Below are 111,699 nucleotides of genomic sequence, written 5' to 3' on the forward strand. Positions count from 1 at the left end.
ATGCAAATGATTACGAGAACGACGGGTGCGTTGGAGAATGGGGACAATGCACAGCAGGCGTTCAGTGCGGTTTGCCTTGAAGCGGCGGGGGAAAAAGGAGACATGAAGCATAACGTATTGTTCGAGCGTGTCAGTGCACGCTTGAAGGCTCAGGTCGGTCCGGATGTTTATGCTAGCTGGTTTGCACGGCTGAAGCTGCACTCGGTATCGAAGAGCGTCGTACGGCTGACTGTTCCGACGACGTTTCTGAAGTCCTGGATCAACAATCGTTATCTCGATCTGATCACCAACCTGTTCCAGGCAGAAGATGCTGAAATCCTGAAGGTTGAGATTCTTGTGCGCACGGCGACCCGTCATGGTGCGAAGCCCTGTGCGGACGAACATGTCGCGGCTCCAGAGGCGGCTTCGGTGGCGCCGATCCGCCGCCCGGTTGCCCAGCCTGCCGGTCAGGTCGTTGCCCAGACGGTTAGTGCTGCAGCCGCCGCCCGCCCGGCGACCGTGGGCGCGCCGCTGTTCGGCTCGCCGCTCGATTCCCGCTTTACCTTCGATACCTTTGTCGAGGGCAGCTCGAACCGCGTCGGCCTTGCCGCCGCCAAGACGATTGCCGAAGCCGGCTCCGGCGCCGTGCGGTTCAATCCGCTCTTCGTCCACGCGACGGTCGGCCTCGGCAAGACCCACCTTTTGCAGGCGATCGCCAATGCCGCCGTGCAGAACCCGCGCGGGCTGCGTGTCGTCTATTTGACGGCGGAATATTTCATGTGGCGCTTCGCCACCGCCATCCGCGATAATGATGCGCTGACCCTGAAGGACTCGCTGCGCAACATCGATCTCCTGATCATCGACGACATGCAGTTCCTGCAGGGCAAGATGATCCAGCACGAGTTCTGCCATCTGCTCAATATGCTGCTCGACAGCGCCAAGCAGGTCGTCGTTGCCGCCGACCGCGCGCCTTGGGAGCTGGAATCGCTTGATCCGCGCGTGCGTTCGCGTCTGCAGGGCGGTGTCGCCATCGAGGTCGAGGCGCCGGACTACGAGATGCGTCTCGAAATCCTCAAGCGCCGCCTGGATGCCGCCCGTCAGGACGATCCGTCGCTGGAAATTCCGGCCGAACTTCTCTCGCATGTCGCCCGCAATGTGACGGCAAGCGGCCGTGAGCTGGAAGGCGCTTTCAACCAACTGATCTTCCGCCGTTCTTTCGAGCCGAATTTGACGGTCGAGCGCGTCGACGAGCTGTTGGCCCATCTGGTCGGCTCCGGCGAGCCGCGCCGGGTGCGCATCGAGGACATCCAGCGTATCGTGGCGCGTCACTACAATGTCTCTCGCCAGGAGCTGGTGTCCAATCGCCGCACCCGCGTCATCGTCAAGCCGCGCCAGATCGCCATGTATCTGTCGAAGACGCTGACGCCGCGCTCCTTCCCGGAGATCGGCCGCCGCTTTGGTGGTCGTGACCATACGACCGTGCTGCATGCGGTGCGCAAGATCGAGGAGCTGATTTCCGGTGACAGCAAGCTGTCGCATGAAATCGAGCTGTTGAAGCGTCTGATCAACGAATAATCGGCGATATTATTCGCATTTATCCACGGCCGGCTTCATTGCCGGCCGTTTTCATTTATGCGGCTTTTATTCTATAGATGTCTGAAATACGGAATCGGACACCGGCCGGAGGAGGCCGGAGCCGACTGGGAGGATGCCTATGAGTTTTAACAGGATTGCCGTTCTCGGCCTCGGTAAGGTCGGGCGGCTCGCCGCTACATTGCTGCATGAAAGCGGTTTTGCCGTCACCGGTATCGACGCGCGTTTGCCTGCCGAGGCACTGCCTTTCGCCTGCGAGGCGGGCAATGTCTCCGATCCGGCCTTGATCGGCAATCTCTTTTCCCGCGTCGATGCCGTGCTCTCCTGCCTGCCGTTTCACCTGAACGCCGAACTGGCGCGCCTAGCCCATGGCGCCGGCATTCATTACTTCGACCTGACCGAGGATGTGCCGACCACGAACGGCATCATTGCGCTTGCGGAGAGCGCGCGTGGCCTGATGGCGCCGCAATGCGGCTTGGCGCCCGGTTTCGTCGGCATCGTCGGCGCAAGCCTTGCCGACGTCTTTGATCGCTGCCGCTCGATCCGCATGCGTGTCGGTGCCTTGCCGCAGAATCCGACCGGACTGTTGGGTTATGCCTTCAACTGGTCGCCGGAAGGTGTGGTCAACGAATATCTGAATGATTGCGAAGTCATCGAGGGCGGGGTGCGCAAGCTGGTCTCGCCGATGGAATGGCACGAGACGCTCTATGTCAACGGCGTCAAGCTCGAAGCCTTCACCACCTCGGGCGGCCTCGGGACCATGTGCAGCACCATGCTCGGTCGGGTGGAAAATCTCGATTATAAAACAATGCGATATCCCGGCCATATGGAGCTGATGAACTTCTTCTTCCATGAGTTGCTGATGCGCGACCGCCGCCAGCTTGCCGACGAGATCCTGACCGAGGCCAAGCCGCCGGTCGATGACGACGTCGTCTATGTCCATGTCTCGGCCGAAGGAACGATCAACGGCAATCTGCGCCGGCGGGAATTCGTGCGCGCCTATTATCCGATCGAAGTCGCCGGGGAGAGCCGCACCGCCATTTCCTGGACCACGTCGGCCTCCGTCGTCGCCGTTATCGAGCTGGTGCGTGCCGGCCGCCTGCCTTCGACAGGCTTCCTGCATCAGGAGCATATTCCGCTCGACACTTTCCTGGAAACGCGGACCGGCCGCCTGTTCAAGGGTGGCATCACCCATCACGGATGATGCGCGCGCCTATGCCGGCGCCGTCGTGTGCGGGACCTCGGTAAGCAGCCAAGCACGAAAGGCGGCGACGGCCGGCCGCTCCAGCGCGGTTGGCGGATAGACCAGATGGTAGGCTAGCGTGCTGGCAAGCCCCATCGGGAAGGGCGCGACAACAGAGCCCTCAGCCAATTCCCTTTCGATGAAAGAGCGCCGCATCAGCGCGACGCCGAGCCCCGCCTTCATGGCATGGTAGGCGCCGGTGCCGTCGGTGAAGATCGGCCCCCGCATAGCGTCAACCTTGGTTGCGCCCGCCGCCTGCAGCCAGAGCTGCCAATCGCGCCGATAGACATCATGGATCAGGGTCAGGGCGGCCAGCGCGTCGGCCGTGGGTGAGGGGCCGAGGGAGGCAGCGATCTCGGGCGTGCAGACCGGCACATATTCGTCATCGAGCAGCCGCTCGCTCGCCAGCCCTTCATAGCCGCCGAGCCCATGGCGGATGGCGATGTCGATGCCGTCGCGCTGGAAATCCATCATCCTATGTGAGGCGCTGATCCGTAGATCGATCTCGGGATGCGCCTGCTCGAAGCGCATCAGCCGCGGCACCAGCCAGTGTGTGGCAAAGCCGGCAGTGCAGGTGACGGTGAGCACCGTGTCCCGCGCCCGCATTGTCAGCGCCGCCGTCGCTTCTCGCACCAGGCGGAAGGCGGTGCGCAGCGTCGCGAAATAATCCGCACCGTCAGCCGTCAAGGTGAGGCCCCGCGCACGGCGGTCGAAAAGCCGCACACCGAGCGCGGTTTCGAGATCGCGTACCTGCAGGCTGACCGCACCGGGGGTCACATGCAGCTCCCTGGCTGCAATCGTCATGCTCAGATGCCGCGCCGAGGCTTCGAAGGCGCGCAGCGCCGAAAGGGAAGGCAATTGATCCATGACGATTGAGTTCAGCTAAACAATTTTGCGAAAAAGACTCGTTTGCAAGAGCCCTATAATCGCGAGATTATTCCATCAATATCGATGGTTGACAAGAAAGTGCATCCCCGCCGCCATCGAGCCAAACTAATAGACTGGAAAACAGGAGATATCGCCATGGCGCAGAAATCAATGGGCGCGGCGGAATGGGCCATGCTGTTCGGATTGTCGATCCTCTGGGGTGGCTCGTTTCTGTTCAACGGCATCCTGGTACACGAACTGCCGCTCTTCACCATCGTCGCTGCGCGCGTCGCCCTGGCGGCGATCGCCTTGCATGTCATCGTCCGGATGACCGGGCAGGTGATGCCGCACGACCGTCGGGCCTGGGCCGCCTTCTTCGGCATGGGCGTCCTCAACAATGCCATTCCCTTTCTGCTGATCGTCTGGGGCCAGACGCATATTGCCAGTGGCCTGGCCTCCATCCTCAATGCGACGACCCCGCTTTTCGCCGTCGTGGTGGCGCATTTTCTGACGACGGATGAGAAGATGACCGGCAATCGCCTGATCGGCGTTATCGTCGGTTTTGCCGGCGTGGCGCTGATGATCGGCCCGTCGGTGCTGAGCAGCCTCGGTTCGAACGTGCTGGCACAGCTCTCCGTGCTGGGCGCCGCCTTCTCCTATTCTCTCGCCGGCATTTTCGGCCGCCGCTTCCGCCGCATGGGGCTTGCTCCCATTATCCCCGCCGCCGGGCAGGTGACGGCCTCCACGATCCTCCTGCTGCCGCTTGCCCTTCTCGTCGACCACCCCTGGACGCTCGGCATGCCTTCGGCGGAAACCTGGATGGCGCTGGCCGGCCTCGCGATCCTCTCGACCGCGATCGCCTATGTCCTGTTCTTCCGCATCCTGGCGACGGCAGGCGCCACCAACCTGATGCTGGTCACCTTCCTCATTCCCGTCAGCGCCATCCTGCTCGGTGCGCTGATCCTCGGCGAGCAATTGCAGCCGAAGCACTTTATCGGCATGGCGATGATCGCCGCCGGCCTTACGGCGATCGATGGACGGTTATTCGCTTTCACGAGGAAAAACGTGGCGGCGGAGTAGGAAAGACGATTACCGTCTCAGCACGCCAGATCCGCAACCACGGAATCGAGAATCAGCATGCCCGCCGGCGTGCAGCGCAGGCGGGAATTGCCGAGGCGTTCGATGAAGCCGTGCTCCAGCAAGAGCTGCTCGCGTTTCGCATCGGGCTCCCTGCCGGAGAGCTGCTGCCAGCGCACGAGGTCGATGCCTTCTTTCAGACGCAGGCCCATCAGCAGCAGCTCGTCGGCCTGTTCGTCGAAGCCGAGCATTTCCTGTTCGACCATGCCGTGGCCGTCGCGCTCGACCAGCTCCAGCCAGCTTTCCGGCTTCCGCTCGGTGGACGTTGCCAATTTCTTGGGGCCGTGGGACAGCCGGCCGTGGGCGCCGGGGCCGATGCCAGCATAGTCGCCATAACGCCAGTAGGTGAGATTGTGGCGGCTCTCCGCGCCGGGACGTGCGTGGTTGGAGACCTCATAGGCCGGCATGCCCTCGCGCTCGGTGATCTCCTGCGTCGCCTCGTAGAGCAGCGCCGATTGGTCGCCATCCGGCACGATCAATTTGCCCGCCTTGTGCAGCCCAAAAAAGGGCGTGCCTTCCTCGATGGTCAATTGATAGAGCGAGAGGTGATCGACGGCATAGGAGATCGCCTCCTTCAGCTCGCGCTCCCATTCCTCGACGGTCTGGTTCGGGCGGGCATAGATGAGGTCGAAGGACATGCGCGGGAAGATCTCGCGTGCCAGCTTGATCGCCTTCAACGCATCGGCGACGTCATGCAGTCGCCCTAAGAATTTCAGATCGCGATCGTTCAGCGCTTGCACGCCCATCGACACGCGGTTGACGCCGGCGGCGCGATAGCCGCGGAAACGCTCGGCTTCGACACTGGACGGATTGGCCTCCATGGTGATCTCGATCCCTGCAGGCATGTGCCAATATCTGGAAATGCCATCGAGAATCGTGGCAACCGTCTCCGGCTTCATCAGCGAAGGCGTGCCGCCGCCGAGGAAGACGCTGGTCACCGTCTTCGGGCCGCTGATCGCCCGCATCGACGCCATCTCCTTCAAGAAGGCGGCGGCGAAACGCTCCTGGTCGACCGGCTGGTGGCGGACATGGCTGTTGAAATCGCAATAGGGGCATTTAGCGGCGCAGAAGGGCCAATGCACATAAACGCCGAAACCGGGTTCGCCGGTATCGGGCAGCAACGGCGCCTCACGCGTCATATTTTGCGCTTCCAGGGTGTCCACGGGCTTGAGCTTACGCCTCCAGGCAGGTTTCAACAAAGATTTTGAAGGCACGGGCCCGATGCGAAAGGGCCTGGGGTTCACCTGGCTTCCAGCCATGCTTCTGTTCGGCGCTCATCTCGCCGAAGGTCACGTCGTAACCCTCGGGCTGGAACACCGGATCGTAGCCGAAGCCCTGCGTGCCGCGCGGCGGCCAGACGACACGGCCTTCGACTTCGCCGCGGAAGAGTTCGGTGTGCCCGTCCGGCCAGGCAAGGCACAGCACGCTAACGAAGCGCGCCGTACGGCTCTCCGGCGAAGCGGCACCGGCCTCTTCGAGCGCGCTCTCGACCTTCCGCATCGCCATGGCGAAATCGCGGGTACCATCCGGTGTTTCCGCCCAGTTGGCGGTATAGACGCCGGGATTGCCGTCAAGCGCATCGATGACCAGGCCGGAATCGTCCGATAGCGCCGGCAGACCGGAAGCTTGCGCCGAGGCCAGCGCCTTGATCGTCGCGTTTTCCTCGAAGGTCGTGCCCGTCTCGTCCGGCTCGATGAAATTGAGATCGGCGGCCGACTTGGCTGTAAAGCCGAACGGGCCGATCAAATCCTGGATTTCACGGATCTTGCCGGCATTGTGGCTGGCGACGACGATAGTCTTGGTATCGAGCTTGCGCATATCCTGTCCTGTCATAGCCCCCAGATGCGGGGTTCGGCGCATTCCAGGCTGTTGCCGGCCGGATCGCGGAAATAGATCGAGCGGCCGCCATTCGGCCAGTTAAAATCGGCTTCGATGGCGACGCCGGCAGCCTTCAGTTTCTGCGCCATCGCTTCGATATCGTTGCCGCTGACCCGGAAGCAGGCGTGGCCGTGGCCCTTCGTGCCATGCGGCGGCACCGGCAAGGAACTCGATTCCGGCGGCTTCACTGTCTCATGACTGTTGAAGATGAGCAGCACGCCCGGCCCGCAGCGATAAAAGACATGACGGTTGCCGCCGCGCGAAATCTTCTGCAGTCCGAGAACGCCGCCATAGAAGGCCTCGGCTGCATCGAGATCGTCCGCATAAAGAGCGGTTTCCAGAACGCCTTCCATCAACGGGTTCATCGGTTGACCGCCTCTTCGGTCAGGCTATCGCCTGCTTCTGCAGCTCCACCAGTTCGGCGATGCCGTTCTTGGCGAGATGCATCAGGGATGTGAATTCTTCTTCGCTGAAGGGCGTGCCTTCGGCCGTACCCTGGATCTCGACGATGCCGCCGGCGCCAGTCATGACGAAATTGGCATCGGTCTCGGCGGATGAATCCTCGAGGTAGTCGAGGTCGATCACCGGCTGGCCGGCAAAGATGCCGCAGGAAACCGCAGCGATATGATCCTTCAGGACACGGTCGGTCTTGATCATATTGCGGCTTTCCATCCACTTCAGGCAATCGTAGAGCGCGATCCAGGCACCGGTGATCGAGGCCGTGCGGGTGCCGCCATCGGCCTGGATGACGTCGCAGTCGATCGTGATCTGGCGCTCGCCAAGCGCCTGCAGGTCGACGATGGCGCGCAGCGACCGGCCGATCAGACGCTGGATCTCCTGCGTGCGGCCGCCCTGCTTGCCGGCAGCGGCTTCGCGCTTCATGCGTTCGCCCGTGGCGCGCGGCAGCATGCCGTATTCGGCCGTGATCCAGCCCTTGCCGCTGTTGCGCAGCCATGGCGGCGTCTTTTCTTCCAGGCTCGCCGTGCAGAGCACATGCGTGTCGCCGAATTTGACCAGGCACGAGCCTTCCGCATGCTTGGAAAAATTGCGCTCGAACGACACCTTGCGCATCTGGTCGGTTTTTCTGCCTGAAGGCCGCATTCTACTCTCCTGAACGTTATTGACCGCTTCTACGATCCACAGGCGGCTTTTGCAAAGGAAAAGCAGGCGCAAGGGCCTTGTTGTGATGGCCTTGACATTTTTCCCTTTTGCCATTGCTAACTGAATGATTATATTTTGACTAAGGCTCAACAGAACGGGTTTGACAGCGAAATGGGGTTCACGACATCGTCGGTTTCGGATGCCATTGCAGCGCTGGACGAACGCTCGAAGGAAATCTTCCGCCGTATCGTCGAAGGTTATCTTGAGAATGGCGAACCGCTCGGCTCGCGCAATCTTTCGCGCTTGCTGCCCATGTCCCTGTCGCCGGCCTCCGTGCGCAATGTCATGAGCGATCTGGAAGAGCTGGGGCTGATCTATTCGCCGCATATCAGCGCCGGTCGCCTGCCGACGCAGCTCGGCCTGCGCTTCTTCGTCGATGCCTTCATGCAGGTCGGCGATCTCTCCGCGGAAGACCGCGCTACCATCGAACGCCAAGTGCGCGGCAGCAATCGCGATCAGCCGATGGAATCGGTCATGACCGAGGCGAGCCGCATGCTTTCTGGTATTTCGCGCGGCGCCGGACTGGTGATCACCTCGAAGAGCGATCCGGTGCTGAAGCATGTCGAATTCATCCGCCTGGAGCCGACCAAGGCGCTCGCCGTGCTCGTCGGCGACCACGATCAGGTGGAGAACCGCATCATCGAATTGCCGGCCGGCGTTACGTCCTCGCAGCTCACGGAAGCGGCGAATTTCCTCAACGCCCACATGACCGGCCAGACTTTGCCGGAGCTGCGCCGTCAATTGCAGACGTTGAAGGAGAGTGTGCGCCAGGAACTCGATATTCTGTCGCACGAGCTCGTCGAACGCGGGATCGCCGTCTGGTCCGGCGACGGGGATGACGGCAAGCCGACGCAGCTCATCGTGCGCGGCCGCGCCAATCTCTTGGCCGAAGTGGGCGGGGCTGAAGATCTGGACCGGCTACGCCTGCTGTTCGACGATCTCGAAAAGAAGGACAGCCTGATCGAGATTCTGAATCTTGCCGAAAGCGGGCCGGGCGTGCGCATCTTCATCGGCTCGGAAAACAAGCTCTTCTCGCTCTCCGGCTCCTCGCTGATCGTCGCGCCCTATCGCGATGACGACGACCGCATCGTCGGCGCCGTCGGCGTCATCGGCCCGACACGGCTGAACTATGCCCGCATCGTGCCGATGGTGGACTATACCGCCCAATTGATTTCCAGGCTGTCGCGGCCAGGAATTTGACGAAAGCCTCTGGAGAGCGGGCGCCCATTCGAACGCGCAAAGAGCGTTTAATCGGGTAGCAGGGTTCCCGATCCGCCCATCTCCGCCGGCATGTCCTTCTGCTTCGGCAGGCCGTCCCTCAGGTGCAGCACGGTGTTTTCATAATTGACATGAAGCATCGGCTGAAAATCGAGGGTTGGAATGATGGCGGCGTAGACATCGGTCACGCCCCATAAAGGATGTTCGGTCAACAGATGCCCGCCGCAAATCTTGCACCATTTGCGCACGCTCTTTTCGCTTCGCTGGTAGCTGCCGATGTGGTCGGCGCCCTTGGTGACATGCACGGCTTCCGGCGGCCAGAGCGAAAAGGCGTTGACCGGCCCCGCCGACCACTCCCGGCAGGAGTCGCAATGGCAATAACCCATTGCCGCCGGCTCACCACTGACCGTGATTTCCACTGCGCCGCAGAAACATTTACCCGAATGGGACTTGCTGCTGGACATGGACGATACCTCATGTCGTGTTGAAACGGCCCAGACTATACCGGGAAAGGGTCTTCGATAGTAGAAGCCCCAACGGGGGAGGCTCTCTCACCCGATTGGTATCCGGGCAAATATGACCGGATTGCCGGGAAATGCCTGTTCTTCACGACAAAGCCTTGATTTTTTCCGGCCAAACCTCGATATCGGGCACATCAAAAAGACAAAGCAATTCGGAGACCGTCATGACCGACGAAACAACGAAAACCGGACCTGACGCCACGGCGACTGATAATCCCGCGGGCTTTGCGCAGGAGGCTGCGGAAGCCGCGGATGCGGCCCAGCCTTCGCAGCCGGATCCGGTCGAGCTGCTTAGGGCCGAAAATAGCGATCTGCGCGACCGCTATCTGCGCCTTGCCGCCGAGATGGACAATTTGCGCCGTCGCACCGAGCGTGACGTCAAGGACGCCAAGTCCTATTCCGTCGCCAGCTTCGCCCGCGACATGCTTGCCGTGTCGGATAATCTGCGCCGCACGCTGGAAGCCATTCCGGCGGAAGCCCTCGCCGAAGCCGATGCTGGCCTGAAGACGCTGATCGAAGGCGTGGAGATGACCGAGCGCTCTATGCTGTCGGCCTTGGAGCGCCACGGTGTCCGCCAGATCGAGCCGGTCGGCCAGAAGTTCGATCCCAACTTCCATCAGGCGATGTTCGAGGTGCCGAACACCGAAGTGCCGAACAATACGGTCGTTCAGGTGGTGCAGGCCGGCTTCGTCATCGGCGAGCGCGTTCTGCGCCCAGCTATGGTCGGCGTCGCCAAGGGCGGCCCGAAGGTTGCCGAGATTTCCGAGCCGGGCGCCAACAGCCCGTTCGATGAAAAAGACGCTTGATCTTTAAGTCGTCTGTAAAGAAGAAGAGCCGGATGACGAGGTCATCCGGCTCTTCTTTTTTCCGCGTTAAAATTCGAGTCGCTCCTCAGGCAGCGTTGGACGCCTGCTCCTCGTTGAGGAAGGCGTAGATCGCCGAGGCGGATTCGGTGGCGCGCAGCTTGGCGACGAGATCCTGGTCGCGCAGCACGCGGGCAATGCGCGACAGCGCTTTCAGATGGTCGGCGCCGGCACCCTCGGGGGCAAGCAGTAGGAAGACGAGGTCGACGGGCTGGTCGTCCAGCGCCTCAAAATCGACGGGCGCTTCCAGGCGCGCAAAAATACCGATGATGGATTTGATGCTGATGAGCTTGCCGTGCGGAATGGCGATGCCGTTGCCGACGCCGGTGGAGCCCAGACGCTCCCGCTGCAGCACGACGTCGAAAATCTCGCGCTCGGGCAGTCCGGTTATTTTGGAGGCTTTGGCTGCCAGCTCCTGAAGCAGTTGTTTTTTGGAATTTGCCCTCAAGGCGGGGATGATCGCATCTTGGTGCAGCAAATCTGCCAATGCCATTCTCTTTATCCTTCGTGTGGCAGAGATCCGATGACGGAGGAGCGGCGGCCGGCAGACACTGCGCGGGGCCGTCGCTCATCTTCTTTTCTCAGCCCTTGATATTGGCTGCGTCGATCCAGCCAATGTTGCCGTCCTGACGACGGTAAACGATATTCAGATGTTCCTTGCCGGGGCTGCGGAAAAGCAGCAACGGCTCGTCGGTCATGTCGAGCGCCATCACGGCGGTCGCGACGGACATGGTCTTCAGTTGTTTCGTGCTTTCGGCGACGATCGCCGGCGCGAAATCTGCAGGGATTTCATCCTCGTCGTCCGGAACACCGTCCATGACGGTATAGGCGACTTCGGCGAGGCCATTCGTGTGGTTGCCGGCCTGGTGATCCTTGAGCTTGCGTTTGTAGCGGCGCAGGCGCTTTTCGATGCGCTCGGATGCCGCGTCGAAGGCCAATTGCGGGTCCATCGCCTCTCCGGCGGCGTGCAGGACGACGCCACTGTCGAGATGAAGCTTGCAATCGGCTGCGAAGCGGGAACTGGATTTCTGTACCGTCACTTGGCCCGAATACCCCCCGTCGAAGTATTTCGTAACGGCCATACCGATCTGGTCTTCAATCCGTTGGCGGAAGGAGTCACCAATTTCCATATGTTTCCCGGAGACACGCACACTCATGGAGTTTCCCTTCTTGTAGCGGTTATTGGGCGCGCCAGTTTACGCCAAGCCTCAAGCTCATCCAAGCACTTCACGCAGTCAAAGACAAATTGCGTTTGTCAGGCGCCCTGGGGATGGTGGGGATAAGTTCATGGCAGTGATGTCCTGCAACGATTGCGGCGGGCTTCTAGCTCCGCCACATCGGAAAGTCAACTGAATCTTAAGGATCCGTTAGCGGATTCGCAGTCTGCGGTTGAACCTGGGCAATTGCTAGAAGCTGGCGACTTTTGCCAGTGCACGCTTCTCCCGGCGGCGCTGTACCGAGGAGGGGATGTTCATCGCCTCGCGGTATTTTGCAACCGTACGGAGAGCAAGCTCGATGCCGCCCTTCTTTAGCGTATCGACGATATCGTCATCGGAGAGCACCGCGTCCGGGCTCTCATGCGAGATCAGCAGACGGATCTTGTGACGCACGGCTTCGGCCGAATGGCTGTCGCCGCCCTCGACGGCACTGATCGAGACGGTGAAGAAATATTTTAGCTCGAACAGGCCGCGCGGCGTCAGCATGTATTTGTTCGAGGTCACGCGGCTGACGGTCGACTCATGCATCTTGATGGCATCCGCCACGGTCTTCAGATTGAGCGGCCGCAAATGGTCGACGCCGTGCACGAGGAAAGCATCCTGCTGCCGGACGATCTCGCTCGCGACCTTCATGATCGTCTTGGCACGCTGATCGAGGCTGCGCGTCAGCCAATTGGCATTCTGCAGGCATTCCGAAAGGAAGGCGTGATCCTGGCTCGTCTTGGAGACGGAGGCGAAATAGGACTGGCTGACCAGGACGCGCGGCAGCGTATCGGGATTGAGCTCCACCAGCCAGCTTCCGTCGGAGGCCGGGCGCACCACGATATCGGGCATGATGGCCTCGGATATGCCGGTCTCGAAGCCGCTGCCAGGTTTCGGGTTCAACTGGCGGATCTCTGCCATCATGTCGAGCAGATCTTCCTCATCGACGCCGCAGAGCCGTTTCAACGTCGCGAAATCGCGCCGGGCGAGAAGCTCGAGGTTCTGGATCAGCCGTTCCATGGCCGGATCGAAACGATCCTTCTGGCGAAGCTGGATCGCCAGGCATTCGCTGAGAGAACGGGCAAAGACGCCGGGAGGGTCGAGCAACTGCAATGTGCCGAGCACGCGCTCGACGTCCGCAACGGTGGCGCCGAGGCGCTCCGCTGCTTCGCTCAAATCGGCCTGCAGATAGCCGGCATCGTCGAGCTGATCGACGAGGTACTGCGCGATCAGCCGGTCGGCCATGCTGGGCAGGGAAAAGGGGATCTGTTCGTTCAGGTGGTCGCGCAGGGAAACTTGGCCGGCGACGAAATCGTCGAGATCGTAGCTTTCACCGGCTTCGCCGCCGGGCATCGACTTCCACTGGCTGAGCAGTTCCGGCGCATCCGCACGCTGCGGGCTGCCGTCGTCGGGAAAGACATTGCTGAAATTGGTATCGAGCTCGTCGCTCAGCCGGTCGGCATGGCCGGTATTTTCGCTCTCGTACCAGTCGCTGGCGAGATCGCCGCTGTTGCGCTCGAAACCGTCATCGCCCTGGCTTTCCTCCGCCGCGTCGAACCTGTCGTCCTTCGCCTCGCGATCACCGCTGCTGCCTATATCCTCGTCATTTGACGTAAATTCGAGCAGCGGATTCTTCTCGACTTCCTGGGCGATGAATTGGGTGAGTTCAAAATGCGTCATCTGCAGCAACTGGATGGATTGCATCAGTTGCGGTGTCATCACCAGGCTTTGGCTTTGGCGCAGGAAAAGATTGGCCGATAATGCCATGGCGGACGCGAGACTCCCCTTGATCTCTTCGGGAATCTGCGTTCTTCGCTCAAAAAAATCCGCAAAATTCCAACTGGCCCAAAAATTGCTTTTTTATTGGGTTTGGTCAAGCGGAACCGTGATGGGATGGTGAATTTCCGGAGCGCTACGCCCTGTGGTAAGGCATAGAAGCGCCCCGGTTCAACCTAAGCTGTTTAAAGGCTGAAATTGTCGCCGAGATAGAGTTTGCGCACTTCCGGATTGCTGACGATGTCATTGGCCCTGCCATGGGTCAGCACTTCGCCGGCATGGATGATATAGGCGCGATCGATCAGGCCGAGCGTCTCACGGACGTTGTGGTCGGTGATCAGCACGCCGATGCCGCGCGCCGTCAGGTGGTGCACGAGATTCTGAATGTCGGCGACCGAGATCGGGTCGACGCCGGCAAAGGGCTCGTCGAGCAGCATGAAGGTCGGGTCGGTTGCCAGTGCGCGGGCAATTTCCAGGCGCCGCCGCTCACCGCCGGAGAGGGCGATCGCCGGCACCGTGCGCAGATTGCGGATGTGGAATTCCTCCAGCAACTCGTCGATCTTGCGCTCCCGCTTCTTCTTGTCCTTTTCATGGACTTCGAGAACGGCGCGGATGTTTTCTTCCACCGTCAGGCCACGAAAGATCGAGGCTTCCTGCGGCAGATAGCCGACGCCCAGGCGAGCGCGACGATACATCGGCATCGAGGTGACATTGTTGCCATCGATCTCGATCGTGCCTTCATCGACCGGCACCAGGCCGGTGATCATGTAGAAGCATGTCGTCTTGCCGGCACCGTTCGGTCCAAGCAGGCCGACGGCCTCGCCGCGCCGCACGACCAGCGAGACGCCGTTGACGACGCGCCGCGTGCGGTAGGTTTTGGTGAGGCCGCGCGCGATCAGGGTGCCCTGATAACGCGCTTTGTCTCCGGCCGCCGTGCTGGATGCCGCAGTGCTCGATCCGGACGCGCCGGGCAAGGTGGGTGTGGTCGATATCGTCACGAGAAGACCGGGATCAGTTCTTTTTTTGCTGTTGCTGCTGCACTTGCTGCGATTTCGGATCGAGCTGAATCTGGACGCGACCCCCGCAGGCATCCAGTTGCGCTTCACCCGTGGCCATATGCACGGTGAGCTGACAGCCGGTGAACACGTTCGGCCCGTCGGTCAGCACGACCTTCTGGCCCTTGAGAATGGCAAGCTGGTTGGCCATGTCGAAAGAGCCGTCATCCGCCGTCGCCGTCTGCGTGCCGGACACGAGATAGACCTTGTCGGTGACCAGAATGTGGTCGATGTCGGCGTCGCCCGAGACCAGCGACTGGTTTTGCTGCTTGGCGGCGTTTGCGACCGGATTTTCCGTTGCCGGCTTGGCATTGGCGTCGGCAGGCTGCTTCTTCTTGTAGAAGACCGTCATCTTGCCGGCCTGCATCGTCGTGGTGCCCTGGACGACCTTGACGTTGCCGGTGAACACTGCCTGGCTTTCCGCGTCGTGGATTTCCAGCTTGTCGCTTTCGATCTGGATCGGCTGATCCTTGGAAAGCTTCAGGCCGGGCATGTTGCTTGTCGTTGCCTGGGCGCCGACTTCCGTCGCCGCAAAAATCGCAAGTGCGCTGAAGGCGCAGAAGAGGCCGGCCTTGCGCAGGCCAGAGTTGAAAAGAGAATGACGCCAATCGTTTGTCATGAACCGCCCGGCTGTTGGTCGCTAGCTGAATTATGGAGTGTGGCTGGTTCGATATGCATCTGAACCTGCCCGTCGAATACGATTACGCTCCCCTTATCCGTCATCTTGAGCGACTGTGCAACAACCGACATGCCTCCTCTGTAGATTGCAACCTGGTCCTGGCTGGAGAGGTCACCCTTCTTCACGTCGAGGAAAGCTGTTTTGAATTCGGCGCGCAAACCGTTGTCCATCAGAATGGTAAAGGGTGCGGTGAGCTGCAGCGTGTCGGCCTGGCGGTCGAAATCCGCGCTTTGAGCCGTCACATGCGCGATCACCTGGTTGTTGACCGGCATGGAGGCCTTGATGGTCTTGAGGGTGATCATATTGGGATTCTTAATGTCCTGCAGCGCCTTCTCGGCGAGCATGGAGTAGTTGATACCGTCCTTGTTGCGGCCGGCAATGGCAGGGCGCTCCATCACGACCTTGCCATCTTCGATCCTCGCGCCTTCGATCTGAATACTCTCCGGCAGATATGCGCGCACGACCGAAACCGCGATGAAGATCAGCGAGACGATGAACGCAGCCAAGGGAAGCAGGATTTTCAGTCTTCTCACGCGCGCGGAATGAAAGATCGCGTCCTTATACGCGTTTCTTTCTAGCTCGGAGCCGATCGCCTGGCCGGAGGTCTCGATAGTATTGAGCATGCAACAGGTCCGTCTTCTCTGATCCGGAAAAACACGTTCGAGTCATGCACAGACTGTGCCAACAAGCCTGGCAGATCGTTTCGCATTATTGCATTGGCTTGCCAATATGGATTTTTTTCTGCAACAAGCAATTTTAGCAAAAAAATATAATACGCAGCGGTTTCGTCCGATCGGTCATCGCCCTATCTGACGAAACGCCGCATGGAAAGCCTGGAGCACAATCTCGAAAATCGAGATGGATTTTCGCGAAGGATTATGCCCGTTTCATGGTGTTGGTCTATCCGGTTCGTTGTGTATCCAATTTATGACAAGGGGAGAGATAAGGCGTCATGGACAGTTCTGCAATCGCAGATCGGCGGCAATTGCGCCGCAAGCTCGGCTTCTGGCGCGTCGTCGCCGTCCTTCTCCTGGTGGCGCTCGGCTTTGCGCTTTATAGTTTCGCTGCGGGCGATTTGCCCGCCATACGCGGGCCGCAGATCGCCCGGGTCAAGATTTCCGGGCTTATCCAGGATGACACCGAGCTTTTGGAGCGGCTGAAGAAGATCCAGGACAGTGATCAGGTCAAGGCGCTGATCGTCTCGATTTCTTCGACCGGCGGCACGACCTATGGCGGCGAACGCATCTTCAAGGCCATTCGTGCCGTTGCCGCGAAGAAGCCTGTGGTTTCCGATATCCGCACCGTTGCGGCGTCTGCAGGCTATATGATCGCCACGGCGGGTGATGATATTGTCGCCGGCGACACCTCGATCACCGGTTCGATCGGCGTCATCTTTCAGTATCCGCAGGCGAAAGACCTGCTCGACAAGCTCGGCCTTTCGCTGGACGAGATCAAGTCGGCGCCGCTGAAGGCCGAGCCGTCGCCATTCCATCCGGCGAGCGAAGAGGCCAAGGCTATGATCCGCAGCATGGTCATGGACAGCTATGGCTGGTTCGTCGATCTCGTCGCCGACCGCCGCAAATTGCCGCGCGAGGACGTGTTGAAGCTTGCGGACGGCAGCATCTTCACCGGCCGGCAGGCATTGCAGAACAAGCTGGTCGACACCCTCGGCGGCGAGGACGAAATCCGCGCCTATCTCGACACGCGCAAGGTCAAAAAGGACTTGCCGATCATCGATTGGAAGGCACAGGACAAAACCTCATCCTTCTTTTGGCCGAGCGCCGCTTCCTGGTTGCTAAATCGTCTCGGTTATGATGATTTTGTGAAGGGAGAGGATCTCCAGAAAATTATGACAGAGAAGTTGTTTCTTGACGGCCTGCTTTCTGTTTGGCAGGGTGCAGCCAATTGATAAATCAATGATTTAAGGGGGCCAACCGTGATCAAGTCGGAATTGGTGCAGATTGTTGCGGCACGTAACCCACATCTTTACCACCGGGACGTCGAAAATATCGTCAATGCTGTCCTCGACGAGATCACCGATGCGCTCGCTGCGGGAAACCGCGTTGAGCTTCGCGGCTTCGGCGCTTTCTCCGTCAAGAACCGGCCCTCGCGCTCCGGTCGTAACCCGCGCACGGGCGATACGGTGTTCGTCGAGGAAAAATGGGTTCCCTTTTTCAAGACGGGTAAGGAGCTACGCGAGCGCCTGAATCCTGGCGCCGGTGACGAAGAAGACGACAATTAATCGTCGTTTTGACCAGTACTCTTCGCGAATGTTCCTGGTGGACATGATTGTGCCGTGACCGGGTGGCACTTGAACTCGGCCCGGTCTTTCTTATTCTGCGGCTATAGGCGATAGGAGTGCATGGCACGGATGCGCCTGGACAAAGGAGCGTTCGCAATGGCCAAGAAGATCATCAACCTGCTGATATTGCTGCCGCTCGGCATCATCCTCATCATCTTCTGCGTCGCCAACCGGCAGTCCGTCACGCTTGCGCTCAATCCGTTCAGGCCTGAGGATCAGGTGCTGTCGCTGAGCGCGCCGCTGTTCGTGCTGCTGTTTGTGGCCCTGATTATCGGCATGTTGGTCGGCGCGGCTGTCACCTGGTTCAATCAGGGCAAACACCGCAAGCTTGCCCGGAGTCAGTCGCGCGAAGCCGTGCGCTGGCAGGCGGAAGCCGACAAGCACCGCAACCGCGCCGAACAGATCGCCGGCCAACTTCCGTCAAAGTGACTGGTCGCCACCGAACTGCATATCCTTGTAATCACCCTCCGGCGATGAGCCGTCGCCAATGATCGCAAAACCAAGGCCGCGATAAAAGGCGATGGCGCGCGTGTTTTTCACCAGGCATTTCAGCCGGTAGTGCCGCTTCGGCCATTCCGGCAGGGCGGCAAGCAGCGCCTTGCCGGCGCCCCGGCCCTGGAATGCGGGCAGGATGTAGAGCATATGGATAAAATCATCCGGTTCCCATAGCGCCATGAAGCCGGCGATGGTGCCGTTCCGATCCTCGCAGACGAAGACGCGCTCACCTTTCGTGTGAATGGCGAAGTCCTCGCTATGGAATTTGCCGGGGTCGACCCAGAGAAACGTCATGCGACGGACGCGCAGATAGATATCGGCGAGAATGTCCGTATCCCGCTCGCGTGCCGGCCGGATGGTCCAAAGATCTGATTTTGACGTCATGAGCAGTCTATGGCGGGTCGGATGACGATCGCAATCAGGCGCTGGCCTGGCCGTTGAGGGCCGCCGTGAAATCGGCGAAGAATTGCTGCGCCAGTTTCTTCGCACTGGAATCGACCAGCCGCGAGCCGAGCTGGGCGATCTTGCCGCCGACCTGGGCCTTGGCCTCATAATGCAGGATCGTCTCGCCGCTTTCCTCCTTCAGAGTGACATCGGCCCCACCCTTGGCAAAGCCGGCAATGCCGCCCTTTCCTTCGCCGAAGATCGTATAGCTCTCCGGCGCATTGATGTTGGAGAGCGTCACTTCACCGTTGAACGTGGCGGAGACCGGGCCGATCTTCAATTTCACCGTTGCCGTCAGTTCTGTCGGCGAAATCTTCTCCAGGCTTTGGCAGCCGGGAATGCACTGCTTGAGAATATCGGGGTCGTTCAGCGCGGCCCACACGACGTCCCGCGGCGCGGCAATCCGTTCTTCACCGGTCATATCCATGCGCAACCCTCCCGATCTGGCATTTCATCCGGGGATAATCGCAGATCGGAAAGCGCTTTGCCAAGTGGCGGCCAGATGCTATTTGCACGCACATATCAATTTTGAGACAAGCATGGTGAAACAGAAGGAACGCCGGCCCGGTTCGAAAGCCGCGGGCGGCCCCGGCGCAAAGCCCCAAAGGGATGCCAGGCGCGACGCGCCCCTCAAGACCGGCAAGCCACCGGCAAAGCCCGCACGCGATAACGGCCCGCGGTCTGCTCCGGCCGCGCGCGACAGCGGTGAGCGAGTGTCGGAATCCCGCGGCGCGGCGCCTGTCGCGGTCGCGTCCGAACGCCCGTTGATCGTGCGAAACGGTGAGCGTCCCGTGGAGCGCGTGCCCGTTATCCTTGAATCGCTGGGCGCCGGGGATTTCCACCTGATCGACAGCGGCAACGGGCTGAAGCTCGAGCAATACGGTCCCTATCGCATCGTCCGGCCGGAGGCGCAGGCACTGTGGCAGCCGTCGCTTGCCGCCCATCTCTGGGACAATGCCGATGCGATCTTCACTGGCGACACTGATGAGGACGGCATGGGTCGCTGGCGGTTTCCGCGCGAAGCGCTCGGCGAGACCTGGCCGCTGCAATTGCTCGGCATCGATTTTCTCGGCCGCTTCACCGCCTTTCGCCATGTCGGCGTCTTCCCGGAGCAGATCGTGCACTGGGCCTGGATGAAGGAGCAGGTCGAAGCCGCAAAGCGGCCGCTGAAGGTGCTGAACCTCTTCGGCTATACCGGTGTCGCCTCCCTGGTCGCCGCCGCTGCCGGCGCGGAAGTCACCCATGTCGACGCCTCGAAGAAGGCGATCGGCTGGGCGCGGGAAAACCAGGCGCTCGGCCGCATGGAAAAGCTGCCGATCCGCTGGATCTGCGAAGACGCCATGAAATTCATCCTGCGCGAGGAACGGCGCGGCAATAAATACGACATCATCCTGACGGACCCGCCGAAATTCGGCCGCGGCCCGAATGGCGAGGTCTGGCATCTCTTCGAACACCTGCCGTCGATGCTCGATATTTGCCGCGAGATTCTGTCGCCCAAGGCGCTTGGCCTAGTGCTGACTGCCTATTCCATCCGCGCCAGCTTCTATTCGATCCATGAGCTGATGCGCGAAACCATGCGGGGCGCCGGTGGCGTCGTCGAATCCGGCGAACTGGTGATCCGCGAGGCAGGCCTCGACGGCAAGACGCCGGGCCGGGCACTCTCCACATCTCTCTTCAGCCGCTGGGTGCCCAAATGAACCATGATTTCCGCAATGACGGCCCTCGCAAGGTCGGACATGTCAAGGAGGTCACCTCCCTTGCCAATCCGATCATCAAGGATATCAAGGCGCTGACCAATAAGAAGTCCCGCGAGGAGAGCGGCGCTTTCCTGGCGGAAGGCTTGAAGCTGGTCATTGATGCCCTGGAGCTCGGCTGGACCATTCGCACGCTGGTCTATGCCAAGGCAGCCAAGGGCAAGCCGCTGGTCGAGCAGGTGGCCGCCAAGACCGTCGCGGCCGGCGGGCTGGTGCTCGAAGTCAGCGAAAAGGTTATCGCCTCCATCACCCGCCGCGACAATCCGCAGATGGTGGTCGGCATATTCGATCAGCGCTGGCGGCAGCTTCGTGACGTCAAGCCGAAAGCCGGCGATACCTGGGTGGCGCTCGATCGCGTGCGTGACCCCGGCAATCTCGGCACCATCATCCGCACCTCGGATGCAGCCGGCGCCTCTGGCGTCATCCTCGTTGGCGAGACGACGGACCCGTTTTCGCTGGAAACGGTCAGGGCAACCATGGGCTCGGTCTTCGCCGTTCCCGTCGTCAAGGCGACGCCGGAGGAGTTTCTGGCCTGGAAGAAGACGGCGGGTGTTTCCGTCGTCGCCACCCATCTGGCCGGCGCCGTCGACTACCGCACGATCGACTACAAGAAGAAGCCCGTCGTGCTGCTGATGGGCAACGAACAGTCCGGCTTGCCGGATGCCTTGGCGAAGGAGGCCGATGCGCTTGCCCGCATCCCCCAGGCCGGCCGCGCCGATAGCCTCAACCTGGCAGTGGCGACGGCGGTGATGCTGTTCGAAGCCCGCCGCCATCTTCTGACCCTCAGCGAGACGCGATGACTGACAGCGAGATAAACGAACAGGCGCCCGTAAAACCCGCACTGTTTTCCCGGCCCATGCCGATCCTGATTTTCATTGTGGCCGCTGTCATCCTCGACCAGGCCGTCAAGCTCATGGTCGACAACTGGCTGCCTTTGCAGGAGATGGTGCCGGTCATTCCGATGCTGGCGCTCTATCGCACCTATAATCTTGGGGTCGCCTTCTCGATGCTATCGGGCATGGACGGCTGGTTCATCGTCGGCATGCGCCTCGTCATCGTCGTTTTCGTGCTCTGGCTCTGGCGACGGACGCCCAATCATCGCTGGCTTGCCCATCTCGGCTTCGCGTTGATCATAGCCGGTGCGCTCGGCAACCTGATCGACCGGTTCCTCTATGGTCATGTGATCGACTATATTCTCTTCCATACGGAAACATGGTCGTTTGCCGTCTTCAATCTCGCCGACAGTTTCATCACTGTCGGGGCCGGTTGCGTCATTCTGGACGAGCTGCTTCTGCCGAAAAAGGCAAAAGCTTAAAATTCTAGCGAATCCCTGAAGGCATCGGGAACAGTGCTCATGTTAGTAAGGCCACATGAGCACTCTGGCAAATCTGCAGGAAAAGCTTGTCGCCGCCACCACCGACGACCACGACGCGCCGCGCGAACGGCCGGTGGGCGGCACGCCGCTCATGGCCACCGGTCCCATCGAGATTTCGCCGGCTAACAGACCGGATACGTCGCCGTCCGATTTTTCCCTATGGCTGCACCGCCATTGGTTGAACGGTGGCGGTTTGATCGCCGGCGTGGCGCTCATGTCGGTCGGCTATGCAGGTGGACCGCTGGCGCTTGCCGGTTTGCTGGGACTGATAGCGCTGGCGATCGTCGGCGCTGGTGTCTTGCACAGGCGACATGCTGCCCGTAAGGTCATAGCGGATATGCTGGCGCTCAGCGAACACGAGCATGACCGTCTCTGGGAGAGCAACGAAAGCACCAGTCTGCTCGCCACCATCCACGATGCGCTTGGCGATATCACTGTGACACGCGACATCGAACGCCGCATCGTCCATGCCAACGCCACCTTCCGTAACCTGACCGGCAAGTCGAACCCGGAGGGTTTGACGCTGGAGGAGGCGGGTCTTGTCTTCCGGGTTGCGACGGATTCCCAGCGCCAGGATGCGGAGATTTCCACGCCGGAAGGCCCGCGCATCTTCGCATGGCACGATGTCATGTTCCGCGACCCCGCCACCGGACAGTTGAGAATCCAGAGCGTCGCCCGCGACGTCACCGAGGAACGGCAGGCAGCGCGCCTTCGCGAGGAGGCAAGGCTGAAGGCGGAATACAACAGCGCCGCCAAATCACGGCTGCTCGCCACCGTCAGCCACGAGATCCGCACGCCCCTGTCGGGAATTCTCGGCATGAACCATCTGCTTGCCCAGACGCCGCTCACCCTGGAGCAAGCCAATTACCTGACCGGCATCCGCCAATCCGGCAATGCCCTGGTGCAGCTCGTCGAAGACCTGCTGGATTTCTCGACGATCGAAGTCGGCCGCTTCCAGCTCCGGCCACGCGCCGAACATCTGCGGCCGCTGCTGGAAGGCGTTGTCGAGATGCTCGCCCATCGGGCCCATGAAAAAGGCATCGAGATCGCCGCGACCGTCGCGGCGGATGTTCCCGAAACCATGGAGTTCGATCCTGCCCGGCTGCGCCAGGTGTTGTTCAATGTCATCGGCAACGCCGTGAAGTTCACGCAGACCGGTGGCGTGCTGATCCGCGCCGGCCTCGATGGTGACGACCTGGTGATATCGGTCAGGGATAGCGGCCCGGGAATGACCGAGGAGGAGCAGGCACGCATCTTCGGCGAGTTCGAACAGGCGGGCAATGTGTTGGACAGAAGCGCCGGCACAGGCCTGGGGCTGGCGATCTCCGCCCGCATCCTGCGCGAGTTCGGCGGCACGTTGAACGTTTCCAGCGCGCGGGGCGAGGGCAGCGAATTCACGGTCCGTTTTCCGATTTCAGTCGTCGCTGCGGAGAACGAGCCGGCTAGGCGCAGCGAACTGCTCAAAGGTTCCCGTGTCTTGTTGCTGGCCCCGGAAGGCGCGGCAAGCACCGCGATTGCCGGCACCATCCGCACGCTCGGCGGCCACTGCCGCGTGATCGGTCCCGATGATGTGAAAAACCTGGCGCAGTCTGCGCCTCACGACGCCGGCATGTCGCTGACGGATATCATTGTCGATCATCGCATGGCGCCCTGGTATTTCCGCGAAGGGACTGAGCTTGCTGCGCTCGGTCTCAGAAAGATCTTTCTGGTCAATCCGGAAGAGCGCAACACGCATCCGCTCGATCTCTTCGATGCCTGGCTCATTCGGCCGCTGCGCGAACAATCGCTGATCGATGTGCTGAGCGGCCGCATGCGCGGCATGGAAAAGCGCGATGTGCTGAGTAGCCCGCCCCAGATCAGTCTCGTGACGCCGGAGGCGGCAGATGCCGCCCTCAACGTTCTCTTGGGCGAGGACGATCCCGTCAATGCCATGCTGGTGCGCGCCATGCTCGCCAAAGCCGGCCATAGGGTTCGTCTCGTCGAGGATTTCGATAATTTGCTCGCCCGCGCCGAAAACAGCGAGAACCGCCCTGATGTCGTCGTCACCGACCTCACCATGCCAGGCGGCGAGGGCGCGGCTATGCTCGCGCAACTGAGGGCGCTGGAGCGCCGATACGGCCTTTCGCCGCTGCCTGTGATCGTGCTGACCGCCGACAGCCGCGACGCCATCCGTCGCCAGGCCCTGCTTTCCGGGGCCGATGCCGTCATCGTCAAGCCGGTCGATCCCGATCGCTTGATCGCCGAGGTGCAAGGCCTGTCGAAACAGGCTTTCGGACGCGCCTAGATTGAAAACATGTCCCCGAATCGCGATTCGGCCTTATCCGCCCACGCGATGACGAACTGAGCCAAAAGCCGCTTCGCATCTTTTAAGAGCATCCCCTGGGATACAAGGGCTTTGTCCAAATTCGATGGTGGAAACAGGCACGGTTCTTGCTTTTCGCAACGCACCATGTCACTTTCCTGTCGCACGAATTTGCTTTATGGCGCCTATATTAACCCGTAGAGGGGGAGTCGCCATGTCCATCGAAATTTTGAATCGCGAAGCTCAGGGCGAAATGGTTCAGTCTTCAAAGGCAACGGTTGCGCCGGTTGCCAGCGATGTGCTCGGACGCATCGGAAATCTAGAAACGCGCCTTGCTCGCACGGCGCGGGAAATCGATGCCGCGCAAGCGGTGCGCTATCGCGTCTTCGTTGAGGAGATGAATGCGCAACTCCCGGCCGATGCCATGCGTCGGCAGCGCGATATCGATAGCTGGGATTCGATCTGCGACCATCTGCTGGTTCTCGACCGCTCGCTGGAAGGTGATTCGGAAGACCAGATCGTCGGCACCTATCGCCTGCTGCGTCAGGACGTGGCGATGGCGAATGGCGGTTTCTATTCCTCTTCGGAATTCGATATCGACGCTCTGCTTGCTCGCCATCCAGAAAAGCGCTTCATGGAACTCGGCCGTTCCTGTGTACTGCCGGAATATCGCACCAAGCGCACGGTCGAACTGCTGTGGCAGGGCAATTGGGCCTATTCTCTGAAACACGGCATGAACGCCATGTTCGGCTGCGCCTCCTTCCCCGGCATCCGTCCGGAGCAGCATGCGCTGGCTCTCTCTTTCCTCTACCACAATGTCATTGCCAAGGATGAATGGGCCGTCAGCGCGCTGCCGTCGCTTGCCCGCACCATGGACCTGATGCCGGTCGAAGCGGTCAATTCCAAGAAGGCGCTGATGGCGCTGCCGCCGCTGATCAAGGGTTACTTGCGTCTCGGTGCCATGGTCGGTTCCACCGCCGTCGTCGATCATGCCTTCAACACGACGGACGTGTTGATCGTCTTGCCGATCGCCAGCATTTCGGACCGCTACGTCAACTATTACGGCGCCGACGCCGGTCGCTTCGCGAGCTGATCGGCGCAAGCCGGGCTGGGCGGGCAACGGCCATCCTCAGGGAATCGCAAAAATATCAATCTCATCCGTAATGCCGCGGAGCGAGACGTGGTGGGTCTGCGGCTTCAAACCATGGGTCGTCAGCAATTCGCTGGCGCGGGGGTTGTCGAGTACGGAGCCGGTGGCGAATATTTCGTGCGAATTGGCGAGATGCTGGACGCGGGAAGCGATGTTGACCGTCTGCCCGAAATAGTCCTGACGCTCGTTCAAGCTGACCGCGATGCACGGCCCTTCGTGGATGCCGATCTTTAAAAGAAGATCGTCGTTGCCGCGCTCCTTGTTGAGGCTGACCATTGCTTCGCGCATCCGCATTGCCGCCGCGAGTGCCCGGTCGGGAGTTGGAAACGTCGCCATGACGGCATCGCCGATGGTTTTGACCACCGCACCGGCCTCTGCACCAACGATCTCATGCAGAATGCTGAAATGGGTCCTCACCAGATCGAAAGCGGCAAGGTCGCCGACCCTCTCATACAGGGCCGTCGAGCCGCGCAAATCGGTGAACAGAAAAGTGAGGCTGGTGATCTTCAGCCGCTGGTCCACGTCGATCGTGTCCGTGCGGTGGATGTCGCGGAAGGTTTGGTTCGAGAGCAGTCGCTTCGCGGTCAGAAATGGACGCCGCTGACCCAGCAGGCCGTGAAGCACGTCATTGGCCACGCAGATTGATGGCAGCGTGCGGACCTCTGTGTGGTTTTCCATCAAAATGCGCAGAGGGCCGGGTCGTAAGGTAATGGGTTCGCTGTGCCGGTGCATGCGATCGAACACGAGCGTGAGGGTCTGCCGCTCCTTCGATGGTTCGCCTTTCACATCGACGAATTGAGCCGCATGCGTAACCGGCTCGAAGATGATGACGTACTCCGCCGGCAACTGAAGCGACACGACGGCTTTTTCTCCGGCAGGCAGTTCCAGCGCCTCCAGAACGAATTGGTCGACCTTCGCTTCGTAACCCTTGTCGGGAAGATCTACGCCGGAACCCCAATAAATCTGCCGAAAATATTCGAAGGGCGGCAATTCGTGCGGATTGTGAGCCTCGATGTGGCGGACGCGCGGGCTGACGGTGAAGGTGACTTCGACCATCTCGTCGAGGGTCGGCTCATAGCCGGCAGCGCAAAGCGCGCAGCTATAGGTGTCGCTCTGAACGGTTTTCAGCGAGGTATTGGCATCCAGCACTCCGCCGCAGCCGGGGCAAAGAACATTCCAGGAGATCTCGAAGAGGCCGAGGCGAGACGCATGCAGGAAGGCGTTGATGGTCTGCTCTTCATCGAAGCCGTGCTCGGCTGCGAAGGCAAGCGCGTTCACCCGGTTGAGCTTGCGATCGGGCGCGTCACGGACGAGCTGCTCAATAGCGTCGACAATATCTGGCCGCGCTGAATGGCGCAGCACTTCGAAAAGGGACTGGGCTTCACTCATTTCCCTATTTTACACCGAATTGACCCGGCGGCCATTGCCTTTCTCCGACCGCCGGCTCCACTATTCAGCGTAGTTGATTACGATCCTGCCCCATAAGCGGCAATCGCCGCCATGTTGACGATGTCGGAATCCTTTGCCCCCATCGAGGTGATCTGCACCGGCTTGTCGAGGCCGACGAGCAGCGGGCCGATGACGGTGGAACCGCCGAGTTCCTGCAGCATCTTCGTCGAGATCGAGGCCGAGTGGAAGGCGGGCATGACAAGCACGTTGGCGGGACCGGAGAGACGCGAGAAAGGATACTGGGTCTCGATGATCTTGCGGTTCAGCGCCACATCGGCGGCCATTTCGCCGTCGAATTCAAAATTGACATAGCGCTTGTCAAGAATGTTCACCGCCTCGCGCACCCGTTCGGAGCGTTCGCCCGAGGGATGGCCGAAGGTGGAGTAGGCGAGCATGGCGACACGCGGTTCATAACCCATGCGCCGGGCGAAGCCGGCGGCTTCCTCGGCGATATCAGCCAGTTCTTCCGCAGTCGGCATATCATGCACGGCGGTGTCGGCAACGATGACGGTGCGGCCGCGGGCAAGCACCAGCGATGCGCCGATGACCCTGTGCCCCGGTTTGGCGTCGATGCAGCGGCGCACATCGTCGAGCGCGGTCGAATAATTGCGCGTCACCCCCGTCACCATGCCGTCGGCATCGCCGAGCGCCACCATGCAGGCGGCGAAATGGTTACGGTCGTTGTGGATCAGGCGCGTCACATCGCGGTGCAGGTAGCCTTTGCGCTGCAGCCGGGCATAGAGATAGTCGATATAGGCCTCAACACGCTTGGAAATGCGGGCGTTGACGATCTCCAGGCCTGGCCGGTTGAGGTCGATCCCGGCGCGGTCGGCGGTTGCGTGGAGAAGGTCCTCGCGGCCGAGCAGGATGGCGGTGCCGAGCCCCTGGTTGGCATAGGACAAGGCGGCGCGCATGACCTGCTCTTCCTCAGCTTCGGCGAAGACGATCCGCTTTGGATGCCGGCGTACGCGCTCGTAGAGCTGTGCAAGCGTCGAGGCGATCGGGTCGCGCCGCGCCGAAAGTTCGCGGGCATAAGCGGCCATGTCCGGCATCGCGCGGCGGGCGACGCCGCTTTCGATCGCGGCTTGCGCGACGGCAACCGGGATCGCCGAGATCAGGCGCGGATCGAAGGGCACAGGGATGATGTATTGCGCCCCGAAACGCGGCCGCGCGCCCTGATAGGCGGCGACGACATCGTCCGGCACGTCTTCGCGCGCCAGGCTGGCGAGCGCCCTGACGGCGGCGATCTTCATTTCATCGTTGATCGTCGAAGCCCGCACATCGAGCGCGCCGCGGAAGATATAGGGGAAGCCGAGAACGTTGTTGACCTGGTTGGGATAGTCGGAGCGTCCGGTCGCCATGATGGCGTCGTCGCGGATGCGGGCGACTTCCTCCGGCGTGATTTCCGGATCGGGATTGGCCATGGCGAAGATGATCGGCTTGTCGGCCATGGAGCGGATCATCTCGGCGGAAAAGGCACCCTTCTGCGACAGGCCGAAAACCACATCGGCGCCCTTCATCGCATCTTCCAGCGTGCGGCTGTCGGTTTTCACCGCATGTGCCGATTTCCACTGGTTCATGCCCTCGCTGCGGCCCTGGTAGATCACGCCCTTCGTGTCACAGAGCACGATGTTGTCCGGATTGAAGCCCATCGCCTTGATCAGCTCGACGCAGGCGATCGCCGCCGCACCGGCGCCGTTGCAGACGAGCTTGGTGGTCTTGAGGTCGCGGCCGGTCAATTCCAGCGCATTAATCAGGCCGGCGGCGGCGATGATGGCGGTGCCGTGCTGGTCGTCGTGGAAGACGGGAATGTCCATCAGCTCGCGCAAGCGCTGCTCGATGATGAAACAGTCGGGCGCCTTGATATCCTCGAGGTTGATGCCGCCGAAGGAGGGGCCGAGGTAGCGGACGCAGTTGATGAACTCGTCGACATTTTCGGTGTCGATTTCGAGATCGATCGAATCGACATCGGCAAAGCGTTTGAAGAGAACGGACTTGCCTTCCATCACCGGCTTGGAGGCCAGCGCTCCGAGATTGCCGAGGCCGAGAATGGCCGTGCCGTTGGAGATGACTGCCACCATATTGCCGCGAGACGTGTAGTCGTAAGCCGTGCCGGGATCGGCGGCGATTGCCTTTACCGGAACGGCGACGCCGGGCGAATAGGCGAGCGAAAGATCGCGCTGCGTTGCCATAGGCTTGGTCGGGTTGATTTCGAGCTTGCCGGGGCGGCCCTGCTTGTGGAAGTCGAGCGCTTCCTGATCGGTAATCCCCGTTCCCGAACGCGACGTGCTGTTGGTGTCAGGCATGTATCCTCCAAACCTCCTGTGGGCGACCGGTCCCTCTTGCCCGATAGCTGTTGTCTTCTATAGCGGCGCGCGGATAGGGTGGCACCTCATTTTTTGGGAAAAACTGCACCTCCGTGAACGAACGAATAATTGCCAGCATCGACGCTTTCTCGACCGCCGAGCTTGCCTCGGAGGAAAGCCGCGCTTCGGCGACGCCGATGATGGAGCAATATATCGAGATCAAGGCGAACAATCCCGGTTCGCTGCTGTTCTATCGCATGGGCGATTTCTACGAGCTGTTTTTCGAAGACGCTGTCGATGCATCGCGCGCGCTCGGCATCACGCTCACCAAGCGCGGCCAGCATATGGGTCAGGATATTCCGATGTGCGGCGTGCCGGTGCATGCCGCCGACGACTATCTGCAGAAGCTGATTTCGCTGGGTTTCCGCGTCGCCGTCTGCGAACAGGTGGAAGACCCGGCGGAGGCGAAGAAGCGCGGCGGCAAGTCGGTTGTCCGGCGCGATGTCGTTCGCCTTGTGACGCCAGGCACCATCACAGAAGAAAAGCTGCTGTCGCCCTCGGAATCCAACTATCTGATGGCGCTCGCCCGCATTCGCGGCGGCTCGGAGCCGCAACTGGCGCTCGCCTGGATCGATATTTCCACCGGTGTTTTCCGTCTGGCGGAAACCGAAGCCTCGCGGCTGCTCGCCGATATCCTGCGCATCGATCCGCGCGAGCTGATCCTGCCGGATACGATATTCCACGATCCCGAGCTGAAGCCGGTCTTCGACGTGCTCGGCCGCACGGCGGTGCCGCAGCCGGCGGTCCTCTTCGACAGTGCCAGTGCCGAAGGGCGTATCACGCGGTATTTCGAAGTCTCGACACTCGATGGCTTCGGTTCGTTCACCCGCGCCGAGCTTGCCGCCGCTGCTGCCGCCATTGCCTATGTCGAGAAGACGCAGATCTCCGAGCGGCCGCCACTTGGGCTGCCGGAGCGCGAAAGCGGCGCGTCGACATTGTTCATCGATCCCGCCACCCGCGCCAATCTCGAACTGGTGCGTACGCTTTCCGGCGACCGCAACGGCTCGCTTTTGCGGGCGATCGACCGGACCGTGACTGGCGGCGGTGCGCGTCTACTTGCCGAGCGGCTGATGTCGCCGCTGACCGATCCGGCGCGCATCAATGAACGACTGGATTCGATCGGCTTCCTTTCTGAAGAGCCTTCGCTCTGCAGCGATCTCAGGATAGCGCTGAAACACGTGCCGGACATGCCGCGCGCATTGTCGCGCCTGGCGCTCGACCGCGGCGGCCCGCGCGATCTCTGGGCGATCCGCCAGGGCCTCGCTGCGGCGGCCGGCGTTGCCGATCTGCTAGTGGCTGCGTTGCTTCCCGAGGAGCTGGGAACAGCACTTGCCGGGCTCCGCGCCTTGCCCGCCGATCTCGAAGTGCTACTTGCCGGCATGCTCGCCGATGAATTGCCGCTCTTGAAACGCGACGGCGGGTTCCTGCGGGAAGGGGCGAATGCCGAGCTGGATGAGGTCCGGGCGCTGCGCGACCAGTCGCGCCGGGTCATTGCCGGATTGCAACTGCAATATGCCGAGGAAACCGGCATCAAATCGCTGAAGATCAAGCACAACAACGTGCTCGGATACTTCATCGAGGTCACGGCCGGCAATGCCGGGCCGATGACCGACAGCGGCGAAGCTAAGGCGCGCTTCATCCATCGCCAGACCATGGCCAACGCCATGCGCTTCACTACGACCGAGCTTGCCGATCTCGAAAGCCGCATCGCCAATGCCGCCGACAAGGCGCTTGCGATCGAGCTGGCGGCCTTCGACCGTATGGTCGCAGCCGTCGTCGCCGAGGCGGAGGCGATCAAAGCCGGTGCCCGCGCGCTATCGGTAATCGATGTCGCGACCGGGCTGGCATTGCTTGCCGAGGAACAGGGCTATTGCCGGCCGCTGGTCGACGACAGCCGGATGTTTGCGATCGGCGGCGGCCGCCATCCCGTGGTCGAACAGGCATTGCGCCGCCAGGCGAGTGGCCCCTTCGTCGCCAATAATTGCGATCTGTCGCCGACGGCGGATGGCAAGGATGGCGCGATCTGGCTGCTGACCGGCCCGAACATGGGCGGTAAATCGACCTTCCTGCGCCAGAACGCGCTGATTGCCGTCCTTGCGCAGATGGGGTCGTTTGTGCCTGCCGCCTCCGCCCATATCGGCATTGTCGACCGGCTGTTCTCGCGCGTCGGCGCTTCGGACGATCTGGCGCGTGGCCGCTCCACCTTCATGGTCGAGATGGTCGAAACGGCCGCGATCCTCAACCAGGCGACCGCCCGGTCGCTCGTCATCCTCGATGAAATCGGCCGCGGCACCGCGACGTTCGACGGTCTCTCCATCGCCTGGGCGGCGGTCGAGCACCTGCACGAAGCGAACAGATGCCGCGGTCTCTTCGCCACCCATTTTCACGAGCTGACGGTGTTGTCGGAAAAGCTCGGCCGATTGTCGAATGCCACGATGCGCGTCAAGGAGTGGGATGGCGACGTGATTTTCCTGCACGAGGTCGGGCCGGGCGCTGCCGATCGCTCCTATGGCATTCAAGTGGCGCGGCTCGCCGGCCTGCCGGCTTCGGTGGTGGCGCGCGCCCGCGACGTTTTGACGCGCCTGGAAGATGCCGACCGTAAGAACCCTGCGAGCCAGTTGATCGACGACCTGCCACTCTTCCAGGTCGCCGTCCGCCGCGAGGAAGTGGCTGGCCGGCGAGGACCGTCCAAGGTAGAAGAAGCGCTGAAGGCGCTCGATCTTGACGATCTGACGCCGCGCGCCGCGCTCGACGCGCTTTACGAACTGAAAAAGACCCTGAACAAGGCCGGCTGAGGCGATTTCAAAGGATAACCCGATGCATATCGAACATCTTCTCGCCGAGGTCCGCATTCTGGCCGAGCGTTTTTCTCCGATCGCCGCCCGCGGCAAGATCTGCGGCGAGGGCGACGCGCCGGACTGCGAATCCGACCGGGGGCTTCTCAACATAGCCCTGTCCTGCAGCCGGATTTCCGACATCAGCTCAAGGATCGCCAAGGCGGGCTATTGGGAGTGCGAACGGGAAATGTTGACGCAGATCGGCGCCCAATCGCGAAATATATTATATAGCATCAACGAACTCAGACGATCGCTTGAGATGCCGCAGCCCTAAAACTGCCGATTTCTGCATCGACAGCCGTCACTCTTCGTCAACTTTGGCCCGATAGAACTCCCGAAGCCGCTCATTCGGGAAATTTGGTCTAGGCTGAATATGAGGATTCGGGCGTAGAATGCCTGTGTCAATCGCCGGGCAAAGAGGCTATAGCGCATGCAGACGAAAAGACAGGCGCGCCGCCAATGGGCCGCGGTCAACGAACAGGATCCCGGTCGGCCGAGCATGGTAATGCATGACATCGATTTTCCCGTCATTCTCGACGTCTCCGCGCTGAGGGCGGAATGCGAGACCCTCGCCAAGCGCCATGAGGACAAGAAGGACGAGCGCGCCGCCCTTCTCGCCCTGTTGAAAAAGGCCAGCCTGGAAGGCCGCGAAAAGGTGCGCCTCCTGCTTTCGGAGGATGGCAGCGGGCTCAATTGCGCGCACCGCATTTCCTGGCTGCAGGATCAGATCATCACCGTTCTCTACGACTTCACGGTCAGCCACGTCCATCCGAAGCAGAAAGGCAGCTTCGCGATCACGGCTGTCGGCGGCTATGGCCGCGACACGCTGGCGCCCGGCTCGGACATAGACCTTCTCTTCCTCTTCCAGCCGAAGCCCGAGGACGAGACGCACAAGGCGGTCGAGTTCATTCTCTATATGCTGTGGGACATGGGCTTTAAGGTCGGCCACGCCACCCGCACCGTCGAAGAATGCATGCGCCAGGCAAAATCCGACATGACGGTGCGCACCGCCATTCTCGAAACGCGCTATATCTGCGGCAGCGAACCCCTGGCGCGCGAACTGGAAACGCGTTTCGATAAGGAAATCGTCACCAACACCGGGCCTGAATTCATTGCTGCCAAGCTTGCCGAGCGCGACGAGCGTCATCGCAAGGCCGGTGATACCCGCTATCTGGTCGAGCCCAACGTCAAGGAAGGCAAGGGCGGTCTCCGCGACCTGCATACGCTGTTCTGGATTTCGAAATATTACTATCACGTCCGCGATCCGGCCGATCTTGTGAAGCTCGCCGTGCTCTCGAAGCAGGAGTACCGCCTTTTCCAGAAGGCCGAGGATTTCCTCTGGGCCGTGCGCTGCCATATGCACTTCCTGACCGGCAAGGCGGAGGAACGGCTTTCCTTCGACATCCAGCGCGAGATTGCCGAAGCGCTTGGCTATCATGCCCGTCCCGGTCTTTCCGCAGTCGAACGCTTCATGAAGCACTACTTCCTGGTCGCCAAGGATGTTGGCGATCTCACTCGCATCCTCTGCGCAGCGCTGGAGGAGCAGCAGGCTAAGGCGACGCCGGGCCTGACCGGCGTCATCAGCCGCTTTGCCCATCGCTCGCGCAAGATCCCCGGTTCGCTCGAGTTCGTCGAGGATCGCGGCCGCATCGCGCTTGCCAATCCCGATGTTTTCAAGCGCGATCCGGTGAGCCTGATCCGGCTGTTCTTCGTTGCCGATATCCATGGACTGGAGTTTCATCCCGATGCGCTGAAGCGCGTCACGCGTTCGCTGGGCCTGATCGACAACGACCTGCGCGAAAACGAAGAGGCCAATCGCCTGTTCCTGGCGATCCTGACCTCCAAGCGCGATCCGGCGCTGATTCTGCGCCGCATGAACGAGGCCGGCGTGCTCGGCCGCTTCATCCCGGAATTCGGCAAGATCGTCTCGATGATGCAGTTCAACATGTATCACCACTATACGGTGGACGAGCATCTGATCCGCGCCGTCGAGGTGCTGTCTGAGATCGACAAGGGCAATGCGGAAGATATCCACCCGCTGACCAACAAGCTGATACGCACCATCGAGGACCGCGATGCGCTTTATGTCGCCGTTCTCCTGCACGACATCGCCAAGGGTCGCGAGGAAGACCACTCCGAGGCCGGCGCCAAGGTGGCGCGCAAGCTTTGCCCGCGTTTCGGCCTGACGCCGAAGCAGACGGAGCTGGTGGTCTGGCTGATCGCCGAGCACCTGACCATGTCGATGGTCGCCCAGACTCGCGACCTGACCGACCGCAAGACCATCATCGATTTTGCCGACCGGGTGCAGTCGCTCGACCGGCTGAAGATGCTGCTGATCTTGACCGTGTGCGACATCCGCGCCGTTGGTCCCGGCGTATGGAACGGCTGGAAGGGCCAGCTTCTGCGTACGCTCTACTACGAGACCGAACTGCTGCTCGCCGGCGGTTTCTCAGAAGTATCGCGCAAGGAGCGGGCGGAAGACGCCGCCAAAGCGCTCGAAAAGGCGCTGGAGGACTGGAGCCAGAAGGACCGCAAGGCCTACGTCAAACTGCACTACCAGCCCTACCTTCTCTCCGTGCCGCTGGAAGATCAGATCCGCCATACGCAGTTCATTCGCCAGACCGACAAATCCGGCCAGGTCCTGGCGACCATGGTGCGCACCGACAGTTTCCATGCCATCACCGAAATCACCGTGCTCTCGCCGGACCATCCGCGCCTTCTGACGGTGATCGCCGGCGCCTGCGCTGCCGCGGGCGCCAATATCGCCGATGCGCAGATTTTCACGACGTCTGATGGTCGTGCGCTCGACACCATCCATGTCAGCCGCGAATTCCCCGACGACGCGGACGAGCTACGGCGCGCCGGTACCATCGGCAAGATGATCGAGGACGTGCTCGCCGGCCGGAAGCGCCTGCCGGAAGTCATCGCCACCCGCACCAAGAACCGCCGAAAGAACAAGGCTTTCGTCATCCCGCCATCGGTGACGATCTCCAACAGCCTGTCGAACAAGTTCACCGTCATCGAAGTGGAATGCCTCGACCGCACCGGTCTCCTGTCGGAAATCACTGCGGTTCTCTCAGACCTGTCGCTCGACATCCAGTCGGCGCGCATCACCACCTTCGGCGAAAAGGTCATCGATACCTTCTACGTGACCGACCTCGTCGGACAGAAAATCTCTAACGAAAACAAGCGAGCCAACATCACCGCGCGTCTGAAGGCGGTGATGGCTGGCGAAGAGGACGAGGTCCGCGAGCGCATGCCGTCCGGTATTATCGCGCCCGCTGCCACGCGTTCGTCCGCTGTTGAAAAGCTCGATCCTGAAAAGAAAGCCGGTTCAGCCGCATGAGCCTCGTCAAGAAATTCATCACCGTCGGCGGCGCGACGCTTGGCAGCCGCATCTTCGGCTTCGCCCGCGAAACGCTGATGGCCGCCGCTCTCGGCACGGGGCCGATGGCTGACGTGTTTTACGCCGCCTTCCGCTTTCCGAACCTGTTTCGTCGCCTTTTCGCCGAGGGTGCCTTCAACGCCGCCTTCGTGCCGCTCTTCGCCAAGGAGATCGAGGCGAACGGCATCGAGGGCGCCAAGCGTTTTTCCGAGGAAGTCTTCGGCGTCCTGTTTTCAGTGCTGCTGCTGATCACCATCGTCATGGAACTGTCCATGCCGCTCCTGGTGCGTTGGGTCATCGCGCCTGGTTTCGCCGACGATGCCGAGAAATTCGACCTGACGGTCCGGTTGGCCGCCGTGATGTTTCCCTATCTCATGTCGATGTCGCTGACGGCGATGATGAGCGGCATGCTGAATTCGCTGCATCGTTTCTTCGCCGCCGCCGTGGCTCCAATCTTCCTAAACCTGGTGATGATCAGCGCGCTGTTCTATTCGATCTATTTCGGCGCCGATCCGCTGGCTACCGCCTGGTACCTGTCCTGGTCGGTGCTGGTGGCAGGCGTGCTGCAGCTGGGTGTCGTCTATATCGGCGTGCGCCATGCCGGCATCAATATCGGCCTGCGCTTTCCGCGCTTCACGCCCAATGTCAAGCGGCTCCTGCTTCTTGCCATCCCGGCGGCCATCACCGGCGGCGTCACCCAGATCAACCTGGTGATCGGGCAGGCGATCGCCTCGGGCAAGGAAGGCGCGATCGCCGCCCTGCAATATGCAGACCGCATCTACCAGCTGCCGCTCGGCGTCGTCGGCGTTGCCGTCGGAATCGTGCTTCTGCCGGAACTGGCCCGTTCACTGAAGTCAGGCCACCTTAAGGAAGCCGCCAATATCCAGAACCGCTCGATCGAATTCGTGCTGTTCCTGACCCTGCCGGCCGCTGTCGCACTCTGGCTTCTCTCCGACGATATCATCCGCGTGCTTTACGAGCGCGGTGCCTTTAACCCGAACAATACGACGCTGGTCGGCTCCATTCTCGCCATCTTTGGCCTGGGCCTGCCGGCTTTCGTGCTGATCAAGGCGCTGCAGCCCGGCTTTTATGCCCGCGAAGATACGAAATCGCCGATGCGCTACACGGCGGTCGCCGTCTTCGTCAATTCGGCGCTGTCCATCCTGCTTTTCCCGGTGCTGGCCGAACGCGGCATTGCGCTCGCCGAGGCGGTTGCCGGATGGCTGAACGCTGTACAGCTCTTCGTCACGCTCTATCGCCGCGGACATCTCGCCTGGGAATGGTCGCTGGCGCGCCGCACCGTCATGCTGCTCGTCTCCTCCGCCGTCATGGGCGGCGTCATCGTATATTTGTCTCATCGCTGGGAGCCGCTTCTGGGGTCCAGCTCGACGCTGCTTACCAAGATCGGCGTCCTGGGCTTGCTCATATTGATTGCGATGGTGGTGTATTTCGTTGTCGCCTTCCTGATCGGCGGCGTGGATTTAGGCATGGTGCGCCGCAATTTGAAGCGCAAGCCGGCGGAGCCGTTTCGGACGCGGAGGTCGTGAACGGGGAGTATCAAACTCCTTTACCCCGACCCCTTCCCGCAAGCAGGGCAAGGGGACGATTTTGCCAGATGCGGAGCTTTCCCATGCCCCAATCCCTCTTTCTCGTCACCCTCGTCGTCGACGACTACGATCGCGCCAAGGCCTTCTATTGCGATGCGCTCGGTTTCGATTGCCTACAGGACGAGGCGCAGCCGGAGGGCAAACGCTGGGTCGTCATCAAGCCGAAAGGCGGCGAGGGCGCCGCGCTGCTGCTGGCCCAGGCCGCCGACGAAACGCAGCGTGCCGCAGTCGGCAACCAGACCGGCGGCCGCGTCGGCTTCTTCCTCAAGACAGATGATTTCGTTCGCGATCATGCCGCGATGAAGGAAAAGGGCGTGCGCTTTCTGGAGGAGCCGCGCCGCGAGGTCTATGGCACGGTGGCGGTCTTTGCCGATCCCTATGGCAACACCTGGGATCTGATCCAGCATTCTTCCTGAGACTCTGCCAGATATCCTCTTGATCCCCGGCTGCCCGCCGTGCATAAGCCGCTCGAAACCAAGGGTCGAGCGTCGCTCGCCCGGGCCCTCCACAAGCCTTTTGAGGACGACATGACCGAATTCAAGCCGCTCGTATTCTCCGGCGTCCAGCCGACCGGCAATCTCCATCTCGGCAACTATCTCGGCGCAATCCGCAAGTTCGTGGCCCTACAGGCCAACAACGACTGCATCTACTGCGTCGTCGACATGCATGCGCTGACTGCCCAACTCGTGCATGAGGACATGCCGGGCCAGATCCGTTCGATCACCGCCGCCTTCCTTGCCGCCGGCATCGACCCGGAAAAGCATATCGTCTTCAACCAGTCCGCCGTGCCGCAGCATGCCGAGCTTGCCTGGATCTTCAACTGCGTCGCCCGCATCGGCTGGATGAACCGCATGACGCAGTTCAAGGACAAGGCCGGCAAGGACCGCGAGCAGGCCTCCCTCGGCCTCTATGCCTATCCGAGCCTGATGGCGGCGGACATTCTCGTCTACCGCGCGACGCACGTGCCGGTCGGCGACGACCAGAAGCAGCATCTGGAACTGACCCGCGACATCGCCATGAAGTTCAATCTGGACTACATGGAGCATATCCGCCGCTCAGGCTACGGCATTGACATCACTGTCGGTGACGAGCCGGTACATGCCTATTTTCCGATGGTCGAGCCGCTGATCGATGGCCCGGCGCCGCGCGTCATGTCGCTGCGCGACGGCACCAAGAAGATGTCGAAATCCGACGCGTCCGACCTGTCGCGCATCAATCTTCTCGACGACGAAGAAAATATCTCGAAGAAGATCCGCAAGGCCAAGACTGATCCGGATGGCTTGCCGAGCGAGATCGCAGGCCTTGCCGGCCGGCCGGAAGCCGACAATCTTGTCGGTATCTATGCAGCGCTTGCCGATCGGTCGAAGGCGGACATTCTTTCGGAATTCGGCGGCCAGCAGTTCTCGGTCTTCAAGCCGGCGCTGGTCGATCTTGCCGTGCACGTGCTCTCGCCGATCACCGGCGAAATGCGCCGCCTGATGGCCGATCCCGGCCATATCGATGCCATCCTGCGCGACGGCGGCAACCGTGCGAGAGCCCGCGCCGAAGTGACGATGAAGCAGGTCCGCGACATCATCGGCTTTATCTACTGAGCCTTTTGGTCTCTTATCGGTTGGCGCGCGGCCGCTGCGGCGCGCCAAGACTAGCGAACGGATGGGCCGGCCTTGACTATCTTGCGGATTGCCTCCTTTTCGGAAGACGGAGCCGGCGGCAATCCCGCCGGCGTCTTGATTGCCGATGTCCTGCCCGATGCCGCTGAGATGCAGCGCATCGCGGCCGACGTCGGTTTCTCCGAGACCGCTTTCGCCTGCCCGGAAGGGCAGGGCTGGAGGGTGCGTTATTTCTCTCCAGAATCGGAAGTTCCATTCTGCGGTCACGCGACGATCGCCCTTGGAGCGGCCCTTGCGTTGCGGGAGGGCGACGGGATTTTTGCGCTCGCGCTCAATCAGGCCAATATCACTGTCGAGGGGCACCGAAATGGCGACGTCCTCACGGCGGCCCTGCAATCGCCGCCCACGCAAAGCAAGGCGCCGACGCCTGAATTGCTGTCGGAGGTGCTGGCGCTGTTCGGATATTCGACTGACGATCTGAACCCGGCCATTCCACCCGCGCTTATTCATGGCGGTGCCGATCACTTCATGCTGGCCCTGAAATCCCGCAGGACGCTTGCCGCAATGACCTACGATCTCGATGCGGGGCGCGCTTTGATGATCCGCGAAGGTTGGATCACGATCCTGCTCGCCTACGCCGAAACGCCGCAACTCTTCCATACCCGCAATGCCTTCGCGTCGGGTGGGGTCTATGAAGACCCTGCGACCGGCGCTGCAACCGCAGCCCTCGCTGGATATCTGCGCGACATTGCCTGGCCGCATGGCGGGGCCGTCGACATCATCCAGGGTGAGGATATGGGAATGCGTTCTCGCCTGCGTGCCGATATCCCGGCCGCAGTTGGAAGCTCCATCCGAGTATCAGGTGAGGCGAGGCTTATGGACCCAAAAGCCGGCTGAGCGGCATCTGTCACCGGGTTCAAAACGGGGCTTGCCATGGCACGGATTTCGATGTCAGACTTGATCCCATGGTATCAAAACGTCTCTCACGGCTCGAAGGTCACCGCCGCAAGTTCATGGCGGTCATCGACGGCACTCCCGAATGCCAGCGTGCCGTCCATTATGCCGGCCGGCGCGCCAAGAATTCCAACGGCGGCCTTGTGCTCCTCTTTGTGATCCCCGAAGGCGATTTCCAGCAGTGGCTGGGCGTCGAGGAGATCATGCGGGCCGAAGCGCGCGAGGAGGCCGAGGCGGCAACGGCCAAGGCGGCGCAGATCGTGCGTGAAAATATCGGCATCGATCCGGAGATCGTCATTCGCGAAGGGGCGGCCGCCGAGCAGATCAATGCGGTGATCGAGGAAGACCGGGACATCGCGTTGCTCGTTCTCGCCGCTGGTTCGGCCAAGGAAGGGCCGGGACCGCTGGTGTCTTCGATCGCCGGGCGTGCCGCGGCCTTTCCGATCCCCGTGACGGTGCTGCCCGATACGCTGACGAACGAGGAAATCGACGCGCTGAGCTAAGTTTTTGGGCCTAATTCTTGAGAATCAGTCTCTTGAATAGCGCGGCCAAAAAGCCTATTTTCTTTTGAAATATTCTAAAGTCGGACACGACAGACGTGGTACGGGGCTTCGGTCTCGCCGCATGGAGATCAAGATGTTCATTCAGACCGAAGCGACGCCGAACCCCGCAACTCTGAAGTTCCTGCCGGGCAAGGTGGTGATGGAAAACGGCACGGCCGAATTCCGCAACGCCGAAGAAGCGGAAGCCTCGCCGCTCGCTGCCCGCATCTTCGATGTACCCGGCGTTAGCGGCGTCTATTTCGGCTACGACTTCATCTCCGTCTCCAAGGAGAACCAGGAATGGCAGCATCTGAAGCCCGCCATCCTCGGTTCGATCATGGAGCATTTCATGTCCGGCAAGCCGGTCATGGGCGAAAGCTCGGTTCTTTCCGAAGCACAGGACGCCGGCGGTGAGTTCTTCGACGAAGGCGACGAATCGATCGTGCTGACCATCAAGGAATTGCTCGAGACCCGCGTTCGTCCGGCTGTTGCCCAGGATGGCGGCGATATCACCTTCCGCGGCTTTCGTGACGGCAAGGTCTACCTCAACATGAAGGGATCCTGCTCCGGTTGCCCGTCGTCTACCGCGACGTTGAAGCATGGCATACAGAATCTGCTGCGCCATTTCGTCCCGGAAGTGCAGGAAGTCGAAGCCGTCTAAGCATGGTCCCCAAACATGCGCAGCGGTTTTTGGATAAGATTGTGCAAAAACAGATTTTGGAGTGCAGTGACGGTTTGAAGCTAATTCACTGCGCTTCAAGTTTGGCCTTTTCGGAAAAATTGTGATGATCGTACTGGCGCTCGACACGGCAGGTGTGGATTGCGCTGCCGCTGTGTATGATAGTGGCAGTGATTCTGTGATCGGGGAGGTCACGGAAACGATCGGGCGAGGGCATGCCGAACATTTGATGGATGTTGTCGACCGGGCGCTGGCTGAAGCCGATATAGCGCTCGCGGCAGTGGAGCGTATGGTCGTGACCGTCGGTCCCGGCTCGTTCACCGGCATCCGCATTGGCGTTGCAGCCGCCCGCGGTTTCGCGCTTTCCCTGAACATTCCCGCCGTTGGCGTCACGACCCTCGAGGTCATGGCCGCCGCCGCTCGGGAAACGAATCCGGGTAAATCGGTTCTGGCCGCAATCGACGCCAAGCGCGAGGAGATCTATCTCCAGTCCTTCGATGCCGATGGCCATCCGCTGGATGAGGCGCGCGCCGTGACGATCGATGAAGCGCGTGCGATATCAGATGCTTTCGACGGTGTCGTCACCGGCTCGGCTGTTGCCCGGCTCAGCGACTCTCCGCCGGCGGCGCGGCCGGATGCTTTTCCGATTGCCACCGTCGCCCGGCTGGGCGCTGCCAAACCTGTCAGCGAAAAGCCGAAGCCGCTTTATCTTCGCGGACCCGACGCCAGACCGCAGGCAGGGTACGCAGTCGCCAGGGTATAATCATGCTGGAATCCTATCTCACCCTGAAAGCCGAATACGAGATCGTTCCGATGCAGTTGCAGGATTGTGCCGAGGTGGCTGCGCTGCATGGCGAACGGTTTTCACGGGTTTGGGACGATAGCGAGTTTCAAAATCTCCTGTCGCAGGACACGACCTTCGGCTTTGTCGCGCGCCAGACCAACGCCATCCTGAAAAAGCCGCTTCCCGGCTTCGTTCTGGCGCGGCAGGCGGCGGGTGAAGCGGAAATCCTGACAGTTGCCGTCAACGCCAAACTTGGCCGCTCCGGCCTCGGCTGGCGGCTGATGCAGGCGGCGTTGCGCGAGGCGCGCAACCGCGGCGGCGAAACCATGTTCCTGGAGGTCGATGGCGGCAATCAGCCGGCGCTCGGTCTCTACCGCAAGCTCGGTTTCGAAACGGTCGGCGAACGCAGGGCCTATTATGTCGACGAAAACGGCGCGAAATCGACGGCGCTTGTCATGCGCCGTGTTCTTCGCTAGTCCGTTGTCCTAGACGAATAGACCGAAGACCGTATTCAATGACCGATCCCGTAAAATCCCTTGAGGAGCTTTGCGCCGAGCGCGGCATGCGCATGACGGAGCAACGGCGGGTCATTGCGCGCATCATCGAGAGTTCGGAAGATCATCCCGACGTCGAAGAGCTGCACCGCCGCTCCGTGAAGGTGGATGCGAAGATCTCGATTTCGACGGTTTACCGCACCGTAAAGCTTTTCGAGGATGCCGGCATCATCGAGCGCCATGACTTCCGTGACGGGCGTTCGCGGTACGAAACCGTGCCGGAAGAGCATCACGATCACCTGATCGACCTGAAGAGCGGCGAAGTGATCGAATTCCACTCGCCGGAGATCGAGGCGCTGCAGGAGCGCATTGCCCGCGAACACGGTTTCAAGCTCGTCGACCATCGGCTGGAGCTCTACGGTATTCCGCTGAACAAGGACGAACGCTGAAGTGGCGGCGGTCGTGCGGGAGCGGATGATTTGATAACCTGGCTGCGCGTCGGCTGTGCCGTCTTTGTCATCTGCGTTGTCAGCCTCGTCCTGCTGCCGCTGCAGATTCTTTGCCTGCGCTTCGATTGGAAGCCCAGGCGCTATCTGCCGCGCTACTGGCATCGCATCATTTGCCATTGCCTTGGCGTCCGCATCCACATTGTCGGAGAGCTTGAGCGTCGCCGGCCGCTGATGCTGGCTGCGAACCACGCTTCCTGGCTCGATATTCTGGTGCTTTCCGCAGTTGCCGACGTCGCCTTCATCGCAAAATCGGAAGTGCGGGACTGGCCGATCTTCGGACTCTTCGCCCAATGGCAGAAGAGCGTGTTCATCGAACGCGAGCAGAAGCGCAAGACCGGCGACCAAGTGAGCGAGATCGCCGAGCGCATGGCCGATGGCGAGATCATGGTGCTGTTTCCGGAAGGCACGACCTCGGACGGCAACCGTCTGCTCGAGGTCAAATCCTCGTTGTTCGGCGCAGCCGCCGCCGCTTTGCCGAAGACGCCGGATGCCGTCGTTCACGTCCAGCCGGTCGCGGTTGCCTATACCCGGGTTCATGGCGTCGCCATGGGCCGTTATTATCGCCCTATCGCGGCTTGGCCTGGTGACATCGAGCTGGTGCCGCATCTGAAGGGCATCTTTGCCTGCGGGGCCATCGATGTCGATGTCTGCTTCGGCGAGGCGGTGGATTATCGCGCCGACACCAACCGCAAGGAGGTCAGCGCCACCGTGGCGCGGCGCATCCGCGCCATGCTGGCGAGCCGGCTGCTCGGCCGCGAGATTGCCTGATATTCCGGCGATTTTAACTTTTTCATTTTCTCAGGAAGCAAAAGCCACTACATAGCGGCCATGACCAAGGACAGTGCACTTCTCGACGCCCCGCAGCCCAATGTTTTAGAGATTGGGATGCGCGATGGCTCCAACAGCCGTAAGGTTTTCATCAAGACCTACGGCTGCCAGATGAATGTCTACGACTCGACACGGATGAGCGATGCGCTCGCCCGTGATGGCTATGAGCCGACCGAGGACATGGAAGAAGCCGATCTCGTCCTGCTGAACACTTGCCACATCCGCGAGAAGGCAGCTGAAAAGGTTTATTCGGCACTCGGGCGCCTGCGCGAGATGAAGAAGCGCAAGGCCGCCGATGGCCGCGACATGATGATCGGCGTCACCGGCTGCGTCGCCCAGGCCGAGGGCGAGGAAATCCTCCGCCGCGCGCCCGCTGTCGACGTCGTCATCGGCCCGCAGACCTATCATCGCCTGCCGGACGCGCTGCGCCGCGCCAAGGAAGGCGAGCGCGTGGTCGATACGGAATATGCGATCGAAGACAAGTTCGAACATCTGCCGATCGCCGAGAGCACCAAAATTCGCGCCCGAGGTGTCACCGCCTTTCTGACCGTGCAGGAGGGCTGCGATAAGTTCTGCACCTTCTGCGTCGTTCCCTATACGCGCGGCTCCGAAGTCTCCCGTCCGGTCGCCCAGATCGTCGAGGAAGCGCAAAAACTTGTGGATGGCGGTGTGCGCGAAATCACGCTGCTTGGCCAGAATGTCAATGCCTGGCACGGAACCGGGCCGAAGGGCGAAGCCTGGAGTCTCGGCGACTTGCTCTACCTGCTGGCTGAAATCCCGGGCCTTGCCCGGCTGCGCTATACCACCAGCCATCCGCGCGACATGGACGACCGGTTGATTGCGGCCCATCGCGATTTGCGCACCTTGATGCCCTATCTCCATCTGCCGGTTCAATCCGGTTCCGACCGCATCCTCAAAGCGATGAATCGGCGGCACACGGCGGCGGAATATCTCGCTTTGATCGAAAAAATCCGTGCGGCACGGCCGGATATCGCCCTTTCGGGTGATTTCATTGTCGGTTTCCCGGGGGAGACAGAGCAGGATTTTGCGGATACACTTCGTCTTGTGGAGGAGGTGAACTATGCGCAAGCCTTCTCGTTTAAATATTCGACGCGCCCTGGAACGCCGGGTGCGGAATTGAAGGGCCAAGTGCCGGAAGAGATCAAGGCGGAACGACTGGAACGATTGCAGGCGCTGCTTTTGAAGCAGCAGCACGCTTTCGCTGACGCCTGTGTCGGCAAGGTGGTCGATATACTGCTGGAGAAGCCGGGCCGCATGCCGGGTCAGTTGATCGGCCGATCTCCTTGGCTGCAATCTGTGAATGTTGATGCAAAAGCATCGCAAATCGGTGACATTATCAATGTACGAATCATCGGAACCAGCACGAACAGCCTTTTTGCTGAGTTGCTTTAGGTTCCGGACCAGGCAAAGGAGCCGGACCGCTTGAACGGACAGGAATTGGTTTCTTCTTCATCGCGCCAGCCACGCACCGCGAGCGACGCCAATCACTTCATCCTGACGTTCGAGAACAATCGGTTCGCCAGCGAACTTTTCGGACAGTTCGATCAGAATTTGAAGCTGCTCGAAGAGCGTCTGGGCATCGACGCACGCGCACGCGGCAATTCCGTCATTATCACGGGTGATGTGCTGGCCACCAACCAGGCGCGCCGCACGCTCGATTATCTCTATGACAAGCTGCAGAAAGGTGGGAATGTGGAGCGCTCCGACGTGGAAGGAGCAATCCGCATGGCGGTTGCCGCCGATGACCAACTGACGCTGCCGACGATGGAGAAAAAAGCCAAGCTGACGATGGCGCAGATTTCGACGCGCAAGAAGACGATCATCGCGCGCACGCCGACGCAGGACGCCTATATCAGGGCGATGGACCGTTCCGAGATGGTTTTCGGCGTCGGTCCGGCCGGTACGGGCAAGACCTATCTCGCCGTTGCCCACGCCGCTCAGCTTTTGGAGCGCGGCGCGGTCGAGAAGATCATCCTGTCGCGCCCGGCCGTCGAAGCCGGCGAGCGTCTTGGCTTCCTGCCCGGCGATATGAAGGAGAAGGTCGACCCCTATCTCCGCCCGCTCTATGATGCGCTCTACGACATGATGCCGGGCGACAAGGTCGAACGCGCCATCACCGCTGGCGTCATCGAAATCGCTCCGCTCGCCTTCATGCGTGGTCGCACGCTTGCCAACGCCGCCGTCATCCTCGACGAGGCGCAGAATACCACCTCGATGCAGATGAAGATGTTCCTGACGCGTCTCGGTGAGAATTCGCGCATGATCATCACCGGCGACCCCAGCCAGATCGACCTGCCGCGCGGTGTCAAATCCGGCCTGGTGGAGGCCTTGCAGCTCCTGAACGACGTCGAAGGTATAACCATCGTGCGCTTCAAGGACACAGACGTCGTCCGTCATCCCTTGGTGGCGCGCATCGTCAGGGCTTACGACTCGAACTACCTCGCCCCCGTCGCTGGTGGTGAGGCCGATCCGCAGATCTGATGGCCGATCTCGATATACAGATCAGCGTCGAAGAGGGCGGCTGGCCCTCGGAAGAGGCATTGCAGGCCCTGGCCGAGCGCGTGTTGGGCGCGGCTGTGGCCTATCTCGAAAAATACGAGAAGCAGCCTTTTCCGAAAATGGCGCCGGAATTGTCGCTGGTCTTCACCGACGATGCCTCGATCCGGGAGATCAATGCGGAATGGCGCGAGCAGGACAAGGCGACCAATGTCCTGTCGTTCCCCGCTTTTCCGCTGGCGCCGGGCGGCAGACCCGGCCCGATGCTCGGCGATATCATCATCGCCAAAGAGACGGTGGAGCGCGAGGCGGTCGAGCTGGAAAAGAGTTTTGATGACCATCTGACCCATTTGATGGTGCATGGTTTCTTGCATCTCTTCGGCTACGACCATATGAATAATAGCGAAGCCGAAATAATGGAGGGGCTGGAGACTCGCATTTTGGCGGAGCTTGGCCTATCTGATCCCTATGCGGGGCAGGACCCCATTTGACTGAACCCTGTCTGATCAGGAACAATGAGCGACTTTACGACAAGACCGGCCCCCGAGGCCAAAGACGGAGCCGAAACAGCCTCCTCCGATGAGGCGGGCAGTAGTAGCGGCAAACGATCACACTCATCCTTCTGGGCCCGCGCTGCGCGCATTTTGCGCCCAGCTCAAGGCTCTGCACGTCTGCGCGAGGATCTCGCCGACGCGCTGATGACCAACGCCACCGATGACGACGCTTTCTCGCCGGACGAGCGGGCAATGCTGCACAACATCCTCCGTTTCCGCGAGGTGCGTGTCGAGGACGTCATGGTGCCGCGCGCCGATATCGAGGCGGTTGACCAGAATATCACCATCGGCGAGCTGATGATCCTGTTCGAGGAGAGTGGTCGCTCGCGCATGCCGGTCTATGCCGAAACGCTCGATGATCCGCGCGGCATGGTGCATATCCGCGACCTACTGTCTTATGTCGCCAAGCAGGCGCGCAACAAGCGCCGCGGCAGCAATGGCAAGGCGGCGGCAGCGGCATCTGCGTCGACTGCGAGCCCGACTGAGAAGCCTCCGCGCTCGGCCAAGCCGAATTTCGACCTTTCGCGCGTCGACCTGCAGAAGACGCTCGCCGAAGCCGGCATCATCCGAAAAATCCTGTTCGTGCCGCCCTCCATGCTGGCGTCGGATCTTCTCCGCCGCATGCAGGTCAACCGCACGCAGATGGCCCTCGTCATCGATGAATATGGCGGCACCGACGGCCTCGCCTCACATGAGGACATCGTCGAAATGGTCGTCGGCGATATCGATGACGAACATGACGACGAGGAAGTCATGTTCAAGCGTGTCTCCGAAGACGTTTTCGTCGCCGATGCCCGCGTCGAGCTGGAAGAGATTGCCGCCGCCATCGGCACCGATTTCGACATCAGCGAGCAGGTGGACGAGGTGGATACGCTCGGCGGCCTGATCTTCTCGGCGCTCGGCAGGATCCCGGTGCGCGGCGAGCTCGTCCAGGCGCTGCCAGGCTTCGAATTCCATATCCTCGATGCCGATCCGCGCCGCATCAAACGGGTTCGCATCACGCGTAAGCGTCATGCCGTGCGCCGCCGTCCGGCCAAGGCCGAGGGGGAAGGTGGCGTACTCGAGCGCGATTTGCCGTCGCCGGATACGCTTCCGGACGAACCTTCGGCAGAACGGAACACGGCCAGCCAATAAATGGCGCTTCAGCAGGACAAACCGCTGCTTTTTTGAAAGACTGCGGCCAATGATTCGCAGTTTGGACGGAGCGCGCGCATGGAACGGCTTTCGGGCAAGGTTATCCTCGTCTGGGGTTTCAAGCGCGCATTTCTCGCCATCGTTGCCGGAGCAATCGGCGTCCTCGCCTTGCCGCCCTTCGGCTTCTTCGCGGCGATGTTCGTCTCTTTCACGCTGCTTGTCTGGCTGCTGGATGGCGCTGCCGCCGGTCCCGATAGCGGCTTCCTTGGGCGCCTCTGGCCGGCTTTTGCCATCGGCTGGCTGTTCGGTTTCGGTTATTTCGTCGCCGGTCTCTGGTGGCTCGGCCATGCGCTTCTGATCGATGCCGATGCGTTCGCCTGGGCGCTGCCGCTGGCGATCCTCGGTCTGCCGGCGTTTCTCGCGATTTTCTATGGCGTGGCGGCGGCGCTGGCCCGGCTGCTCTGGTCCGACGGCATGGGGCGCATTGCCGCACTCGCCTTCGCCTTTGGCCTGCTGGAATGGCTGCGCAGCTTCCTTTTCACCGGCTTTCCCTGGAATGCCATCGGCTACGGCGCCATGCCCATTCCGCTGATGATGCAATCGGCGCATGTGATCGGCGTGCTCGGCGTCACCGTGCTTGCGGTCTTCGTTTTCGCGTCCCCGGCACTACTTGGAACGCGCCAGGGGCGGGTGCCGGGGATCGGGCTCGCCGCACTCATCGCCGCCGCGCATTTCGGTTACGGCTATTATGCGCTCAGTCTGCCGGAACCCCTGGCGAGCGGCGGCAAGACGGCGCCGGTGGTGCGCATCGTCCAGCCCGCGATCGACCAGGAAGCCAAGATGGACACCGATGCCGACCGCGCCGCGATCTTCGACAAACATCTGTCGCTCTCGGTGCAGCCGCCCATCAATGGTGGCAAACGGCCCGACATCATCGTCTGGCCGGAGACCGCTATCCCCTTTATTTTGACGGATAATCAGGACGCGCTGACCCGCATTGCCGATCAGCTCGACGATGACCAGATCCTGATCACCGGCGCCGTTCGCGTCGAGGACATGGGTCCCGGTCTCGAGCCGCGCTATTACAACTCCATCTATGTGATCGACGGCCGCGGCCAGATTATCGGCGCCTCCGACAAGACCCATCTTGTGCCGTTCGGCGAGTACGTGCCCTTCGAAAACATCCTCGGTTATCTCGGAATTCAGAATGTCATCGAGTTGCCGGGCGGGTTTTCAGCGGCCGCCAGCCGGCAGTTGCTGACGCTGCCAAGCGGCGTCAAACTTTATCCGCTGATCTGTTACGAGATCATTTTCCCGAACGAAATGACACCGGAAATCCAGCAAGCCAACGCCATTCTGAACGTTACGAATGATGCCTGGTTCGGCGACACGCCAGGCCCCTATCAGCATTTCCTGCAGGCGCGGGTAAGGGCTGTCGAACAGGGTTTGCCGCTGATTCGCAGCGCCAATACGGGTGTTTCGGCCTATGTCGACGCTCACGGACGTTTGATTTCCGGAATCGACTTTAATGAGCAAGGATTTGTCGACGCCACTTTGAGTAGCGCAACCGTGTCGCCTATCGACGATAGGATACGAAATGCATACTTCTGGTTGGCAATCGGGGTAGTCGGTATAATCGCTGTGATTTCACGCATGGGTTTTATTTCAAGGGCGAATTGACCAAAAAACCCTAAAATTGCATAGTGGTTGTTGTCTGCCTTTTGAACGTAAACTAGAAGCCGGGTGGGGCGTCGGCTGCAACGTAGCGTTATAGGGGTGGTTAAGGGCACCGGATGGCAGGACCTGAATTCAACCTATGTTAGGGCAATTATGATGATTGAGAACAAAAAGAAGCCGAACCCCATCGACATCCATGTCGGTAGCCGCATCCGCCTCCGCCGTACCATGCTGGGCATGAGCCAGGAGAAGCTCGGCGAGAGCCTCGGAATCACTTTCCAGCAAATTCAGAAGTATGAGAAAGGCACCAACCGCGTTGGCGCCAGCCGTCTTCAGAATATTTCCAGCATTCTTAACGTTCCGGTTTCCTTCTTCTTCGAGGACGCGCCGGGTGAGCATGCGGCAACCGCCGGCGGCATGGCCGAGGCTTCCAGTTCCAATTATGTGGTCGATTTTCTCTCTTCCTCGGAAGGGCTGCAGCTCAACCGCGCCTTCGTGAAAATTTCCGATGGCAAGGTCCGCCGCAAGGTGGTCGAGCTCGTCAAGGCCCTCGCAGCCGAGGCCGACGCCGAATAAGCGTTTTTAAGCAGCGCTGCAGTGGCAAAGTCGCAAGGCGGTCATTTTGGCCGCCTTTTCCATGTTTATGGCAAAATTTTATCACTTTCGCCGGGATATAAAGATATATTTATGTCCTTCTGTGGCTTGTTTTTCGCGCTCGAGACGAATATCAAAAGCGGAGATTTGTTCTTTGAGGGGAATCCCATATGCGCGCGAATTATCTGTTTACCAGCGAGTCTGTTGCCGAAGGTCACCCGGATAAAGTCTGTGACCGCATCTCCGACGAAATCGTCGATCTGGTCTACCGCGAAGCGGCAAAGACCGGCGTCAACCCCTGGGGCGTGCGCATTGCCTGCGAGACCCTTGCCACCACCAACCGCGTCGTCATCGCCGGCGAAGTTCGTCTGCCGCCGAGCCTGATGAAGAAGGACAAGGATGGCAACGACGTCATCAATCCCTCGAAGTTCAAGGCCGCTGCCCGCCGCGCCATCAAGGATATCGGTTACGAACAGGACGGCTTCCATTGGAAGAAGGCGCGCATCGACGTTCTCCTGCACTCGCAGTCCGCCGACATCGCCCAGGGCGTCGACAACGCCGCCGACCAGCAGGGCGATGAAGGTGCCGGCGACCAGGGCATCATGTTCGGCTATGCCTGCCGCGAAACGCCGGACCTCATGCCGGCGCCGATCTACTATTCGCACAAGATCCTGCAGCTCCTCGCTGCCGCCCGCAAGAAGGGCGACGGCGAAGTCGCCAAGCTCGGCCCGGACGCCAAGAGCCAGGTGACCGTCCGCTACGTCGACGGCAAGCCGACCGAAGTGACCTCGATCGTTCTTTCCACCCAGCATCTCGATGATAGCTGGGATTCGGCGAAGGTTCGCGCCGTCGTCGAACCCTATATCCGCGAAGCTCTCGGCGAGCTGAAGATCGCGGCCGACTGCAACTGGTACATCAATCCCACCGGCAAGTTCGTCATCGGCGGTCCGGATGGTGATGCCGGCCTGACAGGCCGCAAGATCATCGTCGATACCTACGGCGGTGCTGCACCGCACGGCGGCGGCGCCTTCTCCGGCAAGGACACGACCAAGGTCGACCGTTCCGCTGCCTACGCTGCGCGCTACCTCGCAAAGAACGTCGTAGCCGCCGCTCTTGCCGACCGCTGCACGATCCAGCTCTCCTACGCCATCGGCGTTGCTCAGCCGCTGTCGATCTATGTCGACCTGCACGGCACCGGCAAGGGCGTCAGCGAAGACCAGATCGAAGCGGCGATCCGCAAGAACATGGACCTTTCGCCGACCGGCATCCGCCGCCATCTCGACCTTAACAAGCCGATTTACGCGAAGACCTCGGCTTACGGCCATTTCGGCCGCAAAGCAGGCCGCGACGGCTCGTTCTCCTGGGAGCGCACGGACCTCGTCAAGGCCCTGAAGGAAGCTGTGAAGACCCGGGAAGCTGCATGATCGATACCGAGCGCCGGTCGCGGGCGACGGAAGCATTCTTCGGCCGGCGCAAGGGAAAGCCTTTGCGCGGCCAGCAGGCCGAAAGGCTGGAAGCGCTGCTGCCGCAATATATCGTCGATCTCTCTGCACCGGCGCCGCAGCCGCTGAATGATCTGTTCCCGGTGCAGACCGAGCGTCTGCGCCTGGAAATCGGCTTCGGCGGCGGCGAACACCTGATCCACCGGGCGCTGGAATCTCCGGCGACCGGCTTTATCGGCGTCGAGCCCTTCGTCAATTCCATGCAGAAGCTGCTTGCCCGCGTCGACGAAACCGGCGCGCGCAACATCCGCGTCTATAATGACGACGCCACGCAACTGCTGGATTGGCTGCCGGAGGGCTGCCTCGACCAGATCGATCTGCTCTATCCCGATCCCTGGCCGAAGAAAAAACACTGGAAGCGCCGCTTCGTCTCGCAGGTCAATCTCGATCGCTTTCACCGCGTCCTGAAGCCCGGCGCCATCTTCTGCTTCGCCTCCGACATCGACACCTATGTCAACTGGACGCTGCAGCACTGCGCCGCCCATGGCGGCTTTGAATGGATGGCAAACAATGCCAGCGACTGGCTGACGCCCTATGAAGGCTGGCCCAGCACGCGCTATGAGGCAAAAGCCCGGCGCGAGGGACGGTCTTCGGCCTATCTGACGTTCAAGAGAGTTTAAGCGGCAATCCCGCCTCTCGCAATTTCGCGGCGCGAAATCGCTCAAATCCTCCTTTCTACCCGTTAGGGTGAAGAAGCTATTGCCATGTGCATGTCAGCCAGTTTGGAAGGTGGAGTTACAGCTTCTCCTCCGCGGGAGAAGGACGAGCGTCAGCGCCGGTTGAGAGGGGCATTACACCGGGATAGGAATGCTCTGACGCAATCGCGGTCGCAGCGCCTCGATCAACTAATGGCACGGAGCCCTCAATGAAGGCTGACCGTCTTCAGCTCGTCCTCAGCCGCCTTATAGAAGGTGCTGGACCGGTTGTCGGTCAGAAGAATCGGAGTGCCATCGGCGCCGAAAAGCGCCCAGAGGTCGACATTCGGATCGATGTCCGGCGCCTCGGGAAAGCAACGGGACACTTCGTCCGAATGGATCTTTCTGACATAGGCAACCTCACCCGCACCAATATTGGCGAGTTCGGATTGAGTCAGGCGCGCAGTGGCTTCTCTCAAAAGCATGTTCGTACCTCCAGCATGAGGGACCAGCGGCAATCTGCCGTTGTCTTACTGTGATACCGAAATGTTAATTTTCTTTACCATCCGGTCCGGTTCCGGCCGAATGAGATCGACGGAAAGCAGGCCGTTCTTCAAGACGGCGCCGAGCACCTGCATGCCGTCTGCCAAAACGAAGACGCGCTGGAACTGACGGGCCGCAATGCCGCGATAGAGATAATCGCGCTCCTCATGCTCCACCTGCCGCCCACGGATCAAAAGCTGGTTTTCTTCCGTGGTGATATCGAGCTCGTCTTCCGAGAAGCCGGCAACCGCAAGCGTAATGCGCAGGCGCTCAGGCTCGCCCGAGAGGCGGTCGGCCCGCATGCGTTCGATATTGTAAGGGGGATAACCATCGCTGACCTTGGAAATCCGCTCCAGCGTCTTTTCCATGGTGTCGAAGCCCAGAAGCAGAGGGCTGGCAAAGGGAGTGGTCCGGCTCATGTCTCAAGTCCTTGGTGTCAAGCGACCTTTCCGGACCTGATCTTTCAGCACCCGGTTACGTGTAATATGGGAGCAGGGGCGGGGGAGTGCAAGGAGGCGCGGCCTTCGCATTTGCGAGATTACTTCCGGTATCGCAATGCCAATGGCCACGCCGGCATCCGGCTGCTTGACAAAGCTTAAACGGGCTCGCATCAAGACTGCCAAGCCGCACCGGAGGAAAGCCCAGAGATGACCGAGCCCAGAAAAATTATCATCGATACCGATCCCGGCCAGGACGACGCCGCCGCGATTTTGCTCGCCTTCGGAAGTCGTGAGGAAATCGACGTACTCGGCATCACCACGGTCGCCGGCAATGTGCCCCTGAGTTTGACGAGCCGCAATGCCCGTATCGTCTGCGAGCTCTGCAACCGCCGCGACGTGAAGGTTTTTGCCGGCGCCGATGCGCCGCTCAAGCGCAAGCTGGTCACCGCCGAACATGTCCACGGCAAGACCGGCCTTGACGGCCCTGACCTGCCGGAGCCGACCATGGAGCTTCAGCCCGGTCATGCCGTCGACTTCATCATCGACACCCTGCGCAACGAGCCGGCCGGCGCGGTCACGCTCTGCACGCTTGGCCCGCTCACCAATATCGCGCTCGCCTTCCAGAAGGCGCCCGACATCATCGCGCGCGTCCGCGAGCTGGTGATGATGGGCGGCGGCTTCTTCGAAGGCGGCAACATCACGCCGGCGGCTGAATTCAACATCTATGTCGACCCGGAAGCGGCCGATGTCGTCTTCCGCTCCGGCGTACCTGTCGTCATGATGCCGCTCGACGTGACCCACCAGCTTCTGACCCGCAAGGATCGTGTGGCTGCTATCGCCGCCGTTGGCACTGCTCCGGCCAAGGCAATGGTCGAGATGCTGGAATTCTTCGAGCGTTTCGATATCGAAAAATATGGCTCTGACGGCGGTCCGTTGCACGACCCCACCGTCATCGCTTATCTGCTGAAGCCGGAGCTTTTCAAAGGCCGCGATTGCAATGTCGAGATCGAAGTGACATCGGAGCTGACCGTCGGTATGACCGTTGTCGACTGGTGGCATGTCACTGACCGTAAGCGCAACGCCAAGGTCATGCGCCATGTCGATGCAGACGGCTTCTTTGCGCTGCTGACCGAGCGCTTTGCACGCATCTGACTTTGCTGCCGCAGGAATAGGAAAAGGCCGCCGGATCGCTCCGGCGGCCTTTTATGGTTTCATTAGTCGGCTCAGAATTCTTCCCATTCACCCTGCGCCAGCGCATTTGCGCCTTGGGTCTGCGGACGCGCCTTGCGCGCTGGAGCGGCGGCCGGGGTAACACTGCGGGCAGGGGCTGGGGCCGGCGTGCGCATCTGCTGAGCGGCAGCGCGCAGTGCGGAGGCATTATCCTGGCCGCCATGCGATACGCGGAAGCGGGCGACGAGCGTTTTCAACGTCTGGGCCTCGTCGTTCAGCGTCACGCTGGCGGCGGTGGTTTCTTCCACCATCGCGGCATTCTGCTGCGTCACCTGGTCCATCTGGTTCATGGCCGAGTTGATTTCCTTCAGCCCGATCGCCTGTTCGCTGGCAGAAGCCGAGATCTGGCGGATGAGGCCGTTGATCTCCATCACTTGCTCGGCGATCTTGTGTAGCGCATTGCCCGTGCGGCCGACGAGATCGACGCCTTCCTTGACCTGGCCGGCCGAGGTGTTGATCAGGGTCTTGATCTCTTTTGCGGCATTGGCCGAACGCTGCGCCAGCTCGCGCACTTCCTGCGCCACGACTGCAAAGCCCTTGCCGGCTTCGCCGGCACGCGCTGCTTCGACACCGGCATTCAGAGCGAGAAGGTTGGTCTGGAACGCGATCTCGTCGATCACGCCGATGATGCGCGAAACTTCCTGCGAGGACTGCTCGATGCCATGCATGGAGGAGATCGCCTTCTGCACGATCTCGCCGGAGCGTCCGGCATCCTCGGATGCCGCGTTGACGCTGCTGGCAGCCGTGCGGGCATTTTCGGCGCTGGAATTGACCTGAGCCGTAAGCTGGTTGAGCGCTGCAGCGGTTTCTTCCAGGCTTGCCGCCTGCTGCTCGGTGCGGCGGGCAAGGTCCGAGGCGCTGTTGCTGATCTCGCCCGTGCCGCTGCCGATATTACCGACGCTGAGGTTCATCGTGTGCACCGTCTCTTCCAGGCTGGCGAGTGCGGCATTGAAGTCCTGCTTCAACTGGGCGTATTCGCCGGGGAATTCCTCGGCGATGCGGTGGCCGAGATTGCCCTTGGAAAGCTCGGCCAGGCTCTGGCCGAGAATGGTGACGATGCGCCGCTGCAGCGCCACGGTTTCGCTTCGCTCCGCTTCCGAGCGATAACGTTCGCCTTCGGCGGCACGGCGCTGGTCGTTGGCCTCGGCCTCCAGCCGCTTGGTATCGGCAAGGGCGAAGCGGAAGCCTTCGAGCGCCTTGGCGACCGAGCCGATCTCGTCGGCACGGTTCTGGCCCTCGACGGGTTCGGCATAGTTGCCGGCGCTGAGATCGTTGACGCTGGCGACCAGTCCGCCGAGCGGCTTCTGTACGAAGGCGCGCACGGCGGCGTAGAGCGCCAGCATGACAGCAACCAGCACGAGGACGCCGCCGATGATCATCATATAGGTCTGGTCGCGCACGGGCGCGGCAATCGCACTGTGCGGCACATCGACGAGGACGACCCAGGTGGCATTGAGGCCGGGCACGGCGAACGGATAGACCACACGGTCGAATTCTTCTCCGCCGTTATCGCTAAGGTTTTTCACCAAGCCCGTCGCCGACGAGGTCAATGCCGCCTTGATGGCATCGGCGCCCTCGCCGCTATAGTCCTTCATCAGGAGGTCCTTGTTCGGCGCCACCAGCCACTTGTTGTCCTGGGAGAGCAGGAGGACGCGGCCGGAACCGAAGGGATGGAGGTTCTGCAGTTTGACGGAAAGTGAAGCGAGCGAGATATCGACGCCCGAGACGCCGATCATCTTGCCGCCGGACATCACCGGATAGGCGATCGAGCTCATGGTCGTCGGAACTTCGGTGCCTTCAGCCAAGTATGGCGGAGTGATGGCGCCCTTGCCGCTGTCGGCGGCGAGAGCCTCGTACTTTTAATCGAACCCATAGCCAGCGGCTGTAAAATAGTTACGACATTCTTGGCTGTTGAAGAGGTCGCAAATCGATCCGAGAGCATTGGAGAGTGCGTCAAACGTGCGAGCGGCCGCGGCTCTAAGGTGGGCCTTAATTTTGGCGAAGGCCATTTCGATCGGGTTCAAATCTGGCGAATAAGACGGCAGAAACAGGAGCCACGCCCCAACTTCCTTGAGGCAGGCTTTGGCTTTATCGCTCTTGTGAACGCGAAGATTATCCAGGATGACGACATTGCCTGGTTCGAGTGTCGGCGCAAGCTGGGTCTTGATGTAGGTGTCGAAGATTTCCCGGTTCATCGGCCTGTCAATAATCCAGGGAGCGGTAAGACCGAAACAGCGCAAGCCTGCAATAAAGGTCTGTGTCCCCCAGTGGCCAAAGGGCGCATCCGCTATGAGACGCTCGCCACGCGGGGAGCGCCCACGCAGTCTCACCATCTTTGTGTTCACCGCGGTTTCGTCCAAGAAAACAAGTCGATGCGGTTCAAATCGCATCCGGGGTTGGCGTTTCGAAATCCAGACATCACGATCTTTTCGGATATCAGCGCGAGCGCGTTCCGACGCCATCAACTGTTTTTTTATATGTGTATCCCTGCGTTATCAAAAACCGCGACAGAGACGATGGTGGAATAACCAATCCATGTTCATCCGTAAGGCGACGGGCAAGCTCTGGCATGGTGATATCCGGTTTGCCTTCGACCTGTGCAACCAGGAAATCGCGAAACGCTGACAGCTTCCCTGCACCTGGTGGCCTTCCTTGACGCGCGGGGGTTATCAGCCCAGTCCGCTCCCGGCGTTGCAGCAGCTTGATCGCACTGCTGTCGCTGATTGCGTAATGACGGGCAGCGGCTCGCCGTGATTGGCCGCTAGCGACCATGGAAACAACACGCTGACGAAGATCAACAGAATGAGATTTACCCATGTGATTCACCTCCAACCGCAGTGAATCACACCAATACCCTCGTGAAAACCCCACTCGATTCTCAATTCAAGTGCGATGCTCGAGCTTCCACCATGCGGCGGTGTAGTCGTTGTCGAAGGTGGAGAACTGGATGCCGCCGTCCTTCGTCTTCGACCAATAGGGTGTGAACACGCCCTTGTCGTTGACGCCTTCGTCCTTGTTGTTGGCGAGTTCAGTTGTCTTGCCGTCGAATGTGCCGAGCTTTTCGCAGAACCAACTGCCGAAGGCGAAGGCGTTCTGCTCGACATTGGCCTTGAGGATATTGATAATGCCCTTGCGATCGAAGGTGTGGCCCTCGTGGCCGCGGCCGATGATGGCGGCCATGGAGCGGGCGGCGCTGGCGAGTTCGCCGACATTGGCGGCAATTTCATTGGAGATGGATTTGGCCTCGCTATTGGCCTGATCCATGGTGAGCATTTCCACGCGATCGCGCGTCTGGGAAATCAGCAGGAAGTTGGAGACGAACAGGACAAGCGCAATCGCTACCCCAGTGACCAGGATGAGCTTGGCCGCGAGCGACTTCATATGAAAGATGGACATCATTTCCTCGAGAGAACGATGCGCCGGATGCACATTATCCGGAGCAAGGTCGGCGCAGGGTGGCCCTATCATGGGGCCGCCGTGAGCGCCCGCCGCGGGGGAGCAAACCCAAGGCAGGCAGGAGGAGAATGATTGTGAAGCGCAAAAATTTAATTAATTTGTGCGGCTAGGAATGGTGGGTCTCAAAGACGCGCGGCGACGTCGCCTGCAACCGGAATCGATGGCTGCGCGCCCGGCTTCAGGCAGGCGAGCGAACCGGCGACCGCGGCCCGGCGCAGAGCCGCATGAAAATCCAGGCCCTGGTCGAGGCTGGCGGCAAAATAGCCGCAGAAGGTGTCGCCGGCGCCGACGGTATCGACCGGCTCGATGACGAGACCCTTGGCACGCGAGAGTTCGCCATCGCGGATGGCAATGACGCCGTCGCCGCCGAGCGTGACGATCAGCGTCTGACCCGTTTCGCCATGCAGACGGATTAGTGCCGCCTCGCGATCGCTGGCCGACATATTGTCCTGGCCTGCCAGCCTTTCGAATTCCGTCTCGTTGGCGATGACGATGTCGGCAAGACGTCCGAGCCGTGCCGCATCGGGAATGAGGGGGGCGAGATTGAGAACGGTGCGGATGCCCTTGGCCTTTGCCGCCGCGAGCGCGGTCTCAACGGCGGCGACCGGGATTTCGAATTGCAGCATCAGCGTATCGCTCGGGCTCAGCGTATCGACCACTGCGGTCGCCTGTTCGGCTGTTATCGTGCCGTTGGCGCCGGGCACGACGGCGATCATGTTCTCGCCATCGCCGCCAACGAGGATCAGGGCAGTGCCGGTCGGCTCGGAAACGTGGTTGACGGTGGAAAGATCGGTGCCGGCGGCGTTAAGCAGGGCAAGCGCAGGCTCGGCGAAACCATCATTGCCGACAGCGCCGGTCAAACGCACCGTCGAGCCGGCACGCCGCGCTGCCAAGGCCTGATTGGCGCCCTTGCCGCCGGCAGCGGTGGAAAAGCCGTTGCCCGCCACGGTCTCGCCCGGCTTCGGCAGACGGTCGGTGGTGGCGATGAGGTCCATATTGATGGAGCCGAAAATGGTGATCATGGGATGTTCCGCCCTGCTTGTTGATGTCGCATGATCCATTCAGAACCGATTTATAGGTTTGAGGATCATGCATTGATTTGGCGCGACACTGCCCGAAGCGATCAGTCCTCGTCAACCACCCTGAGCTTGAGTTGGCCGGTGCGGTTGTCGATCGGTTTCGGCCGGTCGTCGGTGGTCGCCTTCGTCGGCTCGCCGGCGGCCTCGAATTCCAGCGCTTCTATCCTCTCGCCGCGGCGTGCCAGCTTGTCGGCGGAGGTGACGATCATGTCGACATCCTTCTGCGCCATGGCGAAATGCCCCTGCAGCTTGCGTACCCGCTCGTCGAGGCGGGAAAGATCGTTCATCAGATGCGCCACTTCGCCCTGGATCATATGTGCCTGCTCGCGCATGCGCTGGTCCTTCAACACCGCCTGGATGACCTGGATCGACAGCATCAGCAGCGACGGCGAGACGATGACAATGCGCGAACGCTGCGCCTTCTGCACGATCGCTTCGAAATTCTCGTGGATTTCCGCAAAGATCGATTCGGAGGGAACGAAGAGGAAGGCCGTATCCTGCGTCTCTCCCTGAATGAGGTATTTTTCGGCGATATCGCGAATATGCACTTCGAGGTCCCGGCGGAATTGCTGCGCGGCGATCTTGCCCTGCTCGGGGCCTGTCGCCGCCGCGTTGCGGATGGCGTTCCAGGCCTCCAGCGGAAATTTGGCATCGATGACCAGCGGCGGCGAGCCGTTCGGCATGCGCACGGTGCAGTCCGGCCGCGATCCGTTGGAGAGCGTCGGCTGGAAGGCATAGGCGCCCATCGGCAATCCGTCGGCGATGATCGTCTCCATGCGGGCCTGGCCGAAGGCGCCGCGCGTCTGCTTGTTGGAAAGGATTGCCTGGAGGCCGACGACATCCTTTGCCAGCGACTGAATATTGTTCTGCGCAGCGTCGATGACGGCGAGCCGCTCCTGCAGGCGGCGCAGGTTCTCGTGCGTAGAGCGCGTCTGCTCGCCGATCGTCGCCGTCACCCGCTGCGACATGCCGTCGAGCCGTTGATTGATGGCATGGTTGAACTCCGCCTGCCGCGAACCGAACACTTCGGCCATGGTGGCGAGCCGTCCCTGCATTTCCGCCTGCGCCCGGAGAAGCGCCGCCATATTGTGCTCGGCATCCTCGGCCCGCAGCATATCCTCCTCACCCCGCCGCCCATTATTGTTGAGGACAAGGACGACAACGGCGATCAGCAGCAGGATGACAAGGCCGGTCAGAACAGGAACTGCCGGAATCTCTTGGCCGAAGAGCATAAAGGACATGATATCGGATACTCGTGGAACTCGTGCCTGCACCATAACAAAACTTTGGAGAATATCCAGATCAAAACGTGAACAAAATTTAGGGAGTTATGATCGACCTGAAGTCGCAAGCGTTGAAAAAACACCCTCCAACCGCCATCTAAATAATTCCATCGCACTGCAAGATGCGTTATGGGAAACTTCATGACGATCAAGCCACTCATCATTTTGCCCGATCCGTTGCTCCGCCAGGCCTCCGCGCCCATCGAGCGCGTCGATACCGAAGTCCAACGCCTTGCCGACGATATGCTGGCGACCATGTACGATGCGCCAGGCATCGGCCTTGCGGCCATCCAGATCGGCGTTGCCCGCCGCATGCTGGTGATCGACGTGTCGCGCGAAGGCGAGGACAAGCAACCGCTGGTCTTCATCAATCCCGAAATCGTCGCCTCTTCGGATGAGCGCTCGGTTTATGAGGAAGGCTGCCTCTCCATTCCGGATTATTATGCCGAAGTCGAGCGTCCGGCCCGCGTTACCGTCAAGCATCTCGACCGCGACGGCAAGGAACAGATCGTCGAGGCCGACGGCCTCCTCGCCACCTGTCTTCAGCACGAGATCGACCACCTGAACGGCGTGCTATTCATCGACTACATCTCGCGCCTGAAGCGCGACATGGTCATCAAAAAGTTCACCAAGGCGGCGAAGGCAAAGGCGCTCTGAAGGGAAGGTTGAAAAACCATCCGGGCAGGCCTATGATATCAGTGATATCAAATGGAGGTGCTGAATGAGCAACCTTTTGATTCGCGATATTCCGGATGCCATGAAGCATGATCTCGCAGAGCGGGCAAAACAGACTGGCCGCAGTCTCTCCGACGAGGCAAAGGAGCTTTTGCGGGCGGCGTTAGTGGCGGAGGATGCTAACGCCGGTCGCAGCGGATTGTCTGCGTGGGATGTTTTGCGTCCCATTTTCTATACCGAAGATGCTGCTGCTGCCGAAGAATATGGGCGCATCATGAAAGAGATCGAAGCGGAACGGAAAAAGGATTTCGGCCGACCAGTTGAGGATTTCGAGTGATCCTGCTCGATACGAATATCCTCTCCGAATTGACGAAGCCTGTGACCGACCGCAATGTCGAAGCATGGTTTCAGATGCAACCCATCATGAATCTCTATCTCTGTGATATTGTGGTGATGGAGCTGTCTTATGGGGCGGAACGCTTCTTACTTCGAACGGGATCGTACCGCTACATTCAAATGTTCAACGAGCAACTCGTTTCTTTTCGCGGCAGGATCCTGCGTTTCGATCATCAATCGGCCATCGAAACCGGTCGCATTCGAGCGGGGCGTGAAAGGACCGGCCATCAGATCTCCGTCCAGGACGCCATGATCGCTGCCATCTGCCTAGCACAAGGCGCGACGCTGGCGACGCGGAACACAAAAGACTTCGAGGGGCTTGATCTTAAGCTCGTAAACCCGTTTGAAGGCGGTTAGGGCCTGATCGCCAAAAAATCGCAAAGCGGTTTTTGGCCAAGATCATGCCAAACGAGAGAATTCAGCCGGACGGATCGCATGTCGCTCAGCATCATCTTTATGGGAACGCCCGAATTTTCCGTGCCGACTTTGCGGTTGCTGGTCGATGCGGGACACCGGATTTGCGCTGTTTATACGCAGCCGCCAAGGCCCGGCGGGCGGCGTGGGCTCGATCTCCAGAAGTCGCCGGTGCACCAGGCGGCGGAGCTGCTCGGCCTGCCGGTTTTCACGCCCGTCAATTTCAAGGAGCCCGAAGAGCGCCAGCGTTTTCGCGAGCTCGATGCCCATGTCGCCGTGGTGGTCGCCTATGGCCTGCTGCTGCCGGAGGCAATCCTCTCGGGTACGCAGTTCGGCTGCTATAACGGCCATGCTTCGCTGCTGCCGCGCTGGCGAGGTGCTGCGCCCATCCAGCGGGCGATCATGGCCGGCGACAAGAAGACCGGCATGATGGTGATGAAGATGGACAAGGGCCTCGATACCGGTCCGGTCGCACTCACGCGGGAAGTGGAGATCGGCGACACGATGACGGCGGGCGAGTTGCACGACAAGCTGATGATGGTTGGCGCCAAGGCGATGGTCGAGGCGATGAACAAGCTGGAGCATGATGAACTGCCGCTGACCGCGCAGGCTGCCGAGGGCGTCCTCTACGCCGCCAAGATCGATAAAAGCGAGACACGCATCGATTTCAGCAAGCCGGCTGCGGATGTTCACAACCATATTCGCGGCCTCTCGCCCTTTCCCGGCGCCTGGTTCGAGGCCGAGATCGCCAGCCGGCCAGAACGGATCAAGGTTCTCGGCTCCGAACTTGCCGAAGGCGAGGGCGCGGCCGGCGAAGTGCTGACCGACGGTCTGGTCATCGCCTGCGGTTCCGGCGCCGTCCGGCTGACGAAATTGCAGAAGGCGGGCGGCAAGCCGCTGGCTGCGGCCGATTTCCTGCGCGGCACGCCGATTGTGCCGGGCACGATGTTGGCGGCGGGACCAGCCTGATGCCTCGTTACCGCATGACCGTCGAATATGACGGCATCCCTTATGTCGGCTGGCAGCGCCAGGACAACGGTCCTTCCGTGCAGGGCGCGATCGAGGGCGCCATCTTGTCTCTGACTGGCGAAAAGGTCTCCATTCGCGGCGCGGGACGCACCGATTCCGGCGTGCACGCGATGGGCCAGGTCATGCATGCCGACCTCTCTAAGGAATGGAAGACCTACACGCTCCGCAATGCGCTCAATGCGCATCTGAGGCTTGCCAAGGAGCGGGTCGCCATTCTCGATATCGCCGAGGTTGATGCGCACTTCGACGCACGCTTTTCGGCCATCCGCCGCCACTATCTCTATCGCATCATCACCCGCCGTGCGCCCTTGGCATTGGAAGCCGGGCGTGCCTGGTGGGTGCCGAAGGATATGGATCATGAGGTCATGCATGCGGCGGCCCAGACGCTGGTCGGCCGGCATGATTTCACCACCTTCCGTTCGGCCCATTGCCAGGCCAATAGTCCGGTGCGCACGCTCGACCGGCTGGATGTGACCCGCAATGGCGAGCTCATCGAAATCCGCGCCACGGCGCAGAGTTTCCTGCACAATCAGATCCGCTCGTTCGCCGGCACGCTGAAGCTTGCAGGCGAGGGAAAGTGGACTGTGGACGACGTGCGCGCTGCGCTGGATGCGCGAGACCGCAAGGCATGCGGCCCCGTCGCTCCGCCGGATGGGCTCTATTTCATGCAGGTGGATTATCGCGACGGCGTTGGACCCGTGGACGCCGATGACGAACAGGACGATTCCTAGCCTCCGTTGGATGGCTCGGGATGCCTGTCAGCGACGACACTATCCTTCGACAACATTTCTGCGTCGATTCCACCCTCTCCTCAGCCCCGAGAGCGGCATCCAGCCCATCGGGCGGCGGCCGCCTCCGTCAATTGACACACTCAGCGTCTGAGCTGCGCCACCGAAATTGAACATGAGCGCGCCATTGCCACGAATTGCGTCCACATCAAGTGTGGCCGCACACATCGCGGTCTGGCCAAGCGCCATGCCAATATTTGGGAGGGACTCGACTTGAGTAGCAGACTGTGGGGGGAGCAGGTTATCGCGGCACTGAGATCCTCAGGTGCAACAGAGCGTCACCTGTTCATGTCCTCAACCACCCAGCGGAAAAATAAAATAATCAAAGCTGCAAATAATAGTAATTGCATCATCTTTGGCAGATCAAGCATATCATAGCTCTCTAATTTATCGCTGCATCATGCAGACGAGCTATAATAAACCGGAATGCGTCAATGACCATCTACTATGGGGATACATTAAGATTGCGGTTAATATATGGTTTATATTGAATGTATTCAGCGCAACTGAAAATATCGAGACATGACCCGTGAATATATTGCCGCGACTACATCGCCCGGCAGTGATGGCACGTGACGACGTATGACGGCTTTCGTCCGCCACTTTGTCAGAGGTGTCTAACCACTCAACCCGGCGGATAGATGCCGAGGAAGCGCTGGAGAAAATCCGTCAGCAGCATGGTCGGGATCAGCAGTATCAGCGTCAGTGCGCCGACGAAAAGCGGATGCGCACCGCAGATCATTCGGAGGATACGCGCCAGCGAGAAGACGATCGCCATCATCAAGGCCAGCCACAGGATGGCCGCCAGCCCATTGGAACCGGGTACGAAGGCGAGCAGCGCGATCAGCAGGGAATTGAGATAGGAAGTCGGCAAGCCGAGCCAGTTGACCACCACGACGATAGGCGCGAATTTGTCGCCGAAACGAAAGATCATCAGTAGCACGCCGGCCAGTATCAGCGGCGCCAGCCAGCTTGCTGCCTCGACCAGCGCCAGGCGAAAGAAGAAGGCCATGCCGGTCGAGGTTTCCGGCGGCATGGCGGTGAGATAGGCCTGCTGCCACCAGAGCCATGAAATGCCGATCGGCGGCAGGCTCCAGAGGATCGCCCAGAAGGATCGCAGCATGCCGCGGTCTGATATGTCGAGATATTGGAAGCCGCGGGCGTCCATCCGAATCAAAAGCCACAGGCCCGCCAGATAGTATTGGACTTCCCTAAAGGTCGGCATTCGCAAACCAGCGCTGGATGAAGGTCTCGTAGATCTCGGTCAGGGTTTCGAGATCCGATAGCGCCACCCGCTCATCGACCATGTGCATGGTCTGGCCGACAAGACCGAATTCCACGACAGGGCAATAATCCTTGATGTAGCGTGCATCCGAGGTGCCGCCGGTGGTGGAAAGCTTCGGTGTGCGTCCGGTGACATTTTCAATTGCCGACGATAGCGAAGCGATCAGGGCATTGTTGCGCGTCAGGAAAACCTGGCTTGGACGTTCGGACCAGACAATGTCATATTTAGTCGGCTCACGACCTGGCCGCAGCGTTTGGTCTGCTGCGGCGGCATCGAGGCGGGCAAGGATTTCCGCCTTCAGCGTCTCGACGCTCCATGTGTCGTTGAAACGGATATTGAAAACAGCCGTCGCCTTGGCGGGGATGACGTTGGTTGCGGCGTTGCCGACGTCGATCGTCGTCACTTCGAGGTTCGACGGCTGGAAATTGTCGGTGCCGGCGTCGAAGGGCGGATGGAGCAGCGCTTCGGTCAGTTTGACGATGCTGCGCACCGGATTGTCGGCCAGGTGCGGATAAGCGGCATGGCCCTGCACGCCATGAACCGTGATGAAACCGGATATCGAACCGCGGCGGCCGATCTTGATCATGTCGCCGAGCTGGTCGGGATTGGTCGGCTCGCCGACCAGCGAGGCGTCCCATTGCTCGCCCCGCTCGGCGGCCCATTGCAACAGCTTGACCGTACCGTTGATGGCCGGGCCTTCTTCGTCACCGGTGATCAGGAAGGAAATGGAGCCGGTAGGGGCACCATGTTTCTCGATATGGCGGGCGACTGCGGCGGCGAAACAGGCAATGCCACCCTTCATATCGACGGCGCCGCGGCCGAAAAGCTCATCACCAGCGATTTCGGCAGCAAAGGGCGGATGGCTCCAGGATGCGGCATCGCCGACTGGCACGACATCCGTATGGCCGGCAAACATTAGATGCGGACCCTCTGTGCCGAGGCGGGCATAAAGGTTTTCGATATCGGGCGTTCCCGGCTCGCTCGCCGTCATGCGCTCGACTTTGAAGCCCAGCGGCAGCAGCATATCGGCAAGCGCGGTCAGTGCGCCGCCTTCGGCGGGTGTGACAGACGCACAGCGAATGAGGGTCTGCAGATTGGTGACGGGATTGGTAACGGTCATCGGAGGCAACTTATCCGGCGAGAAATGGCAAAGCGATGGCAAAGGATCGGCGATGAGTCGAAAATCTTTGCCACGATTGCAGCAATCGCACAGGCATGCGCACCCGGCAAGCATAAGGGAAGCGCGATGTGACAACCGCGCTTCCAAAAAATTGTAAATCAGTCGCGCAGCAGCTCGTTGATGCCAGTCTTCGAGCGGGTCTTTTCGTCGACGCGCTTGACGATGACGGCGCAGTAGAGGCTGGGAGCGGGCTGGCCGTTCGCCATCGTGTTGCCGCTCGGCAGCGCGCCGGCGACGACGACGGAGTAGGGCGGCACTTCGCCATAGGTGATTTCGCCGGTGGCGCGATCGACGATCTTCGTGGACTTGCCGATGAAGACGCCCATGCCGAGCACGGAACCTTCGCGGACGATGCAGCCTTCGACGACTTCCGAGCGGGCGCCGATGAAGCAGTTGTCCTCAATGATCGTCGGGCCGGCCTGCATCGGCTCCAGCACGCCGCCGATGCCGACACCGCCCGAGAGATGTACATGCTTACCGATCTGGGCGCAGGAACCGACGGTCGCCCAGGTGTCGACCATGGTACCTTCGCCGACATAGGCGCCGAGATTGACGAAGGAAGGCATCAGGATGGCGTTCGGGGCGATATAGGCCGAGCGGCGGACGACGGCGTTCGGCACGGCGCGGAAGCCGGCCTCGCGGAAGCGGTTCTCACCCCAGCCTTCGAACTTCGACGGCACCTTGTCCCACCAGGTCGAGCCGCCGGGGCCGCCGTCGACGATCTGCATGTCGTTCAGGCGGAAGGAGAGCAGCACCGCTTTCTTGAGCCACTGATTGACCGTCCAATTGCCGTCGGAACCACGTTCGGCGACGCGGACCTTGCCGCTATCGAGCAGGTTGAGTGCCGTCTCGACGGCGTCGCGAACTTCGCCGCGCGTCGACGCGTTCACGTTATCGCGATTTTCGAAGGCAGCCTCGAGGGTCTTTTCGAGAGAAACGAGATCGGTAGCGCTCATGGGAATTCCTTAAAACGTCGGTGCCTATCGTAATTTCCGGAAATGGTCCGGAAGCAGTTGACTGGTCCTATAGCATGGGTCTCGAAAATGGAATGTCTTTTCCGCGCCGATTGAGCTTGGATTCAAGGCATTGTAGGGCATATGCAAGAGCTTGGTCTTCCTGTCAGTTGTTGGAACGCCAGTCATGATCGATTTGAAAGGCATCAGTAGATGAGCAAGGGGAAGAACGGCAGGCTGAGACGCAAGGATGGGGTATGGGACCCTCTGAAGTCGAGCTCGGCCGACAAGAAGCGCGCCGAATCCGTGCCGAAGACGCCGCAATCCATGTCGCCGTCCTATCGGCTCGCCTATGCCGACGAGGATTTCCTCTGCCGCGAGGAATTGCGGCCGATCCGGCTGCAGCTCGAACTGTTGAAGACCGAGATGTATCTTACCGAACGCGGCATCAACTCAACAGTGGTTATGTTCGGTGGCGCGCGTATTCCAGCCCCCGGCACCAGCGCCTGGGCGGCGCGCAATGATGTGCAGCGCGCCAATCTCGAGGCGGCATCCGTTTACTACGAGGAAGCCCGCAAATTCGCCCGGCTTTGCGCGCGCTACTCCGCCGGCTTTGACTTCCATGAATATGTCGTGGTCACCGGCGGCGGCCCCGGCGTCATGGAGGCCGGCAATCGCGGCGCTTCAGAAGAGGGGGCGCCCTCCATCGGCCTCAACATCGTGCTGCCGCACGAGCAGGCGCCGAATGTCTACGTGACGCCGGAACTCAGCTTCAATTTCCACTATTTCGCGATCCGCAAGATGCATTTCATGGTGCGCGCCAAGGCGATCGCGGTATTCCCGGGCGGTTTCGGCACGCTGGACGAGCTGTTCGAATGCCTGACACTCATCCAGACAGGCCGCATGGAACGCCTGCCGCTGATCCTGTTCGGTGAAAAGTTCTGGCGCGAAATCATCAATTTCGATGCGCTCGCCGAATTCGGCACCATCGCGCCTGACGATGTCAAGCTGATCAGCTTCGTCGATACCGCCGACGAAGCCTGGAAGATCGTCGCGGACTTCTACGAGCACGATAACGGACACTGAAACGAAAGGCCCGCCGTCGCGTCTGCGGGGCGGGCCTTTTCAGCATGGGACGATGGCCTGGAATGATCCCGAAAACTATGAAGCGGTTTTCGGATAGGATCGTGCCCAACCGAACATTCAGAGCAGGGGACGGTTCGGCATGTCGTCCAGCGAGATCACGCCGTCATGGTTGCGGTCCATGCGGTCGAAGAGCTTGTTGGCGGCGTCTTCGGCCTCCTGCTTGCTGATCTGGCCGTTTTCATCCGTATCGACGCGTTGGAACAACAGGCTCGTGCGCATTAGAGCAGCTTCGTGCATGAAGCGGCCGCGCGGGTGGTGACCGTGATGCTTGCCCGCATACTGGTTGTCGCCGCTCGGAGCCTGATCCGCTTGAGCCTGGTCGCCCTTGCCCTGGTCGCCCTTGCCTTGATCCCCCTTGGCCTGATCGGCTTGAGCTTGATCCTCGGCGCCCTTGGCGCGTTCGGCCTTCCACTCCTTGATGCGCTCCTTGCGATAGGCGCGCAGTTCGCCGGGGGTGATCTCGCCGTCCTTATTCGTGTCGATCTGGTCAAAGATCTTGTCGACGCCGGCCTTGACCTCGTCCTTGGAAATCTTCATGTCGCCGTTGGTATCGAACTGCTTGAGCATGCGCACATAGACGACTTCCGGCGAAAAGCCCGGGCGATGCCAGCGACCGCCGGGGCCGCCCATGCCGTCATGGGCCTGCGGAGCGGCAAAACTTGCCTGGACGGCGGCGCCGACCAGAAGAGTTGCGGAAAGTCCTGCCAGAAGAAGTTTTTTCCCGTTCATCGTTTTTCCTTTCGTACTGAAGAATGGTCAAACGATACGGCTGAAGGCAAAAAACGACCAATTAAACATCGGTAAGGCGGATGAAACTTTCGTAACCCGATCCTAAAAAACCATTAAACGAGGGTCTTGAGAAAAGCGGTCAGATCGTCGGTCACATAGTCGATATGATCGTCCTCGCCGCTCGTCTTCTCCCACCATTCGACCACTGTGCCTTCGAGATTCTGCGGCACGAGCAGCACGGTCTTCATGCCGAGCGCTTTCGGCACGGTAAGATTGCGCGGCAGGTCCTCGAACATGGCAGCGCGCTTCGTGTCCACCCGATTGAGGCTCATGAACTTGTCGTAGGTGCTGCCTGCCGGCTTCGGCACGTAGTCGGCCGCGACGATGTCGAAAATATCGTCGAAGTTATCGAGGATGCCGAGCGCGCCGGCGGTCGCCTGCGCATGCTTGACGCTGCCGTTGGTGAAAATGAATTTGCGGCCCGGCAGCGCCTTGATGGCGGCGGCGAGCTCCGGCTGGGGCATCAGTGCCGAATAATCGATCGCATGCGCCTTCTCCAGGAAATCATTGGGGTCAATGCGATGATGGATCATCAGCCCCTGCAATGTCGTGCCATGCTCGAGGTAATATTGCTTCTGCAGCTTTCGCGCCTCGTCCCGCTCCATCTGGAGGAGTGCGGAAACATAGGCCGTCATGTTCTTGTCGATCTGCGAGAAGAGATCGACATGATGCGGATAGAGCGTGTTGTCGAGATCGAATACCCAGTCGCGGATATCCGAGAAATCGGCGGGTTGAGGCAGCGTTCTTGTTTGGGTCATGGCGGCCTTATGGCATGTGCTATTGCCTGAGGAAAAGGAAAATATGCCGCGTATATGAGAAACATCGCAGACATTGTCGGCTATCCTAATGCAGGCTATGGTTTTGCCGATTGATTTTTAGGGTTCTGCGCTATTTGCCGGCTAGAGAGGAGTCTGTGCCTCTTCGGTTACCAAGGACAAATGCGCCCGGTGAGGTTTTTCAGGAGGGGGATAGTATGAGTCAGGTGGAAAAGGCGGCAGAGTTCGCCAGGCTGCATCGGAAGGGCGATCCGCTGATCCTCTTCAATATCTGGGATGCCGGCTCGGCCAAGGTAGTCACCGAAGCAGGCGCCAAAGCGCTGGCAACGGGGAGTTGGTCGGTCGCCGCGGCCAATGGTTTCGGCGATGGCGAGGCAATACCGCTGTCGCTGCTGGCGGTCATTACCCGCCTGATTTCGGTCACGAGCCCCCTGCCGGTCTCCGTCGATTTCGAAGGCGGCTATGCCATAGAGCCGGATGCCGTCGCCGCGAATGTCGAAAAGATCATGGATCATGGCGCAATCGGCATCAATTTCGAGGATCAAGTGGTCGGCGGCCGCGGCGTTCATCCGATTGAGATGCAGGTGGCCCGCATCCGCGCCATCCGGGAGATGGCCGACCGGCGGGAAATGCCGCTGTTCATCAACGCCCGCACCGATCTTTTCCTGCAGGAAAGCGATACGGCCCATCATCAGATTCTGCTGGAGGAAGCTTACCGCCGCGCCGACGCTTTTGCCGAGGCCGGCGCCAGCGGCTTTTTCGCGCCGGGGCTCGTCGACGCGGAATTCATCGAAGCCGTCTGCGATCGCTCACCTCTGCCGGTCAACATCATGGTGCGTCCGACAACGCCCGATAACATCACCATGGGCAGGCTCGGCGTCAGCCGCATCAGCTACGGCCCCGCGCCCTATAGGACCGTGATGGGAATGCTGAAGAGCGAGGCCGAGGCGCTCTATCAGCAGACCTGATCATCCTGGCTTTTTCTGCGCAAACACGCGCTCTACTGATTTCGGTTGAACGCGCAGTTGCCGACAATGAGAGAACCACGCCTTCCCAACTTGGGGAGGGCGTGTTTTTCCTTAAGGGACAATCAGCGTACCGGCGCCGCGTTCGGTGAAGATCTCGAGCAGCACGGAATGGGCAGTCTTGCCGTTGAGGATGACGACGCCCTGGACACCTGCCTTGATCGCGTCGATGCAGGTCTCGACCTTCGGGATCATACCGCCGGAAATCGTGCCGTCGGCAATCAGCGCATGCGCCTGGGCGACGGAGAGTTCCTTGATCAATTGGCCTTGCTTGTCGAGCACGCCCGGAACGTCGGTCAAGAAGAGCAGGCGGGTGGCGCTGAGCGCGCCGGCGATGGCGCCGGCGAAGGTGTCGGCATTGATGTTGTAGGTGGCGCCGTCGCGGCCGGGAGCGACCGGCGCGATGACCGGGATCATTTCCGACTTTGCCAAGAGGTCGAGCAGCGTGCGGTCGACTTCGACCACTTCGCCGACAAAGCCGAGATCGAGCACGCGCTCGATATTGGAATCCGGATCCTTGATGGTCTTATGCGCTTTCTCGGCGAAGACCATGTTGCCGTCCTTGCCGCAAAGGCCGATCGCCCATTCGCCAGTCTGGTTGATCAGCGCAACGATTTCCTTGTTGATCGAGCCGGCCAGCACCATTTCGACGATCTCGACGGTCTTGGCGTCGGTCACGCGCAGGCCGCCTTCGAATTTCGATTCGATGCCCATCTTCGTCAGCATGGAGCCGATCTGCGGACCGCCGCCATGGACGACGATCGGGTTGACGCCTGACTGTTTCAGAAGCGCGATATCGGCCGCAAACGCCTTGCCGAGCTCCGCATTGCCCATGGCATGACCACCGTATTTCACCACGATGGTCTTGTTTTCATAACGCTGCATATAGGGTAGGGCCTGAGCGAGCAGGCTGGCTTGAAGTTCGCTTTGGGATTCGGACATGGGGCACCCCGTAAAATTGATCGCGGCCTTTTATCTCAAGTTTTTGACAGAGGGAATAATGGTGACAGGATTAGTTTTTCCTGCGTCATATCGCGCCCCGCCCATTATCATCCTTTGAGTGAGCTTGCCGCCCGATGCTTTTCCCCTAAGATATCTTGAATAAGCCGCGATCGGGGGATCGGATGGCGAGTGAGGAGATAGAGGCGCTCATCGGCCGGGTCGCGATGCGCGACCAGAAAGCCTTTGTCGCGCTCTATAAGAAGACGAGTCCGAAACTCTATGCCGTGTGTCTGCGTATCCTCGGCAATAGAACGGACGCCGAGGAGATTTTGCAGGAAGTTTATGTGAAAATCTGGCAGCGGGCGGAGCGCTTTATCGCCTCGGAAGGGCCGGCGATCCCGTGGCTGACCACGATTGCGCGCAATCAATCGATCGATGCTATCCGTGCCCGAAAACCTGTCGCAGACGAAATTGATACGGCCTATGATCTTGCTGATACCGAACCTGGACCCGAAGAGCAGGCAATAGTGAAGGGAGAGGGAAGGCGGATTGACAGGTGCATGGAAGAGTTGGAAGCTGATCGGGCGCGGGCTGTTCGCAGCGCCTATGTGGATGGCCTAAGCTACCAGGAACTTGCCGAGCAATATGCGGTGCCTTTGAATACCATGCGCACCTGGCTGCGCCGAAGCCTGATTAGACTGAGAGAGTGCATGGACAGATGAGTACGCCCGATCAAAGCAAGGGAGGTCGCTCCCGAGATGAAGTCCTGGCCGGAGAATATGTGCTCGGCGTGTTGTCATTGGAGGATCGGCAGAAGGTAGAGCGGCGCATGCGCAGCGATCGGCAGTTCGCCGCCATCGTCAGCCGCTGGGAGCAGAATCTTTCGGGATTCAACGACGATTACGACATGGTCCCGCCGGCCGCCTCCGTCTTTCCCAAGATCGAAAGGCGCATTTTTGGAGAAGCCGCTTTCGGCGCCAATCTCTGGAATTCTTTGTTGCTCTGGCGGTCCGTCGCCTTCGGTTCCTTGTTTCTCGCAGCCGGCGTTCTGGTTTTCACCGTCACGAACAACGTCTCGAAGCCGCAGCCGGGCAGGCAGCTCACCGCATCTCTTACCGGACAGAACAGCCCCATCAATTTGCTGGCGGATTATGACGTCACAAGCGGACGACTGAAGGTGACGCCGGTCGCTGCCGGCCAGCCTCAGGAAAAATCATTGGAACTCTGGCTGATCCGCGGCAGCGAGCCGGCCGAGGCGCTCGGCGTCCTGCCGCAGACCGGCGAGGGCGAGATCGTCCTGCCGCAGGAGATCCACGGTAAGCTGACGGAAGGCGCGATCATCGCCGTCAGCGTCGAGCCCTTCGGCGGTTCGCCGACGGGCAAGCCCACGGGCGATGTCATTGCCTCCGGCACGATCCATTTGCCCTGAAAGCATCTTTCTTCCGAAAAAAGAATCGCGGCTGAAACTCTTCCTTCGGCGCCTCCGTACCTTGCTCTGACCCCATGTGATCGGGGCAAAAGAGGAAGAGGACAAGCCATGATGAAGACCGCAATCCGCATCGCCGCAGTGGCCGTAACGCTTTCGGCCGCGACCGGCCTCGCCTATGCGAAGAACCCGACCGTCGGTGGCGCGCCGATGTTCGCCAGCAAGAACATCATCGAAAATGCCGTCAACTCGAAGGACCACACGACGCTGGTCGCCGCCGTCAAGGCCGCCGGCCTTGTCGATACGCTGGAGGGCAAAGGCCCCTTCACCGTCTTTGCGCCCACCAATGAAGCCTTCAAGAAGCTGCCGCCCGGCACGGTCGAGACGCTGCTGAAGCCGGAGAACAAGGCGATGCTGACGAAGATCCTGACCTGCCATGTCGTCGCCGGCGATGACATGGCCGCCGCCATCAGGAAAATGTCGATGGGCAATGGCGGCGAATATGATCTGAAAACGGTCGGCGGCTGCACGATCAAGGCCACGGAAATGGGCGGCAAGCTGACGTTGACCGACGAGGCCGGCGGCACCGCTCACATCACCATTGCCGACGTTAAGCAGTCGAACGGCGTGATCCACGTGGTCGACAAGGTGTTATTGCCGAAAATGTAACGACCATCGGCAGCATGGCCGCCACTTTTCTAACGTCGAGGGTGGCGGCCTCTTTTGTCAGACGGCGATGCCGACCGTCAGGCCGATCGCCTGACGCAACTCCTGTAGGCCCTCGGCCTTCTCCGAGGAGGTGGCGAGGATGCCGGGATAGGCGGCGGGGCGCTTGCGGATCTTTTCGGCCGTATCGGCCACCAGCTTCGGCAGGCCCGCAGCCTTGATCTTGTCGGTTTTGGTCAAGACGATCTGATAGGAAACCGCGGCCTTGTCGAGCAGCGACAGAACCTCTTCGTCATTTTTCTTGATGCCGTGGCGGCTGTCGATCAGCACATAGACACGCTTCAGCGTCGACCTTCCGCGCAGATAGTCGAAAACCAGTTTCGTCCAGGCATCCACCTGCTCCTTCGGCGCTTCGGCATAGCCGTAGCCGGGCATGTCCACCAAGGCCATCGGCGGCAGGTCGGTTCCTTCGCCGGAAAAACCGTCGGGAACGAAATAGTTGAGTTCCTGCGTGCGGCCCGGCGTATTCGAGGTGCGTGCCAGACCCTTCTGGCCGACCAGCGCATTGATCAGCGACGACTTGCCGACATTCGAGCGCCCGGCGAAAGCCACTTCCAGCGGCCCCTCGGGCGGCAGGAATTTCATCGCCGGCACGCCGCGGATGAAGATCCATGGGCGCCCGAAAAGCGGCTTGTCGTCTTTTATCGTCTGATCTGCCATGCGCTCGCGGTCTTCCGGTTCAACTGGCTGACTGGCTTCGGGGTTTTGGCTGGGAAAGTCAAGTTTTGATCGTCAGCTCTTCGTTGGCGGCTGGCGTTCCAAAGCAGTCGTCAGGACGGAATAAGCGATCTTTTTGCAACATCGATAACGGTTTGGGTAAGCAGGGCAAGCCGGTCTGCGGCGAGACGGCTAATCTGCCAGTAGAGGGTCACATCCAGAGGCGTGTCCGGCACCAGTTCGACCAGCCGCCCAGCCCGAACATGGTCTTCAATGAGATGAACCGGGTTCATTCCCCATCCCATCCCCAGCAGGCTGGCTTCGACGAAGCCTTGTGTAGAGGGCAACCAGTGTGTTGGCACGTTACTGTGGACTCCGAACACACGTTGGAGCCAATCGATTTGGAGGCGATCCTTCTGACTGAAGATCAATGAAGGCGCGACGGCTATGGCCTCCGGTGTCACGCCATGGGGAAAATACCGTCGAACAAAGTCGGGGCTTGCTGTGGCATGGTAGCGCATAGCACCCAAGGAATAGCGGCGGCACCCGGAAATCGGTTGTTCCATGCTGGTGACGGCAGCAATGACCCTTCCGCGCTGAAGCCAGTCCGCGGTGTAATCCTGATCATCAACCGAGATATTGAGAAGATAATCCGACGTGTTGGCGAAGCGCGCCGTCGCTTCCAGAAACCAGGTTCCAAGACTATCGGCGTTCGTCGCGACCTGAAGCGTGACCCGCTGCTGAGGTTTTCCACGCTCGCTGAGAGAGGGGAGATGTTCGAGCAATTCGCTTTCCAGAATGCCGACGTTTTCCATGTGCCGGCAAAGCCAGTCGCCCTGTTCCGTGGCGATACAAGGCGTCCCCCTGATGACGAGCGCAGTGCCGACCCGTTCTTCGAGTTGCTTGATCCGCTGAGAAATGGCCGACGGCGAAACGTTCAGTACCGCAGCCGCTTTTTCGAAGCTGCCGGTTTGAACAACGGCGGAGAGAACGCGAAGAGCCGGGTAGTCTATCATGGATAAGCTACGCTTAATCAGTGTAAGGAGGTTTAAGTATCCTAAATCGGCGATCGGGTCTATGGAGCCGCGAGGCTTTTGAGGCGGGCAATATCGGCATGGATTTCTCGACATATTTTACCGGAATGACGATGGGGCTAAGTCTCATCGTCGCCATTGGCGCGCAGAATGCGTTCATCCTTCGCCAAGGTTTGCGCCACGAGTACGTCTTCGCGGTCTGCCTTGCCTGCGCACTGTCGGACGCTGTCCTCATCGTGATCGGGGTCACGAGTTTAAAGCAGGTCGTCGACGTGCTGCCATGGCTCGATCCCCTCATGCGCTACGGCGGGACCGCGTTCTTGGTCTGGTATGGGGCGAAAAGCCTGTTATCCGCGCTGCGATCCACCGGCGCTCTGTCGGTGGCGAAGAGCAATTCGGCGAGCTTCGGTAAGACCATGGCCATGTGCCTTGCACTGACTTGGCTCAATCCTCACGTTTACCTCGACACCGTTGTGCTTCTCGGAACGATCGCGACGCGCTTTCCAGGTCATCAGGCGGAGTTTGCCGCAGGGGCCACGACAGGGTCGTTCCTGTTCTTCTTTTCACTGGGATACGGCGCGACCCGACTGAAGCCCATCTTTTCGCGGCCGGCATCATGGCGCATTCTCGAGGCAATCATTGCCTGCGTCATGTGGCTGATCGCTTTCAAACTTCTCGGCGGGATGTGAAGTTCGCCGGGATGGCGGACGAGAAGAGCGCCATCTTGTATGACGTGCATCGGCTTTTTACTGCATAAACTGCCCCAGCGCGGCGCTTTCTCGTACGCTTTCGCCCTCTCGGCGATCGCAGTTGACGGCACTTGCCACCCAATAACGAAAAAGCCCCGCCGGAGCGGGGCTTGTATCGTCATTTCGAGGGCGCCGGTTTTCGTTTGAACAGGCCCTTCAGATTGTCGAAGAGTTCCACTTTCACGCCATGGCGCTTCATGATGATCGACTGCTGGATGACCGAGAGCGTGTTGTTCCAGGCCCAGTAGATCACGAGGCCGGCCGGGAAGCTCGACAGCATGAACATGAATACCAGCGGCATCCAGTTGAAGATCATCGCCTGCGTCGGGTCGGGCGGCGTCGGGTTCATGCGCATCTGCAGGAACATGGTAACGCCCATGATCAGCGGCCAGACGCCGAGATGCAGGATAGTCGGAGCGGCGAACGGCAGCAGGCCGAACAGGTTGACGATCGAGGTCGGATCGGGAGCGGAAAGATCCTGGATCCAGCCAAAGAACGGCGCGTGGCGCATCTCGATGGTGATGTAGATCACCTTGTACAGCGAGAAGAAGATCGGGATCTGCAAGAGCACGGGCCAGCAGCCCGCGATCGGGTTGATCTTCTCTTCCTTGTAGAGCTGCATCGTTGCCTGCTGCAGCCCCATGCGATCGTCGCCGAACTTGGCCTTCAGCTCTTCCATCTTCGGCTGCATGCGCTTCATGTTCGCCATCGAGGCATATTGCTTGCTGGCGAGCGGGAAGAACAGCGCCTTGACGACGATGGTCGTGCAGAGGATCGCGACACCGAAATTGCCGAAGAAGTGGAAGAAGAAATCCATCAACTTGAACATCGGCTTGGTGATGAAATAGAACCAGCCCCAGTCGATCAGGCGGTCGAAACGCGGGATCGAATAGCTCGTCTCGTAGCGGTCGATGACGGGCACTTCCTTGGCGCCGGCGAAGACCAGGCTCTTCAGTTCCTGCGACTGGCCAGGAGCGATGGTGATGGCATCCTGCTTATAGTCGGCCTGGTAGCGCGGCTGACCGTCGGTGAAATGCGAGAAGTGAGCATCGTAGGCGGTCGACTGCGGCGGCACGATCGTTGCGGCCCAGTACTTGTCCGTGATGCCGAGCCAGCCGCCGGTCGCCTTCGCAGGATTGACGGCTTCCTTTTCAGCGGCGGTATATTTGGTCTCGATCAGCCCGTCATCGCCGATGACGCCGATGAAGCCTTCATGCAGGACATAGGCCGTCGGCGTGGTCGGCTTGTTGTAGCGGGTCACGCGGCCATAGCTCGACAGCGACACCGGCGCCTGACCGGCATTGGCGACCTTGTCGGTGATCGTGAACATGTAATGATCGTCGACCGAAATGGTGCGGGTAAAGGTGATGCCCTTGTCGTTGGTGTAGGAGAGCGTCACCGGCGTCTTCTCAGTCAGCTTGTCGCCGCCGGAAAGGGTCCAGATCGTCGAGGGGCCTGGAACGGCGCCGGTCGCGTCGCTGCCGATATAGCCGAGCTCGGTGAAATAGCCGTCCTTGGTGTCGGCCGGGCTGAACAGCGTGATGATCGGGCTGCTCTTGTCGACCGTCTCGTGATAGGTCTTGAGCTGCAGATCGTCGAGGCGTGCACCTTCCAGATTGATGGAACCGGCAAGCGCGGCGGTGTCGATGGCGACGCGCGAGGACGACGTTTTGGCAACCGATTGATCGCGGTTGAGGGTCGTCGGTGCGGTCTGGTCGTTCGCGGGCAACGAGCCGTTCACGGGGGTGCCTGCGGCCGGGGCCTGCGTCTGCGTCTGCGTCGACTGAGCCTGCTGCGTCTGCTGCTGCAGCTTGGCGGCCTGCTCGGCCTGGCGCTGCGCGTCGAGACGCGGGTTCATGTAGAAAAACTGCCAGGCGAGAACAATCAGCACAGACAGGGCAATTGCTATGAAGTAATTGCGGTTGTTTTCCATCATACTTTCCTGGAGCGGTCCGTTTCCGGCCGCCGGTGTTTCGGCCTGGTTTCGATGCGGCTGACGAGTTCGCTCGCCAGTTTCTCGAAAGGTGCGGTCAGCACATCGCGCCGCGCGACAACCACATAGTCGTGTCCGGGCTGCATTGCAAACCCCGCATGAAGCCGCACGGCTTCTTTCAGCCTGCGCCGCATGCGGTTGCGTTCGACCGCGTTGCCATGTTTTTTGGTGACGGTAAAACCAACGCGAGGTTCGGCGTCGGTGAGCTTGCGGTCCAGCACTTCAATGAGGAAGAGGCTTCCCCTGCGTTTTTCGCCTTCACGGACTACAAGAAACTGCGGCCGGCTTTTCAGCCGCCCGACAGTCTTTTTGGGTCGTTCATTCGTCAATTCGCCCGCCATCTTATCGGGCATTCCGGCCCTTAGGCCGAAAGACGCTTGCGACCGCGGTTACGGCGAGCGGAGAGAACCGCGCGGCCGCCCTTGGTAGCCATGCGCGCACGGAAACCGTGACGACGCTTGCGGACAAGCTTGGATGGTTGATAGGTACGCTTCATTTATTTAAACACCGCGGAGTGCGGCCCTTCTTGAGCTTTGCTTTAAAAGCAAGGAGCGTTGTTGATTATGGCGAACGGGCTTGGCCTGCAAAGGCAGGCTCCATGACCGGACGTGCGCGGGCTTATAAGGATCAAGGCCCCGGAAGTCAATTATACCGGCGCAGATTCTCAGAATCCGGCTTCTCTCGTCAAAAGATACTTTGCTCAACCAGTGCGTGAGCGCGATGAAAGTCGCAGGCAACCGGATTAACTAATAAGTTTCCAATATTAAACGTGGTTGTTGCTAGGAGTTTGCTAGCTCATTGAAAGTGTTTCGAAATTTATATTAAAGATATCGCAAGACAACATTAATGATTTTAGTCGATATCTAGAGATATGTCGGGAAAAGCCCTGGCTTTTTGGGGGTCTTCCGCTTCTAGGGAGCATATCGTTGAAGATTCGTGGTAAAATCAATCTGCTCGTATCCGTGATGGCTGGTGCCGCGCTTTTGATCGGCGCAACCGCTCTTTATGCGGTCGATCAATATGACGGGCAGCTCGATGCCTATGAGCTTGCGTCAAGCCGCGCCTATATGGGCGAGCGCCTGAACCGCTACGTCACCGCGGTCGTGATGGAATCGCGCGGCATCTATGCTTCCAGTACCACCAAGGATGCCAAGAACTTCGCCGACGGATTGATGAAAGATCTTGACGAGATCGACAAGGTGATTGCCGCCTGGTCGCCGTTGGTCCCCGAAGAGCAGAAAGCCGAATTCACCAAATTGCAGGATCGCGCGAAGGAATTCCGCACATTTAGAACCGAGACCGCTCGGCTCGGTGTAGCGGAAAGTCCGGAGGCCGCCAACAAACAGGGCAACAACGACGCCAACCGCGCCAATCGCAAGGCATTCCAGGCTGAGATCGATGCGGTCGTTCAGACCGACAAGGCAGCGCTTGATGTTGTCGATGACGAGGTCACGGCTTTCCGCCAGACGGTCATGTGGGCCGTGCTCGGCATGATGGTGGCGGGGATCGGCGCCGGCGCCGGCCTCGGCATGTACATTGGCACCGCGCATCTCAGCCGGCCGATCCGCAAGGTGACCGAGACCATCAAGCAAGTGGCTGACGGCAATTTCGATATCGAGGTTCCTTTTGCCGGACGCGCCGACGAAATCGGCGAGATGGCCGCCGCCGTCGACGTATTCAAGCAGAACGGCAATGCCGTGCGCCGCATGAATGCCGAGGAGACCGCGATGCGCGCCAAGAGCGACGACCTGCAGTCCAGCATGTCGCTCGTCGTTTCCGCTGCCGCGGCCGGCGATTTCAGCCGCCGCATCGAAAAGGATTATGGCGACGTCAACCTCAATCGTTTTGCCGGCAACATCAACGAACTTCTGACGAGTGTCGACACCGGTGTCGGCGAGGTCCGCCGCGTCCTTGCGAGCCTTGCCGAAGGCGATCTGACCCAGACGATGCGAGGCGAGTTCCACGGTGCCTTCGCCGAGCTGCAGCAGAACGTCAACAGTACCTTTGCGACCCTTAAGAGCACCATGCGCGAAGTGCGCGAGACGACCGGCTCCATCAACACCAATACCAACGAACTGCGCAGCGCCAGCGACGATCTCTCCAAGCGCACCGAACAGCAGGCCGCTGCCCTGGAAGAGACCTCGGCGGCGCTCGACCAGATCACCGCCGTTGTGCAAAGCTCGACCGAGCGGGCACAGGAGGCGAGCGTCATGGTGACGGAAGCCAAGGAGAACGCCGCTCATTCCGGCATGGTGGTTCGCAACGCCGTCGAGGCCATGGGCCGCATCGAACAAGCATCCGGCGAGATCAGCCAGATCATCGGCGTCATCGACGAGATCGCCTTCCAGACCAATCTGCTGGCGTTGAATGCCGGCGTTGAGGCTGCCCGTGCCGGTGAAGCCGGTAAGGGCTTCGCCGTCGTCGCCCAGGAAGTGCGGGAATTGGCGCAGCGCTCCGCCACCGCCGCCAAGGATATCAAGGCGCTGATCAGCAAGTCGGGCGATCAGGTGCAAGTGGGCGTCAAGCTGGTGCAGGCAACGGGCGAGGCGCTGGCGGCGATTGAGGCGCGGGTCTTGAAGATCAACGATCATATCCATTCGATCGCAACGGCCGCCCGCGAACAATCGACTGGCCTGACGGAAGTGAATAAAGCCGTCAATCAGATGGACGAAGTGACGCAGCGCAACGCTGCCATGGTCGAGGAAACCTCCGCAGCTACCCATCGCCTCTCGGCCGAGGCCGATGGTCTCGTCAGCCTCGTTGCCCGCTTCAAGGTCGACACGGGCGCTACCTCCGCTCCGGTGGCTGCGCGCACCGAAACGCATCGTCCCGTCGCATCGCCGGCACGCCGAATGCTCGGCAAGGTCGCTGGCGCCTTTGCGGGCGGTGCCGCTACGGCAGCAGCACCGGCAGCGCAGGGCTGGGAGGAATTCTGATCCGGCCCGGGTTCTGACGGAAGGGCGCGGCGACGCGCCTTTCCTGTCTTTTGACATAACCAATCCGCCGTGCTGCCATAGAGGCGATTGGAAAAACTGTCACAATCTCCTATTATCTGCTTCGATATGTCGTCATCAGATCGCTTTGAAACAAAGCGGGACAGCCGAAATGGATAGTGAGCAAGACAGCAACGTCGGCGAAGGCAGCAAGGCCGAGGCTCGGGGTCACTCGCGTTTCTACCGCCCCACTGGCATTTTCGGCGGCCTTTCCGGCAAGCTCCTGATGCTCACGGTCGTTTTCATCCTGCTTGCCGAAGTGCTGATCTTTGTTCCCTCCGTCGCCAACATGCGCTTGCGCTGGCTGGAGGACCGGCTGAACACGGCCGCCGCCGCCGCCATTGTCATCGATGGCTTGCAACCGGTCGAACTGCCCCGCGCGCTTCAGAAGGAAACGCTGATGGCGACGGGTACGCGTGCCATCGTGTTGCGCAAGGACGGCACCTCGCGGCTGTTGGCGACCGCCGAGATGCCGGCTTCCGTCGACGAGCAATATGATTTGAGCGACGTCTCGCTGCCGACAGCGATGCGCGATGCGCTGGACACGCTGCTGTTCGGCGGCAACCGCATCATCCGCGTCTTCGGTCCGGTTGGCGGCGACACCGGCACCGGCATCGAAGTGGTGCTGAAGGACACAAGGCTGCGCAGCGCCATGCTTGCCTATTCCGGCAGTGTCCTTTTCGTCTCGATCCTGATTTCGCTGTTCACCGCGACCCTGATCTTCTTTGCCATCAATCGCATGATGATCCGCCCAATCCGGCGCCTGACCGACAGCATGCAAACCTATTCGGATGATCCAGAAGACCCCGCCCGCGTGTTGGTGCCGGACGGTGGACGCGACGAATTGGCCGTGGCCGGCCGCCATCTCGCCTCCATGCAGTCGCAGTTGCAGAAGACGCTGAAGCAGCAGAAGAACCTCGCCGCTCTCGGTCTCGCCGTGTCGAAGATCAATCACGACATGCGCAACATCCTGTCGGCCGCGCAACTGATGTCCGACCGCCTGGTCGATGTCGACGACCCGATGGTCAAGCGCTTTGCGCCAAAGCTGCTGCGCACTATCGACCGCGCCGTCGGCTATACGACCGAGGTGCTGTCCTTCGGCCAGACCTCCGAATCCGCCCCGCGCCGCCGCCGCGTGCATCTGCTCGAACTCATCGACGAGGTGCGCGATATCTTGGCAATCGACCCTGATAGCGGCATCGAATTCGTCGTGCAGATGAGCCCGGATCTGGAGGTCGATGCCGACAGCGAGCAACTGTTCCGCATCATCCACAATCTCTGCCGCAACGCCCATCAGGCCCTGGTCGCCTTTGCCGAGACCGCGCCCGACAGCATCCGACGAATCACGGTGTCTGCGCGTCGCATTGGCAGCGTCGTCAGCATCACCGTCGACGATACCGGCCCGGGCATGCCGCAGAAGGCGCGGGAAAACCTCTTCACTGCCTTCCGCGGCTCCGCCCGCTCCGGCGGCACCGGTTTGGGGCTGGCGATCGCCCGCGAACTGGTGCTTGCCCATGGCGGTACCATCGCGCTGGTGGAAAAACCCGCCGCCGGCACCCAATTCCGCATCGAAATTCCCGACCGCCCGGTTTCGCTCGACGACTACCGCAGCCGCAGCTTTCACGAAAACTGAGCGTTTTCAGCCTCTTCGCGATACTCGTAGCGAAAATCGCAATCTTTTTCACAAATCCACTTGCATTCCCCGGAAGGACGCTTTAGAGAACCGCCCACGCCAACGGTTCCTTCCGTTTCGGCCACGCACCCGTAGCTCAGCTGGATAGAGCACCAGACTACGAATCTGGGGGTCAGGAGTTCGAATCTCTTCGGGTGCGCCATTTTCTCCATCATTCCGGAACAGCCGGGCATCAATCTCGATCGAGATGATTTTAAGCCCGATCGGCCCAAAATCAGCCTGATCTCGATCACGTAGTTGGAGCGGGACTCCGCCGAAAACCGCCCACACTTTCCGGCATCCCTTGCTGCTTTGCCTCAACGCATCCTCGGCTGCATGTCATCCTTTGCCGCGATGGTCCGCAGGGCGGTGCGCAATATCTGATAGGCTTGCTCTCCCAAAAGCTCACGATATCGTCGTTCGTTCCCGTCGTTAAATTCGTGAACGATCTGCATCACCTGTCGCGCCTTCGGACCGGCGGTGACGAGCTTAGCGCGCCTGTCCGTAGGGTCGGGCGCCCGCTCGACATAGCCAAGGCGTTCCAGATCATCAATCAGTTCGCCCATCGCGGCCTTGCCCATACCTGCCCTCTCGGCAAGCAGACTGGCTCGGGTTCCTTCTTCATCAATATTGGCAAAGATTGCGCCATGCTTCGGCCGAATGGCTGGATGGCCGCGCTTGTGCAGCGTCTCGGTGAGCGCGTGTGCGGAGGCCTGATAGGCATAGAGCAGAAGTGACTGCGTGTAAGGCGTTACCATATTTCCAATTAATTCCGGTTGCCATATAGTATGGAAGCCATATTAAGATAGGGGACTTGAGATGTCACTGTATCCTGACGTTGGACAAGCCGCGCAACAGATCGTTGATGCGTTCGTCGCCGCATGGAATAGCCACGATGCCAGGGCCTTTTCCGCGATATTTGCGCAAGATGCTGATTTCACGAACGTATTTGGAATGAAGGCAAGAGGCCGGTCATCGATCGAGCAGTTTCACAGGCCCATATTCGAGACGATGTTCAAGGATAGTCAGCTCGAAGCAACCGAAACGCAAATTCGTCCTATCCGGCCCGATGTTGTCGCGCTCGACATTCACTGGAGCATGACGGGCGCGCGTGATCCGAGAGGGAATGAATGGCCAGAGCGCCACGGGCTGATCAACATGGTGATCGTGCGCGAACAAGACGTCTGGTCAATTGCTGTCATGCACAACATGGACTTGCCCGCGGACGGCAAAGCGTAAGCTCAGCGTAAGCTGCAGAGTTGACGCGCTCTTCACAGCCAAGATGTGGGCTACGTGCGGCGAGCCACGATGATGGTGGCGAGCTGCCCGCCAGCAATCGAATCCGTTGCGCTGCCGGCAGATGTCGGATCACATAAAGCCAGGATTTCGCGGCAGATACTGCGTCCAGTCTCCATAGCCGGGCGAAGCCATCAACAGCATCGGAAAGGTGATCCGCATGCCTTGCTTGACCGCAAGGCTCAAGGCGCTGTCGCATGTGCCTGGAAGGAACGCCGATATATTCTCAGCGGAACCATCTGCCGCCAGCTTCAACGCAGTCGCAAAGGCATCATGAAGAAAGTCGGGCCGCGTGACCGCGAGCGGCCCGATGTGCCCATTGGAGGCAATATAGCTGTAGCCGACAGGATCGCTGCCGGCGCAGAGCAAAACCCCCGTAGTCGCCGGGTCGTCGAGCAAGTAGCGGTGGTGTTTCTCCCGCGAGACGCCTATGGCACGCGAATCGATCTCGACAAGGTCTTCCATGGTCGCGGTGCTGTTGTCGATCGCGATGGCACGCAATGGCGGTTCCGGCAGCGTCTGCCTCACCCGTTCGCGTGCCACACTGAAAAAGTAAATCGGCATCTTGGGAAAGAGGCCGTGCCGCATGTAGAGGCCCTGCGAGACACGATTGAAGGTGAAAGTAATCAGCGCCTTGTCAGTCGCCCCCGATTTCCGGGCATGCTCCATGGTTCGTTCCAATAGTTCATTTCCGATGCCTTGGCCTTGTCGGGCGGGATCGACGAACAGTTGGGCGAGGAACCAGACATTGCCGCAAACCCAACTCCAGGCAAAGCCGAGAATTTCCCCGCCATCTTCTGCGACCCACAGGCCATCAGGGTCATCCTTGAGCGAAAATATCTGAAAGCTGGGAGGACTTGCTGCCGCCATCGGGCCGAAGCCGTGCCGAACGGTAAGATCATTGATGCTGGCAACCACCAGAGCATCGGTCGCTGGCAAATCCTCCGCCCGAGCAGGTCTGTAAACAAGCGACATCGGATAACTCCGGCAAAGGTTTACGGGAGAATGCGAGCCGCAACGCAGCCCAAATCACAATTTCCTCGCCGAAAACATAATGGACTGCATAGGCATGCGCCGCTGGCTATTGCCGAAGCTGCGGCGAAGTTCCTGCAGGATCGCCTCGAAGACCTGTTCGGGTTCGGCGCCCTGGCGCGAGCGGATCTGTTCGGCAGCGGGATTGCCATAGACGAGGCCGCGGGCGAAGGCAGCGGTATCGGCGATTTCCTTTTCCACTCTTATGACGGAAATCGTGATGTCGGAGAAACCGGCGTTGATGAGCGATTCCTTGATCGGGTCGATTTGCGCACAGGAAAACGGCACGGTGTAAAACTGTGGCGGATCGGCGGGGAAAAAGCGCCCGAGGACCCCGTGGGCGATGACGGAGTAGGGATTATAGTCCATCCGGTCCCAGACGTTGAGCAGATAGGTGCCGCCGGAGGAAAGAACACGATGCGCTTCGCGGTGGGCCTTGTCCTTGTCGGGAAAAAACATCAGGCCGAATTGGCATACGACCGCGTCAAAGCTGTCGTCTGCAAAGGGGAGCTGCGTGGCGTCGGCGGTCTGGAAGTCTACCTGGTCGGCAGCGCCGAATTTGGTGCGGGCGATGTCCAGCATCGGCGCATTGAAATCAGTCGCGGTCAGGGACACGCCGGCGGGCAAGGCATCGCGCAGGCAGCGTGTGACGATCCCGGTGCCTGCGGCGATCTCAAGAACCCGCTGTGGATTGCAGGCGGCGGTGCGTCGCGCGGTATCGGCCGCATAATCGGTAAAGATAACCGGCCCAAGGCCGGTATCGTAGTGCTGCGGAATATCGCCGACGAAACGGGCCGTATCTTCGCTCATGGGGCACCTCACAAAGCCGTTGAGGAATAAAGATGCGCTTCAGCATACTGCGATTGTGCCCGCTTAACCATGAACGGATGAAGTCGGCGGCGGCGACCTCATCCCGCATTCAATTCCCCTTCGTCATACCCCATCGGAAATGAATGGCTGGGAAGCGCCGAAAACTGTTCGGCGCTCCCCAGCCCCTCCACCTTTACTTCAGAACGATGCGCAGCGGCGCGGTCAGCTTCTTGAAGCCGGAGCGCAGCATGTCGTGCTTGGTCTTAGGGTTCTTGTCGGAAAACATTCCGATGATCGAGGTCTTCAATTTGTCGCGCCATTGGGACTTGCCGGGCGATGTCGGCTTCAGGCCGCAGCGCCGTAGGAGATAGTTCATCTGGTAGACGGCCGCTTGCCTGTCGCAATCGCGCACGCAGAAATGAATGCCGAGAGCGATCGAATAGATATCACCGTTCTTGAAAGCATGCGGCGCTTTCGAGGGGTGGTGGACGCCGGTGCCCTGGTTCAAGGCATAGACCGTCGCCTTGCTTTGTTTCTCGATGGTATATTTGGCGGCGTTGAGATCGCCGATGTAGTATTTTTCGATTTCGTTGTCGGGCAAGACGGAACGGTCGTTTGCGTCCCATATGTTGGCGGTTCGGTTGCCGTGAATCTGGAACAGAAACGTTGCTTCATGGTCGATGTGATAGGGTGTTACAGCCTCAGGCGAGGCCAGGAAGATGTAGGCGTCTTCCCAGGTGACTTCCTCCCGCGAGCAACCCGTGTCGGCGAGGATTTCCGTCATGAGCTGATCAAGCAACGCCCGATATTCGGGATCGCGCTGAACGCTGTAGAGCAGCACCCACGAACCTGATTCCGCCAGATTCGAGATCGCTTCGTTGACGCTCTCCACTTTGTCGTGCAGCGGCACGGCCCAGCCGGCATCCACCGGTGCTCCGCCCGCCTGCCAGCGCACACTTCTCGTGCTCGTATCGGCAAGCAACGATTTCGCAAGTTCAGCAAGGCGCGGAAGCGAGAACAACCGATGACCGACCAAGTTGTGGCTGAATTGAAATGACCTTTTATTGAAATCATCTCTGAAAGCGTTCGGTTTCACCTCGATATTGCGGGTATCGAGGGAAGCGGGCTTCGTCACGACGGCTGTAGGCATGATCGGAATCCTTCGGGATGACAGAGGTCTCGGAAATCTCACAAAACTGTGATTGTCCTTCACATTTTTGTCATCTAGTCCAATAGGCGACGGATATCCTTCGATTGGATCACCTCATTCCCAATCGGGTGTAGGCCATGCGCTGACACAATCATTTCGATTTTTCTAAAGAATATCAGGCGGATGATCGGGGAGGGGAATAGTTCTGTGGCGTGGCTAAGGTAGGCTTGTCCTTACCCGGTCCTCGGTGCCCCCGCCGCTGATGGCCGGCGGCATGGTCACCCCATGCGCCTTGGATCACGCCGCCCCTGCCTCAAGGACGCTTAGGCGCTCGTCTCTTCGGACGCGGATACTTCCGAGTTCGACGCACTCGTGTCCGAAGCGGCTGATGCCGACGGCCAGGTGATGTAGTAGTACTGCGATCCGACCTGGCCGAAATAGGCCTCGTTGCCGGTGGTCTTGTCGACGAAACTGCCGTCGGCGTTCTTCACGAAGGTTGCGTCGGAGCCGCGCTCAAGATGAGCCTTCAGGAAGTCGTTCCAATCGGTGGTGGGGATCGTGTCGGCAGTCTTGCTGGTCGTGCCCTGCTCGCTATCGGCATCGACATCCCACGCCTGGATCGAAACGCCTTTCGTCGGATCGGAAACCGTCAGCGTGCCGTTGTCGAGGGCGTCGAGCATGGCCTGAGCCTGGCCTCCCTTGCCTTCGTTTTTGACGGCGTCCTGCAGGTTTTGTTTCAGAATATCCATGAACGAGCTGCTGGTCATGTCCGGATCGGATTGCGTTGCCGCGGAACTGTCGGTTTGATTTGCCGACAGGCCGTTGAGCATGCTTGTAAGCGATGCCTGTGATTGCGACGGCAGGCTGGAGAGATCGCTGCTGCTACTGCTGTCGTCCAAAAGGGGATCGTCGCTCGAATCCTGCGAAGCGTCTGGTGTCTGCAGCAATTGCAGCGCCATTTGCGATGAGAGCAAGCGGGTCGTGGTCAATGCGGAGACCATAGGTCGTTCCTTCCCAATATGGCTGGTTCCGGCGGCCATCGCGCCGGAAGCTGCCTTTGACGGTCGGTGAACGCACGCCGGACCGGCGGCGCATCAGAGATGCCGCCGACTGTAGGACGAAGGACTTACCCGGGGCTTGTGCGTCGGTTTCAGCGCGGCGGCTGGGCGCCATCGCCGTGATGCGCCTTCAGCGGCAATTCCGGCAGGAACAGCAGCGCAATCAAGGCCAGCGCGACGATGGCGGTTCCGGTGGCGAAGGTCATGGCGATGGCGTGGCGGTAAAGCGCTATGGCCGCGGTGTGGGCTTCCGGCGATGCGGTGGCGAGCTGCTTGAGGCCGCCTTCGGTCAGCGACGATAGACCGTCGGACGAGCCCGTCGCCTGCCGCACGCGATAGGCGAGGATCGCACCGGAGCCGGTGACACCAATGAGGCCGCCGAGCGAACGGAAGAAGGCAAGCGTTGCCGTGCCGACGCCGCGATGGGCAAGGGGCAGCGCATTCTGCACCGCCACCGTCATGGTCGGCATCACCAGCCCGAGCCCCAGGCCGAGCGCGAAGATCGGCGGCTCGATGATCGCGAATCCCTTGCTGGTCGCAATGGCCCAAGAGAGCGTGGCGAAGGCCGCCGTCGCAAGGCCGAGGCCGCAAAGCTGGGCCGGCTTGTAGCGACCGGAACGCTGCAGCAGCACGCGGCCGTTGAGCATGGAGGAGATGACGAAGCCGATCATCAGCGGTCCCGTCAGGAAGCCGGAATGCGAGGGGGTGACGCCCATCACCAACTGGAAGAACAACGGGAAGAACAGGGTCGCGCCGAGCATGCCCATGAAGGTCAGGGCCAGTACGAGGCAGGCGATGACAAACAGTCGGTTGCGGAAGAGATCGGGTGGCAGCACCGGCTCCGGCTCATGCCTGATGTGGAGGACGAAGAGAATTCCGAGGATAAGGGCCGCGGCGCAAAGACCGAGAATTTGCGGCGAATCCCACGGCCATTCATTGCCGCCGAGCGCGAGCGCCAGCAGGAAGCTGGTGGTGCAGGCGGTCAGCAGCATGGCGCCAAGATAGTCGATGCGGCGGCTGCGGGTTTGATGCCGCCGCTTCAAGGCGCGGCCGATCATGACGAGCGCCACTGCGCCGATCGGCAGGTTGACGTAGAAGATCCAATGCCAGGAGAGGAGGTCGGTGATGATACCGCCAAGGATCGGGCCGATCACGCTGCAGACGGCGAAGACGGCGGCGATGGAGCCTTGATTGCGGCCGCGCCTGGCCGGCGGCACGAGGTCGCCGATGATGATTTGTGCCAGGGGCAGCAGCCCGCCGGCGCCAAGGCCCTGAATGGCCCGGAAGATGATGAGCTGCAGCAGCGTTTGCGCCATGCCGCTCAACACCGAGCCGAGAAGGAAGATGAGGATTGCCGCGTAGATCATCGGCTTGCGGCCATATTGGTCGCTGAGCTTGCCGTAGAGCGGCATGGTACTGGTCGAGGCCAGCACATAGGCGCTGACCACCCAGGAGAGATGCGTGACGCCACCGAGATCGCTGACGATGCGCGGCAGGGCGGTGGCGACGATGCTCTGATCGATGGCGCCGAGGCCAAGCACGATCATCAGGCCAAGGATGACAGCACGGATTTCACGGCGGTCAGGCGTATCGCCTTCGGTGGCTGCCGGCCGCGGCGCGACCTGTTGAACGTGTTGGGTCATTGTCCGATGTCTCCGAGCGGGCCGATGGCGGCACGGATGGCAGCGCGCGCCTCAGGTGATAATTTGGCAAGTTCGAAGGCGAGCCAATCGGTCCGCCGCTGCTTTATGCCTTGAATCAGCGCCCGCCCTTTGTCCGTGGCGATTAGACCGCTGCGCCGCCGGTCTTCCGGATCGGGCGCGGAGCGGGTGACGAGGCCCTCACGTTCCATTGCCTTGATATGTCCCGATATCGTCGGCCCGCGCAGCTTCTCCAGCCGCGCCAGCTCCGCGACGCCAATGCCCGGCTGCTGGAGGATGGCGACGAGAAGAAGCGCCTGCAGCGGCGAGATGCCGGGCTCGTCGTTTTCGCGTCGTAATTGTCGATAAAGGCGATGAAGGGCAGGCCGCAGCGCTTCGGCAAGCGCCATTGCCTCTTCAAGTTCCTGAAGATGTCCGCTGTCGCGCATGACGATCCAAAAGATAGATAGGCTTCCTATCTATATACATAACCCACGCTTTCTACTTGCGCAAGCGGTCGAGTCCTTTCGAGCTTTTTCACTTCTTAAAGGCGCCGCCAGATAAATTTGCACTAAACGCAAAAATACAATAATTAAAAAAATGCATTGCCCTGGGATCGCAATTGTGGTTTGCGTATCGGCAATATTGGCCGCGCAATTGCTGGCTGTGCCTTCGAATTGCCACTCTGCTCGGACCTGAATCGCGGCATATTCGATTTCTTTGCTTTAGATTGGATTCCTGGGATGACGACAAAGACGACATGCGCTGATTTCGTGCAGTTCTTCCGGTCCTGGGTAAGCGATCCCATGCGCGTCGCAGCGATTGCGCCGTCCGGCGAGCGGTTGGCCCGGCTGATGACGCAGGAGATCGAACCGCTCGACGGACCGATCCTCGAGCTCGGCCCCGGCACCGGCGTCTTCACGCGCGCGCTGCTCGCCCGCGGCCTTTCCGAGAGTGACTTGACGCTGATTGAGTTTGGCGAAGAATTTGCCGCTCGATTGCGCGGCCGCTTTCCCGAGACGCGCGTGGTGCAAATGGATGCGGCGCAGCTTGACCAATGCGGCCTGTTTGCCGACGCGCCCTTCGGCGCCGTCATCAGCGGCCTGCCGTTGCTCTCCATGTCCCCCGACAAGATCGCCGCAATCGTCGGCGGCGCCTTTGCCACTATGAGGTCCGGCGGCGCTTTCTATCAATTCACCTACGGCCCGCGTTGCCCGGTGTCGCGGTCGATCCTCGATCGTCTCGGCCTGAAAGCGGTGCGCATCGGCAGCACGGTGCGTAACATTCCGCCAGCGGGCGTCTACCGGATTTCACGTAGAAAACCGTTGGAGATCTCGATCGACCGCTCCAAATGTCAGAGCGGTAATGCCGGGCTCGCAGCCTATGCTGCCGAAACCGGCGCGGCCGATCTGGGACGGCCGGAAGCGGGTGCATAGCGGGGTAGTTCATGGCGGACGCGAACGGGATCGACGGCGAAGTGAAGGAAGGCCGGCGCGAACGCAAGCGCCGCCAGACGCGCGAGCGCATCGAAGCGGCGGCGTTGTCGCTGTTCCTCCAGCGCGGCTTCGACGGCACGACGATCGAGGACATCACAGAGGCGGCCGATGTCTCCAAGCGCAGCTTCTTCGATTATTTCCCGAGCAAGGAAGAGGTGGTCTTCGCCTGGCAAGACAGCTTCTCGGATGAACTGGCCGATGCCATCGCCGCACAGCCTAAGAACGCGTCGATCGTCGAGGTCATTGAAGGCGCTTTAACCTCGGCAGTGCTTGCCGCCTCGTCGGATCAGCAGAACTTCGCCATAGCCGCCTTGATCCGCGAGACGCCGGCGCTTTGTGCCCGCGACCAGTTGAAATATGCCAAGCTTGAACAAAAGCTGACGGATGCGCTTTGTGCCCGCTTCGGCGGCGGCGATGAGGAGCAGTTCCGTCTGCGCCTGCTGTCGGCGATCGTGGTCAGCACGTTGCGCGTCGGCGGGGAGCGCTGGAATGAGCGGCCGCAGGAGCTGTCACTGCAGGATTACGCCCATCGCGTGTTCGAAGAGCTCTGGACCGCGCTTGCCGAGTTCGGCACGCTGTTGCGGCAACGCAATCCCGATCGCTGATTTCAGGTCAGAGCGCCCGCCGTCTGCGGCGGTTCGACCTGCCGCCGTTGACGCAGGAAGTCGATGAGCGCCCTGAGCTTTGCCGGTACGCGGCGGCGGTCGGCGTAGTATAGCGTCAAGCCGGCAAGCGCCGGGCTCCAATCGGACAAGATGCGCACCAGCCGCCCGTCGTCCAGAAAGCGGTCGATATAGCCGTTGATCATATAAGCGATGCCGATACCGTCCAATGCTGCCTGCGTCAGCGCGGCGGAATCGTTGAGGATCAGCCGGCCGTTGACCGCAAGTTCGATCTTCTCGCCATTCTTCTCGAATTCCCAGCGCTCGACCTGCCCGCTGGAGGAATGGCGAAAGCCGATGCAATTGTGGTTGAGCAGATCGTGCGGATGTTTCGGAATTCCGTATCGTCCGAGATAGCTGGGCGCGGCAATGATATGGGCTGATATCGCCGGCCCGATCTTCACGGCTACCATGTCGCGCTGCACCAGATCGCCGAAGCGGATGCCGGCGTCGAAGCCCTGGCCGACTATATCGACCAAGGAACCCTCGATGCGCACCTCCAGCTCGATTTCCGGATAGGCATCGAGGAAATCCCTTAGGATCGGTTGAAGCGCGATCATATAGCCGGCGCGCGCCATATTGATGCGCAGCAGTCCGGCGGGCCTGTCGACCGAGTCGCCAAGTTCCTGGGCGGCCGCCGTCAGATCGTGCACGGCGGGGACGACGCGTTCGAGATAGCGCTGGCCTGCCTCGGTCAGGCTAACGCTGCGGGTGGTGCGATTGAAAAGTGCAAGCCGCATTCGGCCTTCCAGTTTGCTGATCGACTGGCTGACCGCCGAGGGCGACACGCCGAGCCGCACGGCGGCTGCCGAAAAGCTCTTTTCCTCCGCGACGATGACGAAGGTCACCAGCCCGTCCAACACGTCCTGACGCATATGCGCTCTCCGAACGACGCCTCGTTTTCCTCCGAGATTAATCAGTTTTTCTAAAAGGGTCATCTTGGATTGATGAGATTATCGAAAATGTCATCTCGGCCTATCTTGATCGCACTCAGCACGGAGATATCGCCATGTCCGATACAAAGTCCGATACCCAAATACTTTTCATCACCGGCGTTTCCTCCGGTTTCGGCCGGGCGCTGGCCGAAGCCGCCCTTGCCGCCGGCCATAAGGTCGTCGGCACGCTGCGCAAGGAAGCCGACCGCGCGGCATTCGAAGCGCTGAAGCCGGGCTTCGCCTTCGGCAAACTGCTCGACGTCACCGACACCGCCGCCATTGCGCCCGTCATCGCTGAGGTCGAGAAGGAGATCGGCGCAATCGACGTTCTCGTCAACAATGCCGGCTATGGGCATGAGGGTCTGGTCGAGGAATCGACGATCGATGAGCTGCGCCGTCAGTTCGAGGTCAACGTCTTCGGTCCTGTCGCCGTCATCCAGGCGGTGCTGCCCTATATGCGCAAGCGCCGGGCCGGCCGTATCCTTAACATCACCTCGATGGGCGGCCTCATCACGCTACCCGGCATTTCCTTCTATCATGGCAGCAAATTCGCTTTGGAAGGAATTTCCGAAAGCCTCGGCAAAGAGGTCAAGAGTTTCGGCATCCATGTAACTGCCATCGAGCCGGGCGGCTTCCGCACCGATTGGGCCGGCCGCTCGATGGTGCGTGCCGAGCGCTCGATCCCCGATTACGACGAAATCTTCGAACCGCTGCGCCAGCGCCGCCTCGAACGCAGCGGCAAGCAGCCCGGTGACCCGAAGAAGGCGGCACAAGTTATGCTGCAGCTCATTGCATCGGAAAACCCACCGACCCATCTTCTGTTAGGTCGCGACGCCATCAGTCTCGTTCGCGAAAAGCTCGGCCTGCTCAAGACCGAGTTCGACGCCTGGGAACAGGTCTCGGCTTCCACGGATTTCGAATAACGTCAACCAGACTATAGGGACGAAAATCATGACAGATTTAAACGCAGCCAAGTCCGGTCAATTCAAGATCGGCGGCGACCTCACCGTCAATCGCCTCGGTTTCGGCGCTATGCGCATCACCGGTTCCGGCATATGGGGCGAGCCGGCGGACCACGATGAATCCATACGCACCCTGAAGCGCCTACCGGAACTCGGCATAGACTTCATCGATACGGCTGATTCCTATGGCCCTGACGTCTCCGAACGTCTGATCAAGGAAGCCCTCCACCCCTATGGCGACAAGGTAGTCATCGCCACCAAGGGAGGTCTGACCCGCACCGGCCCCGACGTGTGGATTCCTCTGGGCCGCCCGGAATATCTGATTCAGCAGGCGCATAAGAGCCTGCGCAATCTCGGTGTCGAACAGATTGATCTCTGGCAGCTTCACCGCATCGACCCCAAGGTGCCCGCCGCCGAACAGTTCGACGCCGTCAAGTCGCTGCTCGATGCCAAGATCATCCGTCATGCGGGCCTCAGCGAAGTGTCGGTCGCCGACATCGAAGCCGCTTCGAAGCGTTTCAAGGTGGCGACGGTCCAGAACCGCTACAATCTCGTCGACCGCACCAGCGAAGACGTGCTCGATTATTGCACAAGGCACAATATCGGCTTCATCCCCTGGTTCCCGCTTGCCGCTGGCGACCTCGCCAAGGAAGGCTCGCTGCTCGACATCATCGCAAAGAAGCATGGCGCTGCTCCGAGCCAGATCGCGCTCGCCTGGGTCCTGAAGCGCAGCCCGGTCATGCTGCCTATCCCCGGCACCGGCAAGGTCAAACATCTAGAAGAGAACACGGCGGCGGTAAATATCACGCTGTCGTATGAAGAGTTTTCGGCGCTGGATGCCGAAGGCAAGAAGGCATTTGCCGCTGCTTGATGGCTGCCTGGACTGAATGAAAGAGCGGCCGCTGACGAAGCGGCCGCTCTTTTTTGATCATATCGACCCGACGTAGAAACTCGCCGCTCCATCGCCGCGAATCAGTGACGGATGAGAGCGATCGCCCGCGCTATTTCAGCGGCGACGATGCCACCAGATTCGGCAGCGCGTGCCGTAAGATGACGAATCACGACGATGTGAATGTCATGCGTTCCCATTTTACGACTGCAAAATAGGCGGAGAAATGCGAAATTGCACATGATATGCGGCATTTCCGGGCCTTCTGGATAAAAGCTTTGCGTTCGGCGCATTGCTGCATTGCGAAAGCCGGTCTGTTAATGCCTGCCAGACGGTTATATCTACTACCTCGAAGGCAGCGCACCTCCTCCTCCCAGCGCTCCTTCATCGATTGGCAACACTCCTCCTCCTCCCAGTTGCCAATCAGGATCAAGAGCCCGATGCATCCTCCTCCCGCATCGGGCTCTTTTTATTTTCCGGGTTTCTCGGGTTCCCGCCGACGTCTTGACGGCCGCAATCTTTCCAACCCACCGTTGCGCCTTTGCCTCGCTGTTGTGAATTAGCGCCTCGTCACGTTGCAAAGACAGCGAACGCCGCTTGCACCGTTACCTTCCATAGGTATGTTAACGGCGATATTGGAGCTGCGATGAAGAGGGTTGGCGCGATGCAGCGCATGGAAGATGCTGGCCAATGGGGGAAGGCCCTCTTCCGGGCGATCGCCGTCATTGCGGCGCTGTCTCTGACCGCCTGCGGCGGCCGTCCGATCGGCGTCATGCAGCCGGTCGCCGACAATATTCCGGGCACCTCAAAGGTCGATCTGCTAGTCGCCACCACGCGCCTGCCGGATGAGGATCCGGCGATCTTGTTTTCAGGAGAGCGCGGCCCTGGCTTGAAGGTGGATGCGGTCAGCGTCTCTATCCCGCCGGAGGCCAATCGCAAGGTCGGTCAGGTACAATGGCCGAGCCGTCTGCCCGGCAATCCCCTAAAGAATTTCGTCACCACCTCCGTCCAGCCGCTGATGAGTGTGGCCGACAATCAGGCCTGGCTGCGCACGCATCTGCCGAAGAACAAGCGCGTGCTGATTTTCGTGCACGGATTCAACAACCGCTATGAGGATTCGGTCTATCGCTTCGCTCAGATCGTCCATGACTCTCATGCCGATGTCGCGCCGGTCGTTTTCACCTGGCCGTCGCGGGCCAGCATTTTCGACTATGCCTACGACAAGGAAAGCGCCAATTATTCCCGCGACGCGCTGGAAGAACTGCTGCGTCGCGCCTCCTCCAATCCCTCTGTCGGCGATATCACCGTCATGGCCCACTCCATGGGCACCTGGCTCGCTGTCGAGGCCTTGAGGCAGATGGCGATCCGCGACGGCCGTGTCGCGCCGAAGATCAAGAATGTCATCCTCGCGTCTCCCGACCTCGACGTTGATGTCTTCGGCCAGCAATTTAGGGCGCTCGGCAAGGACAGGCCGCATTTTACCCTATTCGTCTCGCGCGATGACCGGGCGCTCTCGCTGTCGCGCCGCATCTCCGGCAATGTCGACCGCCTTGGCCAGATCGACCCGAGCGCCGAGCCCTATCGCAGCGCTCTGGAAAAAGAGGGCATCACCGTGCTCGATCTCACCAAGCTCAAGACCGGCGACAGTCTGAACCACGGCAAATTCGCCGAGAGCCCGGAAGTGGTCAAGCTGATCGGCGACCGGCTGATCGAGGGACAGACCATCACCGATTCCGATGTCGGCATCGGCGAAGCGGTCGGCGCGGTTGCCATCGGTGCGGCGCAGACGGTCGGTAGCGCGGCCAGCGTCGCCGTCAGTGCGCCGATCGCCATCTTCGATCCGCGCACCCGCCAGAATTACGGCGAGCAGATCCGCCGCCTTGGCGCATCCGCCGGCAATACCGTCGGCTCTGTCGGCGACAGCGTTGAGACGACCGGCAGCAGCGTCGGCACGGTGATCGGCCAATAGTTATTCTCGTGTATCCACCGGCCATGGATTTGCGCGTGGCCGGTCGTTCTCCAGCAAAAACCTCATAGCCACACCTCCTGATCTGATATATCACGGAATCGCGTCAAATCGAGCTGACGCTCTGCGGGTGGATTTGAGGAATGGACGAAAACAGGCGGGCGGTCGTCGTTGTCGGCGCCGGCATTATTGGCGTGGCGATCGCCTTCGAATTGCAGCGGCGCGGCCGGCAGGTGACGCTCGTGGACAAGGGCGAGCCAGGTGAGGGCGCCTCCTTCGGCAATATGGCGAGCATCGCCCTCGATTTCGCTGCCAGTTCCGGCCCGTCCACTTGGGCGAAAATTCCGGGCTGGCTGCTGGACCCGGAAGGTCCGGTTTGGCTGAGGCCGTCCTATGCGCTGAAGATGCTACCCTGGTTCCTGCGCTTCGTCGCCGCCGGTCGGCCCTCTCGGTTGAGGGAGATCGAAGATGCCGGCATGAGCCTGTCTCGCCACGCTCTCGGCGATTTCAGGACGATGCTCGATGCCATCGGTGCCCTGGACCTGATGACGGAAGAAGGCTGCCTGGCCATCTACGAGACCGAATCGGAGTTTGCCGGCGACCGTGGCCATATCGAGCTAATGCGGCGTTATGGTTTCGAGCACAAGGTTCTCTCCGGCACGGAAATCCGCGGCTATGAACCGGCTCTGTCGCCGAAGATCGCCAAGGCGGTGCTGCTGCCGGATAACAAGTCGATCCGCGATCCCTATCAGCTCGTCCTCAAGCTGGTGGATGCCGCAAAGGCGCTCGGTGTCACCTTCACCTCCGGCGCGGTCCAGACCGCCGAGCGCCAGGCAAATGGCGCGGTCTCGGTGCTTCTCGAAGGCGGGCGTCGGCTGGAGGCCAATGATGTCGTACTCGCCGCCGGTGTCCATACGCGCTTTATCGCGTCGGCGCTTGGCGAGCCGATCCCGCTCGAGACAGAACGCGGCTATCACACGCAGATTATGAAGCCTGGCATTGCCATGCGCTATTCGATCATCTGGCCGCACCGCGCCTTCATGGTGACCCCAACGGCCGGCGGCATTCGCGTCGGCGGCAATGTCGAATTGGCGGGCCTTGACGCGCCCCCGGATTTTCGCCGCCCGCGCATCCTCGTCCGTCACGCCCAGCGGGCGCTGCCGGGGCTGCAGGTGGAGGATGCCAAGGACTGGATGGGCCATCGCCCGGCGCTGCCCGACACGATCCCGATCATCTCGCCGTCCTCGCGCATTCCCGGCGTCTGGTATGCCACCGGCCACGGCCATCTGGGACTGACCTTTTCGGCGACGACAGCAAGGTTGATGGCCGATATGATGACAGGCGTCACGCCCGAGGTCGACATGACCCCGTTCCGTATCAATCGCTATTAGGAGGAAACAGATGTCCGAAACCGAAAAGCCTGTTGCGCTAATCACCGGCGGCGGCCGCGGCATGGGCGAAGCCATCGCTCGCGAACTCTCGGCGAGCGGCTATCGTCTCGCGTTGATGTCGCCCTCGGAAAGCTGCGAGAAGCTGGCCTCTGAACTCGGCGGTGTCGCCTCGCGCGGCGTCGCCGAAAAAGCCGAGGATATCCAGGCGATCTTCGACCTGACGATGAAGAGCTACGGCCGCATCGACGCCGTGGTCAACCATACCGGCCACCCGCCGAAGGGCGATCTGCTCGATATCTCGGACGAGAGCTGGACGCTTGGTTCCGATATGATGATCCTGTCGCTAGTGCGTATGGCGAGGCTGGTCACGCCGGTCATGCTGAAGCAGGGCAAGGGCGCTTTCGTCAACATTACCACGTTCGCGGCCTACGAACCCTCTTTGATTTTCCCGGTCTCCTGCACCTACCGCGCCGCGGCCGGCGCCTTCACCAAGCTTTATTCGGATCGGTATGCGGCCGATAATATCCGCATGAACTGCATTCTGCCCGGCTACATCGACAGCCTGAATCACAAGCCGGAAACCGCCGACAAGGTGCCGATGAAGCGTATCGGCCTGATGAGCGAGATCGCCAAGACCGCGGCCTTCCTGCTTTCCGACGGCGCCGGCTATATCACCGGCCAGAATATCCGCGTCGATGGCGGCATCACCCGTCACGTCTGATTGGAGTTACCGACATGAGATGGAAGCGCACGATCCAGTTGCTCGACGTTCATTGCGAAGGTGAAATCGGCAAGGTCGCGATCGGCGGCGTGCCGAAGATCCCCGGCAATACGATCGCCGAGCAGCTACAATGGTTGAACACCGATCCGAAGGGCGAGGAATTGCGCCGCTTCCTGGTGCTGGAGCCGCGCGGCGCACCGATCGGCTCCGTCAACCTGCTGCTGTCAGCCAAGCATCCCGATGCTGATGCCGGCTTCATCATCCTGCAGCCAGATCAGGCACATGCGAGCTCCGGCTCCAATTCAATCTGCGTGACGACGGCGCTGCTCGAATCCGGCATCGTCGAGATGAAAGAACCGGAAACTGTGGTTACGCTCGACACCGCCGCTGGCCTGGTGCGGGCGACCGCCACCTGCTGTGAAGGCCGCTGCGAGAAGGTGCGGCTTACCATGGTTCCGTCCTTTGTGCATGAGCTGGACGTGCAGATCGACACGCCGCATTGGGGCAGGATCGAGCTCGACCTCTGCTATGGCGGCATTTTTTACGCGCTGGTCGATGTCGGTCAGGTCAATCTGACGATCGAGAAGGCCAACGCCGCATCGCTCGTGCAGGCCGGCATGATCCTGAAGGACCTGATCAATCGCGCAATCCCAGTGGTGCATCCGGAAATTCCGGCGATCTCCGGCGTCGCCTATGTCATGTTCCGGGATGTCGATGCCGATGGCGCGGTCCGCACCTGCACGACCATGTGGCCCGGCCGCGCCGACCGTTCGCCCTGCGGCACGGGCAGTTCCGCCAACCTCGCCACGCTGCATGCCCGCGGCAAGGCCAAGGTCGGCGATATCTTCAAATCCCGCTCGATCATCGGCTCGGAATTCGAGGTCGGCTTGCACGCGGTCACGGAAGTTGCCGGCAAACCTGCCATCATCCCCACCATCACCGGCCGCGGCTTCACCTTCGGTCTCAGCCAGGTGGCGCTCGATCCCTTCGATCCAATGGCGAACGGTTTTGCCATGACGGACGTCTGGGGGCCGTCGGCGGGGGATATCAAGGGATAATATATCTGGATATCCGGTGATCCGAAGCGATCCGCTTTGGATCACCTCACGCGACCAGATCGCCCACAAGCGCGCCCACTGGAATATGCCAGGCACGGCTAATCTTCTTGATCTGATCGAGGTTGATTTCCCGACGGCCGTTCAGGAGGTCGGCAACCCTGGCCTTTGAGCCAATGATTTCGACGAGATCCGCGCGGGTGTAGTTGTTTGTCATCATTACGGATTTGATCACATCGACCGGCGAGGCGCGTGGGATTGGATAATGCTTTGCCTCGTATTCTTCGATAAACAGCACGAGCGCATCGAAATGTGCGGCTTCAGGAGTATCGGCTTCAGGTTCATTTTCGAAATATGGCCGTACCGCCTTCAGCGCGGCTTCATATTCCTCTTCAGTCTGCAAGGTGCGAAGGGCACCGAGATCCATCATAGCGGCCTCCCTTACAATTTTGCCACGTCTATGGCGTCATATTCAGCATGTGTTCCAACGAACAGGATAAACACGCGCTTTGTGCGAAATCCGACAAGACCAACGATCCGATACTTATTGCCGCCCACATCGAAGACGATTTTGCCATTCGTCACATAGTCGGCGGAATTGAATGTCGCCTTCAACTCGGAGAAGTTGTTCCAGTCGGCGTCCGATGTCGTCGTATGCCAATCTGCCATTGCCGCCTCTGCGGTCGCTTGCTGCCCTTTCGGAAGCCGCGCGCAAAATTTGATCAGTGCGGATTTGGCAATGACTCGCATTGTTCATCTATAGAGTGTTCCCAAAATGGAAACAAGAGTAGTTTCCATTTTGGGAATCATGACTATAGCCGAGTTTAGCGGGGATAGATCACACCCTTGCGCAGAATGATATTTCCATAAAGCCGCGGCTCGCTGGTCTGCACCAGCGCATGCGCCTGCTTCACCCGCTCGTAGAATTCAGCCGGCAGCAGCGGCACCACCTTGATGTCGGGAACATGCCGCGCGCAAACGTCGACCATTTCCACATGCACGGGATCGAGGGCATCGCGGTCCTGCTTGACCGTCGCGCGGAAAATCGCCTGCGGTACGAAATCGTCGATCGGCAGCACGCTCAGCACGGCATCGAGCACCCGGACGACGTCGTGGCCATCGAGGCGGATCAGGCGGCGGGCATGTTCGAGACCCGGATAATTGCCGTCGACGAGGGCGATTTCATCGCCGTGTCCCATGGCGCGCAGCGTCGCCAGGAGGTCGGGGCTCAATAGTGGGTCAATGCCCTTCAACATGGTCTATCTCCTTGAAAAGTATGTTTTGGTCGATGAGATAGCGCGCGAAAATCGGCAGGCTGGCGCCGCCGATGGCACGCGCCTGCGGCCCCACTGCGCCTTCGATAATTTCCGGCATGACGACGCCTTGCAGGTCGAGGTCCGAGGCCGCTTTGATGGTGGCGCGCACGACCCGTTCGCGCACCCAGTCGGGAAAGCCGCCGTCGATGATGGCAGCGCTGAAATCGATAATGGATGCGGCGGCGACGATCGCCTGCGCCAGCGCCTTGGCGGTGTCCTGGATCCAGGTTTCCAGCGGCTCGCCGAAGTCGATCCAGTTGTCCGCCGAATACCAGAGCGGCCTCGGATCGAAGCCGCGATCCCTCAGCAGGTTTTCGAGCACGAAGATCGAGGCGATGTCGAGCAACTGCCGAGTTTCGCCATTGCGCCCTCGCACAGGCAGGGGGCCGAGCGCACCCGCCGTTCCGGTCCGCCCCACGAAAATCGAGGAGTTCAGAACGATGCCGCCGCCGAGGAAGGAACCGATGAAAAGATAGACGAAATCCGGATAGCGCGGGCCGACGCCGAAGACGAGTTCGGCGCCGCAGGCGCTGGTGGCGTCGTTCTGCAGATAGACGAGATAGGGCACGCGGGCGGCGACCTCCGCCTGCAGGTCGAACCCGCGCCAGGCCTCCATCGCTCCATCGGGTGCACCGACTTCTTCCGCCCAGTTCCAGAGTTCGAAGGGGGCAGCGATGCCGACTCCGGCAAGCCGGCGACGCTCCTCGCTGCTGAGGCGCGCTTCAAGTTCCGCAATGCCTGACGTGACGAAGGACATAATGTCCTGCGGCAGTGGGTAAGGGTAGATCTGGTGAAGCTGCATTCGTATGTGGCCGACGAAATCCATCAGCACGAGATCGGCGCTGCGCCTGCCGATCTTGACGCCGAAGGAGAGCACTGCATCCGGATTGAGCCGCATCGGAATGGAAGGTTGCCCCACGCGCCCGCGCACGGGATCACCGCGCGACAGCAGCCCGTCTTTCTCCAGCGCCCGCATAATGACGGAGACCGTCTGCGCCGACAGCCCGCTGCGCCGCGCAATCTCCGCCTTCGACAGCGCGCCGTGACGGCGCACCAGCGACAACACCAGCCGTTCGTTATGCGCGCGCACGCGCACCTGGTTCGCGCCCCCGCTGGGGTCGAGAATCGAGGGTGATGTCGGTGTATCCGCCGGGTCTTGCAGGGGAGACATTGGCCCGCTCCTTCCATCATGGCCATGCCGCATTTTTCAGCAACATGCCACATCCAATTAATAATTCAATCCGATTTATTTATTGACAGGACGAAATCTTTAGGTTCAGATGTGGGCGTTGGAGGACGTGCCATGGCCTTGGAGGCGGCCAATCTGGAAGAAATCTAAGCAGGCATGGTGCGTCTTTATCCGGACTCCGAGCGAGCCGGGGCAACCGGAAAAGTTCCGGTCTATTCAAATTTTGGGAGGATTGAATGAAGAAATCAGTTGTTTCCGCAGCATTCGCCGCTCTGGCGATCGGTGTCGTCTTTGCCGCGCCGGCCAACGCTGCCAACGTTTCCGCCTGCCTCATCACCAAGACGGACACGAACCCCTTCTTCGTTAAGATGAAGGAAGGTGCTACCGCCAAGGCCAAGGAACTCGGCGTGACGCTGAAGTCCTATGCCGGCAAGATCGACGGTGACAGCGAAAGCCAGGTCGCTGCGGTCGAAAGCTGCATCGCCGAAGGCGCCAAGGGCATTCTGATCGCCGCTTCCGATACCAAGGGCATCGTACCGACGGTCAAGAAGGCGCGTGACGCGGGCCTCCTGGTCATCGCGCTCGACACGCCGCTGGATCCGGCTGACGCCGCCGACGCGACTTTCGCCACCGACAATCTTCTCGCCGGCAAGCTGATTGGCGAGTGGGCCAACAAGACCCTCGGCGCTAAGGCCAAGGACGCCAAGATCGGCTTCCTCGACCTGACGCCGTCGCAGCCGACCGTCGACGTCCTGCGCGACCAGGGCTTCATGATCGGCTTCGGCATCGACCCGAAGGACCCGAACAAGATCGGCGACGAGAATGATCCGCGTATCGTCGGTCATGACGTCACCAACGGCAACGAAGAAGGCGGCCGCAAGGCCATGGAAAACCTTCTGCAGAAGGACTCCAGCATCAACGTCATCCACACGATCAACGAGCCGGCCGCTATCGGTGCCTATCAGGCGCTGAAGGCCGTTGGCCTGGAAAAGCAGGTCCTGATCGTCTCGGTTGACGGCGGTTGCCCGGGCGTCAAGTCGGTCAAGGATGGCGTGATCGGTGCGACTTCGCAGCAGTATCCGCTGATGATGGCCGCTCTCGGCGTCGAAGCGATCAAGAAGTTCGCCGACACCGGCGAGAAGCCGAAGCCGACCCCAGGCAAGTCCTTCTTCGACACCGGCGTTTCGCTGGTGACGGACAAGCCGGTTACCGGCCTGAAATCCATCGACACCAAGGAAGGCACCGCGAAGTGCTGGGGCTAAGCCTCGTCCTGGGTTTGGCATGATCCTGTCCGAAGGCCGTTTTCACATCCACTGATGCGGCTCTTCGGATTGGGGCTATGCCTTCGTCATACCAACGCCGGCCGGGCTTGAGCTTCGGCCGGTTTCAACACCCGGCGGTTTCCGCGTAGTTCGGCGCGGTTGCGGAGGAAAACAATGACCGGAGCACAGGAATTCGAGCGTGTTCTCGACGGCAGCGACAAGAACGTTGCCTCGTTCGAGCACCAGGATGTCACTATTCTCAAACGCACACAGCATTTCTTGCATTCGACGCCGGCCGCGGTGCCATTGATCGTATTGGTGGTGGCAATCATCGTCTTCGGCATTGCCATCGGCGGGCGCTTCTTCTCCGCCTACACGCTGACTCTCGTCCTGCAGCAGATCGCTGTCGTCGGTATTCTCGGCGCGGCGCAGACGCTGGTCATCCTGACCGCCGGCATCGATCTGTCGATCGGCGTGATCATGGTCATTTCCGCTGTCATCATGGGCAACTGCGCCATAACCTATGGCATGCCGACGCCGATTGCCGTTCTTGCCGGCATGCTCGCGGGCGGCGTGTGCGGGTTGCTCAACGGTTTCCTTGTCGCCACCATGAAGCTGCCGCCGTTCATCGTGACGCTCGGCACCTGGAACATCGTCATGGCGACGAATTTCATCTATTCCGCCAATGAGACCATTCGCGACACCGATGTCGACGAACAAGCGCCGCTCCTGCATTTCTTCGCCATCAGCTTCCGCCTTGGCGGCGCGGTGCTGACGCTCGGCGTCATCGCCATGGTGCTCCTGGTAGTGGGCCTATGGTATGTGCTCAATCACACGGCTTGGGGCCGGCATGTCTATGCCGTCGGCGACGATCCGGAAGCGGCAAAATTGTCCGGTATCCAGACCAAGAAGGTGCTGCTTGCCGTCTATGGTGTTTCGGGACTGATCGCAGCGTTTGCCGCTTGGGTCTCGATCGGCCGCAACGGTTCGATCTCGCCATCCTCGGCCGTGACGGATTTCAATCTTCAGGCAATTACCGCGACCGTGATCGGCGGCATCTCGCTCTTCGGTGGCCGCGGTTCGATCCTCGGCACGCTGTTCGGCGCGATGATCGTCGGCGTGGTGTCCATGGGCCTCAACATGCTCGGAGCTGACCCGCAGTGGAAGGTTCTTCTGACTGGCGTGCTGATCATCGGCGCCGTCGCGATCGATCAATGGATCAGAAAGGTGTCGGCATGACCACGACTGGCGAACCCCTTCTCACAGCCCGCGGCCTCATCAAGCGTTATGGACGCGTGACCGCCCTCGACAATGCCGATTTCGACCTCTATCCCGGCGAAATCCTTGCCGTCATCGGCGATAACGGCGCCGGCAAATCCTCGCTGATCAAGGCGATTTCCGGCGCGACCACGCCCGATGAAGGCGAGATCAGGCTGGAGGGGAAACCCGTCCACTTCAGATCGCCGATGGAAGCGCGCGAGGCCGGCATCGAGACGGTGTACCAGAACCTGGCGCTGTCGCCGGCGCTCTCGATCGCGGACAATATGTTCCTCGGCCGCGAGATCCGGAAGCCCGGTATCCTTGGCTCCTGGTTCCGCATGCTGGACCGGCCGGCGATGGAAAAGCGCGCCCGCGACAAGCTCACCGAGCTCGGCCTGATGACGATCCAGAACATCAACCAGGCGGTGGAAACGCTCTCAGGCGGCCAGCGCCAGGGTGTGGCGGTGGCACGCGCCGCTGCCTTCGGTTCCAAGGTCGTCATCATGGACGAGCCGACGGCCGCTCTTGGCGTCAAGGAAAGCCGCAAGGTGCTGGAGCTTATTCTGGACGTGCGTGCCCGTGGCTTGCCGATCGTGTTGATCTCGCACAATATGCCGCATGTCTTCGAGGTGGCGGATCGCATCCATATCCATCGCCTCGGGCGTCGTCTGACCGTGATCAATCCCAAGGAATATTCCATGTCGGATGCCGTTGCCTTCATGACCGGCGCCAAGGCGCCGCCGGCAGAGACAGTCGCCGCATGAGTTCGGTGCTTGAGGGAATCGCCGACGAGATTATCGGGCGCGCCGCTGGCGCAAAACGGTTTCTCGTCGCGATTGCCGGCCCGCCCGGCGCCGGCAAATCGACGCTGGCGGACAATGTGGCCAAGGCGCTCAAAGCCAAGGGTGAGAGCGCCGAGGTCCTGCCGATGGACGGCTTCCACATGGACAATGCCGTCCTGATCGAAAAGGGTCTGCTGAAGCGCAAGGGTGTTCCCGAAAGCTTCGACGTCCGCGCCTTTCTCGATATCGTCAAAGCGGTGCGAGCGGCCGATCAGGAGGTGCTGGTACCGGTCTTCGATCGCTCACGTGAGATCGCCATCGCGTCGGCCCGCATCGTCTCCCCCGATCACCGTTTCATCGTCATCGAGGGCAACTACCTGCTCTTCAGCCAGGGCAAATGGGCGGAGCTGGAAGGCATGTTCGACTATTCGATCATGCTGGCGCCGCCGATCGAGGTCTTGGAGCAACGGCTCTGGGAGCGTTGGAGGGGCTATGACCTCGACGACGAGGCCGCCGGTGCCAAGGTCTACGGCAACGACCTGCCGAACGGCCGGCTGATCCTCGAGAACCGCCGTCCGGCCGATTTTACCATCGATATCGTGCAGGGCTGAACTCCGCTGTCATTTACACGTCATCGCTGATTGTTTTGCGGTGGCTTATGGTGCTATCGAAAGCGCGACAAACTGAGACCATTCAGAGGTTCGCGCCATGCAAAAGCTCACCATCCGCCGCCCCGACGATTGGCATCTGCATCTGCGGGATGGCGCCGTGCTGGAAGGCGTGATCGGCGATACCTCGAGGCATTTCGCCCGCGCCATCATCATGCCGAACCTTGTGCCGCCGGTTGTCACCACGGCGGATGCGGCTGCCTATCGTGAGCGCATTCTGAAGGCATTGCCGGCAGGCGACCGCTTCCAGCCGCTGATGACGCTTTATCTCACCGAGCACACCGATCCCGACGATGTCGAGGAAGGCAAGAAAAGCGGCCTCATTACCGCCGTCAAACTTTATCCCGCCGGTGCGACGACCAACTCCCATGGCGGCGTTCGGAATATGGACAAGGCCATGCCGGTGCTGGAGCGCATGGCCAAGATCGGCCTGCCGCTCTGCGTGCATGGCGAGGTGACGTCGCCGGATGTCGATATTTTCGACCGCGAGGCCGTTTTCATCGAGACCGTGCTCGATCCGCTGCGTCAGCGCCTGCCGGAACTGAAAGTCACCATGGAGCACGTGACGACATCTGATGGCATCGACTACATCAAGTCGGCAAAGGCCAATCTCGCCGGCTCGATCACCACGCATCACCTGATCATCAACCGCAACGCCATCCTCGTCGGCGGCATCCGGCCGCATTATTACTGCCTGCCGGTCGCCAAGCGCGAAAGCCACCGCCTGGCGCTGCGTGCGGCCGCCACGAGCGGCGACGCTAAATTCTTCCTCGGCACCGATTCCGCCCCGCATGTCGATCCGCTGAAGGAATGCGCCTGTGGCTGCGCCGGCATCTATACGTCGCTCAACACCATGAGCTGCCTGGCGCATGTTTTTGAACAAGAAGGCGCGCTCGACAAGCTCGAGGCTTTCGCTTCGCTGAACGGTCCCGCCTGGTATGGGCTTGCGGCGAACGAGGATCGCATTACCCTGATCCGCCGCGCGGAATCGGTTGCCTTTCCCGACAGGATCGAAACTGGAGCCGGCCCCATTACCGTCTTCGATCCGATGTTCCCCTTGCACTGGGATGTCGAGGGCTGAGAAAATAACTCTGCGCGCCGATGAAAATATTTTGTTCGAAAACTGCTTTCGTAATATCAAAGGCATATTTCATTGAAATACATGATCTTTATCGGATCCCGTAACCAATTTGATACCCCTTGAGGGGTAGCGTTATGCCGATCCCTAACGGTGTGGAATGAAACCGTCGAAGGAAGAGCATGGAGCTTGATTATAATTCTCTTCTGCTGGCCCTTGGCGTTTCCGCCTCCTGTCTTGCGGTGACGCTGGGTGGAAGCTGGTTTTCCCGTCGGCCGGAGACATTCCTGCTGACCTGTTCTGCCGGTCTTGTACCAATCGTCGTCGGGATTTTCACCTATGGTGCTTATGTCGACCAGCCGCGACCGACGCTCGCCATTATTACCTTCGTGCTGTTTTTCATCGGCTTTTCGGTCATCTGGGCGGCGGGATATCAGTTCCGCACGCGCCGGTTTTCCAAGGCCCGCGCTCTGTTGGGAAGCCTGACCGGTATTGCCGCTTCCGTGCCGGCCATGCTCGCCGGTTATGATGGCCTCGCTTTCATGTGCGACAATATCGTCGTCGCAGTGCTCCTCCTGCTAACGGCGCGCGAATATTGGCTAAGCCGTCAGGAGGCGCCGACGCCGCTCTACGGCATCACCGCGCTTTACACATTGACTGCTATTTCCTTCGCGCTGTGTGCAGGAGTCTTGATCTGGGACGGCAAACTCGTGCTTGGCCATGCGCCGGACAATTGGGCCGAAGATGTCAGCCTTGCCATCTGCATTGCCGGCATGACCGGCATCGGCGCCCTGTCGCTGGCGCTACACCAATGGCGTCAGGCGGCGCATCATCGTCAGCAGGCCATCACCGATCCGCTGACCGGCCTGCTCAACCGGCGGGCTCTGTTCGATCTCTATGGCCACCGCTCTTTCGGCCCTTCCATGGCGGTGATCGTCTTCGACATCGATCGCTTCAAGTCCGTCAACGATCAGTATGGCCATGCCACCGGCGACATAGTGCTAAAGCTTTTTGCCAAGGAATTGTCGGGTGGACTGCGGGCCTCCGACACGGTGGCCCGTCTCGGCGGCGAAGAATTCGCGCTTGTCCTCGACAATGCCTTGCCGGGCCGGGCCGAGCAGATCGCCGAACGGGTGCGCGATGCTTTTGCGGCCCGCGAGTTCACCGTGGACGGCAAGTCTTTCGCCTGCACGGTCAGCGCCGGCATTGCGCTCGGCACCCCCGAGGGCATGGGCTTCGACAGCGTCCTCAGTGCCGCCGACAAGGCGCTTTATGCCGCCAAGCGTAATGGCCGCAACCGCGTCGAGGTTACGGCCTATCTGCACGCCGTCTCGCCGGACGTTTCCCGCACGGCGTCCTGATGGTCAGCTAAAAGAGAGCCCGGACGAAGGCGCAGGAAGCAAGCAGCGACGCCACGGTGCGCACATGGTTCCATCTCGTCCAATCGGTGAGATAGGTGCTCCATAGCTGAGCTGCTTCCGCCGTACGGCCATCGAGCTTATCCAAAGCGTCATTCAAAGGAACGTTGAATACCATGGTCGAAAGAAGGCTGGCGACGAGGTAGAGCGCCGCGCCAGCAATCATCAGGATGCTGACGCCGCCCCGCCAATACACGATGGCCAGGACCGCTATGAACACCGAGAGCGCCGCCGTCAACAGGAACAGTACGATAAAGGGTGAACGCACAATCGTCGTATTGATCGATTGCATGGCGGCGACGCCCTGATCGACGGTAAGACGGGCAAAGGCCTGCATAATGAACGTCGAGAAGGCAAAGTAGACGCCGGCGAGAAGACCGCTGCCGAGCGCGGCAGTAATGAGAGCGATATTCGTGATCGGATAGGTCATGACGGGACACTCCAGATGCCGGGTGCGGCGGTTTCACGGGCATAATCGGAAAATCCCTATCGGGCCTTTTCCTACTCGGAATGTGATAAATTATCTTATTTGCGAAATGTGATAAACTCTCTTATATCGTCTGTCAAGAATGTTGGACGAGTCGTGACATGAAGCAGGAACCGGTTGTTAAGCGCAGGCGCAGCAAGGAGGAGGCGGGGACGCCGCGCCGAATCCCCAGCCAGCAGCGCGGCCGCGAGCGTGTCGAGCGGATATTGTCCGTTGCCATGGAGCTGATCGAAAAGAACGGCAGCGACGCGTTGCGTATGGGCGAGATCGTCGAAAAGGCCGGCGTATCCTTCGGTTCGCTCTATCAATATTTTCCCGACAAGACCGCCATCATCCGCGTCCTAGCCGAACGCTTCAATGAACAGGGGCGGCAATGTGTGGAAAGCGAACTGGCTCGCGTGAAAAGCACCGCCGATCTTCAAGGCGCTCTTGGCAGCATCGTCGACGGTTACTATGCGATGTTCCGCGATGAGCCGGTGATGCGGGATATCTGGCATGCGACGCAGGCCGACAAGCTTCTGCAGGAGATCGATGCCGAGGATATGGAGTGGCATTCCCAGGCTTTTCTGGCTGTTCTCCATCGTCTCTGGCCTGCGCGCGATTCCGCGGAGCTGGCTCGGGTCGCTCGACTGACCATGCAACTGGTTGCAGCCGCCGTGCGCTACGCGATTTCGATCGGGAAAGAGGAGGGCGATAGGGCGATCGCCCTGTTCAAGGCAATGCTGCCCGCCGATATCGGCGCCGTTTCGGAGAGACCGAACTCGATGAAATAGCAGCCTCGGGAGGGGGGCATAAAACCCGCGATCCGTCTGGAAACCTCGGCCACTTGCTGCTATTGCCGCAGGAATGTCTTAAATAGCGAAGGAGGCCCGCATGACCACCCAGATGACATTTTCCGATCGCGCCGTTATGGCCGAATTGGTGGCGAAGATGCTTTGGGAGATCAAGGCGGTGCATTTCAGCGCCGACAAACCATATAAGCTCGCTTCGGGCATGGCGAGTCCAGTCTATATCGATTGCCGCAAGCTGATTTCCTACCCGCGCATCCGCTCCACCGTGATGGATTTCGCCGCCAGCATCGTCATGCGCGATGCCGGTTTCGAGCAGTTCGATTGCGTCGCCGGCGGTGAAACAGCGGGCATTCCCTTCGCCGCCTTCCTCGCCGAACGCCTCGACTTGCCAATGATCTATGTCCGCAAGCAGCCGAAGGGCCATGGCCGCAATGCGCAGATCGAGGGCCATATGCCTGAGGGGGCGCGCGTGCTGGTCATCGAGGATCTGACGACGGCGGGCGGCAGCATGTTCACGTTCATCGACGCCATCCGCGCCGCCGGCGGCATCGTCGACCACGGCATGGCGCTGTTTTACTACGGCATTTTCCCGGAAGCCGAGGAGCGGTTTGCCAATCGCAAGGTTCGGCTTCACCATATCGCCACCTGGCGTGACGCGCTTGCCGTCGCCAAGGCGCAAAAGCTGTTCGACGACAAAACGCTCGAAGAAGTTGAAGCTTTTCTCGACGCTCCACTCGCCTGGTCCGGCCGCAACGGCGGTGTATCGGAACTGGCAACAAAGTGACGCTTTGCTTTTGCCGCAAAGTTATCTAATCGATTTACGGAACTAGACGACAGACGTGCGCTCGAGGAGGCCGGAATGATATTGTGCTGTGGCGAAGCTTTGATCGACATGCTGCCGCGAGATACGACGCTGGGTGAAAAGGCCTTTGCGCCCTATGCCGGCGGTGCGATCTTCAACACTGCGATTGCGCTTGGCCGCCTGGGCGTGCCGACCGGTTTCTTCACCGGCATTGCCGACGACATGATGGGCGATATCCTGCGCGAGACGCTCTCGGCGGCCAAGGTGGATTACAGCTATTGCGCCATCGCTCCCCGTCCGAGCACGATCGCTTTCGTCAAGCTCGTCAATGGTCAGGCGACCTATGCCTTCTACGACGAAGGTTCCGCCGGCCGCATGATCACCGAGGCCGATCTCCCGACCTTGGGGGACGACTGCGAAGCCCTGCATTTCGGCGCCATCAGCCTAATCCCCAACCCTTGCGGCGCGACCTATGAAGCGCTGATGAAGCGCGAGCACCAAAGCCGCGTCATTTCGCTCGATCCGAACATCCGGCCCGGTTTCATCAAGGACAAGGCCGCGCATATGGGCCGTATCAGCCGCATGGCCGCCATGTCCGATATCCTGAAATTCTCGGACGAGGACCTGGAATGGTTCGGCATCCCCGGAAACCATGACGAGCTTGCTGCTCACTGGCTGAACCAGGGCGCCAAGCTGATCGTCGTTACCAAGGGCGCCGAGGGCGCGACAGGGTACACGAAGTCGTTGAAGGTTACGGTCCCGAGCGAACGCGTCACCGTGGTCGATACCGTGGGAGCAGGCGACACGTTCGACGCAGGCATCCTGGCATCGCTGAAGATGAATGATCTGCTGACCAAGGCGCAGGTCGCTTCGCTGGATGAGAAGGCGCTTCGCGACGCACTCGCTTTGGGCGCCAAGGCGGCAGCCGTTACGGTTTCCAGGGCAGGGGCAAATCCGCCCTGGGCGAGTGAGATTGGGCTGTAAGGGGTCCTATCCCGCCCCTGGCGGGCGGGATAACCATCGCGATTGCCGCGTAAGTCTATCACCAACAAAAAAGCCCCGCCTGACGCAGCAGACGGGGCCATCTTATTTTTGGTCGAAGAGAGTTACTTCGCCCGGCTTGCCAGCGCAGCCACCAGGCCCTGTGTCGACGAATCATGGCCGGCAGCGCTTTCCTTGCCTTCGATGACCGGCAGCAGGCCGGTTGCCAGCTCCTTGCCGAGCTCGACGCCCCACTGGTCGAAGGAGTTGATGCG

Annotated in this window: 112 protein-coding genes, 1 tRNA gene and 2 pseudogenes (1 of these 115 only partly in view); 67 read left to right on the forward strand and 48 right to left on the reverse strand. The window is 60.5% G+C overall.

Going from position 1 to position 111,699, the window contains the following annotated elements; genetic code table 11:
• Nucleotides 1-1,554, forward strand: a complete 1,554-nt coding sequence (gene dnaA / locus N2601_RS00005) for a chromosomal replication initiator protein DnaA (protein WP_104821799.1) — start codon at nt 1-3, stop codon at nt 1,552-1,554.
• A 139-nt stretch (nt 1,555-1,693) separates the two neighbouring features.
• Nucleotides 1,694-2,776 (forward strand): saccharopine dehydrogenase C-terminal domain-containing protein, encoded by a 1,083-nt coding sequence (locus N2601_RS00010; RefSeq protein WP_260303312.1) that lies wholly within the window; start codon nt 1,694-1,696, stop codon nt 2,774-2,776.
• Between the two features lie 9 nt (nt 2,777-2,785).
• On the opposite strand, the gene gcvA is transcribed toward N2601_RS00010, so the two are convergent.
• Complete coding sequence (gene gcvA / locus N2601_RS00015; protein WP_104821801.1) at nt 2,786-3,682, reverse strand: transcriptional regulator GcvA; 897 nt, start codon at nt 3,680-3,682, stop codon at nt 2,786-2,788.
• A gap of 156 nt (nt 3,683-3,838) precedes the next feature.
• Between gcvA and N2601_RS00020 the strand changes: the two genes are divergently transcribed.
• Entirely contained in the window at nt 3,839-4,762 is a 924-nt protein-coding gene (locus N2601_RS00020) for a DMT family transporter (RefSeq protein WP_104821802.1), read from the forward strand.
• A gap of 17 nt (nt 4,763-4,779) precedes the next feature.
• Here the strand turns inward: N2601_RS00020 and hemW are convergent, their stop codons facing one another.
• The 4 genes from hemW to rph are packed head-to-tail and all read right to left on the reverse strand — an operon-like array spanning nt 4,780 to nt 7,798.
• Nucleotides 4,780-5,958 carry a radical SAM family heme chaperone HemW gene (gene hemW, locus N2601_RS00025; protein WP_104821803.1) on the reverse strand — a complete coding sequence of 393 codons (1,179 nt, stop codon included), beginning with the start codon at nt 5,956-5,958 and terminating at the stop codon, nt 4,780-4,782.
• 34 nt (nt 5,959-5,992) lie between these two features.
• The gene (gene rdgB / locus N2601_RS00030; protein WP_104824965.1) at nt 5,993-6,637 is read right to left on the reverse strand and encodes an RdgB/HAM1 family non-canonical purine NTP pyrophosphatase; all 645 of its coding nucleotides are present in this window, start codon (nt 6,635-6,637) and stop codon (nt 5,993-5,995) included.
• Between the two features lie 11 nt (nt 6,638-6,648).
• Complete coding sequence (locus N2601_RS00035; protein ID WP_104821804.1) at nt 6,649-7,062, reverse strand: VOC family protein; 414 nt, start codon at nt 7,060-7,062, stop codon at nt 6,649-6,651.
• Between the two features lie 19 nt (nt 7,063-7,081).
• Nucleotides 7,082-7,798, reverse strand: coding sequence for a ribonuclease PH (gene rph / locus N2601_RS00040; protein ID WP_104821805.1), 717 nt, complete (start codon nt 7,796-7,798; stop codon nt 7,082-7,084).
• Nucleotides 7,799-7,969: 171 nt separating this feature from the next.
• Here rph and hrcA point away from each other — a divergent pair, with 171 nt between their 5' ends.
• Complete coding sequence (hrcA, locus tag N2601_RS00045; RefSeq protein WP_104821806.1) at nt 7,970-9,058, forward strand: heat-inducible transcriptional repressor HrcA; 1,089 nt, start codon at nt 7,970-7,972, stop codon at nt 9,056-9,058.
• Nucleotides 9,059-9,105: 47 nt separating this feature from the next.
• On the opposite strand, the gene N2601_RS00050 is transcribed toward hrcA, so the two are convergent.
• Nucleotides 9,106-9,540 (reverse strand): GFA family protein, encoded by a 435-nt coding sequence (locus N2601_RS00050; protein ID WP_104821807.1) that lies wholly within the window; start codon nt 9,538-9,540, stop codon nt 9,106-9,108.
• 221 nt (nt 9,541-9,761) lie between these two features.
• On the opposite strand from N2601_RS00050, the gene grpE reads away from it, so the two are divergent.
• The gene (gene grpE, locus N2601_RS00055) at nt 9,762-10,403 is read left to right on the forward strand and encodes a nucleotide exchange factor GrpE (protein WP_104824966.1); all 642 of its coding nucleotides are present in this window, start codon (nt 9,762-9,764) and stop codon (nt 10,401-10,403) included.
• A gap of 85 nt (nt 10,404-10,488) precedes the next feature.
• Here the strand turns inward: grpE and ptsN are convergent, their stop codons facing one another.
• From ptsN to lptC, 6 genes are all read right to left on the reverse strand, one after another.
• Nucleotides 10,489-10,953: a PTS IIA-like nitrogen regulatory protein PtsN gene (ptsN, locus tag N2601_RS00060; protein WP_104821808.1), complete on the reverse strand. Its 465-nt coding sequence runs from the start codon at nt 10,951-10,953 to the stop codon at nt 10,489-10,491.
• A gap of 88 nt (nt 10,954-11,041) precedes the next feature.
• Nucleotides 11,042-11,617 carry a ribosome hibernation-promoting factor, HPF/YfiA family gene (gene hpf / locus N2601_RS00065; protein ID WP_104821809.1) on the reverse strand — a complete coding sequence of 192 codons (576 nt, stop codon included), beginning with the start codon at nt 11,615-11,617 and terminating at the stop codon, nt 11,042-11,044.
• Nucleotides 11,618-11,866: 249 nt separating this feature from the next.
• Nucleotides 11,867-13,426 carry an RNA polymerase factor sigma-54 gene (rpoN, locus tag N2601_RS00070; RefSeq protein ID WP_260303315.1) on the reverse strand — a complete coding sequence of 520 codons (1,560 nt, stop codon included), beginning with the start codon at nt 13,424-13,426 and terminating at the stop codon, nt 11,867-11,869.
• Nucleotides 13,427-13,620: 194 nt separating this feature from the next.
• Complete coding sequence (gene lptB / locus N2601_RS00075; protein WP_104821811.1) at nt 13,621-14,409, reverse strand: LPS export ABC transporter ATP-binding protein; 789 nt, start codon at nt 14,407-14,409, stop codon at nt 13,621-13,623.
• 37 nt (nt 14,410-14,446) lie between these two features.
• The gene (locus N2601_RS00080) at nt 14,447-15,109 is read right to left on the reverse strand and encodes an LptA/OstA family protein (RefSeq protein ID WP_104821812.1); all 663 of its coding nucleotides are present in this window, start codon (nt 15,107-15,109) and stop codon (nt 14,447-14,449) included.
• The gene (gene lptC / locus N2601_RS00085) at nt 15,106-15,792 is read right to left on the reverse strand and encodes an LPS export ABC transporter periplasmic protein LptC (protein ID WP_260303316.1); all 687 of its coding nucleotides are present in this window, start codon (nt 15,790-15,792) and stop codon (nt 15,106-15,108) included. The genes N2601_RS00080 and lptC overlap by 4 nt, the downstream gene beginning before the upstream one ends.
• A gap of 329 nt (nt 15,793-16,121) precedes the next feature.
• Here lptC and sppA point away from each other — a divergent pair, with 329 nt between their 5' ends.
• The 3 genes from sppA to N2601_RS00100 all read left to right on the forward strand — a co-directional run bounded on the left by sppA (nt 16,122) and on the right by N2601_RS00100 (nt 17,900).
• Nucleotides 16,122-17,078, forward strand: coding sequence for a signal peptide peptidase SppA (gene sppA / locus N2601_RS00090; protein ID WP_104821814.1), 957 nt, complete (start codon nt 16,122-16,124; stop codon nt 17,076-17,078).
• A gap of 27 nt (nt 17,079-17,105) precedes the next feature.
• Nucleotides 17,106-17,411, forward strand: a complete 306-nt coding sequence (locus tag N2601_RS00095; RefSeq protein ID WP_004120746.1) for an integration host factor subunit beta — start codon at nt 17,106-17,108, stop codon at nt 17,409-17,411.
• Between the two features lie 156 nt (nt 17,412-17,567).
• Nucleotides 17,568-17,900 (forward strand): LapA family protein, encoded by a 333-nt coding sequence (locus N2601_RS00100; protein ID WP_104824967.1) that lies wholly within the window; start codon nt 17,568-17,570, stop codon nt 17,898-17,900.
• On the opposite strand, the gene N2601_RS00105 is transcribed toward N2601_RS00100, so the two are convergent.
• Both N2601_RS00105 and N2601_RS00110 read right to left on the reverse strand, forming a co-directional pair.
• The gene (locus N2601_RS00105) at nt 17,892-18,350 is read right to left on the reverse strand and encodes a GNAT family N-acetyltransferase (RefSeq protein WP_104821815.1); all 459 of its coding nucleotides are present in this window, start codon (nt 18,348-18,350) and stop codon (nt 17,892-17,894) included. The genes N2601_RS00100 and N2601_RS00105 overlap by 9 nt on opposite strands.
• 34 nt (nt 18,351-18,384) lie before the next feature.
• Nucleotides 18,385-18,837: an SRPBCC family protein gene (locus N2601_RS00110; RefSeq protein ID WP_104821816.1), complete on the reverse strand. Its 453-nt coding sequence runs from the start codon at nt 18,835-18,837 to the stop codon at nt 18,385-18,387.
• A 115-nt stretch (nt 18,838-18,952) separates the two neighbouring features.
• On the opposite strand from N2601_RS00110, the gene N2601_RS00115 reads away from it, so the two are divergent.
• The 5 genes from N2601_RS00115 to N2601_RS00135 all read left to right on the forward strand — a co-directional run bounded on the left by N2601_RS00115 (nt 18,953) and on the right by N2601_RS00135 (nt 24,934).
• The gene (locus N2601_RS00115; protein WP_199773559.1) at nt 18,953-20,107 is read left to right on the forward strand and encodes a class I SAM-dependent methyltransferase; all 1,155 of its coding nucleotides are present in this window, start codon (nt 18,953-18,955) and stop codon (nt 20,105-20,107) included.
• Complete coding sequence (locus N2601_RS00120) at nt 20,104-20,964, forward strand: TrmH family RNA methyltransferase (RefSeq protein ID WP_104821818.1); 861 nt, start codon at nt 20,104-20,106, stop codon at nt 20,962-20,964. The genes N2601_RS00115 and N2601_RS00120 overlap by 4 nt, the downstream gene beginning before the upstream one ends.
• Nucleotides 20,961-21,479 carry a signal peptidase II gene (gene lspA / locus N2601_RS00125; protein ID WP_104821819.1) on the forward strand — a complete coding sequence of 173 codons (519 nt, stop codon included), beginning with the start codon at nt 20,961-20,963 and terminating at the stop codon, nt 21,477-21,479. The genes N2601_RS00120 and lspA overlap by 4 nt, the downstream gene beginning before the upstream one ends.
• Nucleotides 21,480-21,534: 55 nt before the next feature.
• Nucleotides 21,535-23,823, forward strand: coding sequence for a hybrid sensor histidine kinase/response regulator (locus N2601_RS00130; protein WP_104821820.1), 2,289 nt, complete (start codon nt 21,535-21,537; stop codon nt 23,821-23,823).
• A gap of 232 nt (nt 23,824-24,055) precedes the next feature.
• Nucleotides 24,056-24,934, forward strand: coding sequence for a GNAT family N-acetyltransferase (locus N2601_RS00135; RefSeq protein ID WP_104821821.1), 879 nt, complete (start codon nt 24,056-24,058; stop codon nt 24,932-24,934).
• A gap of 36 nt (nt 24,935-24,970) precedes the next feature.
• Here N2601_RS00135 and N2601_RS00140 read toward each other — a convergent pair whose 3' ends face one another.
• Nucleotides 24,971-26,380, reverse strand: coding sequence for an adenylate/guanylate cyclase domain-containing protein (locus N2601_RS00140; protein WP_104821822.1), 1,410 nt, complete (start codon nt 26,378-26,380; stop codon nt 24,971-24,973).
• A 77-nt stretch (nt 26,381-26,457) separates the two neighbouring features.
• Nucleotides 26,458-28,746 carry an NADP-dependent malic enzyme gene (locus N2601_RS00145; RefSeq protein ID WP_104821823.1) on the reverse strand — a complete coding sequence of 763 codons (2,289 nt, stop codon included), beginning with the start codon at nt 28,744-28,746 and terminating at the stop codon, nt 26,458-26,460.
• A gap of 197 nt (nt 28,747-28,943) precedes the next feature.
• Between N2601_RS00145 and mutS the strand changes: the two genes are divergently transcribed.
• From mutS to trmB, 21 genes are all read left to right on the forward strand, one after another.
• Nucleotides 28,944-31,601: a DNA mismatch repair protein MutS gene (gene mutS, locus N2601_RS00150; protein WP_245463963.1), complete on the forward strand. Its 2,658-nt coding sequence runs from the start codon at nt 28,944-28,946 to the stop codon at nt 31,599-31,601.
• A gap of 22 nt (nt 31,602-31,623) precedes the next feature.
• Entirely contained in the window at nt 31,624-31,917 is a 294-nt protein-coding gene (locus N2601_RS00155) for a hypothetical protein (protein WP_104821825.1), read from the forward strand.
• A gap of 156 nt (nt 31,918-32,073) precedes the next feature.
• On the forward strand, nt 32,074-34,989 hold the full coding sequence (locus N2601_RS00160) for a [protein-PII] uridylyltransferase (protein ID WP_104821826.1): 2,916 nt from the start codon (nt 32,074-32,076) through the stop codon (nt 34,987-34,989).
• A complete protein-coding gene (murJ, locus tag N2601_RS00165; protein ID WP_104821827.1) occupies nt 34,986-36,575 on the forward strand; it encodes a murein biosynthesis integral membrane protein MurJ in 1,590 nt (529 codons plus the stop codon). Before N2601_RS00160 ends, murJ begins: the two co-directional genes overlap by 4 nt.
• Before the next feature lie 83 nt (nt 36,576-36,658).
• Nucleotides 36,659-37,051 carry a VOC family protein gene (locus tag N2601_RS00170; RefSeq protein ID WP_104821828.1) on the forward strand — a complete coding sequence of 131 codons (393 nt, stop codon included), beginning with the start codon at nt 36,659-36,661 and terminating at the stop codon, nt 37,049-37,051.
• A 111-nt stretch (nt 37,052-37,162) separates the two neighbouring features.
• Nucleotides 37,163-38,227, forward strand: coding sequence for a tryptophan--tRNA ligase (gene trpS / locus N2601_RS00175; RefSeq protein ID WP_104821829.1), 1,065 nt, complete (start codon nt 37,163-37,165; stop codon nt 38,225-38,227).
• A gap of 72 nt (nt 38,228-38,299) precedes the next feature.
• Nucleotides 38,300-39,142: a PhzF family phenazine biosynthesis protein gene (locus N2601_RS00180; protein ID WP_104821830.1), complete on the forward strand. Its 843-nt coding sequence runs from the start codon at nt 38,300-38,302 to the stop codon at nt 39,140-39,142.
• Between the two features lie 68 nt (nt 39,143-39,210).
• A complete protein-coding gene (locus N2601_RS00185) occupies nt 39,211-39,702 on the forward strand; it encodes a universal stress protein (RefSeq protein WP_104821831.1) in 492 nt (163 codons plus the stop codon).
• Nucleotides 39,703-39,835: 133 nt separating this feature from the next.
• Nucleotides 39,836-40,402 carry a NifU family protein gene (locus N2601_RS00190; protein WP_104821832.1) on the forward strand — a complete coding sequence of 189 codons (567 nt, stop codon included), beginning with the start codon at nt 39,836-39,838 and terminating at the stop codon, nt 40,400-40,402.
• A 124-nt stretch (nt 40,403-40,526) separates the two neighbouring features.
• Complete coding sequence (tsaB, locus tag N2601_RS00195) at nt 40,527-41,183, forward strand: tRNA (adenosine(37)-N6)-threonylcarbamoyltransferase complex dimerization subunit type 1 TsaB (RefSeq protein ID WP_104821833.1); 657 nt, start codon at nt 40,527-40,529, stop codon at nt 41,181-41,183.
• 2 nt (nt 41,184-41,185) lie between these two features.
• A complete protein-coding gene (locus tag N2601_RS00200) occupies nt 41,186-41,680 on the forward strand; it encodes a GNAT family N-acetyltransferase (RefSeq protein ID WP_104821834.1) in 495 nt (164 codons plus the stop codon).
• A 38-nt stretch (nt 41,681-41,718) separates the two neighbouring features.
• Nucleotides 41,719-42,147 (forward strand): Fur family transcriptional regulator, encoded by a 429-nt coding sequence (locus N2601_RS00205; RefSeq protein WP_104821835.1) that lies wholly within the window; start codon nt 41,719-41,721, stop codon nt 42,145-42,147.
• Nucleotides 42,148-42,177: 30 nt separating this feature from the next.
• Complete coding sequence (locus N2601_RS00210; RefSeq protein ID WP_104821836.1) at nt 42,178-42,975, forward strand: lysophospholipid acyltransferase family protein; 798 nt, start codon at nt 42,178-42,180, stop codon at nt 42,973-42,975.
• Between the two features lie 60 nt (nt 42,976-43,035).
• Nucleotides 43,036-44,448 carry a tRNA (N6-isopentenyl adenosine(37)-C2)-methylthiotransferase MiaB gene (gene miaB, locus N2601_RS00215; protein WP_104821837.1) on the forward strand — a complete coding sequence of 471 codons (1,413 nt, stop codon included), beginning with the start codon at nt 43,036-43,038 and terminating at the stop codon, nt 44,446-44,448.
• A gap of 30 nt (nt 44,449-44,478) precedes the next feature.
• Nucleotides 44,479-45,537 carry a PhoH family protein gene (locus N2601_RS00220; protein ID WP_104821838.1) on the forward strand — a complete coding sequence of 353 codons (1,059 nt, stop codon included), beginning with the start codon at nt 44,479-44,481 and terminating at the stop codon, nt 45,535-45,537.
• Entirely contained in the window at nt 45,537-46,043 is a 507-nt protein-coding gene (gene ybeY / locus N2601_RS00225) for an rRNA maturation RNase YbeY (protein WP_104821839.1), read from the forward strand. Before N2601_RS00220 ends, ybeY begins: the two co-directional genes overlap by 1 nt.
• Nucleotides 46,044-46,067: 24 nt before the next feature.
• Nucleotides 46,068-47,240, forward strand: a complete 1,173-nt coding sequence (locus N2601_RS00230) for a hemolysin family protein (protein ID WP_104821840.1) — start codon at nt 46,068-46,070, stop codon at nt 47,238-47,240.
• A 78-nt stretch (nt 47,241-47,318) separates the two neighbouring features.
• Nucleotides 47,319-48,920 (forward strand): apolipoprotein N-acyltransferase, encoded by a 1,602-nt coding sequence (gene lnt, locus N2601_RS00235; protein ID WP_104821841.1) that lies wholly within the window; start codon nt 47,319-47,321, stop codon nt 48,918-48,920.
• 153 nt (nt 48,921-49,073) lie between these two features.
• Nucleotides 49,074-49,493, forward strand: a complete 420-nt coding sequence (locus N2601_RS00240; RefSeq protein WP_104821842.1) for a helix-turn-helix domain-containing protein — start codon at nt 49,074-49,076, stop codon at nt 49,491-49,493.
• Nucleotides 49,494-49,681: 188 nt separating this feature from the next.
• Complete coding sequence (gene metK, locus N2601_RS00245; RefSeq protein ID WP_104821843.1) at nt 49,682-50,935, forward strand: methionine adenosyltransferase; 1,254 nt, start codon at nt 49,682-49,684, stop codon at nt 50,933-50,935.
• Nucleotides 50,932-51,633, forward strand: coding sequence for a tRNA (guanine(46)-N(7))-methyltransferase TrmB (gene trmB, locus N2601_RS00250; RefSeq protein ID WP_104821844.1), 702 nt, complete (start codon nt 50,932-50,934; stop codon nt 51,631-51,633). The genes metK and trmB overlap by 4 nt, the downstream gene beginning before the upstream one ends.
• A gap of 242 nt (nt 51,634-51,875) precedes the next feature.
• Here the strand turns inward: trmB and N2601_RS00255 are convergent, their stop codons facing one another.
• Both N2601_RS00255 and N2601_RS00260 read right to left on the reverse strand, forming a co-directional pair.
• On the reverse strand, nt 51,876-52,133 hold the full coding sequence (locus tag N2601_RS00255) for a BQ00720 family protein (RefSeq protein ID WP_104821845.1): 258 nt from the start codon (nt 52,131-52,133) through the stop codon (nt 51,876-51,878).
• A gap of 45 nt (nt 52,134-52,178) precedes the next feature.
• Nucleotides 52,179-52,610 carry an Hsp20 family protein gene (locus N2601_RS00260; protein WP_104821846.1) on the reverse strand — a complete coding sequence of 144 codons (432 nt, stop codon included), beginning with the start codon at nt 52,608-52,610 and terminating at the stop codon, nt 52,179-52,181.
• A gap of 228 nt (nt 52,611-52,838) precedes the next feature.
• On the opposite strand from N2601_RS00260, the gene N2601_RS00265 reads away from it, so the two are divergent.
• Nucleotides 52,839-53,783 (forward strand): nucleoside hydrolase, encoded by a 945-nt coding sequence (locus N2601_RS00265; protein ID WP_104821847.1) that lies wholly within the window; start codon nt 52,839-52,841, stop codon nt 53,781-53,783.
• A gap of 71 nt (nt 53,784-53,854) precedes the next feature.
• On the opposite strand, the pseudogene N2601_RS00270 reads toward N2601_RS00265, so the two are convergent.
• The 5 genes and pseudogenes from N2601_RS00270 to N2601_RS00290 all read right to left on the reverse strand — a co-directional run.
• Nucleotides 53,855-55,708 (reverse strand): annotated as a pseudogene (locus tag N2601_RS00270) (methyl-accepting chemotaxis protein); the annotation flags it as partial.
• Nucleotides 55,709-55,720: 12 nt separating this feature from the next.
• Nucleotides 55,721-56,678, reverse strand: a protein-coding gene (locus tag N2601_RS00275; RefSeq protein ID WP_260303135.1) for an IS630 family transposase whose coding sequence is annotated in 2 segments (ribosomal slippage) — nt 55,721-56,326 and nt 56,328-56,678 — 957 coding nt in all. Because the reading frame shifts where the segments join, the coding sequence is not laid out codon by codon here.
• Nucleotides 56,679-56,759: 81 nt separating this feature from the next.
• Nucleotides 56,760-57,257, reverse strand: a pseudogene (locus N2601_RS00280) (methyl-accepting chemotaxis protein); the annotation flags it as partial.
• Between the two features lie 182 nt (nt 57,258-57,439).
• A complete protein-coding gene (locus N2601_RS00285; RefSeq protein WP_104821849.1) occupies nt 57,440-58,339 on the reverse strand; it encodes a ribokinase in 900 nt (299 codons plus the stop codon).
• Nucleotides 58,340-58,440: 101 nt separating this feature from the next.
• Nucleotides 58,441-59,637 carry a DNA recombination protein RmuC gene (locus N2601_RS00290; RefSeq protein WP_104821850.1) on the reverse strand — a complete coding sequence of 399 codons (1,197 nt, stop codon included), beginning with the start codon at nt 59,635-59,637 and terminating at the stop codon, nt 58,441-58,443.
• Nucleotides 59,638-59,820: 183 nt separating this feature from the next.
• Between N2601_RS00290 and def the strand changes: the two genes are divergently transcribed.
• The 5 genes from def (at nt 59,821) to truA (ending at nt 62,924) form a co-directional block, all read left to right on the forward strand.
• Complete coding sequence (gene def, locus N2601_RS00295) at nt 59,821-60,336, forward strand: peptide deformylase (protein WP_104821851.1); 516 nt, start codon at nt 59,821-59,823, stop codon at nt 60,334-60,336.
• 76 nt (nt 60,337-60,412) lie between these two features.
• Nucleotides 60,413-60,691: a FitA-like ribbon-helix-helix domain-containing protein gene (locus tag N2601_RS00300; protein WP_260303320.1), complete on the forward strand. Its 279-nt coding sequence runs from the start codon at nt 60,413-60,415 to the stop codon at nt 60,689-60,691.
• A complete protein-coding gene (locus N2601_RS00305) occupies nt 60,688-61,107 on the forward strand; it encodes a type II toxin-antitoxin system VapC family toxin (RefSeq protein ID WP_104821853.1) in 420 nt (139 codons plus the stop codon). Before N2601_RS00300 ends, N2601_RS00305 begins: the two co-directional genes overlap by 4 nt.
• A gap of 78 nt (nt 61,108-61,185) precedes the next feature.
• Nucleotides 61,186-62,133: a methionyl-tRNA formyltransferase gene (fmt, locus tag N2601_RS00310; RefSeq protein WP_104821854.1), complete on the forward strand. Its 948-nt coding sequence runs from the start codon at nt 61,186-61,188 to the stop codon at nt 62,131-62,133.
• A complete protein-coding gene (truA, locus tag N2601_RS00315; protein ID WP_104821855.1) occupies nt 62,133-62,924 on the forward strand; it encodes a tRNA pseudouridine(38-40) synthase TruA in 792 nt (263 codons plus the stop codon). The genes fmt and truA overlap by 1 nt, the downstream gene beginning before the upstream one ends.
• 682 nt (nt 62,925-63,606) lie before the next feature.
• Here truA and N2601_RS00320 read toward each other — a convergent pair.
• From N2601_RS00320 to dapD, 3 genes are all read right to left on the reverse strand, one after another.
• Nucleotides 63,607-64,206, reverse strand: coding sequence for a hypothetical protein (locus N2601_RS00320; RefSeq protein ID WP_104821856.1), 600 nt, complete (start codon nt 64,204-64,206; stop codon nt 63,607-63,609).
• On the reverse strand, nt 64,193-65,386 hold the full coding sequence (gene dapE / locus N2601_RS00325) for a succinyl-diaminopimelate desuccinylase (RefSeq protein ID WP_104821857.1): 1,194 nt from the start codon (nt 65,384-65,386) through the stop codon (nt 64,193-64,195). Before dapE ends, N2601_RS00320 begins: the two co-directional genes overlap by 14 nt.
• A gap of 158 nt (nt 65,387-65,544) precedes the next feature.
• A complete protein-coding gene (dapD, locus tag N2601_RS00330) occupies nt 65,545-66,402 on the reverse strand; it encodes a 2,3,4,5-tetrahydropyridine-2,6-dicarboxylate N-succinyltransferase (RefSeq protein WP_104821858.1) in 858 nt (285 codons plus the stop codon).
• Between the two features lie 210 nt (nt 66,403-66,612).
• On the opposite strand from dapD, the gene N2601_RS00335 reads away from it, so the two are divergent.
• The gene (locus tag N2601_RS00335) at nt 66,613-67,485 is read left to right on the forward strand and encodes an LOG family protein (RefSeq protein WP_104821859.1); all 873 of its coding nucleotides are present in this window, start codon (nt 66,613-66,615) and stop codon (nt 67,483-67,485) included.
• A 117-nt stretch (nt 67,486-67,602) separates the two neighbouring features.
• Here the strand turns inward: N2601_RS00335 and N2601_RS00340 are convergent, their stop codons facing one another.
• Together N2601_RS00340 and N2601_RS00345 are read right to left on the reverse strand one after the other, a co-directional pair.
• On the reverse strand, nt 67,603-68,274 hold the full coding sequence (locus N2601_RS00340) for an EF-hand domain-containing protein (protein WP_260303321.1): 672 nt from the start codon (nt 68,272-68,274) through the stop codon (nt 67,603-67,605).
• A 113-nt stretch (nt 68,275-68,387) separates the two neighbouring features.
• The gene (locus N2601_RS00345) at nt 68,388-69,092 is read right to left on the reverse strand and encodes a pyrimidine 5'-nucleotidase (RefSeq protein WP_260303322.1); all 705 of its coding nucleotides are present in this window, start codon (nt 69,090-69,092) and stop codon (nt 68,388-68,390) included.
• 215 nt (nt 69,093-69,307) lie between these two features.
• On the opposite strand from N2601_RS00345, the gene N2601_RS00350 reads away from it, so the two are divergent.
• Nucleotides 69,308-70,078 (forward strand): isocitrate lyase/PEP mutase family protein, encoded by a 771-nt coding sequence (locus N2601_RS00350; protein ID WP_104821862.1) that lies wholly within the window; start codon nt 69,308-69,310, stop codon nt 70,076-70,078.
• 111 nt (nt 70,079-70,189) lie between these two features.
• Here N2601_RS00350 and argB read toward each other — a convergent pair whose 3' ends face one another.
• Nucleotides 70,190-71,077: an acetylglutamate kinase gene (argB, locus tag N2601_RS00355; protein ID WP_104821863.1), complete on the reverse strand. Its 888-nt coding sequence runs from the start codon at nt 71,075-71,077 to the stop codon at nt 70,190-70,192.
• A 182-nt stretch (nt 71,078-71,259) separates the two neighbouring features.
• Here argB and N2601_RS00360 point away from each other — a divergent pair, with 182 nt between their 5' ends.
• The 3 genes from N2601_RS00360 (at nt 71,260) to N2601_RS00370 (ending at nt 73,172) form a co-directional block, all read left to right on the forward strand.
• On the forward strand, nt 71,260-71,799 hold the full coding sequence (locus N2601_RS00360; protein WP_104821864.1) for a sigma-70 family RNA polymerase sigma factor: 540 nt from the start codon (nt 71,260-71,262) through the stop codon (nt 71,797-71,799).
• Nucleotides 71,796-72,506 (forward strand): anti-sigma factor, encoded by a 711-nt coding sequence (locus N2601_RS00365; protein ID WP_104821865.1) that lies wholly within the window; start codon nt 71,796-71,798, stop codon nt 72,504-72,506. Before N2601_RS00360 ends, N2601_RS00365 begins: the two co-directional genes overlap by 4 nt.
• A gap of 108 nt (nt 72,507-72,614) precedes the next feature.
• Complete coding sequence (locus tag N2601_RS00370; protein WP_104821866.1) at nt 72,615-73,172, forward strand: fasciclin domain-containing protein; 558 nt, start codon at nt 72,615-72,617, stop codon at nt 73,170-73,172.
• Nucleotides 73,173-73,229: 57 nt separating this feature from the next.
• On the opposite strand, the gene yihA is transcribed toward N2601_RS00370, so the two are convergent.
• Together yihA and N2601_RS00380 are read right to left on the reverse strand one after the other, a co-directional pair.
• Nucleotides 73,230-73,889 (reverse strand): ribosome biogenesis GTP-binding protein YihA/YsxC, encoded by a 660-nt coding sequence (gene yihA / locus N2601_RS00375; protein WP_104821867.1) that lies wholly within the window; start codon nt 73,887-73,889, stop codon nt 73,230-73,232.
• 110 nt (nt 73,890-73,999) lie between these two features.
• The gene (locus tag N2601_RS00380; RefSeq protein WP_104821868.1) at nt 74,000-74,902 is read right to left on the reverse strand and encodes a LysR family transcriptional regulator ArgP; all 903 of its coding nucleotides are present in this window, start codon (nt 74,900-74,902) and stop codon (nt 74,000-74,002) included.
• Nucleotides 74,903-75,000: 98 nt separating this feature from the next.
• Here N2601_RS00380 and N2601_RS00385 point away from each other — a divergent pair, with 98 nt between their 5' ends.
• Nucleotides 75,001-75,609: a LysE/ArgO family amino acid transporter gene (locus N2601_RS00385; protein ID WP_104821869.1), complete on the forward strand. Its 609-nt coding sequence runs from the start codon at nt 75,001-75,003 to the stop codon at nt 75,607-75,609.
• A 178-nt stretch (nt 75,610-75,787) separates the two neighbouring features.
• Here N2601_RS00385 and yidC read toward each other — a convergent pair whose 3' ends face one another.
• From yidC to rpmH, 3 genes are read right to left on the reverse strand one after another with little or no spacing between them, the layout of a single operon-like run.
• Nucleotides 75,788-77,602, reverse strand: coding sequence for a membrane protein insertase YidC (gene yidC / locus N2601_RS00390; protein WP_104821870.1), 1,815 nt, complete (start codon nt 77,600-77,602; stop codon nt 75,788-75,790).
• On the reverse strand, nt 77,602-78,003 hold the full coding sequence (gene rnpA, locus N2601_RS00395) for a ribonuclease P protein component (protein ID WP_104821871.1): 402 nt from the start codon (nt 78,001-78,003) through the stop codon (nt 77,602-77,604). Before rnpA ends, yidC begins: the two co-directional genes overlap by 1 nt.
• A gap of 20 nt (nt 78,004-78,023) precedes the next feature.
• Nucleotides 78,024-78,158: a 50S ribosomal protein L34 gene (rpmH, locus tag N2601_RS00400; RefSeq protein ID WP_041677194.1), complete on the reverse strand. Its 135-nt coding sequence runs from the start codon at nt 78,156-78,158 to the stop codon at nt 78,024-78,026.
• Between the two features lie 430 nt (nt 78,159-78,588).
• Here rpmH and N2601_RS00405 point away from each other — a divergent pair, with 430 nt between their 5' ends.
• From N2601_RS00405 to N2601_RS00415, 3 genes are all read left to right on the forward strand, one after another.
• Nucleotides 78,589-80,598 carry a HAMP domain-containing methyl-accepting chemotaxis protein gene (locus tag N2601_RS00405; RefSeq protein WP_104821872.1) on the forward strand — a complete coding sequence of 670 codons (2,010 nt, stop codon included), beginning with the start codon at nt 78,589-78,591 and terminating at the stop codon, nt 80,596-80,598.
• Between the two features lie 169 nt (nt 80,599-80,767).
• Nucleotides 80,768-82,288, forward strand: a complete 1,521-nt coding sequence (locus tag N2601_RS00410; RefSeq protein ID WP_104821873.1) for a sensor histidine kinase — start codon at nt 80,768-80,770, stop codon at nt 82,286-82,288.
• Between the two features lie 125 nt (nt 82,289-82,413).
• Nucleotides 82,414-82,490: transfer RNA gene (locus tag N2601_RS00415), tRNA-Arg, on the forward strand.
• Nucleotides 82,491-82,644: 154 nt separating this feature from the next.
• Here the strand turns inward: N2601_RS00415 and N2601_RS00420 are convergent.
• Nucleotides 82,645-83,085, reverse strand: coding sequence for a MarR family winged helix-turn-helix transcriptional regulator (locus tag N2601_RS00420; protein WP_260303324.1), 441 nt, complete (start codon nt 83,083-83,085; stop codon nt 82,645-82,647).
• A gap of 61 nt (nt 83,086-83,146) precedes the next feature.
• On the opposite strand from N2601_RS00420, the gene N2601_RS00425 reads away from it, so the two are divergent.
• The gene (locus tag N2601_RS00425) at nt 83,147-83,566 is read left to right on the forward strand and encodes an SgcJ/EcaC family oxidoreductase (RefSeq protein ID WP_104821875.1); all 420 of its coding nucleotides are present in this window, start codon (nt 83,147-83,149) and stop codon (nt 83,564-83,566) included.
• A gap of 129 nt (nt 83,567-83,695) precedes the next feature.
• Here N2601_RS00425 and N2601_RS00430 read toward each other — a convergent pair whose 3' ends face one another.
• The 6 genes from N2601_RS00430 to N2601_RS00455 form a co-directional block, all read right to left on the reverse strand.
• Nucleotides 83,696-84,598 (reverse strand): GNAT family N-acetyltransferase, encoded by a 903-nt coding sequence (locus N2601_RS00430; protein WP_260303326.1) that lies wholly within the window; start codon nt 84,596-84,598, stop codon nt 83,696-83,698.
• Nucleotides 84,599-84,652: 54 nt separating this feature from the next.
• Entirely contained in the window at nt 84,653-85,465 is an 813-nt protein-coding gene (locus tag N2601_RS00435; protein ID WP_104821877.1) for a class I SAM-dependent methyltransferase, read from the reverse strand.
• A 193-nt stretch (nt 85,466-85,658) separates the two neighbouring features.
• Entirely contained in the window at nt 85,659-86,615 is a 957-nt protein-coding gene (locus N2601_RS00440) for a transcription factor (RefSeq protein ID WP_104821878.1), read from the reverse strand.
• Nucleotides 86,616-86,938: 323 nt separating this feature from the next.
• A complete protein-coding gene (locus tag N2601_RS00445) occupies nt 86,939-87,616 on the reverse strand; it encodes a hypothetical protein (protein WP_104821879.1) in 678 nt (225 codons plus the stop codon).
• 149 nt (nt 87,617-87,765) lie between these two features.
• Nucleotides 87,766-89,316, reverse strand: a complete 1,551-nt coding sequence (locus tag N2601_RS00450) for an MDR family MFS transporter (protein ID WP_104821880.1) — start codon at nt 89,314-89,316, stop codon at nt 87,766-87,768.
• Nucleotides 89,313-89,762: a MarR family winged helix-turn-helix transcriptional regulator gene (locus N2601_RS00455; RefSeq protein ID WP_104821881.1), complete on the reverse strand. Its 450-nt coding sequence runs from the start codon at nt 89,760-89,762 to the stop codon at nt 89,313-89,315. The genes N2601_RS00450 and N2601_RS00455 overlap by 4 nt, the downstream gene beginning before the upstream one ends.
• Before the next feature lie 294 nt (nt 89,763-90,056).
• On the opposite strand from N2601_RS00455, the gene N2601_RS00460 reads away from it, so the two are divergent.
• Both N2601_RS00460 and N2601_RS00465 read left to right on the forward strand, forming a co-directional pair.
• Entirely contained in the window at nt 90,057-90,749 is a 693-nt protein-coding gene (locus tag N2601_RS00460) for a class I SAM-dependent methyltransferase (RefSeq protein ID WP_104824968.1), read from the forward strand.
• An 11-nt stretch (nt 90,750-90,760) separates the two neighbouring features.
• Nucleotides 90,761-91,414 carry a TetR family transcriptional regulator gene (locus N2601_RS00465; RefSeq protein ID WP_104821882.1) on the forward strand — a complete coding sequence of 218 codons (654 nt, stop codon included), beginning with the start codon at nt 90,761-90,763 and terminating at the stop codon, nt 91,412-91,414.
• A 2-nt stretch (nt 91,415-91,416) separates the two neighbouring features.
• Here the strand turns inward: N2601_RS00465 and N2601_RS00470 are convergent, their stop codons facing one another.
• Entirely contained in the window at nt 91,417-92,346 is a 930-nt protein-coding gene (locus N2601_RS00470) for a LysR family transcriptional regulator (protein WP_104821883.1), read from the reverse strand.
• Nucleotides 92,347-92,480: 134 nt separating this feature from the next.
• Here N2601_RS00470 and N2601_RS00475 point away from each other — a divergent pair, with 134 nt between their 5' ends.
• From N2601_RS00475 to N2601_RS00500, 6 genes are all read left to right on the forward strand, one after another.
• Nucleotides 92,481-93,329: an oxidoreductase gene (locus tag N2601_RS00475; RefSeq protein WP_104821884.1), complete on the forward strand. Its 849-nt coding sequence runs from the start codon at nt 92,481-92,483 to the stop codon at nt 93,327-93,329.
• 28 nt (nt 93,330-93,357) lie between these two features.
• The gene (locus tag N2601_RS00480) at nt 93,358-94,239 is read left to right on the forward strand and encodes an aldo/keto reductase (protein ID WP_104821885.1); all 882 of its coding nucleotides are present in this window, start codon (nt 93,358-93,360) and stop codon (nt 94,237-94,239) included.
• Nucleotides 94,240-94,921: 682 nt separating this feature from the next.
• Entirely contained in the window at nt 94,922-96,226 is a 1,305-nt protein-coding gene (locus N2601_RS00485; protein ID WP_104824969.1) for an alpha/beta hydrolase, read from the forward strand.
• A gap of 140 nt (nt 96,227-96,366) precedes the next feature.
• The gene (locus N2601_RS00490) at nt 96,367-97,614 is read left to right on the forward strand and encodes an NAD(P)/FAD-dependent oxidoreductase (RefSeq protein ID WP_104821887.1); all 1,248 of its coding nucleotides are present in this window, start codon (nt 96,367-96,369) and stop codon (nt 97,612-97,614) included.
• Nucleotides 97,615-97,624: 10 nt separating this feature from the next.
• Nucleotides 97,625-98,335: an SDR family oxidoreductase gene (locus N2601_RS00495; RefSeq protein ID WP_104821888.1), complete on the forward strand. Its 711-nt coding sequence runs from the start codon at nt 97,625-97,627 to the stop codon at nt 98,333-98,335.
• Between the two features lie 14 nt (nt 98,336-98,349).
• A complete protein-coding gene (locus N2601_RS00500) occupies nt 98,350-99,393 on the forward strand; it encodes a 4-hydroxyproline epimerase (RefSeq protein ID WP_104821889.1) in 1,044 nt (347 codons plus the stop codon).
• A gap of 46 nt (nt 99,394-99,439) precedes the next feature.
• Here N2601_RS00500 and N2601_RS00505 read toward each other — a convergent pair whose 3' ends face one another.
• From N2601_RS00505 to N2601_RS00520, 4 genes are all read right to left on the reverse strand, one after another.
• Complete coding sequence (locus N2601_RS00505) at nt 99,440-99,817, reverse strand: helix-turn-helix domain-containing protein (RefSeq protein ID WP_245463920.1); 378 nt, start codon at nt 99,815-99,817, stop codon at nt 99,440-99,442.
• Nucleotides 99,818-99,831: 14 nt separating this feature from the next.
• Entirely contained in the window at nt 99,832-100,059 is a 228-nt protein-coding gene (locus N2601_RS00510; RefSeq protein WP_245463921.1) for a type II toxin-antitoxin system HigB family toxin, read from the reverse strand.
• Between the two features lie 155 nt (nt 100,060-100,214).
• Entirely contained in the window at nt 100,215-100,646 is a 432-nt protein-coding gene (locus N2601_RS00515; RefSeq protein ID WP_104821892.1) for an RbsD/FucU family protein, read from the reverse strand.
• Nucleotides 100,630-101,877, reverse strand: a complete 1,248-nt coding sequence (locus N2601_RS00520; RefSeq protein ID WP_104821893.1) for an ROK family transcriptional regulator — start codon at nt 101,875-101,877, stop codon at nt 100,630-100,632. Before N2601_RS00520 ends, N2601_RS00515 begins: the two co-directional genes overlap by 17 nt.
• Nucleotides 101,878-102,131: 254 nt before the next feature.
• On the opposite strand from N2601_RS00520, the gene N2601_RS00525 reads away from it, so the two are divergent.
• From N2601_RS00525 to N2601_RS00550, 6 genes are all read left to right on the forward strand, one after another.
• Nucleotides 102,132-103,157 (forward strand): sugar ABC transporter substrate-binding protein, encoded by a 1,026-nt coding sequence (locus tag N2601_RS00525; protein ID WP_104821894.1) that lies wholly within the window; start codon nt 102,132-102,134, stop codon nt 103,155-103,157.
• Nucleotides 103,158-103,331: 174 nt separating this feature from the next.
• Nucleotides 103,332-104,396: an ABC transporter permease gene (locus N2601_RS00530; protein WP_104821895.1), complete on the forward strand. Its 1,065-nt coding sequence runs from the start codon at nt 103,332-103,334 to the stop codon at nt 104,394-104,396.
• Complete coding sequence (locus tag N2601_RS00535; protein WP_199773513.1) at nt 104,372-105,181, forward strand: ATP-binding cassette domain-containing protein; 810 nt, start codon at nt 104,372-104,374, stop codon at nt 105,179-105,181. Before N2601_RS00530 ends, N2601_RS00535 begins: the two co-directional genes overlap by 25 nt.
• Nucleotides 105,178-105,810, forward strand: a complete 633-nt coding sequence (locus N2601_RS00540) for a nucleoside triphosphate hydrolase (protein WP_104821896.1) — start codon at nt 105,178-105,180, stop codon at nt 105,808-105,810. Before N2601_RS00535 ends, N2601_RS00540 begins: the two co-directional genes overlap by 4 nt.
• Before the next feature lie 97 nt (nt 105,811-105,907).
• Nucleotides 105,908-106,948, forward strand: coding sequence for a dihydroorotase (gene pyrC, locus N2601_RS00545; RefSeq protein WP_104821897.1), 1,041 nt, complete (start codon nt 105,908-105,910; stop codon nt 106,946-106,948).
• A gap of 179 nt (nt 106,949-107,127) precedes the next feature.
• Nucleotides 107,128-108,306, forward strand: a complete 1,179-nt coding sequence (locus N2601_RS00550) for a GGDEF domain-containing protein (RefSeq protein WP_104821898.1) — start codon at nt 107,128-107,130, stop codon at nt 108,304-108,306.
• A gap of 7 nt (nt 108,307-108,313) precedes the next feature.
• Here the strand turns inward: N2601_RS00550 and N2601_RS00555 are convergent, their stop codons facing one another.
• Nucleotides 108,314-108,793, reverse strand: coding sequence for an anthrone oxygenase family protein (locus N2601_RS00555; protein ID WP_104821899.1), 480 nt, complete (start codon nt 108,791-108,793; stop codon nt 108,314-108,316).
• Between the two features lie 158 nt (nt 108,794-108,951).
• Here N2601_RS00555 and N2601_RS00560 point away from each other — a divergent pair, with 158 nt between their 5' ends.
• The 3 genes from N2601_RS00560 to N2601_RS00570 all read left to right on the forward strand — a co-directional run bounded on the left by N2601_RS00560 (nt 108,952) and on the right by N2601_RS00570 (nt 111,427).
• Nucleotides 108,952-109,623: a TetR/AcrR family transcriptional regulator gene (locus N2601_RS00560; RefSeq protein ID WP_104821900.1), complete on the forward strand. Its 672-nt coding sequence runs from the start codon at nt 108,952-108,954 to the stop codon at nt 109,621-109,623.
• A gap of 100 nt (nt 109,624-109,723) precedes the next feature.
• Complete coding sequence (locus tag N2601_RS00565) at nt 109,724-110,425, forward strand: orotate phosphoribosyltransferase (protein ID WP_104821901.1); 702 nt, start codon at nt 109,724-109,726, stop codon at nt 110,423-110,425.
• Nucleotides 110,426-110,500: 75 nt separating this feature from the next.
• Nucleotides 110,501-111,427, forward strand: coding sequence for a carbohydrate kinase family protein (locus N2601_RS00570; RefSeq protein WP_104821902.1), 927 nt, complete (start codon nt 110,501-110,503; stop codon nt 111,425-111,427).
• Nucleotides 111,428-111,549: 122 nt separating this feature from the next.
• Here N2601_RS00570 and pgi read toward each other — a convergent pair whose 3' ends face one another.
• Nucleotides 111,550-111,699 carry the final stretch of a glucose-6-phosphate isomerase gene (pgi, locus tag N2601_RS00575; RefSeq protein WP_104821903.1) on the reverse strand. It continues 1,476 nt past the right edge of the window, so only the last 150 of its 1,626 coding nucleotides appear in the window; its start codon lies off the right edge, out of view; its stop codon occupies nt 111,550-111,552.

Origin of the sequence: Rhizobium sp. CB3060 (genome assembly GCF_025200735.1) — a bacterium.
Classification (GTDB): Bacteria; Pseudomonadota; Alphaproteobacteria; order Rhizobiales; family Rhizobiaceae; genus Rhizobium.

Coding starts and splice junctions, on each gene's coding strand:
- rph (WP_104821805.1), bottom strand. CDS start 7,798: ATGCGGCCTTCAGGCAGAAAAACCGACCAGATGCGCAAGGTGTCGTTC.
- N2601_RS00035 (WP_104821804.1), bottom strand. CDS start 7,062: ATGAACCCGTTGATGGAAGGCGTTCTGGAAACCGCTCTTTATGCGGAC.
- N2601_RS00525 (WP_104821894.1), top strand. CDS start 102,132: ATGAAGAAATCAGTTGTTTCCGCAGCATTCGCCGCTCTGGCGATCGGT.
- N2601_RS00160 (WP_104821826.1), top strand. CDS start 32,074: ATGCAGACGAAAAGACAGGCGCGCCGCCAATGGGCCGCGGTCAACGAA.
- def (WP_104821851.1), top strand. CDS start 59,821: ATGACGATCAAGCCACTCATCATTTTGCCCGATCCGTTGCTCCGCCAG.
- murJ (WP_104821827.1), top strand. CDS start 34,986: ATGAGCCTCGTCAAGAAATTCATCACCGTCGGCGGCGCGACGCTTGGC.
- N2601_RS00510 (WP_245463921.1), bottom strand. CDS start 100,059: ATGGCAGATTGGCATACGACGACATCGGACGCCGACTGGAACAACTTC.
- gcvA (WP_104821801.1), bottom strand. CDS start 3,682: ATGGATCAATTGCCTTCCCTTTCGGCGCTGCGCGCCTTCGAAGCCTCG.
- hemW (WP_104821803.1), bottom strand. CDS start 5,958: ATGACGCGTGAGGCGCCGTTGCTGCCCGATACCGGCGAACCCGGTTTC.
- N2601_RS00560 (WP_104821900.1), top strand. CDS start 108,952: ATGAAGCAGGAACCGGTTGTTAAGCGCAGGCGCAGCAAGGAGGAGGCG.
- lptC (WP_260303316.1), bottom strand. CDS start 15,792: ATGCTCAATACTATCGAGACCTCCGGCCAGGCGATCGGCTCCGAGCTA.
- N2601_RS00100 (WP_104824967.1), top strand. CDS start 17,568: ATGGCCAAGAAGATCATCAACCTGCTGATATTGCTGCCGCTCGGCATC.
- N2601_RS00425 (WP_104821875.1), top strand. CDS start 83,147: ATGTCACTGTATCCTGACGTTGGACAAGCCGCGCAACAGATCGTTGAT.
- rnpA (WP_104821871.1), bottom strand. CDS start 78,003: ATGGCGGGCGAATTGACGAATGAACGACCCAAAAAGACTGTCGGGCGG.
- N2601_RS00460 (WP_104824968.1), top strand. CDS start 90,057: ATGACGACAAAGACGACATGCGCTGATTTCGTGCAGTTCTTCCGGTCC.
- N2601_RS00540 (WP_104821896.1), top strand. CDS start 105,178: ATGAGTTCGGTGCTTGAGGGAATCGCCGACGAGATTATCGGGCGCGCC.
- N2601_RS00340 (WP_260303321.1), bottom strand. CDS start 68,274: ATGAACGGGAAAAAACTTCTTCTGGCAGGACTTTCCGCAACTCTTCTG.
- N2601_RS00565 (WP_104821901.1), top strand. CDS start 109,724: ATGACCACCCAGATGACATTTTCCGATCGCGCCGTTATGGCCGAATTG.
- N2601_RS00265 (WP_104821847.1), top strand. CDS start 52,839: ATGACCGAGCCCAGAAAAATTATCATCGATACCGATCCCGGCCAGGAC.
- trpS (WP_104821829.1), top strand. CDS start 37,163: ATGACCGAATTCAAGCCGCTCGTATTCTCCGGCGTCCAGCCGACCGGC.
- hpf (WP_104821809.1), bottom strand. CDS start 11,617: ATGAGTGTGCGTGTCTCCGGGAAACATATGGAAATTGGTGACTCCTTC.
- truA (WP_104821855.1), top strand. CDS start 62,133: ATGCCTCGTTACCGCATGACCGTCGAATATGACGGCATCCCTTATGTC.
- N2601_RS00435 (WP_104821877.1), bottom strand. CDS start 85,465: ATGAGCGAAGATACGGCCCGTTTCGTCGGCGATATTCCGCAGCACTAC.
- yihA (WP_104821867.1), bottom strand. CDS start 73,889: ATGGCAGATCAGACGATAAAAGACGACAAGCCGCTTTTCGGGCGCCCA.
- N2601_RS00080 (WP_104821812.1), bottom strand. CDS start 15,109: ATGACAAACGATTGGCGTCATTCTCTTTTCAACTCTGGCCTGCGCAAG.
- dapD (WP_104821858.1), bottom strand. CDS start 66,402: ATGAGCGCTACCGATCTCGTTTCTCTCGAAAAGACCCTCGAGGCTGCC.
- N2601_RS00420 (WP_260303324.1), bottom strand. CDS start 83,085: ATGGTAACGCCTTACACGCAGTCACTTCTGCTCTATGCCTATCAGGCC.
- yidC (WP_104821870.1), bottom strand. CDS start 77,602: ATGGAAAACAACCGCAATTACTTCATAGCAATTGCCCTGTCTGTGCTG.
- lnt (WP_104821841.1), top strand. CDS start 47,319: ATGGAACGGCTTTCGGGCAAGGTTATCCTCGTCTGGGGTTTCAAGCGC.
- sppA (WP_104821814.1), top strand. CDS start 16,122: ATGGACAGTTCTGCAATCGCAGATCGGCGGCAATTGCGCCGCAAGCTC.
- tsaB (WP_104821833.1), top strand. CDS start 40,527: ATGATCGTACTGGCGCTCGACACGGCAGGTGTGGATTGCGCTGCCGCT.
- N2601_RS00500 (WP_104821889.1), top strand. CDS start 98,350: ATGAGATGGAAGCGCACGATCCAGTTGCTCGACGTTCATTGCGAAGGT.
- N2601_RS00240 (WP_104821842.1), top strand. CDS start 49,074: ATGATTGAGAACAAAAAGAAGCCGAACCCCATCGACATCCATGTCGGT.
- N2601_RS00455 (WP_104821881.1), bottom strand. CDS start 89,762: ATGCGCGACAGCGGACATCTTCAGGAACTTGAAGAGGCAATGGCGCTT.
- pyrC (WP_104821897.1), top strand. CDS start 105,908: ATGCAAAAGCTCACCATCCGCCGCCCCGACGATTGGCATCTGCATCTG.
- trmB (WP_104821844.1), top strand. CDS start 50,932: ATGATCGATACCGAGCGCCGGTCGCGGGCGACGGAAGCATTCTTCGGC.
- argB (WP_104821863.1), bottom strand. CDS start 71,077: ATGTCCGAATCCCAAAGCGAACTTCAAGCCAGCCTGCTCGCTCAGGCC.
- metK (WP_104821843.1), top strand. CDS start 49,682: ATGCGCGCGAATTATCTGTTTACCAGCGAGTCTGTTGCCGAAGGTCAC.
- N2601_RS00570 (WP_104821902.1), top strand. CDS start 110,501: ATGATATTGTGCTGTGGCGAAGCTTTGATCGACATGCTGCCGCGAGAT.
- fmt (WP_104821854.1), top strand. CDS start 61,186: ATGTCGCTCAGCATCATCTTTATGGGAACGCCCGAATTTTCCGTGCCG.
- N2601_RS00020 (WP_104821802.1), top strand. CDS start 3,839: ATGGCGCAGAAATCAATGGGCGCGGCGGAATGGGCCATGCTGTTCGGA.
- N2601_RS00450 (WP_104821880.1), bottom strand. CDS start 89,316: ATGACCCAACACGTTCAACAGGTCGCGCCGCGGCCGGCAGCCACCGAA.
- N2601_RS00465 (WP_104821882.1), top strand. CDS start 90,761: ATGGCGGACGCGAACGGGATCGACGGCGAAGTGAAGGAAGGCCGGCGC.
- N2601_RS00380 (WP_104821868.1), bottom strand. CDS start 74,902: ATGATAGACTACCCGGCTCTTCGCGTTCTCTCCGCCGTTGTTCAAACC.
- N2601_RS00285 (WP_104821849.1), bottom strand. CDS start 58,339: ATGATCACCATTTTCGGCTCCATCAATATGGACCTCATCGCCACCACC.
- N2601_RS00205 (WP_104821835.1), top strand. CDS start 41,719: ATGACCGATCCCGTAAAATCCCTTGAGGAGCTTTGCGCCGAGCGCGGC.
- N2601_RS00445 (WP_104821879.1), bottom strand. CDS start 87,616: ATGGTCTCCGCATTGACCACGACCCGCTTGCTCTCATCGCAAATGGCG.
- N2601_RS00260 (WP_104821846.1), bottom strand. CDS start 52,610: ATGAGCCGGACCACTCCCTTTGCCAGCCCTCTGCTTCTGGGCTTCGAC.
- N2601_RS00130 (WP_104821820.1), top strand. CDS start 21,535: ATGAGCACTCTGGCAAATCTGCAGGAAAAGCTTGTCGCCGCCACCACC.
- N2601_RS00370 (WP_104821866.1), top strand. CDS start 72,615: ATGATGAAGACCGCAATCCGCATCGCCGCAGTGGCCGTAACGCTTTCG.
- N2601_RS00010 (WP_260303312.1), top strand. CDS start 1,694: ATGAGTTTTAACAGGATTGCCGTTCTCGGCCTCGGTAAGGTCGGGCGG.
- rdgB (WP_104824965.1), bottom strand. CDS start 6,637: ATGCGCAAGCTCGATACCAAGACTATCGTCGTCGCCAGCCACAATGCC.
- N2601_RS00535 (WP_199773513.1), top strand. CDS start 104,372: ATGGATCAGAAAGGTGTCGGCATGACCACGACTGGCGAACCCCTTCTC.
- N2601_RS00050 (WP_104821807.1), bottom strand. CDS start 9,540: ATGTCCAGCAGCAAGTCCCATTCGGGTAAATGTTTCTGCGGCGCAGTG.
- N2601_RS00490 (WP_104821887.1), top strand. CDS start 96,367: ATGGACGAAAACAGGCGGGCGGTCGTCGTTGTCGGCGCCGGCATTATT.
- N2601_RS00350 (WP_104821862.1), top strand. CDS start 69,308: ATGAGTCAGGTGGAAAAGGCGGCAGAGTTCGCCAGGCTGCATCGGAAG.
- N2601_RS00155 (WP_104821825.1), top strand. CDS start 31,624: ATGCATATCGAACATCTTCTCGCCGAGGTCCGCATTCTGGCCGAGCGT.
- N2601_RS00190 (WP_104821832.1), top strand. CDS start 39,836: ATGTTCATTCAGACCGAAGCGACGCCGAACCCCGCAACTCTGAAGTTC.
- lspA (WP_104821819.1), top strand. CDS start 20,961: ATGACTGACAGCGAGATAAACGAACAGGCGCCCGTAAAACCCGCACTG.
- N2601_RS00135 (WP_104821821.1), top strand. CDS start 24,056: ATGTCCATCGAAATTTTGAATCGCGAAGCTCAGGGCGAAATGGTTCAG.
- N2601_RS00485 (WP_104824969.1), top strand. CDS start 94,922: ATGCAGCGCATGGAAGATGCTGGCCAATGGGGGAAGGCCCTCTTCCGG.
- N2601_RS00230 (WP_104821840.1), top strand. CDS start 46,068: ATGAGCGACTTTACGACAAGACCGGCCCCCGAGGCCAAAGACGGAGCC.
- N2601_RS00430 (WP_260303326.1), bottom strand. CDS start 84,598: ATGTCGCTTGTTTACAGACCTGCTCGGGCGGAGGATTTGCCAGCGACC.
- N2601_RS00120 (WP_104821818.1), top strand. CDS start 20,104: ATGAACCATGATTTCCGCAATGACGGCCCTCGCAAGGTCGGACATGTC.
- N2601_RS00290 (WP_104821850.1), bottom strand. CDS start 59,637: ATGTCCTTTATGCTCTTCGGCCAAGAGATTCCGGCAGTTCCTGTTCTG.
- dapE (WP_104821857.1), bottom strand. CDS start 65,386: ATGACCGTTACCAATCCCGTCACCAATCTGCAGACCCTCATTCGCTGT.
- N2601_RS00475 (WP_104821884.1), top strand. CDS start 92,481: ATGTCCGATACAAAGTCCGATACCCAAATACTTTTCATCACCGGCGTT.
- N2601_RS00385 (WP_104821869.1), top strand. CDS start 75,001: ATGGATTTCTCGACATATTTTACCGGAATGACGATGGGGCTAAGTCTC.
- N2601_RS00105 (WP_104821815.1), bottom strand. CDS start 18,350: ATGACGTCAAAATCAGATCTTTGGACCATCCGGCCGGCACGCGAGCGG.
- dnaA (WP_104821799.1), top strand. CDS start 1: ATGCAAATGATTACGAGAACGACGGGTGCGTTGGAGAATGGGGACAAT.
- N2601_RS00470 (WP_104821883.1), bottom strand. CDS start 92,346: ATGCGTCAGGACGTGTTGGACGGGCTGGTGACCTTCGTCATCGTCGCG.
- N2601_RS00555 (WP_104821899.1), bottom strand. CDS start 108,793: ATGACCTATCCGATCACGAATATCGCTCTCATTACTGCCGCGCTCGGC.
- N2601_RS00110 (WP_104821816.1), bottom strand. CDS start 18,837: ATGGATATGACCGGTGAAGAACGGATTGCCGCGCCGCGGGACGTCGTG.
- N2601_RS00255 (WP_104821845.1), bottom strand. CDS start 52,133: ATGCTTTTGAGAGAAGCCACTGCGCGCCTGACTCAATCCGAACTCGCC.
- N2601_RS00515 (WP_104821892.1), bottom strand. CDS start 100,646: ATGTTGAAGGGCATTGACCCACTATTGAGCCCCGACCTCCTGGCGACG.
- N2601_RS00345 (WP_260303322.1), bottom strand. CDS start 69,092: ATGACCCAAACAAGAACGCTGCCTCAACCCGCCGATTTCTCGGATATC.
- N2601_RS00320 (WP_104821856.1), bottom strand. CDS start 64,206: ATGCCGACCTTTAGGGAAGTCCAATACTATCTGGCGGGCCTGTGGCTT.
- miaB (WP_104821837.1), top strand. CDS start 43,036: ATGACCAAGGACAGTGCACTTCTCGACGCCCCGCAGCCCAATGTTTTA.
- N2601_RS00365 (WP_104821865.1), top strand. CDS start 71,796: ATGAGTACGCCCGATCAAAGCAAGGGAGGTCGCTCCCGAGATGAAGTC.
- N2601_RS00550 (WP_104821898.1), top strand. CDS start 107,128: ATGGAGCTTGATTATAATTCTCTTCTGCTGGCCCTTGGCGTTTCCGCC.
- N2601_RS00480 (WP_104821885.1), top strand. CDS start 93,358: ATGACAGATTTAAACGCAGCCAAGTCCGGTCAATTCAAGATCGGCGGC.
- mutS (WP_245463963.1), top strand. CDS start 28,944: ATGATGGAGCAATATATCGAGATCAAGGCGAACAATCCCGGTTCGCTG.
- rpoN (WP_260303315.1), bottom strand. CDS start 13,426: ATGGCATTATCGGCCAATCTTTTCCTGCGCCAAAGCCAAAGCCTGGTG.
- N2601_RS00140 (WP_104821822.1), bottom strand. CDS start 26,380: ATGAGTGAAGCCCAGTCCCTTTTCGAAGTGCTGCGCCATTCAGCGCGG.
- N2601_RS00440 (WP_104821878.1), bottom strand. CDS start 86,615: ATGCCTACAGCCGTCGTGACGAAGCCCGCTTCCCTCGATACCCGCAAT.
- N2601_RS00360 (WP_104821864.1), top strand. CDS start 71,260: ATGGCGAGTGAGGAGATAGAGGCGCTCATCGGCCGGGTCGCGATGCGC.
- ybeY (WP_104821839.1), top strand. CDS start 45,537: ATGGCCGATCTCGATATACAGATCAGCGTCGAAGAGGGCGGCTGGCCC.
- N2601_RS00530 (WP_104821895.1), top strand. CDS start 103,332: ATGACCGGAGCACAGGAATTCGAGCGTGTTCTCGACGGCAGCGACAAG.
- rpmH (WP_041677194.1), bottom strand. CDS start 78,158: ATGAAGCGTACCTATCAACCATCCAAGCTTGTCCGCAAGCGTCGTCAC.
- N2601_RS00335 (WP_104821859.1), top strand. CDS start 66,613: ATGAGCAAGGGGAAGAACGGCAGGCTGAGACGCAAGGATGGGGTATGG.
- N2601_RS00520 (WP_104821893.1), bottom strand. CDS start 101,877: ATGTCTCCCCTGCAAGACCCGGCGGATACACCGACATCACCCTCGATT.
- N2601_RS00410 (WP_104821873.1), top strand. CDS start 80,768: ATGGATAGTGAGCAAGACAGCAACGTCGGCGAAGGCAGCAAGGCCGAG.
- N2601_RS00200 (WP_104821834.1), top strand. CDS start 41,186: ATGCTGGAATCCTATCTCACCCTGAAAGCCGAATACGAGATCGTTCCG.
- grpE (WP_104824966.1), top strand. CDS start 9,762: ATGACCGACGAAACAACGAAAACCGGACCTGACGCCACGGCGACTGAT.
- N2601_RS00170 (WP_104821828.1), top strand. CDS start 36,659: ATGCCCCAATCCCTCTTTCTCGTCACCCTCGTCGTCGACGACTACGAT.
- hrcA (WP_104821806.1), top strand. CDS start 7,970: ATGGGGTTCACGACATCGTCGGTTTCGGATGCCATTGCAGCGCTGGAC.
- N2601_RS00495 (WP_104821888.1), top strand. CDS start 97,625: ATGTCCGAAACCGAAAAGCCTGTTGCGCTAATCACCGGCGGCGGCCGC.
- N2601_RS00505 (WP_245463920.1), bottom strand. CDS start 99,817: ATGGATCTCGGTGCCCTTCGCACCTTGCAGACTGAAGAGGAATATGAA.
- ptsN (WP_104821808.1), bottom strand. CDS start 10,953: ATGGCATTGGCAGATTTGCTGCACCAAGATGCGATCATCCCCGCCTTG.
- N2601_RS00145 (WP_104821823.1), bottom strand. CDS start 28,746: ATGCCTGACACCAACAGCACGTCGCGTTCGGGAACGGGGATTACCGAT.
- N2601_RS00185 (WP_104821831.1), top strand. CDS start 39,211: ATGGTATCAAAACGTCTCTCACGGCTCGAAGGTCACCGCCGCAAGTTC.